90 protein-coding genes, 1 tRNA gene and 1 pseudogene are annotated in these 100,790 nt (G+C 61.7%); 40 read left to right on the forward strand and 52 right to left on the reverse strand.

All coding sequences use genetic code 11. The features are described from left to right. Positions 1 to 108 (forward strand): IS3 family transposase (locus HBR93_RS19395; protein WP_146047486.1); only part of this gene is annotated, 108 nt, incomplete at its 5' end. Between the two features lie 25 nt (positions 109 to 133). Here the strand turns inward: HBR93_RS19395 and HBR93_RS19400 are convergent. From HBR93_RS19400 to HBR93_RS19420, 5 genes are all read right to left on the reverse strand, one after another. After that, complete coding sequence (locus HBR93_RS19400; protein WP_169960877.1) at positions 134 to 1,108, reverse strand: biotin-dependent carboxyltransferase family protein; 975 nt, start codon at positions 1,106 to 1,108, stop codon at positions 134 to 136. Next, positions 1,105 to 1,977, reverse strand: a complete 873-nt coding sequence (locus HBR93_RS19405) for an allophanate hydrolase subunit 1 (protein WP_120733391.1) — start codon at positions 1,975 to 1,977, stop codon at positions 1,105 to 1,107. The genes HBR93_RS19400 and HBR93_RS19405 overlap by 4 nt, the downstream gene beginning before the upstream one ends. Then, entirely contained in the window at positions 1,974 to 3,347 is a 1,374-nt protein-coding gene (locus tag HBR93_RS19410; RefSeq protein ID WP_169960878.1) for an acetyl-CoA carboxylase biotin carboxylase subunit, read from the reverse strand. The genes HBR93_RS19405 and HBR93_RS19410 overlap by 4 nt, the downstream gene beginning before the upstream one ends. Positions 3,348 to 3,357: 10 nt before the next feature. After that, entirely contained in the window at positions 3,358 to 3,603 is a 246-nt protein-coding gene (locus HBR93_RS19415) for an acetyl-CoA carboxylase (protein ID WP_057440886.1), read from the reverse strand. A 95-nt stretch (positions 3,604 to 3,698) separates the two neighbouring features. Then, positions 3,699 to 4,457: a 5-oxoprolinase subunit PxpA gene (locus tag HBR93_RS19420; RefSeq protein WP_169960879.1), complete on the reverse strand. Its 759-nt coding sequence runs from the start codon at positions 4,455 to 4,457 to the stop codon at positions 3,699 to 3,701. A 126-nt stretch (positions 4,458 to 4,583) separates the two neighbouring features. On the opposite strand from HBR93_RS19420, the gene HBR93_RS19425 reads away from it, so the two are divergent. Together HBR93_RS19425 and HBR93_RS19430 are read left to right on the forward strand one after the other, a co-directional pair. Next, the gene (locus HBR93_RS19425) at positions 4,584 to 5,501 is read left to right on the forward strand and encodes a LysR family transcriptional regulator (protein ID WP_057440882.1); all 918 of its coding nucleotides are present in this window, start codon (positions 4,584 to 4,586) and stop codon (positions 5,499 to 5,501) included. 60 nt (positions 5,502 to 5,561) lie between these two features. After that, entirely contained in the window at positions 5,562 to 6,017 is a 456-nt protein-coding gene (locus HBR93_RS19430; RefSeq protein ID WP_169960880.1) for a GNAT family N-acetyltransferase, read from the forward strand. 582 nt (positions 6,018 to 6,599) lie between these two features. Here the strand turns inward: HBR93_RS19430 and HBR93_RS19435 are convergent. From HBR93_RS19435 to HBR93_RS19455, 5 genes are all read right to left on the reverse strand, one after another. Beyond that, a tRNA-Gly gene (locus HBR93_RS19435) sits at positions 6,600 to 6,675 on the reverse strand. A 63-nt stretch (positions 6,676 to 6,738) separates the two neighbouring features. After that, on the reverse strand, positions 6,739 to 7,299 hold the full coding sequence (gene pgsA / locus HBR93_RS19440; RefSeq protein WP_115128427.1) for a CDP-diacylglycerol--glycerol-3-phosphate 3-phosphatidyltransferase: 561 nt from the start codon (positions 7,297 to 7,299) through the stop codon (positions 6,739 to 6,741). A 32-nt stretch (positions 7,300 to 7,331) separates the two neighbouring features. Next, positions 7,332 to 9,155 (reverse strand): excinuclease ABC subunit UvrC, encoded by a 1,824-nt coding sequence (uvrC, locus tag HBR93_RS19445; RefSeq protein WP_120734438.1) that lies wholly within the window; start codon positions 9,153 to 9,155, stop codon positions 7,332 to 7,334. A 16-nt stretch (positions 9,156 to 9,171) separates the two neighbouring features. Then, on the reverse strand, positions 9,172 to 9,813 hold the full coding sequence (gene uvrY / locus HBR93_RS19450) for a UvrY/SirA/GacA family response regulator transcription factor (RefSeq protein ID WP_029293774.1): 642 nt from the start codon (positions 9,811 to 9,813) through the stop codon (positions 9,172 to 9,174). A gap of 151 nt (positions 9,814 to 9,964) precedes the next feature. Further along, a complete protein-coding gene (locus HBR93_RS19455) occupies positions 9,965 to 10,330 on the reverse strand; it encodes a helix-turn-helix transcriptional regulator (RefSeq protein ID WP_115128428.1) in 366 nt (121 codons plus the stop codon). 81 nt (positions 10,331 to 10,411) lie between these two features. Here HBR93_RS19455 and HBR93_RS19460 point away from each other — a divergent pair, with 81 nt between their 5' ends. Then, positions 10,412 to 10,651, forward strand: coding sequence for a DNA-binding protein (locus tag HBR93_RS19460; protein WP_057440874.1), 240 nt, complete (start codon positions 10,412 to 10,414; stop codon positions 10,649 to 10,651). Positions 10,652 to 10,687: 36 nt separating this feature from the next. Here HBR93_RS19460 and HBR93_RS19465 read toward each other — a convergent pair whose 3' ends face one another. Both HBR93_RS19465 and HBR93_RS19470 read right to left on the reverse strand, forming a co-directional pair. Continuing rightward, positions 10,688 to 11,137, reverse strand: coding sequence for a GNAT family N-acetyltransferase (locus HBR93_RS19465; RefSeq protein ID WP_169960881.1), 450 nt, complete (start codon positions 11,135 to 11,137; stop codon positions 10,688 to 10,690). A gap of 19 nt (positions 11,138 to 11,156) precedes the next feature. Further along, on the reverse strand, positions 11,157 to 11,906 hold the full coding sequence (locus HBR93_RS19470) for a carbon-nitrogen hydrolase family protein (RefSeq protein WP_169960882.1): 750 nt from the start codon (positions 11,904 to 11,906) through the stop codon (positions 11,157 to 11,159). A 621-nt stretch (positions 11,907 to 12,527) separates the two neighbouring features. Here HBR93_RS19470 and HBR93_RS19475 point away from each other — a divergent pair. The 12 genes from HBR93_RS19475 to HBR93_RS19530 all read left to right on the forward strand — a co-directional run bounded on the left by HBR93_RS19475 (position 12,528) and on the right by HBR93_RS19530 (position 28,610). Continuing rightward, positions 12,528 to 13,598, forward strand: a complete 1,071-nt coding sequence (locus HBR93_RS19475) for a 3-deoxy-7-phosphoheptulonate synthase (protein ID WP_169960883.1) — start codon at positions 12,528 to 12,530, stop codon at positions 13,596 to 13,598. A gap of 80 nt (positions 13,599 to 13,678) precedes the next feature. Next, a complete protein-coding gene (locus HBR93_RS19480) occupies positions 13,679 to 13,960 on the forward strand; it encodes a peptidylprolyl isomerase (RefSeq protein WP_057440868.1) in 282 nt (93 codons plus the stop codon). A gap of 135 nt (positions 13,961 to 14,095) precedes the next feature. Beyond that, on the forward strand, positions 14,096 to 15,955 hold the full coding sequence (locus HBR93_RS19485; RefSeq protein ID WP_169960884.1) for an extracellular solute-binding protein: 1,860 nt from the start codon (positions 14,096 to 14,098) through the stop codon (positions 15,953 to 15,955). Next, a complete protein-coding gene (locus HBR93_RS19490; protein WP_057440862.1) occupies positions 15,955 to 17,016 on the forward strand; it encodes a microcin C ABC transporter permease YejB in 1,062 nt (353 codons plus the stop codon). Before HBR93_RS19485 ends, HBR93_RS19490 begins: the two co-directional genes overlap by 1 nt. Further along, positions 17,016 to 18,038 carry an ABC transporter permease gene (locus HBR93_RS19495; protein WP_057959255.1) on the forward strand — a complete coding sequence of 341 codons (1,023 nt, stop codon included), beginning with the start codon at positions 17,016 to 17,018 and terminating at the stop codon, positions 18,036 to 18,038. Before HBR93_RS19490 ends, HBR93_RS19495 begins: the two co-directional genes overlap by 1 nt. Positions 18,039 to 18,052: 14 nt before the next feature. Continuing rightward, the gene (locus HBR93_RS19500; protein WP_169960885.1) at positions 18,053 to 19,630 is read left to right on the forward strand and encodes an ABC transporter ATP-binding protein; all 1,578 of its coding nucleotides are present in this window, start codon (positions 18,053 to 18,055) and stop codon (positions 19,628 to 19,630) included. 49 nt (positions 19,631 to 19,679) lie between these two features. Further along, positions 19,680 to 21,086 (forward strand): sigma 54-interacting transcriptional regulator, encoded by a 1,407-nt coding sequence (locus HBR93_RS19505; RefSeq protein ID WP_115128434.1) that lies wholly within the window; start codon positions 19,680 to 19,682, stop codon positions 21,084 to 21,086. Positions 21,087 to 21,372: 286 nt separating this feature from the next. After that, entirely contained in the window at positions 21,373 to 22,764 is a 1,392-nt protein-coding gene (locus HBR93_RS19510; RefSeq protein WP_057959253.1) for a GntP family permease, read from the forward strand. Positions 22,765 to 22,771: 7 nt separating this feature from the next. Further along, entirely contained in the window at positions 22,772 to 23,545 is a 774-nt protein-coding gene (locus tag HBR93_RS19515) for a 3-hydroxybutyrate dehydrogenase (protein ID WP_057440854.1), read from the forward strand. A gap of 100 nt (positions 23,546 to 23,645) precedes the next feature. Further along, the gene (locus tag HBR93_RS19520; RefSeq protein ID WP_169960886.1) at positions 23,646 to 25,598 is read left to right on the forward strand and encodes an acetoacetate--CoA ligase; all 1,953 of its coding nucleotides are present in this window, start codon (positions 23,646 to 23,648) and stop codon (positions 25,596 to 25,598) included. 145 nt (positions 25,599 to 25,743) lie between these two features. Next, complete coding sequence (locus HBR93_RS19525) at positions 25,744 to 28,293, forward strand: PAS domain-containing protein (protein WP_169960887.1); 2,550 nt, start codon at positions 25,744 to 25,746, stop codon at positions 28,291 to 28,293. 41 nt (positions 28,294 to 28,334) lie between these two features. Further along, a complete protein-coding gene (locus HBR93_RS19530) occupies positions 28,335 to 28,610 on the forward strand; it encodes a peptidylprolyl isomerase (protein WP_029293742.1) in 276 nt (91 codons plus the stop codon). 37 nt (positions 28,611 to 28,647) lie between these two features. On the opposite strand, the gene HBR93_RS19535 is transcribed toward HBR93_RS19530, so the two are convergent. The 8 genes from HBR93_RS19535 to HBR93_RS19570 form a co-directional block, all read right to left on the reverse strand. Further along, entirely contained in the window at positions 28,648 to 29,556 is a 909-nt protein-coding gene (locus HBR93_RS19535) for a sugar kinase (protein ID WP_169960888.1), read from the reverse strand. A gap of 117 nt (positions 29,557 to 29,673) precedes the next feature. Then, complete coding sequence (locus HBR93_RS19540; RefSeq protein WP_169960889.1) at positions 29,674 to 30,882, reverse strand: amino acid deaminase; 1,209 nt, start codon at positions 30,880 to 30,882, stop codon at positions 29,674 to 29,676. Positions 30,883 to 30,899: 17 nt separating this feature from the next. Then, positions 30,900 to 31,664, reverse strand: a complete 765-nt coding sequence (locus HBR93_RS19545) for an IclR family transcriptional regulator (RefSeq protein ID WP_169960916.1) — start codon at positions 31,662 to 31,664, stop codon at positions 30,900 to 30,902. Positions 31,665 to 31,844: 180 nt separating this feature from the next. Then, positions 31,845 to 32,234, reverse strand: coding sequence for a RidA family protein (locus HBR93_RS19550; RefSeq protein WP_057959246.1), 390 nt, complete (start codon positions 32,232 to 32,234; stop codon positions 31,845 to 31,847). 15 nt (positions 32,235 to 32,249) lie between these two features. Next, positions 32,250 to 33,017 carry an amino acid ABC transporter ATP-binding protein gene (locus HBR93_RS19555; RefSeq protein ID WP_057440847.1) on the reverse strand — a complete coding sequence of 256 codons (768 nt, stop codon included), beginning with the start codon at positions 33,015 to 33,017 and terminating at the stop codon, positions 32,250 to 32,252. Then, a complete protein-coding gene (locus tag HBR93_RS19560; RefSeq protein ID WP_057440845.1) occupies positions 33,014 to 33,664 on the reverse strand; it encodes an amino acid ABC transporter permease in 651 nt (216 codons plus the stop codon). The genes HBR93_RS19555 and HBR93_RS19560 overlap by 4 nt, the downstream gene beginning before the upstream one ends. Positions 33,665 to 33,676: 12 nt before the next feature. Continuing rightward, positions 33,677 to 34,339, reverse strand: coding sequence for an amino acid ABC transporter permease (locus tag HBR93_RS19565; protein ID WP_057440843.1), 663 nt, complete (start codon positions 34,337 to 34,339; stop codon positions 33,677 to 33,679). 52 nt (positions 34,340 to 34,391) lie between these two features. Next, the gene (locus tag HBR93_RS19570) at positions 34,392 to 35,237 is read right to left on the reverse strand and encodes a transporter substrate-binding domain-containing protein (RefSeq protein ID WP_057440842.1); all 846 of its coding nucleotides are present in this window, start codon (positions 35,235 to 35,237) and stop codon (positions 34,392 to 34,394) included. Between the two features lie 306 nt (positions 35,238 to 35,543). Between HBR93_RS19570 and HBR93_RS19575 the strand changes: the two genes are divergently transcribed. Next, positions 35,544 to 35,906, forward strand: a complete 363-nt coding sequence (locus tag HBR93_RS19575) for a thioredoxin family protein (protein ID WP_115128442.1) — start codon at positions 35,544 to 35,546, stop codon at positions 35,904 to 35,906. Here the strand turns inward: HBR93_RS19575 and HBR93_RS19580 are convergent. From HBR93_RS19580 to rpiB, 3 genes are all read right to left on the reverse strand, one after another. Further along, positions 35,903 to 37,465 (reverse strand): TerC family protein, encoded by a 1,563-nt coding sequence (locus HBR93_RS19580; RefSeq protein ID WP_057959244.1) that lies wholly within the window; start codon positions 37,463 to 37,465, stop codon positions 35,903 to 35,905. The two genes, HBR93_RS19575 and HBR93_RS19580, sit on opposite strands and share 4 nt — an antisense overlap. 435 nt (positions 37,466 to 37,900) lie before the next feature. Further along, positions 37,901 to 38,881 carry a sugar-binding transcriptional regulator gene (locus tag HBR93_RS19585; RefSeq protein WP_029293725.1) on the reverse strand — a complete coding sequence of 327 codons (981 nt, stop codon included), beginning with the start codon at positions 38,879 to 38,881 and terminating at the stop codon, positions 37,901 to 37,903. Positions 38,882 to 38,944: 63 nt separating this feature from the next. Further along, positions 38,945 to 39,406 (reverse strand): ribose 5-phosphate isomerase B, encoded by a 462-nt coding sequence (gene rpiB, locus HBR93_RS19590; protein WP_057440839.1) that lies wholly within the window; start codon positions 39,404 to 39,406, stop codon positions 38,945 to 38,947. 282 nt (positions 39,407 to 39,688) lie between these two features. Between rpiB and HBR93_RS19595 the strand changes: the two genes are divergently transcribed. The 7 genes from HBR93_RS19595 (at position 39,689) to dhaL (ending at position 46,990) form a co-directional block, all read left to right on the forward strand. After that, a complete protein-coding gene (locus HBR93_RS19595) occupies positions 39,689 to 41,176 on the forward strand; it encodes a sugar ABC transporter ATP-binding protein (protein ID WP_057444030.1) in 1,488 nt (495 codons plus the stop codon). Next, positions 41,173 to 42,150: an ABC transporter permease gene (locus HBR93_RS19600; RefSeq protein ID WP_115128444.1), complete on the forward strand. Its 978-nt coding sequence runs from the start codon at positions 41,173 to 41,175 to the stop codon at positions 42,148 to 42,150. The genes HBR93_RS19595 and HBR93_RS19600 overlap by 4 nt, the downstream gene beginning before the upstream one ends. 55 nt (positions 42,151 to 42,205) lie before the next feature. Continuing rightward, positions 42,206 to 43,213 (forward strand): substrate-binding domain-containing protein, encoded by a 1,008-nt coding sequence (locus tag HBR93_RS19605; protein ID WP_057959241.1) that lies wholly within the window; start codon positions 42,206 to 42,208, stop codon positions 43,211 to 43,213. A 136-nt stretch (positions 43,214 to 43,349) separates the two neighbouring features. Beyond that, entirely contained in the window at positions 43,350 to 44,105 is a 756-nt protein-coding gene (locus tag HBR93_RS19610; RefSeq protein WP_057440833.1) for an SDR family oxidoreductase, read from the forward strand. 26 nt (positions 44,106 to 44,131) lie between these two features. Beyond that, positions 44,132 to 45,247 carry an alcohol dehydrogenase catalytic domain-containing protein gene (locus HBR93_RS19615; protein ID WP_115128447.1) on the forward strand — a complete coding sequence of 372 codons (1,116 nt, stop codon included), beginning with the start codon at positions 44,132 to 44,134 and terminating at the stop codon, positions 45,245 to 45,247. A gap of 90 nt (positions 45,248 to 45,337) precedes the next feature. Then, positions 45,338 to 46,339 (forward strand): dihydroxyacetone kinase subunit DhaK, encoded by a 1,002-nt coding sequence (locus HBR93_RS19620; RefSeq protein WP_057440830.1) that lies wholly within the window; start codon positions 45,338 to 45,340, stop codon positions 46,337 to 46,339. A gap of 3 nt (positions 46,340 to 46,342) precedes the next feature. Beyond that, on the forward strand, positions 46,343 to 46,990 hold the full coding sequence (gene dhaL / locus HBR93_RS19625) for a dihydroxyacetone kinase subunit DhaL (RefSeq protein ID WP_115128449.1): 648 nt from the start codon (positions 46,343 to 46,345) through the stop codon (positions 46,988 to 46,990). A gap of 10 nt (positions 46,991 to 47,000) precedes the next feature. Here dhaL and HBR93_RS19630 read toward each other — a convergent pair whose 3' ends face one another. Further along, positions 47,001 to 47,876, reverse strand: coding sequence for a LysR substrate-binding domain-containing protein (locus HBR93_RS19630; protein ID WP_057959238.1), 876 nt, complete (start codon positions 47,874 to 47,876; stop codon positions 47,001 to 47,003). 150 nt (positions 47,877 to 48,026) lie between these two features. Here HBR93_RS19630 and HBR93_RS19635 point away from each other — a divergent pair, with 150 nt between their 5' ends. Next, positions 48,027 to 49,553, forward strand: a complete 1,527-nt coding sequence (locus HBR93_RS19635) for an MFS transporter (protein WP_169960890.1) — start codon at positions 48,027 to 48,029, stop codon at positions 49,551 to 49,553. Positions 49,554 to 49,587: 34 nt separating this feature from the next. Here HBR93_RS19635 and sohB read toward each other — a convergent pair whose 3' ends face one another. Continuing rightward, positions 49,588 to 50,610, reverse strand: a complete 1,023-nt coding sequence (gene sohB / locus HBR93_RS19640) for a protease SohB (RefSeq protein ID WP_057959237.1) — start codon at positions 50,608 to 50,610, stop codon at positions 49,588 to 49,590. Between the two features lie 361 nt (positions 50,611 to 50,971). Between sohB and HBR93_RS19645 the strand changes: the two genes are divergently transcribed. From HBR93_RS19645 to HBR93_RS19655, 3 genes are all read left to right on the forward strand, one after another. Continuing rightward, on the forward strand, positions 50,972 to 51,682 hold the full coding sequence (locus HBR93_RS19645; protein WP_169960891.1) for a histidine phosphatase family protein: 711 nt from the start codon (positions 50,972 to 50,974) through the stop codon (positions 51,680 to 51,682). Between the two features lie 56 nt (positions 51,683 to 51,738). Next, positions 51,739 to 52,053: an SCP2 sterol-binding domain-containing protein gene (locus tag HBR93_RS19650; protein ID WP_057440819.1), complete on the forward strand. Its 315-nt coding sequence runs from the start codon at positions 51,739 to 51,741 to the stop codon at positions 52,051 to 52,053. A 178-nt stretch (positions 52,054 to 52,231) separates the two neighbouring features. Next, positions 52,232 to 53,602, forward strand: a complete 1,371-nt coding sequence (locus HBR93_RS19655) for a VOC family protein (protein WP_169960892.1) — start codon at positions 52,232 to 52,234, stop codon at positions 53,600 to 53,602. A gap of 147 nt (positions 53,603 to 53,749) precedes the next feature. Here the strand turns inward: HBR93_RS19655 and HBR93_RS19660 are convergent, their stop codons facing one another. The 8 genes from HBR93_RS19660 to HBR93_RS19695 form a co-directional block, all read right to left on the reverse strand. After that, the gene (locus HBR93_RS19660; protein WP_032857259.1) at positions 53,750 to 53,989 is read right to left on the reverse strand and encodes a DUF465 domain-containing protein; all 240 of its coding nucleotides are present in this window, start codon (positions 53,987 to 53,989) and stop codon (positions 53,750 to 53,752) included. Between the two features lie 78 nt (positions 53,990 to 54,067). Beyond that, positions 54,068 to 56,605 carry an excinuclease ABC subunit UvrA gene (locus HBR93_RS19665; protein WP_169960893.1) on the reverse strand — a complete coding sequence of 846 codons (2,538 nt, stop codon included), beginning with the start codon at positions 56,603 to 56,605 and terminating at the stop codon, positions 54,068 to 54,070. A 57-nt stretch (positions 56,606 to 56,662) separates the two neighbouring features. Next, on the reverse strand, positions 56,663 to 58,792 hold the full coding sequence (locus HBR93_RS19670; RefSeq protein WP_115128452.1) for a PAS domain-containing hybrid sensor histidine kinase/response regulator: 2,130 nt from the start codon (positions 58,790 to 58,792) through the stop codon (positions 56,663 to 56,665). 135 nt (positions 58,793 to 58,927) lie between these two features. Continuing rightward, the gene (locus tag HBR93_RS19675; RefSeq protein WP_346266853.1) at positions 58,928 to 62,026 is read right to left on the reverse strand and encodes an error-prone DNA polymerase; all 3,099 of its coding nucleotides are present in this window, start codon (positions 62,024 to 62,026) and stop codon (positions 58,928 to 58,930) included. Further along, positions 62,002 to 63,417 carry a DNA polymerase Y family protein gene (locus HBR93_RS19680; RefSeq protein WP_169960895.1) on the reverse strand — a complete coding sequence of 472 codons (1,416 nt, stop codon included), beginning with the start codon at positions 63,415 to 63,417 and terminating at the stop codon, positions 62,002 to 62,004. The genes HBR93_RS19675 and HBR93_RS19680 overlap by 25 nt, the downstream gene beginning before the upstream one ends. A gap of 7 nt (positions 63,418 to 63,424) precedes the next feature. Beyond that, the gene (gene imuA / locus HBR93_RS19685) at positions 63,425 to 64,036 is read right to left on the reverse strand and encodes a translesion DNA synthesis-associated protein ImuA (protein ID WP_057959230.1); all 612 of its coding nucleotides are present in this window, start codon (positions 64,034 to 64,036) and stop codon (positions 63,425 to 63,427) included. Then, positions 64,036 to 64,653 (reverse strand): transcriptional repressor LexA, encoded by a 618-nt coding sequence (gene lexA, locus HBR93_RS19690; protein WP_057440807.1) that lies wholly within the window; start codon positions 64,651 to 64,653, stop codon positions 64,036 to 64,038. Before lexA ends, imuA begins: the two co-directional genes overlap by 1 nt. A gap of 79 nt (positions 64,654 to 64,732) precedes the next feature. Next, positions 64,733 to 65,701, reverse strand: a complete 969-nt coding sequence (locus tag HBR93_RS19695; RefSeq protein ID WP_169960896.1) for a Gfo/Idh/MocA family oxidoreductase — start codon at positions 65,699 to 65,701, stop codon at positions 64,733 to 64,735. A 138-nt stretch (positions 65,702 to 65,839) separates the two neighbouring features. Between HBR93_RS19695 and HBR93_RS19700 the strand changes: the two genes are divergently transcribed. After that, positions 65,840 to 66,202: an NUDIX hydrolase gene (locus tag HBR93_RS19700; RefSeq protein WP_057440804.1), complete on the forward strand. Its 363-nt coding sequence runs from the start codon at positions 65,840 to 65,842 to the stop codon at positions 66,200 to 66,202. Between the two features lie 3 nt (positions 66,203 to 66,205). Here the strand turns inward: HBR93_RS19700 and HBR93_RS19705 are convergent, their stop codons facing one another. The 6 genes from HBR93_RS19705 to HBR93_RS19730 form a co-directional block, all read right to left on the reverse strand. Next, positions 66,206 to 66,454, reverse strand: a complete 249-nt coding sequence (locus tag HBR93_RS19705; protein WP_057440802.1) for a DUF1652 domain-containing protein — start codon at positions 66,452 to 66,454, stop codon at positions 66,206 to 66,208. Between the two features lie 462 nt (positions 66,455 to 66,916). Beyond that, the gene (locus tag HBR93_RS19710) at positions 66,917 to 67,246 is read right to left on the reverse strand and encodes a hypothetical protein (protein WP_057444032.1); all 330 of its coding nucleotides are present in this window, start codon (positions 67,244 to 67,246) and stop codon (positions 66,917 to 66,919) included. 162 nt (positions 67,247 to 67,408) lie between these two features. Beyond that, positions 67,409 to 69,886, reverse strand: coding sequence for a TonB-dependent siderophore receptor (locus HBR93_RS19715; RefSeq protein WP_169960897.1), 2,478 nt, complete (start codon positions 69,884 to 69,886; stop codon positions 67,409 to 67,411). Between the two features lie 102 nt (positions 69,887 to 69,988). After that, positions 69,989 to 70,933 carry a FecR family protein gene (locus HBR93_RS19720; RefSeq protein ID WP_169960898.1) on the reverse strand — a complete coding sequence of 315 codons (945 nt, stop codon included), beginning with the start codon at positions 70,931 to 70,933 and terminating at the stop codon, positions 69,989 to 69,991. After that, positions 70,933 to 71,475 carry a sigma-70 family RNA polymerase sigma factor gene (locus tag HBR93_RS19725; protein ID WP_057959224.1) on the reverse strand — a complete coding sequence of 181 codons (543 nt, stop codon included), beginning with the start codon at positions 71,473 to 71,475 and terminating at the stop codon, positions 70,933 to 70,935. Before HBR93_RS19725 ends, HBR93_RS19720 begins: the two co-directional genes overlap by 1 nt. 158 nt (positions 71,476 to 71,633) lie before the next feature. Continuing rightward, positions 71,634 to 73,781, reverse strand: a complete 2,148-nt coding sequence (locus HBR93_RS19730) for a TonB-dependent receptor (protein ID WP_169960899.1) — start codon at positions 73,779 to 73,781, stop codon at positions 71,634 to 71,636. A gap of 126 nt (positions 73,782 to 73,907) precedes the next feature. Between HBR93_RS19730 and HBR93_RS19735 the strand changes: the two genes are divergently transcribed. Then, the gene (locus HBR93_RS19735) at positions 73,908 to 74,744 is read left to right on the forward strand and encodes an HAD family acid phosphatase (RefSeq protein WP_169960900.1); all 837 of its coding nucleotides are present in this window, start codon (positions 73,908 to 73,910) and stop codon (positions 74,742 to 74,744) included. A 711-nt stretch (positions 74,745 to 75,455) separates the two neighbouring features. On the opposite strand, the gene HBR93_RS19740 is transcribed toward HBR93_RS19735, so the two are convergent. Further along, positions 75,456 to 76,223: an AraC family transcriptional regulator gene (locus HBR93_RS19740; protein ID WP_169960901.1), complete on the reverse strand. Its 768-nt coding sequence runs from the start codon at positions 76,221 to 76,223 to the stop codon at positions 75,456 to 75,458. Positions 76,224 to 76,423: 200 nt separating this feature from the next. On the opposite strand from HBR93_RS19740, the gene HBR93_RS19745 reads away from it, so the two are divergent. From HBR93_RS19745 to HBR93_RS19765, 5 genes are read left to right on the forward strand one after another with little or no spacing between them, the layout of a single operon-like run. Next, positions 76,424 to 78,040 (forward strand): APC family permease, encoded by a 1,617-nt coding sequence (locus HBR93_RS19745; RefSeq protein WP_120733440.1) that lies wholly within the window; start codon positions 76,424 to 76,426, stop codon positions 78,038 to 78,040. Positions 78,041 to 78,066: 26 nt separating this feature from the next. Then, positions 78,067 to 78,993: a 4-hydroxyproline epimerase gene (locus HBR93_RS19750; RefSeq protein WP_169960902.1), complete on the forward strand. Its 927-nt coding sequence runs from the start codon at positions 78,067 to 78,069 to the stop codon at positions 78,991 to 78,993. 44 nt (positions 78,994 to 79,037) lie between these two features. After that, entirely contained in the window at positions 79,038 to 79,985 is a 948-nt protein-coding gene (locus tag HBR93_RS19755; RefSeq protein WP_057441006.1) for a dihydrodipicolinate synthase family protein, read from the forward strand. A 55-nt stretch (positions 79,986 to 80,040) separates the two neighbouring features. Next, the gene (locus HBR93_RS19760) at positions 80,041 to 81,612 is read left to right on the forward strand and encodes an aldehyde dehydrogenase (NADP(+)) (RefSeq protein ID WP_169960903.1); all 1,572 of its coding nucleotides are present in this window, start codon (positions 80,041 to 80,043) and stop codon (positions 81,610 to 81,612) included. A gap of 2 nt (positions 81,613 to 81,614) precedes the next feature. After that, positions 81,615 to 82,886 carry an FAD-dependent oxidoreductase gene (locus HBR93_RS19765; protein WP_169960904.1) on the forward strand — a complete coding sequence of 424 codons (1,272 nt, stop codon included), beginning with the start codon at positions 81,615 to 81,617 and terminating at the stop codon, positions 82,884 to 82,886. Between the two features lie 20 nt (positions 82,887 to 82,906). Here HBR93_RS19765 and HBR93_RS19770 read toward each other — a convergent pair whose 3' ends face one another. The 4 genes from HBR93_RS19770 to HBR93_RS19785 form a co-directional block, all read right to left on the reverse strand. Further along, positions 82,907 to 84,034, reverse strand: coding sequence for a fimbrial protein (locus HBR93_RS19770; RefSeq protein ID WP_169960905.1), 1,128 nt, complete (start codon positions 84,032 to 84,034; stop codon positions 82,907 to 82,909). After that, a complete protein-coding gene (locus tag HBR93_RS19775) occupies positions 84,031 to 86,490 on the reverse strand; it encodes a fimbria/pilus outer membrane usher protein (protein ID WP_337993588.1) in 2,460 nt (819 codons plus the stop codon). Before HBR93_RS19775 ends, HBR93_RS19770 begins: the two co-directional genes overlap by 4 nt. Before the next feature lie 171 nt (positions 86,491 to 86,661). Then, complete coding sequence (locus tag HBR93_RS19780; RefSeq protein ID WP_307830297.1) at positions 86,662 to 87,327, reverse strand: fimbria/pilus periplasmic chaperone; 666 nt, start codon at positions 87,325 to 87,327, stop codon at positions 86,662 to 86,664. 153 nt (positions 87,328 to 87,480) lie between these two features. Further along, complete coding sequence (locus HBR93_RS19785; RefSeq protein ID WP_169960907.1) at positions 87,481 to 88,029, reverse strand: fimbrial protein; 549 nt, start codon at positions 88,027 to 88,029, stop codon at positions 87,481 to 87,483. Positions 88,030 to 88,281: 252 nt separating this feature from the next. Here HBR93_RS19785 and HBR93_RS27035 point away from each other — a divergent pair, with 252 nt between their 5' ends. Continuing rightward, positions 88,282 to 88,416, forward strand: a complete 135-nt coding sequence (locus tag HBR93_RS27035; protein WP_258571518.1) for a hypothetical protein — start codon at positions 88,282 to 88,284, stop codon at positions 88,414 to 88,416. Between the two features lie 14 nt (positions 88,417 to 88,430). Here the strand turns inward: HBR93_RS27035 and HBR93_RS19790 are convergent, their stop codons facing one another. The 5 genes from HBR93_RS19790 to HBR93_RS19810 all read right to left on the reverse strand — a co-directional run bounded on the left by HBR93_RS19790 (position 88,431) and on the right by HBR93_RS19810 (position 96,320). Further along, entirely contained in the window at positions 88,431 to 90,779 is a 2,349-nt protein-coding gene (locus tag HBR93_RS19790) for a transporter substrate-binding domain-containing protein (protein ID WP_169960908.1), read from the reverse strand. Beyond that, a complete protein-coding gene (locus HBR93_RS19795; protein WP_169960909.1) occupies positions 90,776 to 93,163 on the reverse strand; it encodes an ATP-binding protein in 2,388 nt (795 codons plus the stop codon). Before HBR93_RS19795 ends, HBR93_RS19790 begins: the two co-directional genes overlap by 4 nt. Next, positions 93,160 to 93,825, reverse strand: a complete 666-nt coding sequence (locus tag HBR93_RS19800; RefSeq protein WP_169960910.1) for a response regulator transcription factor — start codon at positions 93,823 to 93,825, stop codon at positions 93,160 to 93,162. Before HBR93_RS19800 ends, HBR93_RS19795 begins: the two co-directional genes overlap by 4 nt. A gap of 113 nt (positions 93,826 to 93,938) precedes the next feature. Continuing rightward, positions 93,939 to 94,604 carry a response regulator transcription factor gene (locus HBR93_RS19805; protein WP_057959907.1) on the reverse strand — a complete coding sequence of 222 codons (666 nt, stop codon included), beginning with the start codon at positions 94,602 to 94,604 and terminating at the stop codon, positions 93,939 to 93,941. A gap of 381 nt (positions 94,605 to 94,985) precedes the next feature. Then, positions 94,986 to 96,320 (reverse strand): EAL domain-containing protein, encoded by a 1,335-nt coding sequence (locus HBR93_RS19810; RefSeq protein WP_169960911.1) that lies wholly within the window; start codon positions 96,318 to 96,320, stop codon positions 94,986 to 94,988. 276 nt (positions 96,321 to 96,596) lie between these two features. On the opposite strand from HBR93_RS19810, the gene proP reads away from it, so the two are divergent. After that, positions 96,597 to 98,099, forward strand: a complete 1,503-nt coding sequence (proP, locus tag HBR93_RS19815; protein WP_169960912.1) for a glycine betaine/L-proline transporter ProP — start codon at positions 96,597 to 96,599, stop codon at positions 98,097 to 98,099. A 313-nt stretch (positions 98,100 to 98,412) separates the two neighbouring features. Here proP and HBR93_RS19820 read toward each other — a convergent pair whose 3' ends face one another. Then, complete coding sequence (locus HBR93_RS19820; protein WP_057959910.1) at positions 98,413 to 98,745, reverse strand: DUF2790 domain-containing protein; 333 nt, start codon at positions 98,743 to 98,745, stop codon at positions 98,413 to 98,415. A 214-nt stretch (positions 98,746 to 98,959) separates the two neighbouring features. After that, a complete protein-coding gene (locus tag HBR93_RS19825) occupies positions 98,960 to 99,163 on the reverse strand; it encodes a hypothetical protein (protein ID WP_169960913.1) in 204 nt (67 codons plus the stop codon). A 146-nt stretch (positions 99,164 to 99,309) separates the two neighbouring features. Here HBR93_RS19825 and HBR93_RS19830 point away from each other — a divergent pair, with 146 nt between their 5' ends. The 3 genes and pseudogenes from HBR93_RS19830 to HBR93_RS27040 all read left to right on the forward strand — a co-directional run. Continuing rightward, positions 99,310 to 99,915 (forward strand): hypothetical protein, encoded by a 606-nt coding sequence (locus HBR93_RS19830; protein ID WP_169960914.1) that lies wholly within the window; start codon positions 99,310 to 99,312, stop codon positions 99,913 to 99,915. A 49-nt stretch (positions 99,916 to 99,964) separates the two neighbouring features. Next, the gene (locus HBR93_RS19835; protein ID WP_169960915.1) at positions 99,965 to 100,486 is read left to right on the forward strand and encodes a GNAT family N-acetyltransferase; all 522 of its coding nucleotides are present in this window, start codon (positions 99,965 to 99,967) and stop codon (positions 100,484 to 100,486) included. A 54-nt stretch (positions 100,487 to 100,540) separates the two neighbouring features. Continuing rightward, positions 100,541 to 100,663, forward strand: a pseudogene (locus HBR93_RS27040) (DUF6434 domain-containing protein); the annotation flags it as partial. A gap of 19 nt (positions 100,664 to 100,682) precedes the next feature. Here the strand turns inward: HBR93_RS27040 and HBR93_RS27045 are convergent. After that, positions 100,683 to 100,790 (reverse strand): IS3 family transposase (locus tag HBR93_RS27045; RefSeq protein WP_146047486.1); only part of this gene is annotated, 108 nt, incomplete at its 5' end.

Here is a 100,790-nt window from a genome sequence, read left to right on the forward strand (position 1 = left end):
GATTACATCGAGATGTTCTACAACCCAAAACGCCGCCATGGTTTCAACAATCAGCTGTCACCGGTAGAGTTTGAAAAACGTTACGCAATGAGCTTGCAAGGTGTCTAGAGAATCCGGGGCGATTCAGGCAGGATCAGGAAGGGAACAGCTTGCTCAGGCAGCTGAGTTTTTTCTTATAAGATCGTCGCGCTTCCAGCGCCTCTTCGAGGGTCACCGCAACAAAGCGGGCTTTCTGGTTGGGTTGCATCTGGCCGATCAAATCGAGGTCGGCGCTAATCACTGTGCCAATCATCGCGTAGCCGCCACCGGACACCGCATCACGGTGCAACACAATGGGTTCAAGCCCTGCGGGCACCTGGATCGAGCCGATCGGGTAGCAACTGTCGACGATGTTCGACGGATCGGAACCGGCGCCGAATGGCTGCTCGCGGGGCTGAAAGCTCAGCGCGCTGCCACCCTTGAAGCGATAGCCGATGCGGTCCGCTTCCGAACCGACCGTCCACGGTTCGGCGAAAAAGCTCTGCGCCGCCGATTCGGTCAAACGGTGGTAGTACAAACCGGGCACTACCCGCAGGGTGATTTCGCCCCCCAATGCTTGCCGTAACGCCATGGGCAAACTGGCCCCGGCGAGCCCCTTGCCACTGGCGATAGCGACCGGCAATTCGTCCCCCGCAATCAGCCGTCGCCCTTGAAAACCGCCGAGCGCACCGAGCGCGTAGGTGGATCGACTGCCGAGCACCACCGGCACATCAATGCCGCCGGCCACCGCCACATAAGTGCGGGCACCGGCCTTGGGAAAGTCAAAGCGCAGCACTTGCCCGGCCTTCACCGTGAACGCGGTGTCGTGGTGCATTTCCACGCCATCGACCCGTGGCGTCATGTGCGCGCCACTGACCGCCACCAGTGCATCCTGCTGAAACTCCAACTCAGGGCCCAGTAAGGTGCACTCCAGCGCCGCCGCTCCTGCGGAGTTGCCGACCAATTGATTGGCCACGCTCAAGGCGTATTGATCAAGAGCGCCGGACGGCGGAATGCCCAAGTGGTAATACCCTTCGCGGCCCAGGTCCTGCACAGAAGTGGCGAGGCCGGGTTTGAGGACCTTGATCATGCCAATACCTCCTGCAGCGACTTGGGATAGCCGACAGGATCGGCAAGGAACGCGTCCAGCGAAAACTCGACCGGTCGAATCCGCAGCTCGAAGCAACCGGCTTCCACTTCGGCGACCGCGTGGTCGTAGGCTTCGCGGTCCATCGGTTTGAACTGCACAATGTCGCCTGGACGGAAAAACACCATGTGTTCTTTCAGGTACGCAAGGTTCTGTTGCGGGTCGTAGATCGGCGCGGGCGTAACGCCAAACATCTGATAGCCGCCGGCGCCGCGCACCGAATAAATGCATCCAAAGCACCCCCCGTGGCCAAGGGTCAATTTTGGCGTGTCGGTGCGCGGGCGCAGGTATTTAGGCACTTGCAACTGGCGCTCACGCTCAACCATCTGGAACATGAACGGCAACCCGGCAACGAAGCCCACCATCGAGACAAACCACGGTGCGCCACTGTGGGCCGCGATGAATGCATCGACGTCGGCCAGGCCGTTGATGCGTGCGGCGTATTCCAGGTCCGTAGCGCTCGGGTCTTGATGGCGGTCGCGAAAACGCATCAGGGTTTCGTGGGTCCAGGGATCGTTATAGAGCACGGGGATCTCGATGATGCGCGTCTGCAACGTGCGTTCGGCGACGGCCCCGGCCTCGGCGATTTGTACCGCTTCGAGCAAGGTGTGAGGGGCGATGCGATCCGGGTCGAAACGAATCTGGAATGATGCGTTAGCCAGGCAGATATCGAGCACACCATCCAGAGCCAACCGTTCCACGGCGCGGGTGATGGCCAGTCCTTTGAAGAAGGCGTCCAAGGACATGCTGTCACTGACTTCGGCAAACAAATGTTCATCAGCGCCAAAGCTGTAGCGGACGGGAGTACTCATGATTCGCCTCCATTGCCGCGCTCGGCCAACCAGGTTTCCAGCGTGCCCGTGTGAAAGTCGGCGTTGTGCAACCAGGGTTGTTCCAGCAATTCGCCGTGCAACGCCAAGGTGTTGGCCATGCCGGTAAGCGTGGTGTTTGCCACCGCGACTCGCGCTCGGCCTAGGGCTTCAGCGCGATCCGCGCCGTGAACAATCAGTTTGGCCAGCAGCGAGTCGTAGTACGGCGGCACGCGATAGCCTGGATACAGATGCGTATCGACGCGAATGCCCTCGCCGTTCGGCCAGATCAGTTCCTCGACCAGGCCTGGACTCGGGAAGAAATCCCGCGCCGGGTCTTCGGCGTTCAGGCGCATTTGCAAGGCGGCGCCGTTGAGTCGGATGTCGCTCTGCTTGAAGCCGAGCGGCTCGCCGCCCGCGATGCGTAACATGGCCTGGACCAAGTCGATGCCGGTGATCAGTTCACTGACCGGGTGCTCCACTTGAATCCGCGTGTTCATCTCGATAAAGAAGAACTCCCCAGTGGCGTCGTCATACAGGTACTCCAGAGTACCGGCGCCCTTGTAGCCCAAAGATTCGGTCAGACGCACGGCGCTTTCGCAGAGGGTCTCTCGTTGCTGCTGGCTGAGGGCTGGCGACGGCGCCTCCTCAAAGATTTTCTGCCGGCGCCGTTGCAACGAGCATTCGCGCTCGAACAAATGCACGGCGTGATGACCGTCGCCCAGTACCTGCACTTCAATATGCCGGGCCTTACTGATAAACCGCTCCAGGTACACCGCTCCATTGCCGAACGCCGCTTGGGCTTCGCGCTGGGAACGGGGGAACTCTTCACTCAATTGCTCGGCATTTTCCGCCAGCCGAATACCGCGCCCGCCGCCACCGGCCGAAGCTTTGATCAGCAGCGGGAAACCAACGGATTCGGCAGCCTTGAGCGCCGATTCAACGTCGAACAGTTCACCCGGCGAACCCGGCACCACCGGTACGCCAGCGGCTTGCGCCGTGCGCCGAGCCTCGGCTTTATCGCCCATGCGCCGGATCGTCTCCGCGCTCGGGCCGACGAAAATGGCACCGGCAGACACGACTGCTTCGGCGAAATCGGCGTTCTCCGACAGAAAACCATAACCGGGATGCACTGCGTCGGCGCCCGTGGATTTCAAGGCACCGAGCAAGGCTTCTACGTTCAGGTAACTTTTGTCAGCACGGGCCGGGCCGAGAATGTGCACTTCATCGGCCATGCGCGCCGCCTGGGAGTCGACGTCCGCCTCGCTGCACGCCGCCACGGTGGGAATCCCGAGCGCCTTGGCGGCACGAATAATCCGCACCGCGATCTCGCCACGGTTGGCGATCAGTAATTTATGAATACCTTGGGTCATGATCGCGCCCTCACTCGACGTCGAGTGTTGCGATGACTTGACCCGGCTCCACCGGATCACCGTCTTCTACCAGGAATGCGCTGAGACGACCGGCCGTCCCGGCGGTCAGTTCGGAGAACTGCTTCATGACCTCGATCAGGCCAATCACCGTATCGGCGCTGACCTGAGCGCCCACTTCGACGTAGTTCGCCGATTCCGGAGTCGCTTTGCGGTAGAAGGACCCCGGCAACGGGGTGATTACACTGTGTTCGGCCATGTCTGTTCCTCTTGGAATAGTTGTAGAAAGGCAGGCAAAAAAGTACCTGGGTGGGCAAACCCAGACGTGTGTGTGCCAAGTATTTTTATTCGGTCTCAGCGCGGTGATCGGACCTCTATACACGCGTCATCAAGGGCACGACGCGTTGCTTCGACCAACGCCAGGGCGCCCGGCGTATCGCTGTGCAAACAGATGGAATCGAATTCAATCGCCAGGTCCTCGCCCTCGACGGTGCGCACCACGCCCAGTTGGCAAGCACGCAGCACTCGCTCGGCGACCTGGATCGGGTCGTAAGCCCGCACGTTGCGGGTGAAGACGATGGAGCCGCTGAGGTCGTATTCGCGGTCGGCGTAGAACTCGCGAATCACCGGTTGGCCAAGGTCCGTGGCAATCCGCCAGATCACGGAACCAGGCATGCAATACAGCAGCAACTCCGGCTCCAGACGCTGGAGGTTCTCCACCAGCAAAAGCGCAGCCTCTTCGTCCCGGGCCAGGTGCATGTAGAGCGCGCCGTGGGGCTTGATGTGTTGCAAGGCTACGCCCTGAACCCTGGCTAGCTCACGCAAGGCGCCTAACTGATAGAGCATGTCATCGACCAGTTCCTGGGCCGGCGCATTGATGTGCCGACGGCCAAAACCAACCAGGTCGCGAAACCCCGGATGCGCGCCGATAGCCACCCCCAAACGCTTGGCATGCTCGACGGTACGTCGCATGGTACTGGGGTCGCCAGCATGAAAACCGGTGGCGATGTTGGCCGAACTGATAAAGCCCATCAGCTCATTGTCGACGCCATCGCCGATGGTCCAAGGGCCAAACCCTTCGCCCATGTCCGAGTTGAAATCTACTGCCTGCATGACGCTTGCTCCCAACGCTTGTGACTTCTTGCAGGCCACGTTAGATTCCTCCTCTCCCCCTTGGGAAGATCTATTATCAGATAGGCTGTCTTCTGAAAAACAGATACGCGCTCACCAGGAGAGCCTATGTCACTGACCCTGCGCCAGATCCGCTATTTCGTCGCCACCGCCGAGATCGGGCAAATTTCTCAAGCGGCGATTCAGTTAAATATTTCCCAATCGGCCGTGACCACGGCGATCAAGGAGCTGGAAGGCATCCTCGGTACACTGTTGTTCCAGCGCTCGGCCCAGGGCATGAGCCTGACCGACGCCGGGCGGCACTTTTTGAATCGGGCCTACGTGATTTTGCGCAGCGTCGATGATGCGTTGAACAGCCCGTTGCCGGACATCCGCGCCAGTGGTGTATTGCGCTTGGCGGCAAGCTACACGGTGATCGGTTACTTCTTGCCGCACCACCTGCAACGGCTTGAGCATTGGCATCCGGACGTGGCCATCGAAGTGCACGAACAAGAACGCACGGCCATCGAGCAGGGTCTGTTGGAAGGTCGATTCGACATGGCAGTGGTGCTCACCGCGAACCTGACCCACCCGGACATCGTCTCGGAGACGCTCTTCAACTCCGAGCGCCGGCTATGGCTGCCCAGCGGCCATGCCCTTTGCGAGCGCTCGGCCGTGAGCCTCGCCGATGTGGCGCAAGAGCCCTACATTCTCCTGACCGTCGACGAAGCCGAACAAAGTGCAATGCGTTACTGGGAACTCGCAAACTTTCAGCCGGACGTCAAAGTGCGCACCAGTTCCGTCGAGGCGGTGCGCAGCATGGTAGCCAATGGTAACGGCGTTGCGATCCTCTCAGACCTGGTACACCGCCCTTGGTCGCTGGAAGGAAAGCGCATTGAAACCCTGACCATCTCCGATCAGGTGACCCCCATGAGCGTCGGCCTGGCGTGGCATCGCGAACGCGAATTCAGCTCGGCGATGCACGCATTTCGAAATTATTTCCACCACACATTTCTAACGCCCCAACAGCATTTCGCACGACGCTGAAAACCTGCGACCCTATCGTTGGGCATCCGTTTGATCACTAGGTACTCAAGGGAGAACGCTGTGGACTTAAGGATAGAGATAAATGAAGCGCCTCAAGAGGTCGACTACCAAGAAATTTTGGCTCCGTTACGCGAATATAACCAAGCAAAAACGGGGCTCATCGGCACTGAAAAACTTGCGATTTTAATCAAGGATGACCTGGGAGCCACGCACGGTGGGCTCTACGCAAATATTTCTGGGCAGTGGTTATTCGTTGATTTGCTGGTCGTACCTGAAGCTGCCCGAGGGCAGGGATTGGGCACGAAGTTGATAAACATGGCGCAAGAGCTGGCACGTAAAAAAGGCTGCCAAGGTATCTGGCTGGATACATTCTCTTTCCAAGCCCCGGACTTTTACCTGCGACTCGGCTTCAGCATATTTGGAGAGCTTAAGGATTACCCAGTCGTTGGATGCAACCGGTTTTTTATGCAGAAGCGATTTGACCTCAACGACAACCCGAGTCACATCGAAGCTTGAGGCGATGAAAGCAAGAACCTAAGCAAGGTGTGCTACCCGCACGCTTACCAACAAGCTTCAATCAATGCGGCATGCCCGGCCAGAATGTCGTGGGCGGTGCTGGCCAACCCGCCCCTGTTGCTTTCCTCAGGCAAAACGCTCCCACTCATGGCCATCTGTGCGCTGAGTAAGCCCCCTCTCATTCATAATGACCACCCGCCTTCGTTCAAGCGATCTCAATCCAGAACAGTAAACCCATGTGTCCGAACTCAAGGGTTCAATGGACCGTCGACCACGCCGGGATGACGATGCATAACAAACGCGTGCGCTTCTCTTCCACGGGGATCCGTTCAACTTGTCGGGCGTGAATAAATCATAGGAAAGCAAACCAATTCGCCCAAGGGCTGAGGCAAACAGATCTGATGATACTCGATGAATAAGGGCATCCATCCTGCAGCCAGAACGGGGGCGGCCTGTGATTTCACTCGATCTTCGCACCGGATGGTGCTGGATTTCAGTGATTCCCGCCGCAACGAAAAAAGGACCCGAAGGTCCTTATTTCAATCACTTGCAGAATTCAGTGGAGCTCTGCAGTGCTATGTTTGGAGCGGGAAACGAGACTCGAACTCGCGACCCCGACCTTGGCAAGGTCGTGCTCTACCAACTGAGCTATTCCCGCGTCTTGGTGATGCGCATTCTATAGAATCCTCACCAGCCGTCAACCCCTTGATTCAAAAAAGTTTTATTTCTTTTCCACGGTCGTGCGCAGATGGGGCCAGGCGGCGCGCAGGTATTGCAGCATGGACCACAGGGTCAGGCCGGCGGCGATCAGTAGCAAGGCATAACCCAGCAGCACCCAGAAGGTGAAGTTCGACGGGTTGGCCAGCAGGATGACCAGCGCCAGCATCTGCGCAGCGGTTTTCCATTTGCCCATGTTGGACACGGCCACGTGGGCGCGTGCGCCGATTTCGGCCATCCATTCGCGCAAGGCCGAGACGACGATCTCGCGACCGATGATCACGGCGGCCGGCAGGGTCAGCCACAGGTTGCCGTGCTCCTGCACGAGCAGCACCAGCGCCACCGCAACCATCAGCTTGTCGGCCACGGGGTCGAGGAACGCGCCAAACGGCGTGCTTTGCTCCAGGCGTCGTGCCAGGTAGCCGTCCAGCCAGTCGGTCGCGGCCGCGAAGGCAAAGACCGAACTGGAGGCCATGTAGCTCCAATCATAAGGCAGGTAAAACAGCAAAATGAAAATCGGAATGAGCAGGACGCGTAGAACGGTGATCAGATTAGGGATATTCATCGGCACAACTGGCTACGAGGTGAGAAGGCATTCTACTCGCTGTGTAGGTTTGCATAAATCAACTCAGCGAGCTTTTTACTGATTCCGGGGGCTTTGGCTATTTCTTCAATGCTGGCACGGGACAATTCCTGCAATCCACCAAAATGTTTCAACAGTTCGCGTCGCCGCTTTGGCCCTACCCCCGCCACCCCTTCCAGGGTGGAGGTACGCCGGGTTTTACCACGGCGGGCGCGGTGACCGGTAATGGCAAAACGGTGGGCTTCATCGCGAATCTGCTGAATCAGGTGCAATGCCGGTGAATCGCCCTTCAAAGTGAACTCATGGGCCGCATCATTCAAGTACAACGTTTCGAAACCGGCCTTGCGCGTCGTGCCCTTGGCCACGCCGAGCAGGATCAGGTCGGGCACCGCCAGCTCGTTGAGCACGTCACGGGCCATGGATAACTGGCCCTTGCCGCCGTCCACCAGCAGGATATCCGGCAGCTTGCCCTCGCCGTCCTTCAATTTGCTGAAGCGCCGGGTCAGGGCCTGGTGCATGGCCGCATAGTCATCGCCTGGGGTGACGCCTTCGATGTTATAGCGTCGATAATCGGACTTGATCGGCCCTTCGGGGCCAAAGACCACGCAGGACGCCACGGTCGCCTCGCCGCTGGAATGGCTGATGTCGTAGCACTCCAGGCGTTGCGGTGGCTCGTCAAGCTTGAGCACGTCGGCCAGCGCTTCAAAGCGTGCGGCAACATGCTGGCGGTTGGCCAGGCGCGCGCTCAGGGCCTGTTCGGCGTTGGTCACCGCCAGTTGCTGCCAGCGCGCACGGGTGCCGCGCACGCGGTGGCTGATGTCCAGCTCGCGGCCGCGCAGGGCGTGAATGGCGTCAATCAATGCGGGGAAGTCTTCGTGAACCACGTTGACGATCAGTTCACCCGGCAAGTCGCGCTCGGGGCTGCTGACGTAGTACTGGCCGAGAAACGCGGCCATGACCTCGGCCACTTCCTCCTCGATCCCGGTCTGGGGAAAGAAGTTCTTGCTGCCCAGCACCCGGCCACCACGCACGCTGATCAGGTGCACACAAGCCCCGCCCGGATTGACGAAGGCCGCAATCACGTCGACATCACCGGTACCGCCTTCCATGCTCTGCTGGTCCTGCACCCGTCGCAACAGGGACACCTGGTCACGCAGTTCGGCGGCCCGCTCGAAGTCCAGGACACTGGCTGCCTGCTCCATGGCGCCGGACAGTTCGTCGGCCAGGGCGTTGCTGCGCCCTTCGAGGAACATCACCGAGTGACGTACGTCTTCGGCATATTCCTGAGGCTCGACCAGCCCGACGCAGGGCGCCTTGCAACGCTTGATCTGGTATTGCAGGCACGGGCGGGTGCGGTTCTTGTAGAAGCTGTCTTCGCACTGGCGCACGAAGAAGGTCTTTTGCAGCAGGCTCAGGCTCTCGCGGATCGCCCCGGCGCTGGGGTAAGGGCCAAAATACTTGCCCTTGTGCTTCTTCGCCCCGCGATGGATGCTCAGGCGCGGAAAGTCACCGTCCGACAGAAACACATACGGGTAGGACTTATCGTCACGCAGCAGAATATTGTAGGGCGGCCGCCATTCCTTGATCAGCGTCTGCTCAAGCAGCAGCGCCTCGGTTTCATTGGCCGTGATGGTGGTTTCGACCTGGGCGATACGCCCCACCAGAGCGGCCGTCTTCGGCGCCAGGCCGGTTTTGCGGAAGTAGCTGGCCAGGCGCTTCTTGAGGTTCTTGGCCTTGCCCACGTACAGCAGGCGCGCCTCGCTGTCGAACATGCGATACACGCCAGGCCGGCCGCTGCAGGTCGCAAGAAATGCACTCGGATCAAACACGGTGTTTATTTCAGAGGCTTGCATTTCAGGCGCTGGCGTCCACCATGCCGTGGCGAACCGCGAGCAAGGTCAGTTCAACATCACTGCTGATGGATAGCTTCTCGAAAATTCGATAACGGTAGGTGTTCACGGTTTTTGGCGACAGGCAAAGCTTGTCGGAAATCGACTGAACCTTCTGGCAGCCGACGATCATCAGGGCGATCTGAATCTCGCGCTCGGACAAGGCATCAAACGGCGAGTCGCTGACTGGCTGAAACGACTTGATCGCCAATTGCTGGGCAATCTGCGGACTGATGTAGCGCTGGCCGGCAAATACCAGGCGGATAGCCTGGACCATTTCCGCGAGCCCTGCGCCTTTTGTCAGATAACCTGCTGCGCCAGCTTGCAGAAGCCGGGTAGGAAAAGGGTCTTCTTCGCAGACCGTAACAACCACGACCTTGATGTCCGGATGACTGCGCAACAGTTTGCAGGTCGCACCAAGACCACCAATCCCCGGCATCTTGACGTCCATCAAGACCACATCGGGTTTCAATTCACGCGCTTTGATCAGGGATTCCTCCCCCGACTCGGCCTGACCGACTACTTGCAGGCCATCGATGTCAGCCAGCATTCGTGTAATGCCTGTACGAACGAGATCATGGTCATCGACTACTAGCACCCTAATCAAGCAGACACCTCGCGAAATGGTCTTATAGGTTGCTGAACACCTTAGCAAAAAACCAAGGCACAGACCTAGCTGAACGCGTCATATATATAGAGTTTCAATACACTACGAACGCCTGCCGAACGGCAGGCGGGGGTGTTTCCTGGGCAAAAGGTCAGGATTCCTTGAGGATCGACCGGGGTTTTCCACTCGCCACTGAGGAATGCTCTGCCAAGGTGTTGGTCAGTCTACGGATTGCATCCTGGTCCTCTTTAAACATCGCACGGTAGTTACCCAAGACCTTTTCTTCGATCTGGCTCAGGTTGTCCAAGTGGACAGGCGTCGGGCTACCTGTCAAAACAAACAGAATATCGACACCTTTCTCTGCCACGCGGGATAGGTAATCGGCCTTCGGCGCGCGCCCACCGCTTTCGTATTTCCCCTGCGCGTTAGCCTCCACACCTCCTATTTCACCAAAAACCTTTTGCGACAAGCCAAGTCGCTCTCTTTCTTGCCTTAAGCGCGAACCTATTCCACTCATTTGGATGTAATATCCTTTATGGCACACCCCAAGAGGTGACGACGTCATCTCGTTTTGCACAAACTTGAACGGTTTTGAACTATGCCCGGAATCCGTACTGCTGCACAAGCCAAAGCCTGGCTGGAACATCAAGGCAAATCGGTTCAGGCATTCGCCAGGGAACATGGCGTGGACCCGGCGACCACCTATCAAGTGCTCGCTGGGCGCAAAAAGGGGCGGCGTGGAGAAGCCCATAAGGTGGCGGTCCTTCTGGGCATGAAAGAGGGGATCATCCTTAACGAGGCGCAAAGCCTGTGCAATGATCAGGAGATCGGCTCCTAAAGAGCAGTATGCACCGATTCAAGTTGAGCGCGAGGTTTACCGGGACAACTGCGCTGACAGACAAACAGACTCCATCCGCCAGAAACAGCCCTCCTCACCGACAATACTCAGGCCCTGGCGCTGATACAGCCTTTTGGCCGGATTGGTCTTGAACACCGTCAATCGCAAATAACCCCGGCTTTCGGCCCGAGCCTTGGCGAACATCTGCTCCAGCACCCAACTGCCCGCGCCCTGGCGGCGAAAATCCTCGAGCATGTGCAGCTCGCGAATATACAGCGCGTTGTCATCCCGGCTCAGACTGACGAACCCCACCAACTTGTCCTCTTGGCAAATCAACCAGTTTTCCCGCCCGGCCCAGGCGGTGTCGAAGCCTTTGTCGGACCATGTCAGATCGTACTGCCGATAGTAATGGCCCATCGCCTGATGAGTCAGGCTGCGTGCAAAGGCCAAGTGCTGATCCGATGCGGCCTTGAGGGTGAATGCCATCGCGGCGTGCTCCATTGCGTTACAGAACGACCTGCCAACCACTCCAATTGCCAGCCTCCCTGCGGGCTATTACCAAGGCGTCGCCCACCCCCGGCGCAGTCGCAATCAACTCGCCATCAGGCCCCCAGATAGCACTGCGCCCGGCACACGCCCAGCCACCGGACGGCCCGCCATGATTGGCCATCAGCACCACCATCGAGTGTTCGCTGGCGTACCCCTGAAGCAACGCACTATCTGCGGCGTAACCGCCCTCGCTGATCAATACACCCGCTGCATAGACTGTAGCCCCAAGCGCCGCCGCATCACGCGGATGGCTGGCGTGGGAAAAGTCAGCGCAAACCGCCAGGGCAATCCGGTCCTCGCCCCACACCAACGCCTTGCCACCCGAGCCCGGCACAAATGCCGCGTCTTCACCGGGGTGCAGATGCTGCTTGCTGTACACCGCCAATGAGCCATCCGCCGCCAACACCAGCGCTCCAATCAACACCCCGCTGCTCGACGCCAAGCGAATCGGCATGCCCACCACCACCGTCATCTGCAGCTCACGCGCCAGCTCTCGCAGGGGCGCAAGCACCGTATCGTCCGGCGCAATCGCCAGCTCCTGCGCCAGCGCGGGCTCGTAACCGGTCAGGGACAACTCCGCAAACACCAGCAGTTGTACGCCGTGCTCGGCGGCCGCAACCATCAACGCCAGGTGACGCTGGATATTGGCCGCCAGGTCGCCAGCAATGGAACAGGTCTGGGCACTGGCAATAATCAAAGCGGTCATGCTCGCATCCTGGCAATCATTGGGACTATCCATCCAGCATATCGGGACTTGCGCCATAGCGCTAAGTCGCTCATCGCGATAGAAATTACTGATTGAATCCAGCGGCATCCCTCAGTTAAGCTCCACCCCATCATTTGGAGAAACACCATGTTGCCACTCACTCTCACCCAGGCCTGCCCTACTGCCAACGCCCAGCGTTCGGTCGTGGCTACCCGCGTGAACGGTTTGAGCGCACTGGTCAGCTTTTATTTTGGGTATTGGTTTAGCCACTGGCGCGCCTGATACCTGAAATCGGCGCCCACTACTCAAGGGGTCGCCTGCCAGAGAAATCTAACCCCCGGTCGGCTCCCCGACCGGGGGTTTTGTTTTTCCAGCCCTGAACAATTTTTGCTACACACCGAACTTAAAGGAAATCACACCATGAACTTCACCACTTATTACCGTTACGACACCTGCACCGCCTGGCGATTTAGCAAGCTCCGTTCGGGACAGCCTGCCGCCTCCGATCGGTCACCTATTGGTGGCAAGCCAACACACGCAGCCAATACGGCCAATTGTCGAACACCCCAGTAGGGCAGAGCGCGCGGGAACAGCCCGCCGCTTGCCCAGGAAGCACAAATCATGAACTCCTCTATCGCCGCACTGCCCGTTACCACCCTGTCCAGCGCCAATGAAGCGCTGACCCAGCGTTTGCCCAGCGCCCTTGAGCTCAAGCACCAATTGCCCCTGAGCCCGTTCCTGACCGAGCAAGTCAACGCTCATCGCCAGGCCATCCGCGCGATTCTCAATGGTCAAGACTCCCGCCTGCTCGTCATCGTCGGCCCCTGCTCGATCCATGATCCCGAATCCGCCATGGAATACGCGCGCAATCTGAAGAAGCTGGCCAATGACGTCAGTGACCAGATGCTGCTGGTGATCCGCGCCTACGTCGAAAAACCGCGCACCACCATCGGCTGGAAAGGCCTGGCCTACGACCCGCACCTGGATGGCAGCGATGACATGGCCGCCGGCCTCACGCTGTCGCGGGAACTGATGCGCGAAATGCTGCGCCTGGGCCTGCCGGTCGCCACCGAACTGTTGCAACCGATGGCCGCCGGCTACTTCGACGATGTGCTCAGTTGGGTGGCCATTGGCGCCCGCACCACCGAATCGCAGATCCACCGGGAAATGGCCAGCGGCCTGGGCATGCCCGTCGGCTTCAAGAACGGTACCGACGGCGGCGTAGCCATCGCCTGTGACGCCATGCGTTCGGCGGCCCACCCGCACCGCCACTTCGGCGTCGACAGCCAGGGCCATCCGGCGATCATCCAGACCCCGGGCAACGCCGACACCCACCTGGTGTTGCGCGGCGGCCACCGTGGCCCGAACTACGATCGCCAGAGCGTGGCCCAGGTCAAGACCGACCTGGCCAAAAGCAAAGTGGCCACGCGGATCATGGTCGATTGCAGCCACGCCAACAGCGGCAAGGACCCGATGCGCCAACCGGCGGTATTCAATGACGTGCTGGAGCAACGCTTGCAGGGCGACACCTCGCTGATCGGCATGATGCTGGAGAGTCATTTGTTCGAAGGCTGCCAGCCGCTCAGCCCGTCGATGCGCTACGGCGTCTCGGTGACCGACGGCTGCCTGGGTTGGGACGGGACTGAGCAGTTGCTGCGTGAAGCAGCCGCACGTCTGCGCGATCGAGCCTGATGTAAATCAGTGGAACTTTGCCGGGAAATAACCGCCTGAATCCGGTACGCTCACCTTTTTTATTCAAGGAGTTACCCACCATGGCCAAAGCCACCGCCCGTCACATCCTGGTTGCCACCGAAGACAAGTGCAACGAACTGAAAGCCCAGATCGAAGGCGGCGCTGATTTCGCAGTAGTCGCCAAAGCCAACTCCAGCTGCCCATCGAGCCGCGACGGCGGCAACCTGGGTTCGTTCGGTCCTGGCCAGATGGTCAAGGAATTCGACGCGGTCGTATTCAGCGCACCGGTCAATACCGTGCAAGGCCCAGTGAAAACCCAGTTCGGTTATCACCTGCTGGAAGTGACCAGCCGCCAGGACTGATCCACGTCTTCGCAGCACTCAACGGCCCGCCTTTTGGTGGGCCGTTGTGTTTGCGGGGTCGCCAGGTGACTGGCGACCCGCGCACGGTTAGGGTACAAGTCCCCTTCCTTCTTCACCCGGTGCTCAAGGCTGATAATGCGACTGGACTTCCTCACGTTCGTTGGCTCTACCCTGGCCCTGCTGCTGGCGAGTACCGCCTCGTTCGCAGCCCCGCAACATGCATTGACCGTCTACGGCGAGCCTGCCAAGTACCCTGCCGGCTTCAGCCATTTTGACTATGTAAACCCCGACGCCCCCAAGGGCGGCAGCCTCAAGCGCTCGGCCCTCGAGGTCGGCCGCTTCGACCATGTGCTGCCGTATATCGACAAAGGCATCGGCGTCAGCCAGTTGGACGGCTGGGTGTATTCGCCCCTGGCCTACCGCTCACTGGATGAGCCCTATACCGTCTACGGCCTGGTCGCGCAAAAGATGGAGCGCGCCGAGGACGGCCTGTACCTGCGATTTTTCCTCAACCCCAAGGCACGTTTTGCCGACGGCAAGCCGATCACCGCAGAAGATGTGCGCTACAGCTTCAACCTGCTGATGACCCAGGGCAGCCTGCGCTTTCGCACACTGTTTGCCGACGTCAAGCACGTCGAGGTCGAAGGCCCGCTGCAAGTGCGCTTTGACTTCGCCAGCAATGAAAACCGCACCCTACCCCTGGATCTCGCGACCCTGCCGGTGTTCCCCGAGCATTGGTGGAAGAGCCGCGACTTTGCCAATGGTGGCGGCTATGAAGCGCCTCTGGGCAGCGGCCCGTACAAGGTCAGCAAAATCAATGCCGGCAGTACCATCACCTTCCAGCGCGATCCCGACTGGTGGGGCAAGGACTTGCCCGTCAGCCGCGGCCTGTACAACTTCGACCGCCTGAGCCTGGAGTACTTTGGCGATACCGAAGTCGCGCGCCAGGTCCTGCGCGGCGGTGCCTACGACTTCAATCGCGAGTTCTCCGCCACCGGCTATTCCATCGGCTACAACGGCCCGGCCCTGGACGATGGCCGCCTGCAACGCGCGCACCTGGCCAAACACGCCCCACAAACGGCCCAGGGCTATGTGTTCAATGTGCAAAAACCGATGTTCCAGGACCGCCGCGTGCGCCAGGCCCTGGCCATGCTCTGGGATTTCGAGTGGGCCAACCGGCAGATGATGCGCAATCTGTATATCCGCCAGCAAAGCTACTTTTCCAACAGCCCGCTGGCCGCCACTCAATTGCCCGACGCCCAGGAGCTGGCGATTCTCGAACCCCTGCGCGGGCAGATCCCCGACGAAGTCTTTACCCAGGTGTTCAAGGCGCCGACCACCGACGGCAGCGGCATGATCCGCGACAAGCAGCTACAAGCCCTGGCCCTGCTGGAAGACGCCGGCTGGACGCCCAAGGGCGACAAACTGGTGAATGCCGCCGGCGAGCCCCTGGAGTTCACCTTCCTCAATGTGCAAAACGGCCTGGAACGCCTGCTGCTGCCCTATAAACGCAACCTGGCGCAGATCGGCATCACCCTCAACATCCGGCGCATCGACTCGTCCCAGTACGTCAACCGCCTGATGACCCGGGACTACGACATGATCGTCACCGGCTTCCCGGTCACCACCTCGCCGGGTATGGAGCTGTACAACTACTTCGGTTCGTCTTCGGCGTTCGACCCGGGCAGCAACAACTACATCGTCCTGCAAAACCCGGCGGTCGATACCCTGGTCACCGGCCTGGTACGCGCCACCACCCAGGCACAGATGCTCAGCTACGCCCATGCCCTGGACCGGGTGCTGCAATGGAATTACTACTGGATCCCCAATTACTACCCGCCCGGCACCTCGGCGGCGTGGTGGAACCGCTTCGGTCGCCCGGCCATCGAGGCCAGCAACGACGAGGCACTGGAATCGTGGTGGGAAGTCAGCCCCACGCCACTGACCAATGAGCAGATGAAAGCCGAACTGAGCAAGCTGCGAGGTGCCCACTGATGTTTGCCTATATCGTGCGGCGCCTGCTGCTGATCATCCCGACCCTGGTGATTATCCTGCTGGTGAACTTTGTGATCGTCCAGGCCGCGCCCGGCGGGCCGGTGGAGCAAGCCATCGCCCACTTGCAGGGGATTGGCGGCGGGGGCGTCGGCGGCTCGGCCGGCGACGGCGTCAGCAGTGGCTCCCGCGCCAGTCGCGGCCTTGACCCCAAGCTGATCAAGGACATCGAAAAACAATACGGCTTCGACAAATCCGCCCCCGAACGCCTGTGGCTGATGCTCAAGAACTACGCCCAGCTGGATTTCGGCAACAGCTTCTTTCGCGGCGCCACGGTGATCGACCTGATCCTGGAAAAGTTGCCGGTGACCCTTTCCCTCGGCCTCTGGGCAACCCTGATCACCTACCTGGTGTCGATCCCCCTGGGGATCCGCAAGGCGGTGCGCCACGGCAGCAGTTTCGATGTATGGAGCAGCACCGCCATCGTCATTGGCTACGCGATGCCGGCCTTCCTGTTTGCGATGTTTTTGATCGTGGTCTTTGCCGGCGGCAGCACCTTGAACTGGTTCCCGGTGCGCGGCCTGGTGTCGGAGAACTTCGAGCAACTGAGCACCCTGGGCAAGATCGCCGATTACTTCTGGCACCTGGTGCTGCCGGTCAGCGCCCTGGTGATCGGTGGATTCGCCACCTTGACCATCCTCACCAAAAACTCGTTCCTCAATGAAATCACGCGTCAGTACGTGGTCACGGCACGCGCCAAAGGCCTGAGCGAGCGGCGCGTGCTCTACGGCCATGTGTTTCGCAACGCCATGCTGCTGGTGATCTCCGGGATCCCCCAGGCGTTTATCAGTGTGTTCTTCGCCGGCTCGCTGCTGATCGAGGTGATCTTCTCCCTCGACGGTCTGGGCCGCATGAGCTACGAAGCCGCGGTGTCGCGGGACTATCCGGTGGTGTTTGGTTCGCTGTTTATCTTCACCCTGTTTGGCCTGCTGATAAAACTGATCGGCGACCTCTGCTACACCCTGGTGGACCCGCGTATCGACTTCGCCGCGAGGAACGCCTGATGCTCAATCTGTCTCCTGTAGCCCGTCGCCGCTTCGAACGTTTCAAGCAAAACCGCCGGGGCTGGTGGTCGCTGTGGCTGTTTATCGGCCTGTTTATCCTGACCCTGGGCGGCGAGTTGATCGCCAACGACAAACCCCTGGTGCTCAGCTATCAGGACCAGTTGTATTTCCCGGTGTTCAAGCGCTACACCGAGCAGCAGTTCGGCGGGCAACTGCCATTCCAGGCCGACTACCGCAGTGACTACGTGCAGCAACTGATCAAGCAAGACGGCGGCTGGATGCTGTTCCCGCCGATACCCTTCAGCGACGACACACCCAACTACGAGCTGACCCGCCCGGCCCCCAGCCCGCCGTCCACGGTGAACTGGCTGGGCACCGACGACCAGTCCCGCGATGTGCTGGCGCGGGTGATCTTCGGCGCGCGAGTGTCGATCCTGTTCGCCCTCGGCCTGACCCTGATCAGCGCCGTCATCGGCATTGCCGCCGGCGCCTTGCAGGGCTATTACGGCGGCTGGGTCGACCTGCTCGGCCAGCGCATCCTTGAAGTGTGGTCGGGGCTGCCGGTCCTGTACCTGCTGATCATCCTCTCGGGGTTTGTCGAGCCGAACTTCTGGTGGCTGCTGGGGATCATGGCGCTGTTTTCCTGGCTGGCCCTGGTGGATGTGGTGCGTGCCGAGTTCCTGCGCGGGCGCAACCTGGAGTACGTGAAAGCCGCACGCGCCCTGGGCCTGGGCGACGCCAAGATCATTCGCCGGCACATCCTGCCGAACGCGATGACCGCCACCCTGAGCTATCTGCCTTTTATCCTGACCGGGGCGATTTCCACCCTCAGCGCCCTGGACTTTCTCGGCTTCGGCATGCCGGCGGGGAGCGCGTCCCTCGGTGAGTTGATCGCCCAGGGCAAGCAGAACCTGCAAGCACCGTGGCTCGGGCTCACGGCCTTTTTCACCCTGGCGCTGATTCTGTCGCTGCTGGTATTTATCGGCGAGGCGCTGCGTGACGCCTTCGACCCACGATCATGAAGGGCGATGCATCCATGACTGACAACCTGATCGAGATCCGCGACCTGTGCGTCGCCTTCAGCGGCCAGACCGTGGTGCGCAACCTGAGCCTGGATGTGCGCGCCGGCGAGTGCCTGGCACTGGTGGGCGAGTCGGGCTCGGGCAAGTCGGTGACCGCCCATTCGATCCTGCAACTGCTACCCCTGGCCGGCACCGTTACCACAGGGTCGGTGCGCTATCGCGGCCAGGAGCTGATTGGCGCCGAGGCCGGCACCCTGCAAAAGCTGCGCGGCAACCGCATCGCGATGATCTTCCAGGAGCCGATGACCTCCCTTAACCCCTTGCACAGCATCGAAAAGCAGATCGGCGAAACCCTGCTGCTGCACAAGGGCCTGGGCGGCAAGGCGGCGCAGGCACGCATCCTCGAACTGCTGGACCTGGTGGGCATCCGCAACCCCCAGGAACGCCTCAAGTCCTACCCCCACCAGTTGTCGGGTGGCCAGCGCCAGCGGGTGATGATTGCCATGGCCCTGGCCTGCGAACCGGAACTGCTGATCGCCGATGAGCCTACCACCGCCCTGGATGTGACGGTGCAGCGCAAGATTCTGCTGCTGCTCAAATCCTTGCAGCAACGCCTGGGCATGTCGCTGCTGCTGATCAGCCACGACCTCAACCTGGTGCGCAGCATTGCCCAGCGCGTGTGCGTGATGCAGGCCGGGGAAATTGTCGAGCAGGCCGACTGCCAAACCCTGTTCAATGCCCCGCAACATCCCTACAGCCGCCTGCTGCTGGATGCCGAACCGGTCGGTACCGCGCTGTGCCAGGATCAGCGCGAGACGGTGTTGCAGGTCGCCGGCCTGAGTGTGCGCTTCCCCATCGGTGGCGGGCTGTTCCGGCGCAAGCAGTACCTGCAGGCGGTGGACGGCATCAGCCTGGACCTACAACGGGGCAAGACCCTGGGAATCGTCGGCGAGTCCGGCTCCGGCAAGTCCACCCTGGGCCAGGCGATCCTGCGTCTGCTCGACTCCAGCGGCAGCATCCGCTTCCAGGGCGAGGCCCTCGACAGCCTCAGCCAGAAACAGATGCGCCCGTGGCGCAAGCAGATGCAGGTGGTATTCCAGGACCCCTACGGCAGCCTCAGCCCGCGCATGTCGGTGCAGCAGATCATCAGCGAAGGCCTGGAAGTACACGCGCCATGCAGCCCACAGGAGCGTGACGCCCAGGTGATCAAAGTGCTGCAGGATGTGGGGCTCGACCCGGCCAGCCGTCACCGCTACCCCCACGAATTTTCCGGCGGCCAGCGCCAACGCATCGCCATCGCCCGCGCCCTGGTGCTGCGCCCGGCCTTGATGCTGCTGGACGAGCCGACTTCGGCCCTGGACCGCACCGTGCAAAAACAAGTGGTGGCGCTGCTGCGTGAACTGCAGGAAAAATACGCCCTGACCTACCTGTTTATCAGCCATGACCTGGCCGTGGTACGGGCCATGGCCCACGATATGATCGTGATCAAGGATGGCCAGGTGGTTGAGCGCGGGCCATGCGCTGACGTCTTTGCCGCGCCACAGCACCCCTACACTCAAGAGCTGCTTGCTGCCGCGCACGCTCCCCTGTAGGAGCCGGCTCCTACCATTGAAATCATCCTTTATTTTTGGCGCCCCGACCATGAACACCACCGAAAGCCTCAAGGACTACCCGCACGTTCGCGGCCTGGCGATCCAGTCCCTGTTCGAGATCATCGAGCAGTCCAGCGAAGGCACGGTGATTGTCGACCGCGACGCCAACATCGTGTGGATGAACGAACGCTATGCCAAGCGCTTCGGCCTGAAAAGCGCCGACCAGGCCATCGGCCAACCTTGCGAGCAGGTGATCTCCAACAGCCTGTTACGCCAGGTGGTGCGCAGTGACCAGCCGATCCTCCTGGATATCCAGGACACGCCCAAAGGCCCGTTGGTGGTGATGCGCCTGCCGATCCACGACGATGCCGGCAAGGTCATCGGCGCCATCGGCTTTGCCCTGTTCGATGAGTTGCGCAACCTCTCGCCGATGATCGAGCGCTACCTGAGCATGCAACAGGAACTGGCTTCGACCCGCTCGCTGCTGCGTTCACGCCAGAGCAAGTACAACTTCGCACACTTTATCGGCACCAGCGCTGCCAGCCTCGAGGTCAAGCGCCGGGCGCGGCGCAGCGCGAGTGCCGAGTCGCCGGTGTTGCTGCTGGGCGAGACCGGCACCGGCAAGGAGCTGCTGGCCCAGGCCATCCATGGTGCGTCACCCCGAGCCAATAAAGCGTTTGTCAGCATCAACAGCGCCGCCATCCCCCATGACCTTCTGGAAGCCGAGTTCTTCGGCACCGCGCCCGGCGCCTTCACCGGCGCCGACCGCAAGGGCCGCCCCGGCAAATTGCAAATCGCCCAGGGCGGGACGTTGTTCCTCGATGAAATCGGCGACATGCCATTGCCCCTGCAAAGCAAACTGCTGCGGGTGCTGCAGGAGAAAGAATTTGAGCCGGTGGGCTCCAACGAGATGATCCACAGCGACGTGCGGGTGATTGCCGCGACCTCCACCGACCTGGAAGCGGCGATCAAGCGTGGCGAGTTTCGCGCCGACTTGTATTACCGCCTCAACGTGTTGCCGATCCAGGTCCCGCCCCTGCGCGAACGCCTGGACGATATCCCGGCGTTGAGTGAAGCAATCCTCGAAGAACTGCGCAGCCAGCATGAACTGGACCGCGAAGCCCTGGCACTGCTGGCCCAGCATGCCTGGCCAGGGAATATCCGCGAGCTGCGCAACGTACTGGAGCGCGCCGCGTTGCTCAGTGATGACCTGGTGTTGGATGCGCAGGAGATTCGTGCGGCGATCGGCACCTTCAGCCCGGTGGAGCGTAGCGCTGTGGCGCCCGTAGAGGTCGAAACCTTCAGCGTGGCGCGGGAGCGGTTTGATCGGCAGTTGATTGGTGCGGCGTTGCGCCAATGCGGGGGCAATGTGATCGAGGCCGCCAAGCAATTGGGGCTCGGGCGCTCGACGCTGTACAAGAAGATGGTGGCGCTGGGCATCGAGCAATCTCAGTAAAGAGACAAAAATCTCATTAAAAAGACACCTCCATGTGGGAGCGGGCTTGCCCGCGAATGCGGTCTATCAGCAACAAAATCATTGCCTGACACAGCGCCTTCGCGAGCAAGCCCGTTCCCACATTGGAATTTCATCTGTCTTGAAATAGAGACTCAGCATGAAAATCACAGTACAGTAATTATAAATATCCATACATATCAATAAGTTACAAACTTGGCACGCTTCCCGCTATAGCCCCTTCCTACAGCTACACCCCACAACAATAACAATCCGATGGAGACACACCATGAGTGTGATCATTGCCCTGGCGGCGCTCGCGCTGCTGATGCTGGCTGCCTACCGTGGCTATAGCGTCATCCTGTTTGCCCCTATCGCCGCCCTCGGCGCGGTGTTGCTCACTGACCCTTCCGCCGTCGCCCCAGCCTTTACCGGGGTGTTCATGGAAAAAATGGTCGGCTTTATCAAACTGTATTTCCCGGTATTCCTGCTCGGCGCGGTGTTCGGCAAGCTGATCGAGCTGTCGGGCTTTTCGCGCTCGATTGTCGCGGCCGCCATCCGCTTGCTCGGCACCCGCCAGGCGATGCTGGTGATCGTGCTGGTGTGTGCCTTGCTGACCTACGGCGGCGTGTCGCTGTTTGTGGTGGTGTTTGCGGTGTACCCGTTCGCCGCCGAGATGTTCCGCCAGAGCAATATCCCCAAGCGTCTGATCCCGGCGACCATTGCCCTGGGCGCGTTCTCGTTCACCATGGACGCCCTGCCCGGCACGCCGCAGATTCAGAACATCATCCCCAGCACCTTCTTCAACACCACCGCCTGGGCTGCGCCCTGGCTGGGCGTGATCGGTACGATCTTTGTGTTCTGCGCCGGCATGCTGTACCTGGCGCGCCAGCGCAACAAGGCCCAGCGTGCCGGTGAAGGCTATGGCACCGACTTGCGCAACGAGCCGGAAACCGCCGAAGACCTGAGCCTGCCCAACCCGTGGATCGCCCTGTCGCCGCTGATTCTGGTGGGGGTGATGAACCTGCTGTTCACCCACTGGATCCCGCAGTGGTACGGCAAGACCCACAGCCTCGCCCTGCCGGGCATGAGCGCACCGGTGACCACCGAAATCGCCAAGCTCACCGCGATCTGGGCGGTGCAGGCGGCCTTGCTGGTGGGGATCATCATGGTCCTGGTGTTCGGCTTCCAGGCGATCAAGAGCAAGCTGGCCGAAGGCAGTAAAAGCGCGGTCAGCGGCGCGCTGCTGGCGGCGATGAACACCGCTTCGGAATACGGCTTCGGCGCGGTCATCGCCTCGTTGCCAGGCTTCCTGGTGCTGGCGGACTGGCTCAAGGGCATCCCCAACCCGCTGGTCAACGAAGCGATTACCGTGACCCTGCTAGCCGGCATCACCGGCTCGGCGTCCGGCGGCATGAGCATCGCCCTGGCGGCCATGTCCGAGAGCTTTATTTCCGCGGCCCATGCCGCCAATATCCCCCTGGAAGTGCTGCACCGGGTCGCGGCCATGGCCAGCGGCGGCATGGACACCCTGCCGCACAACGGCGCGGTCATTACCCTGTTGGCGGTCACCGGGCTGACCCACCGCGAAGCCTACAAGGATATTTTCGGCATCACGATCATCAAGACCCTCGCGGTGTTCGTGGTGATCGGTACTTTCTACGCCACCGGCATTGTGTGAGGTTTTCATGACGACATTGAACGGCAAGACCGCCCTGGTCACCGGCTCCACCAGCGGCATCGGCCTGGGGATTGCCCTGAGCCTGGCCAAGGCCGGCGCCAATCTGATCCTCAACGGGTTCGGCGATGCCAGCGCGGTGATCGCCCAGGTGCAAGCCTTCGGCGGCAAAGTCGGCCATCACCCGGCGGATGTCAGCGACCCGGCGCAAATCGCCGAGATGGTCGCCTACGCCGAGCGCGAGTTCGGCGGCATCGACATCCTGGTGAACAACGCCGGCATTCAGCATGTGGCGGCAGTGGAAGACTTCCCGGTGGAGCGCTGGGACTCGATCATCGCGATCAACCTGTCGTCGGTGTTCCACAGCACGCGCCTGAGCCTGCCGGGCATGAAGACCAAGGGCTGGGGACGGATCGTCAATATCGCCTCGGTACACGGCCAGGTCGGCTCGGTCGGCAAGGCCGCGTACGTCGCAGCCAAGCACGGGGTGATCGGCCTGACCAAAGTGGTCGGCCTGGAAACCGCCACCAGCAATGTGACCTGCAATGCCATCTGCCCCGGCTGGGTCCTGACCCCGCTGGTGCAAAAGCAGATCGACGATCGCATTGCCGCAGGCGTAGACCCGCAACAGGCCCAGCATGATCTGCTGGCCGAGAAGCAGCCCTCCCTGGAGTTCGTCACCCCACCACAACTGGGTGAACTGGTACTGTTCCTGTGCAGCGAAGCCGGCAGCCAGGTACGTGGCGCGGCGTGGAATATTGATGGTGGGTGGTTGGCCCAGTAACCCAAACACCGCAAATCCCCTGTGGGCGCAGGCAAGCCTGCGCCCACAGTTTGGATGTGTGGTGCCTGGCAGATTTCATACAAGAACAAGAGAGTGCGCCATGTCCGATATCCTCTGGCAACCCAGCCCGGAACGCATCCACACCACCCGGATAGACCAGTTCCGGCGCTTTATCAATGATCGCCACGCCTTGCAGATCAACGATTACCCCACCCTGCACCAATGGAGCATCGACCAGCGCCCGGATTTCTGGGCGGCGATTGTCGAGTTCTTCGACGTGCAGTTTCGTACGCCACCCAGCACCGTGCTGGTGGAAGGCACGCCGATGCCCAGCGCCCAGTGGTTTCCCGGCGCCACCCTAAACTTTGCCGAGCACCTGCTGCGCCGCCGCGATGACCACCCCGCCGTGGTCGCCATCGGCGAAGACGGCCAGCGCGAACAACTGAGCTATGCCGAACTGGCCCGCCACGTCGCCGGCCTGCAACGGAGCCTGCAAGCGGCGGGCGTGGGCCTGGGTGATCGGGTGGCGGCGTGCATGCCCAATACCTGGCAAACCCTGGTGGGCATGCTTGCCACTACCAGCCTAGGGGCGATCTGGTCATGCTCCTCACCGGACTTCGGCACCCAAGGGGTGATCGACCGCTTCGGCCAGATCGAGCCCAAGGTGCTGATCACCTGCGCCGGTTATCGCTATGCCGGCAAGCTGATCGACCAGAGCGCCAAGCTCAATGAAATCCTCGACCGCCTGCCGTCCCTGGAACACCTGATCATCGTGCCCTACGCCCGGCCCGAGGCGCGCGTCGAGGATTACCCGACCCAGGCCAACGTCGCCCTGTGGGATGACTTCTACCGCCCCGGCGGCGAACCGCAGTTTGTCGCCGTGCCCTTCGACCATCCGCTGTACATCCTCTACTCCAGCGGCACCACCGGCGTGCCTAAATGCATCATCCACGGTACCGGCGGCGTGCTGCTGACTCACCTCAAGGAACATGGTCTGCACGCCGACCTGTCACGCGACGACTGCCTGTTTTACTACACCACCTGCGGCTGGATGATGTGGAACTGGCTGGTGTCGGCCCTGGCCATCGGTGCCACGGTAGTGCTGTACGACGGCTCGCCGTTTCATCCGGGGCCGGAGCGCCTGATTGACCTGGTCGACCAGGAGCGCATCAGCGTGTTCGGCACCAGCCCGAAATTCCTCGCCACCCTGGAAAAGGCCGGCCTGCAACCGCGTCGCAGCCATGACCTGGGCAGCCTCAAGGGCCTGATCTCGACCGGCTCGCCACTGTCGCCCCAGAGCTACGACTACGTGTACCGCGACATCAAACAGGAGCTGTGCCTGTCGTCGATGTCGGGCGGTACCGATATCGTCTCCTGCTTTGTCATCGGCAACCCGGTGCTGCCGGTACGGCGCGGCGAAATGCAGTGCAAGAGCCTGGCGATGGCCATCGAAGTGTGGGACGACCAGGGCCGGGCGCTGGTCGGCGAAAAAGGCGAACTGGTATGCACCCGGCACTTCCCGGCCATGCCCATTGGCCTGTGGAATGACCCACAGGGGGAAAAACTGCGCGCCTCGTATTTCAGCCAGTTCCCCGGCGTCTGGGCCCAGGGCGATTATGCCGAGCAACGCGCCAATGGCAGCCTGCTGATCCATGGCCGTTCGGATGCGGTGCTCAACCCCGGTGGCGTGCGCATCGGTACGGCGGAAATCTACCGCCAGGTGGAAAAAGTCCCCCAGGTCCTGGAAAGCCTGGCCATCGGCCAACGCTGGCAGGACGACGTGCGCGTGGTGCTGTTTGTGCGCCTCAATGACGGCGAACACCTGGACGCCGCGCTTGAGCAGCAGATCCGCGAGGTGATCCGCGCCAACACCACGCCGCGCCATGTGCCGGCGAAGATCCTGAGTGTCAGCGACATCCCGCGCACCATCAGCGGCAAGATCGTCGAGTTGGCGGTAAGGAATGTCGTGCATGGCGAACCGGTGAAAAACACCGATGCCCTGGCCAACCCCGAAGCCCTGGAGCAGTTTCGCGACCGCCCTGAGCTGGTATAAAGGATGAAAGGTTTCAGCGCCCACACACTCATTTGAAGATAAACCCCTCAAGCATGCTATTTTTCGAGGGGTAGGCAGCCGTTTCCGCAGCACGGGATAATCGGCCTCTGTCATTCTTCAAGCGTTACGCGCGGGACACTTACACATGAACGGATCACCCACCGGCAGCCAGGCCGCGGCCCTGATCGCACGGCTGGACTGGGCCACAAGCCCCCTCGGTGATGCCAGCCATTGGCCACAAAGCCTGCGCACGGCAGTCGATATCGTCATCCACTCACCGATGCCGATGCTGTTGCTGTGGGGCGACGAACTCACGCAGATCTACAACGATGGCTTCGCCCTGCTGGCCGGCAACAAGCACCCCCAGGCCTTCGGCCAGCCGACCCACCAGGTCTGGCCGGAGATGCAACACTTCACCGCCCCCATCTACAGCGCCGTACTGTCCGGCCAGGTGCGCACCTTCAGCGAGCAGCGTTTTATCCTGCAGCGCAATCACCGGGATACGGAAATCTGGCTGGACCTGACCTACAGCCCGATCCGCGACGAACGCGGCCAGGTCGCCGGGGTCCTGGTCACGGCGATTGAAACCAACGAGCGCCGGCAACTCGCCCAGGAGCTGCAACAACGCTCCGAGGCCAGCCTCAAGGCCCAGCACGATACCGAGCAACGCTTGCAACTGGCCCTGGCCGCCACCGATGCAGTGGGCACCTGGGACTGGGATATCAGCGAAGACCGCTTTATTGCCGACAGCCATTTTGCCCAACTGCATGGGGTTGATCCGGCTAAAGCCCGGCAGTTGCCCATCAGTGATTACCTGCAAGGCGTGCACCCGGAAGACCGTGGCATGGTGGCCCGCAGCATCAAGCATTGCATCAGCCATGGCTCCGAGTACGCCGAGGAATATCGCCTGCTCCAGGCCGACGGCCAGGTGCGCTGGGTGTTTGCCCGTGGCCGCTGCTACAAGGATCACCACGGCCGACCAGCGCGTTTTCTCGGGGCGGCCCTGGACCTGACCGAACGCAAGCACACCGAGCAAGCCCTGCGCCAGAGCCAGACCGAGCTGCAGTTGATCATCAACGCGATGCCGGTGCTGATCGGTTATGTCGATCACGAAGAGCGCTTTCGCCTGAACAACAGCGCCTACCTCGACTGGTATGGCCTGACCCCGCAAGAGCTGTATGGCAAGACCATCCGCGAAGTGATCGGCGCGGAGATCTATGCCGGGCGCGCCGATAAGATCGCCGCCGCCCTCAAGGGCAAGGCCTGCAGTTTCATTACCGTCACCCCCCATCGCGATGGCCGGCCCCGGCATGCGCTGATGAAGTACCTGCCACGCTTCAGCGCCGATGGCTCGGTCAATGGTTTCTACATCTTTGTGATTGATGAGACCGAGCGCAAACTCACCGAGGAAGCCCTGCGCCACCTCAACGACAACCTCGAAGAACGCGTGGCCCAGCGTACCCAGGCGCTGGCCGAAGCCAACCAGCGCCTGCAAAACGAAATGTTCGAGCGCGAGCGTGCCGAAGACGCGCTGCGCCATGCGCAAAAAATGGAAGCGGTCGGCCAGCTTACCGGTGGGATCGCCCATGACTTCAACAATATGCTCACCGGGATCATCGGCAGCCTGGACCTGATGCAGCGCTACATCGCCGCCGGCCGTAGCGATGAGATCGGCCGCTTCACCGACGCCGCCGTGTCCTCGGCCCATCGCGCCGCCGCCCTGACCCATCGCCTGCTGGCCTTCTCCCGGCGCCAGTCCCTGGACCGCCGGCCCCTGGACCCGAACCAGTTGGTCGCGTCCCTGGAAGACCTGTTCCGCCGTACCAAAGGCGCCCATATCGAACTCAAGGTGCAGCTGGGCAGCGATATCTGGCCGGTAAACACCGACGCCAGCCAACTGGAAAACGCCCTGCTCAACCTGGTGATCAACGCCCGCGATGCCATGCCTGATGGTGGGCTACTGAGCATCGAGACCGCCAACAGCTACCTCGACGGCACCGACATCACCACCCTGGAGCCGGTCAAGGCCGGCGACTACGTGATGCTCGGCGTGTGCGACAACGGCGCCGGCATGACCCCGAAAATCCTGGCCAAGGCCTTCGACCCCTTCTTTACCACCAAGCCCATCGGCCAGGGCACCGGCCTGGGGTTGTCGATGATCTATGGTTTTGCCCAGCAATCGGGCGGCCACGTCACGATCCACAGTGAACCGGGCCGGGGCACCTGCGTGCGCCTGTACCTGCCGCGCCTGCATGGCACCGCCCTGGAAAAAGTCCCGCCGCAGGTCCCCGTGGAAGCCCCCCTGGCGCTAGACGGCGAAGCCGTGGTGGTGGTCGAGGACGATGCGGCGGTGCGCATGCTGGTGGTCAACCTGCTGGATGAATTGGGCTACACCGCCCACCAGGCGGCCGACGCACGCGCAGCCCTGCCACTGCTGGAGTCTGACCTGCGGGTGGACTTGCTGGTGACCGATGTCGGCCTGCCCGGCATGAACGGCCGACAACTGGCGGAAATCGCTCGCCAGCACCGCCCGACACTCAAGGTGCTGTTCATGACCGGATACACCGAGACCGCCGCCGAGCGCCAGGGTTTTCTGGAGGACGGCATGGACATGGTGGCCAAGCCGTTTTCCATTGACCAGTTGGCCACGAAAATCCGCAGCATGATCGGCGTCAAAGGCCAAGTTGATGCATAATCCCGCGCCTTCAAGCCCGACCGTTGCAAGGTAACTGCCAGATGAAAGCCCAAGCCCGCCATATCCTGGTCAAGACCAGCGAAGAAGCCGAACAACTCAAGCAGCGTATTGCCAAGGGCGAAGCCTTTGATGTGCTGGCCAAGAAGTTCTCCACCTGCCCGTCCGGCAAGCGCGGCGGCGATCTGGGTGAAGTGCGGCCTGGGCAGATGGTCGGGGTGATTGATGCGGTGATTTTCAAGAAACCGCTGCGGGTGGTGCATGGGCCGATCAAGAGCAAGTTTGGGTATCACCTGGTGCAGGTGTTCTACCGCGACTAGAGCACCCTGATCGTTCCCACGCTCCGCGTGGGAGCGATCAGTCCCTGGGAATCAGCGCCCCCGGAATCTGGATCACCCGGCTGGCCAACCGATGCCCCGCCAAGGCCGCCTCTTGCGGTGCCCCCCCCCTGAGCCGGCTGGCCAGATACGCTGCGCTGAACGAATCCCCCGCCGCCGTGGTGTCCACCACCTTTTCGACCACCTGCGCCGGCACCGCAAAACGCTCCCCGCCCTGGCGAATCAGGCAGTCATCCGCGCCGCGCTTGAGCACCACTTCCTCGATCCCTGGATAAGCGGCGAACACCTGCTCACTGTCGGCATAGCCAAACAGGGCACGCTCGTCGTCTTCGGTGAGCAAGGCCATATCCACCTGCGCCAACACCTGCTGATAGGCCTCACGAGCGGCTTCGACACTGGCCCACAGACGCGGCCGGTAGTTGTTGTCGAACACCACCCGGGCGCCACGCTGGCGGGCTTCCAGCAACGCGGCCAACAGGCGCACGCGCCCCACTTCGCCCAATACAGCCAGGGTGATACCGCTGAAATACAGCACGTCATAACACGGCAAGGCCGCCAGGACCGGCTCGGCCCCTGGCGTGGTGAAGCAATCGCGCACCGCCGCTTCGTTGCGCCAATAGAGAAATTTACGCTCGCCGCGGGCATCGGTCTGGATGCAATACAAACCCGGCAGGCGCCCCGGCAAGCGCTGGACCTGGTCCAGGCCAAGGCCTTCGGCGGCCCATTGCTGGCACATGGCATCGCTGAAACTGTCATCGCCCAGGGCGGTGACGTAATCCACCGTGCTGCTGGCCCCCAGTTCACGGCGCAGGTAGACGGCGGTGTTCAGGGTGTCGCCACCGAAGCTCTGTTGCAGGCTGCCGTCGGCGCGGTGTTGCAGTTCGATCATGCATTCGCCGATCAGGGCGATGCGCGGGTGTGGGGTCATATTTGGATTCTCGGCTGGGTTTTGGGGCCTCATCCCAGGCCAGCCAGCTCCCACATTGGAATGTGTTCACAAATCCCAATGTGGGAACTGGCTTGCCTGGGATGGCCGCGACGCGGTCTAGAAACAGGTGTGCAATGTCTCGATCACCTGCAACTGCTCATCCACCAAACACCCCACCTGCCACTTATCAAAGGTCAGGCACGGGTGCGAGGTGCCAAACGAGATGATGTCGCCAATACGCAGTTCAACCCCCGCCGCCACGCTCATGAAGGCGTGCTGGTCCATCACCGCCGTGACCTTGCAGGCACTCACGTCATCGCCCACCGCCGGCAGCACCCCGGCCTTGTAGCGTTTGAGGGGCACCGGCAGGCCGGCGTCGTAGGCCACGTCGCGCTTGCCCAGGGCGATCACTGCAAACCCCGGCTGCGGCAACGACTGCACATGGGCCCAGACTTCCAGGGCCGGGCGCAGGCCCTCCGTGAGGTCGCTGCGCCGGTCCAGCACGCAGCATTGCGCCTCCTTGTAGATGCCGTGGTCGTGGGCCACATAGCTGCCGGGGCGCAGCACGCTGAGGAAGCGCCCTTCGGCGTTTTGCGCGGCGAAAGACTCGGCGATCAGGTCATACCAGGCCGAACCCGACGCGGTGATGATCGGCTTGCCCAGGTCAAAGGCCCCGCTGTTCTGCATATCCACCGCCAGGCGCACCAGGGACGCGGCAAACTCGCGGATACCGCTGATGGCATGCTCGCCGTGGATCACCCCTTCATAACCTTCGATCCCGGTAAGGGCCAGGGCCGGCTGGGCCTTGATTGCCCGCGCCAGGTCCAGCACCTCTTGCTCGCTGCGGCAACCGCAGCGGCCGCCGACCACGCCGTATTCGATCATCACGTTCAGGCGCAGGCCACGGGCGGCGAAGAATGCGCCCAGGTCAGCGACGTTGTCCGGGTGATCGACCAGGCAATGGAAGTCAAACTCGGGGTCAGCCAGCAGCTCGGCGATCAGCGCCATGTTCGGCGCGCCCACCAGTTGGTTGGCCATCAATACCCGGCGCACGCCACCGGCATAGGCCGCGCGGGTCTGCACTGCGGTAGCCAGGGTGATGCCCCAGGCGCCTTGTGCCAACTGACGCTGAAACAGCGCCGGCATCATGCTGGTCTTGCCATGGGGCGCCAGTTGCGCGCCGCTGTTGCTGACAAAGTCCTGCATCCAGCGGATGTTGTGTTCCAGGGCCGCGCGGTGCAGCACCAGGGCGGGCAGGCTGACGTCGCGTACCAGGTGGGCACCGCTGGCGGCGGCGCCTTTTTCAACGGCATTGAAGGCAGACATGGGGTTACTCCGTTTCGCTATTCATTGATGCGACGGGCCAGGTTATTGGCGCTTTCGATCAGCACCCGGCGGTAGTCGTCGTAATTGTTCTTGGCGTCGGCCCGTGGGGCGACGATGCACAGGGTCGCAATGGCGACGCCCTGGGCGTCACGCACCGGGGCCGCAAAGCAATGGGTAAAGGTGTCGGCAACACTGTCGAAGGAAAAAAAGCCATCGACGCTGGCCTGGCGGATCTGCGCGAGGAAGGTGTCCAGGGGTAAACGCTGGCCGTCCGGCAGGATAAAGTCGTCGTGGTCGATCAGGTCGATGATCTGCTGGTCGCTCAAATGCCCCAGCAACAGGCGCCCGGACGCAGTCCAGGGGATGGGCGCATTTTCACCGATATCCGAAGAAATCCGGAAGTGCCGCTCGCCCTCGCGCATCAGCGCCACCGTGTACTTGCGCCCGTTGAGCAGGCACATCTGCGCCGTCTCGTGGGTTTGGCTGACGATCTCCTGCAAGGCGTGATCGGCCTCGCGGGTCAGGTCGAAATGGCGCAAGTGGGCCTGGCCGAGGAAGTACAGCTGGCGCCCCAGGTACACGTGACCGTCCTTGCCCACGGTTTCGAGAATCCGCCGCTCCAGCAGGGAGGCGACCAGTTCATAGACCGTGGACTTGGGGCTGCCAATGCCACTGGCAATATCATTGGGGCGCAGGGGCTGGCCGACTTCCTTGAGAAAATCGAGGATATCGAACGCTCGGTCCAGGCCTTTTGCGCGGCGCTTGATGGTGTCTTCGGTCATGGCGGTCTTCATCAGCGTAAGAGGTCCATGTAAGAGTCGCTTTGTGTGGGAGCGGGCTTGCTCGCGAAAGCGGCGTGTCAGCCAACAAATCTGGCACTGATACACCGTTTTCGCGAGCAAGCCCGCTCCCCCCCGAATTCACTCTCACATTGAATTTTTAGTGGTCTTGAGATCGGGCATTTAGCCTTTTTTCTTGTAGGCCACGCAATCAATCTCAACCTTGCAATCGACCATCATATTCGCCTGCACACAGGCCCGCGCCGGGGCGTGTTCGGGGGTGAAGTATTCGCCGAAGACTTTGTTGAAACTCCAGAAATCCCGCGGGTCTTCCAGCCATACGCCGACCCGGACCACGTCTTCAAGCCCGTAGCCGGCCTCTTCAAGGATCGCCACCACGTTCTTCATGGTCTGGTGGGTCTGCTCGACAATCCCGCCGTTGATAATCTCGCCATCCACCGCCGGCACCTGGCCCGACACGTACAACCAGCCATCAGCCTCCACTGCACGGGCAAATGGGCGGGGTTGGCCACCGCCGGCAGTGCTGCCGGCGCCGTAACGAGTAATGCTCATAAAGTTGCTCCTTGATTAAAAACGAATATTTTTCAGAAATTCCGCCAGGCGTGGCGATTGCGGGCGCTCAAAGACCGCTTTGGGCGGGCCCTGCTCTTCAATCCGCCCCTGGTTCATAAACACGATGTTGTCCGAAACCTCGTAGGCAAAACGCATTTCGTGGGTCACCAGCAACATGGTCATGCCCTCTTGCGCCAGGCCCTTGATCACACTGAGCACCTCGCCGACCAACTCCGGGTCCAGCGCTGAGGTCACTTCGTCGAACAGCATCAGGCTGGGGTTCATTGCAATCGCCCGGGCAATCGCCACCCGCTGTTGCTGGCCGCCGGACAACTGACCGGGGAAGTGGTTGCGCCGTTCCAGCAGGCCGACGCGCTCCAGCCATTTTTCCGCGAGGGCTACCGCCTCGTCCTTGCCCATATGCTTGACCTTGAGCAGGCCCAGGGTGATGTTCTGCAACGCCGTCAGATGGGGGAACAGGTTGAATTGCTGGAACGCCATGCCAGTCATGGCGCGGTGTTGGGCAATGAGTTTTTCCGGGTGGCGCACGCGTTTGCCGGCAACATCGGCATAGCCAATGGACTCGCCGTCGAGGGTGATCTGCCCGCCCTGGAACTCTTCCAGCAGGTTGACGCAGCGCAGTAGCGTGGTCTTGCCCGAGCCGCTGGAGCCGATCAAGGTCACCACGTTGCCGCGCTGCAGCGACAGGTCAACGCCCTTGAGGACTTCCACCGCACCGTATTGCTTGCGCAGGCCGCTGATGTTGAGCAATGGTTGATTCATGGCAAGGCCACCCGCTTTTCAATGTAGCGCCCGAATAACTCGATGGCGTAGTTGATGACAAAGAACAGAAAGCCGGCAAACAGGTAGAACTCCAGGGTCATAAAGGTCCGGGCGATCACTTGCTGGGTGCTCAACAGCAACTCGGCAACACCAATCACCGACAGCAGGGTCGAGGCCTTGACGATCTCGGTGGAGGAATTGACCCAGGTCGGCAAAATCTGCCGCAGTGCCTGGGGCAGTAATACATAGCCCAGGGACTGATAGAAGGTCAGGCCAATGGCCTTGCCCGCTTCCAGTTGCCCACGGGGAATGGCTTGCAACGCACCGCGCACAATCTCGGCGACATGAGAGCCGCAAAACAGCGTGAGGCCCAGGGCACCGGCCTGGAACGCACTGATCTGCCAACCCAGCGCCGGGGCCATGTAGAAGCAGGCCAGTACCAGCACAAACACCGGGGTGCCACGGATCAGGTCAACGTACAGACGAAACGGCGCGCGCATCCAGAACTTGCCGTAGGTCAGCACCAACCCGGCGACGATGCCGATCAGGGTGCCGAAGATAATCGCCAGCACCGAGCAATACACGCTGGTCTGGAACCCTGCCCACAGGGTTGCCCGGGCGATCCACAACTCATGCAGCCAATACATGGAAAACCCCTCTTATCGACGAATCGCCAGGCGCTGCTCCAGGTAACGCAGCAGCATGGCGATGAGGTAGCAGGCCGCCACGTAGAGCGCGGTCGTCACCAGCCAGGTTTCAATCACCCGGTAGCTTTCGACGTTGATCTTACGGGCGTAATAGGTCAGCTCCGGCACGGCAATCGCCGCCGCCAGAGAGGTGTCCTTGAACAGTGAGATAAAGTTGTTCGACAGCGCCGGCAGCACGTTGCGCAGCATCACCGGCACCGTGATGTAGGCGCGGATCTGCCACTCCCCCAGGCCAATCGCCAGGCCGGCTTCGCGCAGGCCCTTGGGAATATTCAACAAGCCGGCACGGAACACTTCGGTCAAGTAGGCCCCGGCGTACAACGACAGGGTGATGATGAACGAGGGGATCTTGTCCAGGCGGATGCCCAGGCTGGGCAAGGCAAAGTAGATCAACAGGATCAGCACCAGGATCGGCGTGTTGCGCACCACCGTCACATACACCGAGGCCAGAATCCGCAGCGCACGGTGCCTGGACAGCATGGCAAAGGCCATCAACAGGCCGATCACGCAGCCGATGGCAATCGACAGCAAGGCCAGTTGCAGGCCCAGGCCGAGGCCCGCCAGCAGGGTGTCGAAATCGCGCCAGACTGCGGCAAAATTCAGCTGATAGTTCATGGTCGGCACTACCTTGATTGGGGCGCCCGCTGCGACGCCCCGCGCTCAACAATCATTTGAATTCCACCGGAAAACCAATCGCCGGGGTCGGCAGATCAACGCCAAACCACTGCTTGAACGAGGCTGCATAGGTCGGAAACTCGACGCCGGTCATCGCCTCGTGCAGGGCGGTGTTGACGAAGTTCAGCCAGTCCTGATCGCCACGCTTGACCGCGCACGCATAGGTTTGCGGGCTCCAGGCGTAGCTCGGGCTGCGGTAGCGGCCGGGGTTCTGCACCATCAGGTACTTGACCGAGGACTGGTCGGTGGCCGCCGCGTCGGCACGCCCGGAGTTCACCGCCTGGTACATCAGGTCGACGCTGTCGTATTGATCCACCTTGGCCTTGGGCAGCGCCTGGTGCACCAGCTCTTCGGCGTAGACGTTTTGCAGCACCGCCACAGTGACGTCATCCCCCGCTGCCTGCAGGTCTTCGATTTGCTGGTATTTGCTGTTGGCCGGCAACAGCAGGCCCACACCTTCGCGGTAGTACGGCAGGGTGAACGCCACCTGCTGCGCACGGCTGGCGGTGACGGTGATGAACTGGCAGCTCATGTCGACTTTGTTGGTCAACAGGTTGGGAATCCGCGCATCGGACGACTGCACCACAAACTCGACCTTGCTCGGGTCGTTGAACAGGCCTTTGGCGACGATGCGCCCGATATCAATATCAAACCCCTGCAACTTGCCATCCGCTCCCTGGAAGTGCCACGGCGCATTGGTACTGCCTGTACCGACGAGCAGATGCCCACGTTTGAGCACCTCATCGAGCTTGCTGTCCGCCTGCACTTGGCTGGCGAGGCAAGCCGATGCGGCGAAGAGAAAAACACAGGCTTTAAACACGGAAGGTCGGCGATGCATGGCAAGCACTCCAGAAGTTGTGTATTCCGCTATACCGGAACTAGGTATGTAACAACGGAATAGACAGCAGAAAGTGTGCCACAGCCAGCAGCAGAAGCCTATTGAAGCGTGCAAGTGTTTTTAAATCAGAGAGATAAGCAGGCACCGACGAACCACCGCGCCGCCAGCGCCGGCAGACACACTGCTACCGTGCGCCACAATCCGTTGCGGTCCATCCCATTTGGGTGCGTTACCTGTGAATTCTCACAGTAGACCGTCCGGCCCACCCGACTTAGGGTTTGGCCAAGTGCCTACAAGGAGACTGTCATGGGACTGATCAACACGGTGATCGACGACGCGCAGGCGTATAGACGTGCGCTGCAGACGCCCCGCACGGTGTTTATGCTGTTTGTATCGCCCCAGTGCCCGGCGTGCGGCGCGGCCAAGCCACTGTTCAGCAAAGTGGCCGGTCGCTATCGACGCCAGGCGGCGCTTTATGTACTGGACACCAGCCAGACCCCACGGCATCCCGAGGTGACCGGCACGCCGACGCTGCTGATCTTGAAAAACGGCAGGCTGGTAGAGAAGCTCAAGGGGTTCGGCCCCTGGGAGACCCAGGAGCAGACCCTGAAAAGAACCTTCGAGCGGCACACCCGGGGTGTGCCGACCAAACGGGCAAAGCCCCGTTAACCCAGCGCGACAGGGATCAGCAGTACCTGCGTCACCCGCCGCTCCTCCACCGCCGCCACGGTCAGGCGCCAGCCTTCGTATTCCAGGCTGTCACCGACCACTGGCAGGCGATCCAACAGGCTCATGACCAGGCCGGCGAGGGTCTGGTAATCCTCGGTGGCCACGGCCTTGAACCCGGTGCGCTGGCGAATCAGGTTCAGGTTCAACGCACCATTGGCGCGATAACCGCCCTGCTCTTCGACGATGTCCGGGCCTTCGACTTCACTGGCATCGGGCAACTCACCGGCGATGGACTCAAGAATGTCGGTCATGCTCAACACCCCCATGAAATCGCCAAACTCGTTGATCACAAAGGCGATGTGCGTCGACTCCTGGCGCATCTGCTCCAGGGCGTTGAGGATCGAGAAGCTGTCCAGCAGGTTGATCGCCCGCCGCGCCAGGTGTTCCAGGTTCGGCTCATTGCCGGCCAGGTACTCCTTGAGCAACTCCTTCTTATGCACGAAGCCCAGGGGCTCATCCACCGCGCCGTTACGGATCAACGGCAAGCGCGAGTAGGACGAGTGCATCAGCTTCAGGCGGATCGTCTCAGGGTCGTCGGCCAAGTCGATGTAGTCGACATTCGCCCGCGGGGTCATCAAGGTGCGGATCGGCCGCTCGGCCAGTTGCAGCACACCACTGATCATGATCCGTTCGCGACGGTCGAACAGCGGGCCTTGATGGTCCTGCGAGTCGCCCAACAGGTCCGTAACGTCCTCACCCACTTCTTCCACCGCCAGGCTGCGACCGCCCAGCAGACGCATCACCGCATGGGCAGTGCGCTCACGGATCGGCCGCAGGCCTTGCGCCGACTTCTTGCGGCGCGCCCGGGCGATCTGGTTGAACACCTCGATCAGGATCGAGAAGCCGATGGCCGCGTACAGGTAGCCTTTCGGAATGTGGAAGCCCAGACCTTCGGCGGTCAGGGCGAAACCGATCATCATCAAGAAGCCCAGGCACAGCATGATCACCGTCGGGTGCGCATTGACGAAGCGAGTCAGCGGCTTGCTGGCCACGATCATTACGCCGATGGACACGATTACCGCGATCATCATCACCGCCAGCTCGTCAACCATGCCGACCGCAGTAATCACCGCGTCGAGGGAGAACACAGCGTCCAGCACCACGATCTGCGCCACAATCGGCCAGAACATCGCGTAGGCGGCATTGCCGGTGCGCTCGGTGACATGCCCTTCGAGCCGCTCATGCAACTCCATGGTGGCCTTGAACAACAGGAACACACCACCAAACAGCATGATCAGGTCACGTCCGGAGAAGCTCTTGTCGAACACCTCGAACAACGGCTGGGTCAAGGTCACCAACCAGGAAATACTCGCCAACAGGCCCAGGCGCATGATCAGCGCCAGGGACAGGCCGATCAACCGCGCACGGTCACGCTGCTCCGGTGGCAGCTTGTCCGCCAGGATCGCGATAAACACCAGGTTGTCGATACCCAGTACCAGTTCCAACACAATCAAGGTCAACAGGCCGAGCCAGGCCGTTGGATCCGCTAACCATTCCATATAGAAGTCTCTGTCTCTTTATTGATTTTCAGAATGCCGGGCACAACAAGACGCGGTCCGATGACCGGGAAAAGGTTAGCAGCCTAAATAGAGGATGTTTCAGCGGGAACGTCGGCAGTAGCGGTCTTGGAGAAAGACGACTGGGGGGCTCCGAGAGGGTGTTCATGCAAATCCTGCAGTGAGAAAAGGACGTTAATCCTACATGGAAAATACAAATTCCCTACAATTTAAAACCATTACAAGATCTGTAAAAGCCGCCCCTCGAAAGCCTGTGCCGTGGTCTTGCGTGGTGGCTTGTGTGGGAGCTGGCTTGCCTGCGATAGCATCGCCTCGATCTAACTGATACACCGAGGTGTCTGCATCGCAGGCAAGCCAGCTCCCACACAAGCCAGCCCCCCCACACACGCCAGTGCCCATATTTTGAGAGGCGACAGGTCAGGTTTTGCGGGTAGCGTCGTCCAGCGCCAGGATGGTGTGGGCATTGGTTACCGTGGTCGCCAGCGTATTGATCACCCCCGAGCGCAACGCCCCCAGGGTCGCCGCCGCCTTGGTGTTTTCACTGGCAATCGCCACCACATCGGGAATGCGGAACAACTCCTGCACCGTCAAGCCGATCACTCGCCCCTGGATGGCGTTGACCGCCGGCTGGCCATGAATGTCGATAAAGTCGTAACCCATCATGTCACCCACCGTGCCGGACAAGCGCGCCTGGGCGATTTCCTGGGGTGAGAACCAGCCCATGCGCACCATATTGCTGTTCTCGCTCATGTCGCCGATGCCGATCAGCGCCATATCGGCGCGCCGTGCGCGGTCGAGGGTGGAGCGTACGGTGTCGTTGCTGATCAACACGCTGCGCAGTTCCGGGTTGGCCACCAGCGCCGGGGCGTACAGGCTTTCGCTCTCGCCGCCAAAACGCAGGGCCAGGCGTCGGCAGATATGGTCGGGGTTCATGTATTCGCCAGCCTTGAGCGAACCGCCAATGGCGCAGACAAATGTGCAGTTGCGCGTCACCGGCAAAAACACGTTATCGGCCACCGCCCCCACATTGCGCCCCATGCCCACAGCGACAATCATGCCGTCGCCCAGGGTCTTGTTCAGGTAGTTGGCCACCAGGCTGGCCACGGCGGAGCGCTGGGTGTCGGCGTCACTGTGATCGACCGCGATCAACGCACGGTCCAGCTGGAAGCGCTCCACCAACGCCTGTTCCAATTCGTTGTTCATCGCCGGATGCTGCAGCACCCGCACCTCGACTATCCCTTCATCGCGCGCACGCTTGAGCAGCCGGCTGACTTTGGCCCGGGATAGGTCAAAGCGCTTGGCGATGGCTTCCTGAGTGACGTTCTCAAGGTAATAGAGCATCGCCACTTCGGTCATCAGATCGATATCGCTGGCGGTGCGCAGGGTACTGTCACTCATGGGGACGGGCTTCCGTTTCGGCGTCAAAGGCGCATTCTCCCGACTCTTGCCCCGCTACGTCCACTACTGATGCCCATCACGCTCAATGGCGTTGATGCGCTCGACCTTGGCCCCGGAACGCGCCGCCTCGAACTCCGAGGCCAGAAACGCGGTGACGATGCTCTTGGCCAGCTCCGCCCCCACCACCCGCGCACCGATGGACAGGATCTGCGCATCGTTGCTCTTGCGCGCCCGCTCCGCCGAATAGGTGTCATGGGCCTGAGCCGCGCGAATACCCAAGACTTTATTGGCCGAGATGGCCATGCCGATGCCCGTGCCACACACCAGCACTCCCAGGCGCTGCTGCCCGCCGTTGATGGCCGTGGCCACCGCCAGCGCAATATCCGGGTACAGCACCGGCGCCGTGGAATGGGTGCCAAAGTCGGTCACCGGATACCCCAGCGCCTCGATATGGCGCTTCAACAGCTCCTTGAGCTCAAAACCCGCTTCGTCACATCCGATAGCCACCGGGAAAGGTGTGTTCATGGCATTAGGCTCCGCTGCCGTGGTGAAACTTAAGACTGATCATATGATCACTCAGTGAAATTTCGATCAGGCATTTCTCGGATATTCCCTCGCAACTGTCAAGCACGTTTTAACTGACCTTCCAGTCAAACCCCTCTAAAACGCCAAACATTAAGAAATTGCCGGCGATTACAAGTTTCCAGTGAAAGAGATTGACTGATCAGAATTTCATTTGGTACACATATGATCACGCAGCAACACGACTGTGTACCTAATAAGAATTCACAGCACGAGGACACGCCGATGGCCACGCCATTACTGCTCCAGGCTGAACACGTCGCCAAGGCCTACGCCGGCATCCCTGCCCTGCGTGACGGCCGCCTCTCGCTGCGGGCCGGTAGCGTGCACGCCCTGTGCGGCGGCAATGGCGCGGGCAAATCCACCTTCCTCAGTATCTTGATGGGCATTACCCAACGTGATGCCGGCAACATCCTGCTCAATGGCGCTCCCGTACATTTCAATCGTCCCAGCGAAGCGCTGGCGGCGGGGGTCGCGATGATCACCCAGGAGCTGGAACCGATCCCCTACATGAGCGTCGCCGAAAACATCTGGCTGGGCCGCGAACCACGGCGCGCCGGCTGCATCGTCGACAGCAAGGAACTGCACCGGCGCACCCGCGAGCTCCTGGAAAGCCTGGAGTTCGAGGTCGACGCCAGCGCGCCCATGCATCGCCTGAGCGTGGCGCAGATCCAACTGGTGGAGATCGCCAAGGCGTTCAGCCATGACTGCCAGGTGATGATCATGGACGAGCCCACGTCCGCCATCGGCGAGCGCGAAGCCGAAACCCTGTTCAAAGCCATCCGCCGCCTCACCGCCCGTGGCGCCGGGATCGTGTATGTGTCCCATCGCCTCAGCGAGCTTGCGCAGATAGCCGACGACTACAGCATCTTCCGCGATGGCGCCTTCGTCGAAAGCGGGCGCATGGCCGATATCGACCGCGCCCACCTGGTGCGCGGCATCGTCGGCCAGGAATTGACGCGCATCGACCACAAGGTCGGCCGCGAAAGCGCCGCCGACTGCTGCCTGGACGTCCAGGGTCTGAGCCGCAGCGGCGAGTTCCAGGACATCAGCCTGCAAGTGCGCCAGGGCGAAATCCTCGGCATCTACGGGCTGATGGGCTCGGGGCGCAGCGAGTTCCTCAACTGCATCTACGGCCTGACCACCCCGGACGCCGGCAGCGTCACCCTGCAAGGCAAGCCGATGCCCATCGGCCTGCCCAAGGCGACCATCCGCGCCGGCATGTCCCTGGTCACCGAAGACCGCAAGGAAAGCGGCCTGGTACTCAGCTCCAGCATCCTCTCGAACATCGCGCTGTCGGCGTACAAGCAACTGTCGAGTTGGTCGTTGATCAATGCGCGCAAGGAAACCCAACTGGCCGAGGACATGGTCAAGCGCCTGCAGATCAAGACCACCTCCCTCGACCTGCCAGTGGCGTCCATGAGCGGCGGCAACCAGCAAAAGGTAGTGCTCGCCAAATGCCTGTCGACCCAACCGGTGTGCCTGCTGTGCGATGAGCCGACCCGGGGCATCGACGAAGGTGCCAAGCAGGAGATCTATCACTTGCTCGACCAGTTCGTGCGCGCCGGTGGCGCGGCCATCGTGGTGTCGTCCGAAGCTCCGGAACTGCTGCACCTGAGCGACCGTATCGCGGTCTTCAAGGGCGGCCGGCTGGTGACTATCAGCAGCGACACCGCCCTTTCCCAGGAAGCCTTGTTGAGTCTTGCCTCATGAATGCCAAAACCCTTGCCACGCCACTGACCACCCCTGCGCGCAGCCGCCTGCGCCTTTCCCTCGACCGCTTTGGCCTGCCACTGGTGTTTATCCTGCTGTGCGTGGTCATGGCGTTTTCCAGCGAATACTTCATGACCTGGCGCAACTGGATGGACATCCTGCGCCAGACCTCGATCAACGGCATCCTGGCGGTGGGCATGACCTACGTGATCCTGACCAAGGGCATCGACCTGTCGGTAGGTTCGATCCTCGCCTTCGCCGGGCTGTGCAGCGCCCTGGTCGCGACCCAGGGCTACGGACTGCTCGCCGCCGTCAGTGCCGGGATGTTCGCCGGAGCGATGCTGGGGATGGTCAACGGCTTCATGGTGGCCAATCTGTCGATCCCGCCTTTTGTTGCCACGCTGGGCATGCTGAGTGTGGCCCGGGGCATGACCTTTATCCTCAACGATGGCAGCCCGGTCACCGACCTGCCGGACGCCTACCTGGCCCTGGGCATTGGCAAGCTCGGGCCGATTGGCATACCGGTCATTATCTTTGCGGTGGTCGCGCTGATCTTCTGGATGGTGCTGCGCTACACCACCTACGGGCGCTATGTGTACGCGGTGGGCGGCAACGAAAAAAGCGCACGCACCTCGGGGATCGGTGTGCGCAAGGTGACGTTCTCGGTGTACGTGGTCTCGGGCTTGCTCGCCGGCCTGGCGGGCGTAGTGCTGTCCGCACGCACCACCTCCGCCCTGCCCCAGGCCGGTATGTCCTATGAGCTGGATGCGATTGCCGCCGTGGTGATCGGCGGCACCAGCCTGTCCGGCGGCGTCGGCACCATCGTCGGCACGCTGTTCGGCGCCCTGCTGATCGGGGTGATCAACAACGGCCTGAACCTGCTTGGCGTGTCCTCCTATTACCAGCAGGTCGCCAAGGGCTTGATCATCGTACTCGCGGTGTTGATTGACGTGTGGCGCAAGAAAAAACGCTAGTCGCTTTTGCTCTGAACCGAACTGAACGACCACAACAATAAACGGGGTTCTCATTATGAAATTCGCTACATCGTTTGCCGCCGTGGCGGCCCTCTCCCTGCTCGCCAGCAGCATCACCCTGGCCGCCGATGGCAAGACCTACAAAATCGGCGCCGCCGTATACGGGCTCAAGGGCCAGTTCATGCAGAACTGGGTGCGCGAGCTGAAGGAGCATCCGGCGGTCAAGGATGGCACCGTGCAGTTGACCGTCTTCGACGGCAACTATGACGCACTGACCCAGAACAACCAGATCGAAAACATGGTCACCCAGCGCTACGACGCGATCCTCTTCGTGCCCATCGACACCAAGGCCGGTGTCGGCACGGTGAAGCAGGCAATGTCCAACGATGTGGTAGTGATCGCCTCCAACACCAAGGTCGCCGACGCCAGCGTGCCGTACGTGGGCAACGACGATGTCGAGGGTGGTCGCCTGCAGGCCCAGGCCATGGTCGACAAACTCCAGGGCAAGGGCAATGTGGTGATCATCCAGGGCCCGATTGGCCAGTCGGCGCAGATCGACCGGGAAAAAGGCGAGCTGGAAGTGCTGGGCAAACACCCCGGGATCAAGATCATCGAGAAGAAGACTGCCAACTGGGACCGCGCCCAGGCCCTGACCCTGACTGAAGACTGGCTGAACGCCCACCCCAAGGGCATCAACGGGGTGATCGCGCAAAACGACGACATGGCCCTCGGCGCCGTGCAGGCCCTCAAGTCCCATGGCCTGACCTCCAAGGAAGTGCCTGTCACCTCCATCGACGGCATGCCCGACGCCATCCAGGCGGCGAAACGAGACGAAGTCACCACCTTCCTGCAAGACGCCCAGGCCCAGTCCCAGGGCGCACTGGACGTAGCCCTGCGGCAACTGGCGGGCGAAGACTACAAGCCCAAGTCGGTGATTTGGGAGCGCTATGCCAAGGACGTGAAATGGGCCGACGGCACCGCGAAGAACTACATCCTGCCGTGGGTGCCGGTCACCAATGCCAATGCGGATGCGCTGTACCAGCAGGTCAGCGGCACTAAATAGCAACGCGGTCAATGTGGAAGCTGGCTTGCTTGCGATTGCCTCACCTCGGCATCCCTGACAGACCGAGATGCCCCCATCACAGGCAAGCCAGCTCCCACATCCGATCTCCACTGTTTTTGAGAATGGAGTTAAACCAATGTCTGGATTCTGGAACCAAGCCTTCGACCTCAGCGGCCGCTGCGCCGTGATCACCGGTGGGGCTGCGGGGATTGGTCTGGCATGTGCCAGCCTGCTGGTGGAGCGTGGCGCGCGCGTGGCGCTGCTCGACCGCGATCCGGCCGTGGTGGAAATAGCCGCCAGCCTCGGCGCCGGGCATCTTGGCCTGGCCGTCGACCTGCGCCAGCTCGATCAGGTGCAGAGCAGCATCGACTACGTGTTCGCGCACTTCAAACGTCTGGATTATCTGATCAACAGCGCCGGCGTGGTGATGCTGGACAAGGCCATCGACGTCAGCGAAAACGCCTGGGACATCACCCTGGATATCAACCTCAAGGCCAGTTTTTTCGTGGCCCAGGCCTGCGCCCGGCACATGCTCGCCCAGGGCAGCGGGCGCATCGTCAACCTGGCGTCCCAGGCGGCGGTGATCGGCCTGGATCGGCATGTGGCCTATTGCGCGAGCAAGGCCGCGATTGTCGGCATGACCAAGGTCCTGGCCATGGAATGGGCGCCGCACATTAATGTAAATGCCATCTCCCCCACCATCGTCGAGACCGCCCTGGGCAAGAAAGCCTGGGCCGGCGAAGTGGGCGAACGGGCCAAATTGCAGATCCCGGCGGGCCGTTTTGCCCAGCCGGATGAAATCGCCGGGCTGGCGTTGTACCTGCTCAGCGACGCAGCCCAGATGATCACCGGCGCCAATATGGTGATCGACGGCGGCTACAGCATTCAGTAATCCTTCTATTCGTCGTGAGGTTTGTCATGTCCATCGCTACCGAACGTACCGCCGAACAACTCCACCCAGTGATCCCCAAGACCATGCAGGCCGTGGTCTGCCATGGCCCGGAAGACTATCGCCTGGAAACCGTCGATGTACCGACGCCAGGCCCCGACGAGATCCTGACCAAGGTCGAGCTGTGCGGCATCTGCATGGGCGATATCAAGACCTATCGCGGCGCGCCGTCGTTCTGGGGCGACGCCGAGCAGCCGCGCTACGTCAAGCCGCCGATGATTCCCGGGCATGAGTTTGTGTGCCGCGTGGTCGCCCTGGGCCCAGGCGCTGAAAAGCGCGGGGTGAAGGTCGGCGACCGGGTGATTTCCGAGCAGATCGTGCCCTGCTGGGGCTGCCGTTTCTGCAACCACGGCCAGTACTGGATGTGCCAGAAGCACGACCTCTATGGCTTCCAGAACAACGTACAGGGCGCCATGGCCCAGTACATGATTTTCACCAAGGAAGGCATCATCCACCAGGTGCCGGACTCCATCGCGCCGGACGAAGCGATCCTGATCGAGCCGCTGGCCTGCTCGCTGCACGCGGCGGAACGGGCCAATGTGGATTTCGACGATGTGGTGGTCGTGGCCGGCGCCGGCACCCTCGGCCTGGGGATCATCGGCGCGGTGCGCATGCGCAACCCCAAACGCCTGATCGTGCTCGACATGAAACCCGAACGCGCCGAACTGGCCCTGCGCATGGGCGCCGACGAAGTCTGGAACCCGGCCGAGGTTGATGTACTGGCGAAAATCCGCGAAATCACCGACGGCTATGGCTGCGATATCTATATCGAAGCCACCGGGCACCACAAAGCGGTGAACCAGGGCCTGGCGATGCTGCGCAAGCTGGGGCGTTTCGTCGAATTCAGCGTGTTCAACGACGAGGCCACGGTAGATTGGTCGATCATCGGCGACCGCAAGGAGCTGGACGTACTCGGCTCGCACCTGGGCCCGTACATGTACCCACGGGCCATCGACTTTATCGGCAAGCGCAAAATCGACATGCGCGACGTGGTGACCCACAAGTTTGCGCTGGCGGATTTCAAGGAGGCGTTTGCGGTAATGGAGCGCGGGGACAAGTCCTTGAAGGTCGTGCTCGAGCCCTGAACCCAACACATATCCAAATGTGGAAGCGGGCCTGCCCGCTCCCACACTTGAACGACTGCGCCCAAGACAACAAGAACAGGAACCCGCGTTATGAATCGAGTCATCAACGATCCGGACCAAGTGGTCGAGGACATGCTGCGCGGCATTCTGGTCGCCCATCCCGAGCTGCGCCAATGCGACAGCAACCCCCGCGTGATCAGCAAGGCCAAGCCCTCCGGCCCAGGCCGCGTGGGCATCGTCACCGGCGGCGGTTCCGGCCATGAGCCGGCGTTTCTCGGCTACGTCGGCCCCGGCCTGGTGGACGCGGTGGCCGTCGGCGAAATTTTCTCGTCGCCCACCGCCAAGAGTTTCTTCGACGCGTTTCGTGTCGCCGATCACGGCGCCGGCGTGGCCTGTCTGTACGGCAACTATGCCGGCGACAATATGAACGTGAAGCTGGCGATGAAAATGGCCGCCAGCAAGGACATGCAGATCCGCACCGTGGTCGCCAACGATGACGTGGCGTCGGCACCCAAGGCCGATATCGCCAAGCGCCGCGGGGTCGCCGGGGAAATCTTCATGTGGAAGATCGGCGGGGCCGCCGCCGCGCAGCACTATGACCTGGATGGAGTGATCCGCGTCGCACAGAAGGCGGTCGATCACTGCCGCTCCATCGGCATCGGCCTGACGCCCTGCACCATTGCCGCGGTGGGCAAGCCGAACTTCCAGATCCCGGACGGCCAGATGGAGTTGGGGATCGGCCACCACGGCGAACCCGGGATCGAGGTGATCCCGATCGAGTCTGCAGCGGCCATGGCTGAACGCATGCTGGCACCGATTCTCGCCGACCGCGATTTCAGCCAGGATGACAGCGTGGTGGTGCTGGTCTCGGGCCTGGGCGCGACGCCGGTGATGGAGCTGTACATCTTCTACGCCGAAGTCGAAAGCCAGCTCAAGGCCAAGGGCCTGAAGATCCATCGCTGCTACGTCGGCAACTACTTCACTTCCCTGGAAATGATGGGCGTGACCCTGACCCTGCTGGGCCTGGATGCCGAGCTGAAAACCCTGATCGACCAACCTTGCCGCTCCATCGGCATGACCCAGGCGGAATAGACCATGAGCCAGCATTTTTCTACCCACGACGGCAGTGCGATTGTCACCGACCTGGTCAGCGTGATCGTCGCCAACCGTGAATACCTCAGCGAAGTCGATGGCGCGATTGGCGATGGCGACCACGGCATCAACATGGCCAAGGGCTTCGCCCATTGCGGCCGCACCCTCGAAGGCCGGCAACTGACCCTGGCCGAGGCCCTGGATGAACTGACCCTGAGCCTGATGGAAGGCATCGGCGGTTCCATGGGCCCGCTGTATGGCAGCCTGTTTATCGGCATGGCCGATGAAGTGCGCGGCAGCGAAAACATCGACGCCGCGACCTTCGCCCATCTACTGCGCGGCGGCCTCACCTCCCTGCAGGACATCACCGAAGCCGGCGTCGGCGATAAGTGCCTGATGGACACCCTGATCCCGGCGGTGGAGGCGTTTGAGCAGGCGCAGGCGGCGGGTGCGTCCTTCAGCGACGCCCTGGATGCGATGAAAAGCGCCGCCTCCCAGGGCCGCGACTCGACCAAGGACCTGGTGGCCAAGATCGGCCGGGCCAGCCGTTTGGGCGAACGCTCGCTGGGGGTGCTGGATGCGGGGGCGGTGTCCTGCTGCCTGATCCTCACGCAGCTGGCAGACTCGATACAGCCCCGCCTGACCCGGTAGGGACCAGTTGCTACGGGGTGGGGTTGTGTTTGATGTGCTGGATATACCGCGCCACCGCCGGGGCTTTTTCAAAGCGCCGGTAGATCAGCGACAGCCACGACGACGCATCGCTGCCCTGGAGGGTGCGGTAGTGCACACCCGGCAAGCTGACATGCCCCACCACCGACTCCGGCACCACCGCCACGCCCTGCCCCAGGGACACCAGGGCAATCACCGCCACCAGGCCTCCCGGCTGCGGCCCCAGGCGCGGGGCATACCCGCCTTGCGCGGCCACCTGCAAGGTGCCGCTGATTTGCTCGGGCAGGATGAAGGTCTCGTTCTGCAAATGCTCGCAGGTGATCGCCTTCAAGCCCAGCAGCCACGAGCCCTGTGGCAGCGCCAGGACAAAACCCTCACTGCCCAGGCGTAGCGCCTCCACGCCGTCGGGCAGGGTCATGGGTGAGCGAATGTAGCCAATGTCGTAGCGCCCTTCGGCCACCAGCCCCGGCAACAGGGCCATGGGGCTTTCCCGCACGCTGAGGCTGACATCGGCAAACTCCGCACAAAACCCCTGCACCTGGCGTTGCAACACGCCGGAATACACCGCCGACGCCACATAGCCCAACTCGATATGGCCGATCTCGCCACGCCCGGCGCGCTGGGCATTGCGCTGGGCGAACTCGAACTGGCGCACGGTGGCTTCAGCTTCACCCAGCAACGCGCTGCCCGCCTCGGTCAGGCTGACATCCCGCTGACGCCGGATAAACAGGCGGGTACCCAGGGCGCGCTCCATATCCTGGATCTGTCGGCTCAAGGTGGGTGGGGCAATATCCAGTTGCTCGGCGGCCCGCGTGAAGTTGCGGTGCCGGGCAACGGCCAGGAAGTAGCGGAAATGACGTATTTCCATCGCAGAATTAGCTCAAAGGTAATGATGTGCTTCGCCTCGGCTAACAGAATCACTGGGCGTCGACGATAAGCTCACAGGACACCCACAGTAGAGAGTCCGCCTGATGCCCGTCAAATCCGTCTTGCCTGTTGCCTGTCAGGTAATCCTGCCATGAGCCGGGTCAGCCCCCGCCTTACCCTGTTGACCGCCTCCGGGGTCTGTTCGTTGATTGTCCTCGACACCAACATCGTCGCCGTGACCCTGCCGACCATTGCTCGCGACCTGGGCGCCAATTTCGCCGATATCGAATGGGTAGTCAGCGCCTATATGCTGGCGTTCGCCGCCCTGCTGCTGCCAGCCGGGAGCATTGCCGACCGCTTCGGCCGCAAGAAAACCCTGGTGTGGGGCCTGGGGATTTTTATTCTCGCCTCCCTGGGCTGTGGCGCCGCGCCCAGCGTGCTGCTGCTGGATATCGCCCGTGCCGTGAAGGGTGTCGGTGCAGCGTTGCTGCTGACCTCGGCCCTGGCCTCCATCGGCCATGCCTTTCACGATGACCTGGAACGGGCCAAGGCCTGGGCATTCTGGGGCGCCTGCATGGGCGTGGCGATGACCGCCGCGCCGACCCTTGGCGGCCTGATTACCCACTACATGGGCTGGCGCTGGATTTTCTACCTCAACCTGCCGGTGGGCCTGGCCTTGCTCGCACTGGTCCTGCACGCCATCCCGGAATCGCGCGACAGCCAATCGGCGCGCCTCGACCCCTGGGGCAGCCTGACCTTCAGCGCCAGCCTGCTGTGCCTGATCTGGGGCCTGATCGAAGCCAATCGCATCGGCTGGGACAACCCGCTGACCTATGCGCGGCTGCTCGGCGGCGCGTTGCTGCTGGGCCTGTTTGTGTGGGTGGAGCGCTTGCAGCGCCGGCCCATGGTGGACCTGCAACTGTTCCAGTACCCACGGTTTATCGGGGCCTTGCTGGGGATGTTTGCCTATGCCGGGTGTGCCCAGGTGATGATGACGCTGCTGCCGTTCTACCTGCAAAACGGCCTGGGGTTTTCCGCGATTGCCTCGGGCTTGGGAATGTTACCGTTTGCCCTGACCATGCTGATCTGCCCGCGGATCGGCGCACGCCTGGCCAGCCGCTTCGCCCCCGCGACCATGATGGCGACCGGCCTGGCCCTGGTGGGCAGCGGCAACCTGCTCAGCGCCTGGGCGGTGAATGTCGGCGGTTATCTGCCGTTCGCCCTGGCGATTGCAGTGACTGGCGCCGGGGCCGGCCTGCTCAATGGCGACACCCAGAAAAACATCATGGCCTGCGTGCCAAGGGACCGCGCGGGCATGGCATCGGGCATGAGCACCACGATGCGTTTCAGCGCGATTATGTTGGCGATTGGGGTGTATGGCGCGCTATTGGCCAGCCATAGCGAGTATCTGCTGCAAACCAGCCTTGGTACGCAATGGCAGGCCCAGGTACCGGGGATTGCCTCGCGGGTGGTGGCCGGGGATATGCCAGCGGCCATGGCACTGCTGCCGGAATCGGCGCAGGGATGGGTGCAACCCTTGGCGTGGCAAGCGTTTGTCGGCGGGTTTGCCAGGGTGTTGTGTGTGGCGGGGCTATTGGGGCTACTGGGGGCGCTGGTGGTGGGCCTGCTGATGAGGCATCCGATTCCACTGCTGCAGGATCGACGCGATCCCCTGTAGGTGCCGGCTTACCGGCGCCTACAGGGTGGGTGAGTTACCAGAAACGCTGTTGAGTCAGGCGGCTCCACCAGGTCAGGAGCACCCGGTCCACCGAGCCGCTGGCCGCCAGGCCCACCCGCTCCTGCAGGCTTTTACGCTCGGCATAGTGCAGGTGGAACAACTCGGCGGTCTTGGCCTTGGTGGCCAGGTATTCGTCACTGGTCTGCAGCGCGTCTACCAACTGCTTGTCCAGCGCCGCGACGCCCAACCAGACTTCGCCGGTAGCCACTTCATCAATCGCCAGTTGCGGGCGATAGCGCGACACGAAGTTCTTGAACAGTTGATGGGTGATATCCAGGTCTTCCTGGAACTTCTCCCGGCCCTTCTCGGTGTTTTCGCCAAACACCGTCAGGGTGCGCTTGTACTCGCCAGCGGTGAGTACTTCAAAGTCGATATCGTGCTTTTTCAGCAGGCGGTTGACGTTGGGCAACTGGGCCACCACGCCAATCGAGCCGAGGATGGCAAACGGTGCGCTGATGATCTTCTCGCCGATGCACGCCATCATGTAGCCGCCGCTGGCCGCGACCTTGTCGATGCACACCGTCAACGGCACGCCCGCCTCGCGGATCCGCGCCAATTGCGAGGACGCCAGGCCATAGCTGTGGACCATGCCACCGCCGCTTTCCAGGCGCAGTACCACTTCGTCCTTGGGCGTGGCCAGGCTCAGCAGCGCAGTGATTTCGTGGCGCAGGCTGTCGGTGGCCGACGCCTTGATGTCCCCGTCAAAATCCAGCACAAACACCCGTGGCTTGGCTTCGGGGGTTTTCTTCTGTTTTTTCTCGGCCTTGCCCTGGGACTTGCGCAGGGCCTTGAGCTGATCCTTGTCGAGCAGGGTCTGCTCCAGGCGCTCGCGCAGGCCTTTGTAAAAGTCATTGAGCTTGCTGACCTGCAACTGCCCGGCATTCTTGCGCCGGCCCTTGCTGCGCAACGCCGCAAAACTGATCAGCACCACCAGGATGGCGACGACCAACGTGACGGTTTTAGCCAGAAAACTTGCATACTCAGCCAAAAACTCCATGGGACTCCTTACAGAAACGGTGCGCCAGGCGCGATTGCCCCAGCATACCGATGGGACGGCCGGTGAGCCAGAGCTGAAACCCCTTGAAACGGGCCTCTCAAGGCTCATGCTCGTGAAAGGATCCAACAAACACCGCTAAACCCTGTGGGAGCTGTCGAGCCTTGGCGAGGCTGCGATAGCGGTGGGCCAGGCAACATCTCTGCTGACAGTGCCGCTGCCATCGCAGCCTCGCCAAGGCTCGACAGCTCCCACACGGATATCGGCCTCTAACGGGCTTTTAAAACAAGCGTATGTTTTTTCATTGACAGCTTCCCGGCATCCTCATAACCTCGCCAGACTTTCAACGTACCGGGTGACGGACGTGGGCAGCATCTATTTGATTCGACATGGCCAGGCCTCCTTCGGTGCAGACGACTATGATGTCCTGTCGCCCGTGGGTGTGCAGCAGGCGCAGATACTGGGCAGCCATCTGGCAGACCTGGGCCTGACGTTCGACCGCTGTGTGTCGGGCGACCTGCGGCGCCAGCAGCACACGGCCAATGCCACGCTCGAGTCCATCGGCGCCCAGGGCTTGCCGGTGCCGCCCCTGGAAATCGACAGTGCCTTCAACGAATTCGACGCCGACGCGATCATCCGCGCCCTGCTCCCGGACCTGCTCGACAGCGAGCCCGAAGCCCTGGATATCCTGCGCAACGCCCAGCATAACCGTGGCGAGTTCCAGCGTATCTTTGCCCTGATCATCGAACGCTGGCTGAGCGGCACCTACGACACCCCCGGCCTGGAAAGCTGGCTGGGGTTTGTCGAGCGCGTCCAGGGTGGCCTGCAGCGCCTGCTGGAGACTGCCGACAGTTCCCACAAGATCGCCGTATTTACTTCTGGCGGCACCATCACCGCCCTGCTCCACCTGATTACCCGCATACCTGCCACCCAGGCTTTCGAGCTGAACTGGCAGATTGTCAACACTTCGCTCAACCACTTGAAGTTCCGTGGACGCGAAGTGGCACTGGCTTCCTTCAACAGCCATACCCACTTGCAACTGTTGAAGGCGCCGCAGCTCATCACCTTCCGATGAATTGCGGCCAACCGTGACCCCAAGGTCACTGGCACCACCCATAAAAGGATCGAACCATGACTGACGTAGCTAAAGCCGTAGAAGCAATGAAAGCCAAATTCAACCCAGCCGCTGCCGACGGCCTGGACCTGGTGTTCGGTTTCCGTATCGACGAGAGCCAGAACTTCTCCCTGATCGTCAAGGACAACACCTGCGAACTGCAAGAAGGCGTGAACCCTGACGCCCAGGTAACTCTGGTGATGGACGCTGAAACCATGAAAGGTATCGTCAGCGGCGAAACCGACGGCATGCAGGCCTTCATGGGCGGCAAACTGCGCGCCGAAGGCGACATGATGCTGGCGATGAAACTGAGCGAACTGTTCCCGGCCTGATCCAGGGCAACCTGGGTTGACCAATCCCGCCTACCAGGCGGGATTTTTGTGCGTGCCTGTGGCGCTCATTCATTTGCAGAATGAAGTCCAGAGGAATCTTCGTTTGCGCCCTCGGGCAGCGCCCAACAAAATCTGGCTTACGGCCCACACCACCGTTACCGCAGCCAGGAATTTTTCTATGCCTACCCCGCGCTTTATCAGCCCCGATACCATCCGCAAAGACTTCTCCAAGGCCATGTCCGACATGTACCGCGAGGAAGTGCCGCTGTATGGCGCGCTGCTGGAGTTGGTGGCCGAAACCAATGCCCGGGTGCTGGCGAGCGATCCAGACCTGGCGCAGCAACTGCAGCACACCGGCGAAATCCAGCGCCTGGACATGGAGCGCCACGGCGCCATCCGCCTGGGCAGCGCCTATGAGCTGGCAACCATCAGCCGCCTGTTTGCAGTAATGGGCATGCACCCGGTGGGTTACTACGACCTCACCCCGGCCGGCGTGCCGGTGCATTCCACGGCCTTTCGCGCCGTGCATGAAAGCGCCTTGCAGACCAGCCCGTTCCGGGTCTTCACCTCGCTGCTGCGCCTGGAGCTGATCGAAAACCTTGAACTGCGGGCCTTTGCCGAATCAGCCCTGGCCAAGCGCTCCATCTTCACCCCACGGGCCCTGGCCCTGATCGAACAGGCCGAAGCCGACGGCGGCCTGAATGCCAGCGATGCCCAGGCCTTTATCCAGCAAGCCCTGGAAACCTTTCGCTGGCACCACACCGCCACGGTCAGCGCGGCCCAGTACCAGCAACTCAGCGACCAGCACCGGCTGATTGCCGACGTGGTGGCCTTCAAGGGCCCGCATATCAATCACCTGACCCCACGCACCCTGGACATCGACCGCGTACAAGCCGACATGCCCGGCAAAGGCATCACCCCCAAAGCCGTGATCGAAGGCCCACCCCGCCGCCAATGCCCGATCCTGCTGCGCCAGACCAGTTTCAAGGCCCTCGACGAAGCCATTGCCTTTACCGATGCCAGGGGCAGCCACAGCGCACGCTTTGGCGAAATCGAACAACGTGGCGTGGCCCTGACGCCCAAGGGCCGGGCGCTCTATGACCAACTGCTCAACGCCGCGCGGGACGAACTGGGTGCCTTTCCCAATGAAGCCAACGCCCAGCGCTATACCGAACTGATGGCACAGCACTTCCAGGCCTTCCCGGATAACCATCGGGCCATGCGCGAGCAGGGGTTGGCGTACTTTCGCTACCGAGTGACCGACAAGGGCCGTGCCGCCGAGAAGGACGCGCCACAGAGTCTGGACGCGTTGATCGAGGCGGGTTACGTCGATATCGAACCGTTGGTGTATGAAGATTTTCTGCCGGTCAGCGCGGCGGGGATTTTCCAGTCGAACCTGGGCGATGCGGCGCAGAGTCACTACGCGGCCAACGCCAACCAGGCTGAGTTTGAACAGGCTCTGGGCCGCCAGACTCTTGATGAGTTGCAGCTGTATGCAGACACCCAGCAGCGCTCGATCGACGCCTGCCTGCAGGTGCTGCGCACCTAGAAAAAGAGTTCGCCCGACACCACAACGCATTCCATGCGCAGTCAACGTGCCCCAGGGTCGGGCGAACGGTTGGGATAATAGGCAGTGGCGGGGTTGTTGTCCTTGGGGCAATTCTGAACAAATATGGACCCCCTCCCCCAGCGTTGGCTAATGCCCCTTGGTCTGCTCCAGTTGTTCGACGATTTTATCTTTGATCAACAGGCGTTTCTTCTTCAGGTTCTCCACATCATCGTCATTGGCACTTGCAGATTCAGCCTCCAGCACCTCCTTGTCGGCAACGTCATACTGGGTGAGCAATACATCCAACCGATGGTGGCTTGCCCGACGCTGCTGGACATCCTCCTTGCTCAACCCCAAATCCTGATAAAGATCATGTTTCACTGGCATGAAGTACCTCCGCAAGTTAATCAATGACTGGTCCACCTTGAAGCTAGCCCATCCAGGGGCCTCTTGTCATGCCCAAGGTCAATTCCCTTGCCCCAGCTCGCGTGCGAGGAAGGGGGCGGTGCGGCTGGTTTGGTTCTGGGCGAGGTGCTGGGGCGTGCCGCTGGCGACGACGTTGCCGCCCTGGTCGCCGGCACCTGGGCCAATGTCGATGACCCAGTCGCTCTGGGCCACCACGCGCATTTCGTGTTCGACCACGATCACTGTGTGACCGGCATCCACCAGGTGGTTGAGTTGCAGCAGCAGGCGGTCGACATCACGAGGGTGCAGGCCGGTGGTGGGCTCGTCGAGGACATACAGGGTTGCGCCCCGTGCGGTACGTTGCAGTTCGGTGGCCAGTTTGATCCGCTGGGCCTCGCCACCGGACAGCTCGGTGGCCGGCTGGCCCAGGCGCAGGTAGCCCAGGCCGATGTCGCGCAGGACCCGCAACGCGCGCAGCACGCTGGGTTGTTCGGCGAAGACGTCCACCGCCTGCTCAACGGTCAAGCCCAGCACCTGGGCAATGTTCAGGCCCTGCCAGGTAATCGCCAGGGTCTGGGGGTTGTAACGCGCGCCGTGGCAGGTCGGGCAAGGTGCGTAGACGCTGGGCATAAACAACAATTCGACGCTGACAAACCCCTCACCCTCGCACTTCGGGCAACGACCCTTGGCGACGTTGAAGGAGAACTGCCCGGCATCGTAGTGGTGTTTTTTCGCCGCTGGGGTGGCGGCGAACAGCTTGCGCACGTTATCGAACAGGCCAGTGTAGGTCGCGAGGTTGGAGCGCGGTGTGCGGCCGATGGGCTTCTGGTCCACCTGCACCAGGCGGCGGATCTGCTCCAGGCCCGCGCGGATGCGGCCACTGCTGGTTTGCGGCGCCGGGTCTTCGAGGTCCGGCTCGTCGTCACTGACCACCACCCGGCCCAGCCCCTCACCCACCAGGTCCAGCAGGGCCTGGCTGACCAGGCTGGATTTACCCGAGCCGGAAATCCCCGTCACAGCAGTAAAACAGCCCAGGGGAAAGTCCACGCTCACCTCGTCGAGGTTATTGCGGCTGACCCCTTCCAGGCTGAGCCAGCCGCTCGGCGCACGGCGCGAGGTGTTCAGCGGGCGCGGCTCGGCAAACAGGTATTCGCGGGTCTGTGACGCTGCAATCTGTGCCAGGCCTGCCGGTGGGCCGCTGTACAGGACCTGGCCACCCTGCTCGCCCGCCGCCGGGCCGACGTCGATCAACCAGTCGGCACGGCGCATGGTTTCCAGGTCGTGCTCCACCACAAACAGTGAGTTGCCGGCGGCTTTCAGGCGCTCCAACGCCGTGAACAGGGCTTCGCCATCCGCCGGATGCAAGCCGGCCGACGGTTCGTCCAGCACATAGATCACGCCGAACAGTTGCGAGCCCAGTTGCGTCGCCAGGCGCAGGCGCTGCAATTCGCCAGAGGACAGGGTTGGCGTGCTGCGCTCCAGGGACAGATAGCCCAGGCCCAGGTCGGTCAGGGTGCTGACCCGCTCCAGCAAATCCTGGGCGATGCGCTGGGCGGCCAGGCGTTTTTCCACCGAGAGTTTTACCCGACCCTTGCCCTCGGCCACCGGGCGCAGGAGCTGCGCCAGTTGCAACAATGTCAGTTGCGACAGCTCGCCAATATCCACCCCGGCAAACTTCACCGACAACGCGGCCTTGGTCAGGCGCTTGCCCTCGCACAAGGGGCACGGGCTGCCTTGCATAAATTGCGCGACACGCTTTTTCATCAGCGCGCTCTGGGTGTGGGTGAAGGTATGCAGAATGTAGCGACGGGCGCCGCTGAAAGTACCCTGGTAGCTGGGTTCGAGTTTGCGCTTGAGGGCCTCGCGGGTCTGCTCCGGGGTCAAGCCGGCATACACCGGCACCGTGGGCGTGTCCTCGGTGAAGAGGATCCAGTCGCGCTGTTTTTTCGGCAGCTCGCGCCAGGGGATATCGACGTCGTAACCCAGGGTCACAAGGATGTCCCGCAGGTTTTGCCCCTGCCAGGCCAGCGGCCAGGCGGCGACCGCCCGCTGGCGGATGGTCAGGGACGGATCGGGCACCATCAGTGCCTCGGTCACTTCATACACGCGGCCCAGGCCGTGGCACTGCGGGCAGGCGCCCTGGGGCAGGTTCGGCGAAAAGTCTTCGGCATACAGCATCGGCTGCCCCGGCGGATAACTGCCGGCACGGGAATAGAGCATACGGATCAGGCTGGACAAGGTGGTCACGCTGCCCACCGACGAGCGCGTGCTCGGCGTGCCCCGCTGCTGTTGCAGGGCCACGGCCGGCGGCAGCCCCTCGATGGAGTCCACATCCGGCACGCCCACCTGGTCAATCAGGCGCCGGGCATAAGGCGCGACCGACTCGAAGTAACGCCGCTGCGCCTCGGCGTACAACGTGGAAAACGCCAGGGATGATTTGCCCGACCCCGAGACCCCGGTGAACACCACTAGGGCATCCCGTGGGATGTCCACATCGACATTGCGCAGGTTATGTTCCCGAGCGCCGCGCACCCGGACAAAACCGGGGCGCGCGGCCAGAAGATCAGTGGCAGGCGGCAAGTGGCGCGATGAAGTCATGGTCAACCTTATAAGAGTCAGCGGTCCAGGGGTGGATCCGGCAACAGGGGTAAACGTTCAATCGCAGTAGCTCACCTGCGTGGTCAATACCGAGCGTACCTGTCGCGCCAGTTCCTCGGGGCTGTAGGGCTTGCCCAGCAGATGAATGTCGTTGCCCAGCAGGTGGTCGCTGGAAAGAATGTCACGGGTATGCCCGGAGGTGAACAGTACTGCAATGGGCGGCTGTTGCGCCTTGGCCCAGGTGGCCAGGTCGGTACTTTTGATCCGCCCCGGCATGACCACATCGGTGAAGATCAGGTCCGGCCGCAAGCCGGTGCGCAGCATCAGCATGGCGTCATCGCCATCGGTGGCAGTGAGTACCGTGTAGCCGGCCTGTTGCAGCAGTTCCACCGCTGCGCCGCGTACACCTTCGTTGTCCTCCACCACCAGGATGGTTTCCCGGCCGCCTTCCTGCTGCTCCACCTGGTCGGGCGCTTCCTGGCTTTCCGGCTCAAGGCTGTGGGGGAAGTACATCTGCACCAGGGTGCCCTGGCCTGGCTCGCTGCTGATCTGCACATGCCCGCCACTTTGCTTGACGAAGCCAAACACCATGCTCAAGCCCAGGCCGGTGCCGTGACCGTCAGGCTTGGTGGTAAAGAACGGCTCGAAGACCCGCTGCAGCACCGCCGGCGACATGCCGGCCCCCGTGTCGCTGACCGACAGGCGCACATATTCGCCGGGGGCAATCCCGTTGCGGCTGCCATCTTCGGGCGACAACGTGATGTTTTCACCGGTGATGCGGATCACCCCCTCGCCCTTCATCGCATCCCGGGCGTTGATCGCCAGATTGAGCACGGCGTTTTCCAGTTGATTGCGATCGACATGGATGCACCACGGGTCTTGCGGCAATTGCACATCAATCTGGATGGTTTCCCCCAGGGCCCGCTGCAGCAACTCACCCAGGCCTTCATAAATGCGCCGCGGGTTGAACACCGCCGGTGACAGTGGCTGGCGCCGGGCAAAGGCCAGCAGCTGCGAGGACAGCTTGGCACCGCGTTCGACGGCCGCCAGGGCAGCACCGACGCGCCGTTGGACCTGGGCGTTATCGCGCTCATGGCGGGCCAGCAGGTGCAGGTTGCCGGCAATCACCTGCAGCAGATTATTGAAGTCATGGGCCACGCCCCCCGTCAGCCCGCCAATGGCCTCGAGCTTTTGCGACTGACGTAACTGCTCCTCGGCGGCCGAGCGCGCCTGGACTTCGGCGGCGACGCGCTGCTCCAGGTTATGGGTGAGCTTGAGCAGGGACTCTTCAGCGATCTTGCGCACATGGATATCAATGATCACCCCGGGAAAGCGCAACGGCTGGCCGCCCGCGTCCAGCTCGCAGCGCCCGCTGGCCAGTACCCACAGATAGCTGGCGTCCGGGCGTCGCACGCGAAACTCGACGTTATATGGCCCACCCGTCGCCAGGGTCTGGGCAATCAGGCGGTTGACCCGCGCCAGGTCGTCGGGGTGGATGGCCTGGGTGGCGACTGCAATGGAAACACCCCGCTCCACGTCGTCCATGGACAGGCCCAGGGTACGGGCGAAACGCTCGTCGCCCGAGAGGCGATCCGGCAGCACATCCCAGACAAACGACCCCAGCAACGCCCCGGCATTGAGGGCCAGTTGCAAGCGTTCGTCCGCCACCCGGTAAGCCCCCTCGGCTTCCTGGCGCAAACGCTCGGACAGCACATGCTCGGTGGTCTCCACAACGATCGCCAACACGCCGGCCGGATGCTGGTCGTCGCCGGCCACCGGGCTGTAATAGAGGTCCAGCCACAAATCCTCGGGGCGGCCATTGCGCAGCAGCATCAAGGCCTTGTTACGATAGGACAAGGTGCCACCGGCCAGGCAGGTGTCCATGACATGCCGGTTGAACTCGGCCACTTCCGGCCAGCCCTGCTCGACCGGCACCCCCAGCAGAAACGGGTGGCGCCCGCCGGCAAACACCGAATAGCTGTCGTTGTAGATCATGTACCCGGCGCGGCCCCAGAGCATCACCATCGGCACTGGCGAAGCGAGGAGCATCTGCACCGCGCAGGTCAGGCTGGTGGACCAGGTGTCAATGGGGCCCAGGTCAGTGGTGGACCAGTCAAAGGCACGAATCCTTTGGGCCATTTCACCGCCCCAACCGTCACAGCCGTAGGTATTGGATAGAAATTGCATGGATCAGCTCAGTGCAGAGAGAGGACAGTCGCCAATGTTGGAGCATAGCCGGGCGCGATGGTTTCACTGTGTAGAAGAACCATTGCAGGAGCCGGCTCCCACAGGAGGGACGATTAGGTCGGTGCGCCCTACCCGTCAGTGGAAATCCCGGCTACGCACGCTGATCCCCGCCAACAGCGGCGTCAGGTCGCTCAAGCGGCCGGCGATCAAATGGCGGACTTCGCCCACCGCCTCCCAGCGCCCATCCACCTTGAGCAGCCGTGAGCCCACCAGCACCTGGCGCTGGCGCTCGGCCAGCTCACGCCAGACCACCACGTTGAGGTTGCCAAATTCATCTTCCAGGGTCACGAAGGTCACGCCACTGGCCGTGCCCGGGCGCTGGCGCCCGGTGACCAGCCCGGCAACGCTGACATTGCGTCCGTGCTCCACCGCCTGCAATTCCTGTGAACTGCGGCAGCGCCGCGCACGCAGTTGATCACGCAACAGCGCCAGGGGATGGGGCCCCAGGGTGGTGCCCACACTGGCATAGTCGGCATACAGGTCCTCACCGACACTGGGAGCCGGTAGTTGCACCGCCTCCTCCTGCGGGCTCGACACCCCGGCAAACAACCCCAACTGTTGCTCCACCCCGGCCACGTCCCAGCGTGCCCGGTGCCGGTGCCCGGCCAACTGGCGCAAGGCCCCGGCATCGGCCAGTAGTTCCTGGGCACGGCTGTCCAGCTGGGCGCGCTCGCCCAGGTCGGCGATCCCGCAAAACCCAGCGACCTGGCGGGCGGTTTCGATACGCCGGCCATCCTCTTCGCGAAAGCCGCTGATCATGCGCAAGCCCATGCGAATCGCCGGCTGCTGGCCGTCAATGGGTTCCAGGCTGCAATCCCAGTCACTGGCGGTCACGTCCACCGGGCGAATCTGCAAATGATGGCGACGCGCATCCTGCAGGATCTGATCCGGGCTGTAGAAGCCCATGGGCCAGCTGTTGATCAGGGCACAGGCGAACGCCGCCGGTTCATGGCATTTGAGCCAGCAACTGGCATAGGTCAGCAAGGCGAAACTGGCCGCATGGGACTCAGGAAAACCATAGCTGCCAAAGCCCTTGATCTGCTCGAACACCTGGGCGGCGAAGGTTTCGCTGTAACCGTTCTTGAGCATGCCGTCGCGCAGCCGCTGGCGATGGGGCTCCAGACCGCCATGGCGCTTCCAGGCGGCCATCGAGCGGCGCAACTGGTCAGCTTCGCCGGGCGTGTAGTGCGCCGCGACAATGGCGATCTGCATCACTTGCTCCTGGAACAGCGGGATACCCAGGGTGCGCTTGAGTACCGCCTCCAGCTCGGGCGATGGATAGGTCGTGGGCTCTTCCTTGTTCCGCCGGCGCAGGTACGGATGCACCATGCCGCCTTGGATCGGCCCTGGGCGCACGATGGCCACCTCGATCACCAGGTCATAGAACGTCTTGGGTTTGAGTCGGGGCAGCATGGACATTTGCGCCCGGGATTCGATCTGGAACACGCCAATGGTGTCGGCGCGGCTGATCATTGCGTAGGTCGCCGCATCCTCCGAGGGCACCGTCGCCAGCGTCAGGTCGAGGTGACGATGGCGGCGCAGCAGGTCAAAACAGCGGCGGATCGCGCTGAGCATACCGAGGGCGAGGATATCCACCTTGAGCAGGCCCACGGCGTCCAGGTCGTCCTTGTCCCACTGGATGATGGTGCGCTCGGCCATGGCGGCGTTCTCCACGGGCACCAGGGTGTCCAGCGGCTGCTCGGAAATCACGAAACCGCCGGGGTGCTGGGACAGGTGACGCGGGAAGCCGATCAGTTGCTGGGTCAGGCCCAACACCCGCCGCAATACCGGGCTGTCCGGGTCGAAACCGCCTTCGCGCAGGCGCTCCAATGGCGGCGCTTCATCGCTCCAGCGCCCACAGCAATCGGCCAGGGCATTGACCTGATCCGGTGGCAGGCCCAGGGCCTTGGCCACATCACGCACCGCGCCGGCACCGTGGTAGCTGCTGACCACTGCGGTCAAGGCCGCGCGGCGCCGGCCATAGCGCTGGAACACGTATTGCAGCACCTCTTCACGACGCTCGTGTTCGAAATCCACGTCGATGTCCGGTGGCTCGTTGCGTTCCCGGGACAGGAAGCGCTCGAACAGCATGTTCATGCGGCTGGGGTCGATTTCGGTGATACCCAGGGCAAAGCACACTGCCGAGTTGGCCGCCGAGCCACGGCCCTGGCAGAGGATCGAACGGCTGCGGGCGAAGCGCACGATGTCGTGCACCGTCAAAAAGTAGCTTTCGTAGCCCAGCTCGCTGATCAACTCCAGCTCATTATTGATCTGCTCCAGAGTCTTGGCTGCTACCCCCTCGGGCCAGCGCCGGGCAATGCCTTCTTCGGTCAAGGCACGCAGCCAGGATTTTGGGCTCTGCCCTTCTGGCACCAGCTCCCTGGGGTATTGATAGCGCAACTGGCTCAGGTCGAAGCTGCAACGGCGGGCGATGTGCAGCGATTCTTCGAGCAAGTGCGCCGGGTACAACGCACCCAGGGCCTCCAGGCTGCGCAGGTGCCGCTCGCCATTGGGGTGCAGGCGCTGGCCGGCTTGCGCCACCGGCAGGTGGTGGCGGATCGCGGTCATGGTGTCCTGCAAGGCGCGCCGGCTGCGCACATGCATATGCACATCGCCACAGGCCACGGCCGGCAGGTGCAGGTCGGCGGCCAGTTGCAGGCGTTGCGCCAGGCGGTGGGCATCGTCCTGGGCGCAATGCAGCTCTACCGCCAGCCATAGCCGCCCGCTGAAGGTTTCGCACAACCATTGGCCGTCGGCAGGTGTGTCGCCCTCGTCGGCCAGCCACAGCACCAGCAGCCCCGGCACCGGCTCGGCAAAGTCTTCGCGTAACAGGCGGTACTGGCCTTTTGCGGCACGGCGCCGGGCCAGGGTGATCAGTCGGCACAGGTGTTGGTAGCCCTGCAGGTTTTCCACCAGCAGCACCAGTTTCGGGCCGTTTTCCAGGCGCACCTCACTGCCGACGATCAACCCCAGCCCAACCTCCTTGGCCGCCTGCCAGGCGCGCACGATGCCGGCCAGGGTGCATTCGTCGGTGATTGCCAGGGCCTGATACCCCTGCTGTTTGGCGCGCTCGAACAACTCGCGGGCACTGGATGCGCCGCGCTGGAAGCTGAAGTTCGACAGGCAGTGCAGCTCGGCGTAGCCCTCCATCATGCAAACCAGCCTTGCAGCCACAGCCCGGCGCTGTCACCCACAGTGCGATAGGCCCAGCCTTGCTGCCCGCTGCGAGTGCGCACCAGGTAGTAGTCGCGGCGGATATCCGCGCCATCCCACCAACCGGACTCGATGCGCTCCGGGCCCAGCAGGATCTGCAGGCCCTGCTCGGCGAGCAGAGTCGGTTCATGGAGCAGCCAGCCAGGGCGTTGCACCAGGCTCAAGGCCGGGCAGGCACGGCTGTCGGCGCCCGGCAGCCAGGCGCACTCGGGACGATGGTCGGCATGGAAACGCAAGCCCTGCACCGCCTCATCTCCCAGGCGCGCGCGCAGACGCTCGCGCAATTGCACCCAGGGCAGGGTTTGCTGCGGGCGCTCGTCGAACAGGTCCTGGCGCTGCGGTACAAACACCGGCAAGTCTTCGGCCAGCAGACGCAGGCCACGCACCGGCGCCGCCACTTGTACCTGCTCCAGGCGGCCACGGGCCAGTTCAAACAGCATCGAGGGTTCGCGCTCGGCACTGAGCAGGCCAACCTGGATCACGCTGTCGGGCGCCTCGGCATGCTCCAGGTGCAGGGCAAAACGCTGCACGCCACTGTCGCGACCACAAAGGAACGCCGCAAGGTCGCCGGTCAGGCGCCGCAAGGGAAACAGCAGCGCCTGGTGGGACTGCACATCGAAATTCAACTCGATGCGCAGATCAAAACGATCCGGTGGCTGATAAAAATCCAGGGCCAATGGCCGTTGCCCGGTCAAGGCATCCAGGTGCTTGAGCAACCCGGCGTCGAAGCGCCTGGCCAGGGTATGCCGGGGCAACGCCTGCACCTGGGCCAGGGTCCGCAGGCCCATGCGCGACAAGGCCGTGGCGGCTTGCGGGTCGAGGCCGACGCGATCAATCGGCATCGACCCAAGGGCGTGCTGTAAACCCTCGACATCGGCCACCGCCAGGCCATCGTAGGCATTGGCCAACACCCGCGCAGCGGCCGGGTTGGGGGCGGCGACGATACGGTGGCGAAAACCCAGGGCGGTCAGTTCCTCGCGCAAGCGTGCTTCCAGCAGCGGCCACGGCCCGAACAGGCCCAGGCTCGATTCGATTTCAAACAACAAGGCCCGCGGATAGAACACGCTGACCTGGGAACTGAAACGGTAGGCCCAGGCCGCGAGCAATTGCTGGCAGCGCTCGATATCCACCGGGTCGTATTCGACGCAGGTAAAAGCCTTGGTCAGGGCATGGGCCGCCGTCAGGGATTGGCCGGGCCGCAAGCCCAGGGCACGTGCAGCGGCATTGACGGTTTGCAACACCCGGCGTTGCGGCGGGCCGGCCAACAACGCCAAGGGTTGGTCGGGTTCGGGACGCTGACGCAAGACCCCGTCCAACGCCAATTGCGGGAAGACAATGCACACCCAGCGCATACCAACCTCAGTGCCCGCTGGCCAGGGCAATCGGCGCGGGATGGGCGAGGCCGCCCCGACACTTGAGCACCCGCACCTGGCTCGGTTCGACGGCCAGGCGCAGGGCGGCCGGTGACGGGTTGATCGCCTCGCTCAGGGCCCGCCAGGCAAACGCCAGGGTCTGGCCGGTTTCGGCGGCCACCTGCAAACGGCGCAAGGCCCGGTCATCGGCCTTGTGCGGCCAGCACAGCACCGCGCCGCAACTGCCGGAGCGCAGGCATTGCTCGGCCGCCCACAAGGCATCGCGTTCATCGGCCTGGATCACCGAGAGCTGGCGCAGGTCCACCCCGGCGTTCTGCCAGGCGTGGGGGTATGGGGTATACGGCGGCGCCACCAGCACAATCCGCTCGCCGGCCGCCGACAGCCGCGCCAGGGTTGGCCAGACCAGTCGCAGCTCGCCCACCCCCTGCTGGGCCACAAGGATTTCACTCAAGGCCGCCTCCGGCCAGCCACCGCTGGGCAACACCGCATCCAGGGCCGCCAGCCCGGTGGGGTGCACACTGGCCGGCGGCGCAGCCGGCCGCCCCTTCCACACCCGCCCGCCATTGAACAGCGAGTCCAGCGCAACCACGGCGCCCATCAACCTTGCCTCACCAGGCCACAGAACACGCCTTCGATGGCCAAGTCCTGGTCGGCACGAACCACAATAGGTTGATAGGCAGGATTGCGCGGCAACAGGCGCACACTGTGGCCCACTCGCTCGAAACGCTTGATGGTGACTTCGCCGTCCAGGCGCGCGACCACGATCTGCCCGTTCAGCGCCTCGGCACTGCGCCGCACGCCCACCAGGTCGCCATCGAGAATGCCGTCCTCGATCATCGAGTCCCCCTGGACCCGCAGCAGGTAATCCGGGACCCGGGCGAAGGTCGCCGGATCGAGCATCAGCCGCGTGTGCACTTCGGCGTCGGCGCCGATGGGCAGGCCAGCGGCCACGCGGCCCAGCACCGGGACCTCCAGCCACTCAGGCCGCGCCGGTTGATTGAGCAGGCGAATCCCCCGGGCCTGGTTCGGGTTGACCTCGATAAACCCGGCTTCGGTCAGCGCCAGCACGTGTTTGCGCGCCACACTGCGCGAAGCAAAACCAAAGGCCTCGGCGATCTCGGCGAGGCTGGGGGGCTGACCTTGCTGCGCGATACGTTCGCGGATGAAGTTCAGGATGGCGGAACGGCGGGGAGTGAGAGTCGTCATGGAGTACATTTGTACTCCTGTGGGAAATTCCTGACAATAGCCGCCAGTCAGACCAACACCTTGCCGGCTCCGACAAGGGTGGGCGGCGTCAGGGCTTGCGCTGCAACACCCGATCCATGATGCGGTCGGTCTTCAGGGCCTCGATCGCCAGTGCCGGGTGCACACTCTCGCCGCGAATATGCGCGTTCATGCCCAGCACGTGGTGCCACTGGATATGGGGGTGATGGGCAATATGCAGGGTTTCGCTGACCTCGGCTGCAAGTTGCAACGGCTGCTCGTCGAACACGGAAAAACTGATGCGCCCTTTACTGCCGATCAACTCGACCCGATCCTCGCGTCGGTCAGCCACAAAGTTCCAGCAGCCCATCCCCAGCGCGCCCGAGCTGAAGCTCCAGCAGGCGGTGACCGCATCTTCCGCCGCATAGCGCCCGGCCTGGCGCGCGGTATAACCCGTGACCTCGACAATATCCCCTGCCAGGTACTGGAACAGGTCGAAGCCATGGCTGGCGAGGTCAGCAAAATAACCACCGCCGGCAATCGCCGGATCGGTACGCCAGTTGCTCGCGTTGGTGTCCGTGGGCGATGGCGGCTTGCACAACGTCCAGTTCAGCTGCCGTAACTCGCCGATGCGCCCCTCTTGCAGCCAGGCACGCACCTGCTGGAAACGCGGCAGGGAGCGGCGGTAATAGGAAACAAACAGATGCAGCCCGGCCCGCTCGAAGGTGCGCTGCATCAAGGCGCTCTGCTCGGCATTCAGCGCCATCGGCTTTTCGACACAGCAATGCTTGCCCGCCGCCGCCACCAGCAGGCTGTATTCCAGGTGGCTGTCGGGGGGCGTAGCGATGTACACCGCATCCACTTCGGGGTCATCAATCAGCGCCTGGGCATCTGTGTAAAACCGGGCAATCCCATGGCGTGCCGCATAATCGCGCACGGCTTCCTCACGGCGCCCCATCACGGCCACCAGGGCCGAGCCTGGCGCTTTGTAGAAAGCGGGTCCACTCTTGATTTCAGTAACACTGCCACAACCGATCATGCCCCAGCGGATGGTGCTCATATGACTTTCCTTCATCGGTACTTTTTCAGTCGGGCAGTATCAGCGTTTTCCTGCGCGGTCTCCAGCCTCCGCCTATAAAGACCCAGCATGACAATTGCATTACACTTTTATGACGATCATCTTGCGGGGGCACAGACGATGAAAATACGCGCAACGGTGATTTGCGAACATGAGGGGCACATTCTGTTCGTGCGCAAGGCCAGGTCGAAATGGGCATTGCCCGGTGGCAAGGTCGAGCGCGATGAGCGCCCAGTCGGCGCGGCCGAGCGGGAGTTACAGGAGGAAACCGGGCTGAACGTGGATGGTTTGCTGTATCTGCAGGAGTTGAAGGCCAGTGACACGCTGCATCACGTGTTTGAAGCCTCGGTGGTGAACATCGACCAGGCCCGGCCCTGCAATGAAATCACCGACTGCCAGTGGCATGCCTATAGTGCCCTGGAGCAACTGGACACCACCGACGCCACCAAACGCATTGTCCGCTCGTTTCTGCGCCGGCTCTGACGCCTAGCCGAATGCCGCAAACCCACGGCGCCCGGCCTTGAGTTCGGTGCGCAGTTCGCCAATCAGGTTGGAGATGGCACGGATGCTGTCCAGACCCTGGGGCGACACGCCGGTCAACAGCAGCTCGACGCGACCGGACTCCGGTTCGAAGACTCGGATGGTCAAGAAACCCTGGGGGTTGACACTACAATCGCACGACAGCGGGACGAAACCGGACGCCATGATGCGGCTCAACTCAGCGATCGGAATCATCCTGGGCACCCTTGCTCACACATGACGCGATGGACGTGATCCATGCAGGGTAGATCAGGTTGTGCAACGCGTGTAGGCAATCCTACGAAAGTGTTAGCTACCCCACACTTTTCTGCGAAAGCGTTGGTGCACTGGCGCCAGAAAAACCACGGACGTTTATCTGCCAGGCAGGTATGAAGGTCAAATCGCGGGCAAAAAAAATCCCAAGTAGCTGATGGAAACTTGGGATTTAAAAATGCATAAACCGTGGGAGGTGAACGCCCGGCCATAATAACCATCGAGACAATCTGTAACAAGTTGATTATTAGCCTTTCGTCGGATTGAAACATCGCTAAGTCATTCAATAACCACACATTTTTCAGGGTTCGCGATATCTTTCGTGCCACTTTTTGGTGCGACTTCCAAACTTGCCGGGTTAAAACCCTAATAACTATCAGGTTAATAACCGAGTATGTAGCGTGTCTATTTACGCGCCAGTTTGTAGCGCACGCACTCTTCATAAAAGCTCGAACGAACAGCCGTCGGTTTGAGCCGCGAGGGGCTGTCATAGGTCTGCTCGGTGATCCCCATGGCCATCATGCGCATCCAGGACTTGTCGAACTTGTACCGCTGGATTTTCTGCCGCGCGGCATACAGCGAAACACCGGCCAACTTCAGCTCCTGGGCCCTGGCCGCCGTGCCCGCGCCCCAACTGCACATGTACCGATCCCCTTCGCGCAGCGTCTTGCCCTGGGCCGCCGCCGCCCCGCTCGCCAGGGCCAAGGCAATCAGCGTGATTTTTACGTTGCGCATTGGCATCCCACCTAACCACCTGAAAATAAAAGTGATTTTGGCGAAACATCGGCCAGTTGGGGGCCATTAAAATGCCTTCTCGATGCATCTGAGTGAAATAAAAAGGTCAGCTCGAAACGAACTGACCTGTTCCGATACTGCTATGCATAACGGTTTTTCAACTTACCACTGATACGTCGCACTGGCCTGCACCGTCCGTTGCGAGCCGTACCAGCACCACGAGTACGAATAGCAGGACGCCACGTACTCTTTATCCGCCAGGTTGGTGGCGTTCAGCGCCAGGCGCAGGTTGTCGCCCTGGGCATTGATGTGCGGGATGTCGTAGTGCACCGACGCATCGAACAAGGTGTAGCCCGGAACCTTCAGGGTGTTGGCGGTATCGCCCCAGGACGAGCCGACATACCGCGCGCCTGCGCCCACGCCGAAGCCCTTGAGGTTACCGTCATGCAAGGTGTAGTCGGCCCACACCGAGGCGGTGTGGCGCGGCACAGCATAGGTCGTGGTGCCCTGGGTCGGCACGGCCGGGCCGACGCCAATGTCGGTGATCGGCGCATAGCGCACGGTGCTGTTGGATTTGCTGATGCGGTTATCGAGGTAGGCATAGGCCGCCGTGATATCCAGGTTGTCGTTGAGGCTGGCCTTGCCTTCGAGTTCAAAGCCACGGGAGCGCACTTCACCGTCCTGGACCTGGCAGCGACCATTGCCGCACAAGTGAGTTGGGTCCGGGTCCATGGTCGGTACGTTGTTCTGGCGCAGGTCGAAGATGGCCGCGGTGATAAAGCTGTTGCTGCCCGGCGGCTGGTACTTGATGCCGATTTCGTACTGTTTGCCTTCGGTGGGTTTGAACACCGAACCACCGTAGCCAGTGCCGGATTGCGGGGAGAAGGACTCGGAATAGCTGGCGTATGGCGCCAGGCCGTTATCGAAGAGGTAGACCACCCCCAGACGACCGGTGAAGGCTTTGCTGTCCAGGGAGGATTTGGTTTTCTTGCCGTCGGTCAAACTCAATGAGCTGTTATCCGTGCTGGCCCAGTCATAACGACCGCCCATCAACAGCACCCACTTATCCCACTTCGCCTGCTCCTGCAGGTACACGCCAGTCTGCTCGCTGCGCTGGGTGGCGTCGCTGGAAAATGCCGGGGTGGTGACCGGCGCGCCATATACCGGATCGAAAATATCCAGGTCCGGTCCCTTGCCGTAACCGGCCTTGGTATCGACGCTGGTGTTCTGGTAATCAAGCCCCATCAACAGCGTGTGCTGCACCGGGCCGGTGTCGAACTTGCCCTGCAACTGGTTATCCAGGTTGTAGGCATCCATGTCGACATCGGTGGCGATGGTCGAGCGGTTCAAGGTGCGGTAATCGGCCTGCAGGTTGCTGCTGTAGATACTGCGGTAGATCCCTTCGCTGCGCATATAGCGGGCGTTCTGGCGCACGGTCCAGACGTCGTCGAGGTGATGCTCGAAGGCATAACCGATGGAGTAATGCGCGCGGTCACTCTTCTCGAAGTTCTTCTCGCCGTCGTAGAAATCGACATCAATCTTGCGCCCCAGCGGGCTATGCAACACCGAGCCCCAGGCCGGCATCGAACCGTAGGAAGCGCCCTTGGGATCCTTCTGGAAATGCCCGAGCAGGGTCAGCGAGGTGTCCTCGTTCGGGCGCCAGGTGAAGGCCGAAGACAGGGATTGGCGGCGGGTCTCGGTGTGCTCGACCTGGCCGTCGGCATCATCGAACAAGCCGGCGACGCGGTAGGAGTACACCCCTTGCTCATCCAGCGGGCCGCTGAGATCGAAGGTGGTGCGCTTTTTGTTGAAGGTGCCGTACTCCACGCCCACTTCGTGAAAAGGCGTATCCAGCGGGCGTTTGGTGACCATATTGATCACGCCGCTGGGGCTGCCCTGGCCATACAACACCGAGGCCGGGCCGCGCAGGACCTCCACGCGCTCCAGGTCAAAGGCATCCTTTTGCGGCGAGGCATCGCGGCTCGACGCCACGCGCAGGCCGTCGAGGTAAGTCACCGGCGAGAAGCCGCGAATGGTCAACTGGTCCAGGCGCGAGGCAGTGGCGCCACGGGTTTCCGGGACGACCGCGGCGCTGTAGCGCAGGATCTGGTTGAGGCTCTCGGCATTCTGCGCGCGCATCTGGTCTTTGGTGACCACCGAGATCGACTGTGGGGTCTCGATCAGCGCGGTGTCGGTCTTGGTACCGGACAGGCTGCGCGTGGCCACATAGCCGGACACCGGGCCGATGGGGCTTTCACTTTGAGCGGCGCCGCTGATGGTGGTGGCTTGCAACTCCACCGAGCCATCCGCCTGGGGGATCGGCTCGATGCGATAGCGCTGGGCAGACAGCGCCTGGGCCCGCAAACCGCTACCCGCCAGCAACTGGGCGAGTGCCGCGTCGCTGCTCAACTGCCCGTTCAAACCGCTGCTGCGCTTGCCGCGGGTCAAGGCCGGATCAAAAGCCAGGACCAGCCCGGCCTGTTCGGCAAAGCCGTAGAGGGCCTGGCTCAGGTCACCGGCAGGGATCGAGAAATGGCTACTTTCATCAGCCCATGCGGTGTGAATGGTCAGGGGCACAGCGGCAAAAGCCATCGCCACTGACAGCGCCAGCGGGTGCAACGGACGAGCAAAGCGTGACATGAGAGGTCCTGGAAAAGAGGGTTCTATATTCCATGACGGCCATGTCGGGAAATCGGGTATGAATGAGACCGGTTTTTATTTGAACAGGTGTCTTCAGGCAGATCAGAGGGGTTTGATCACCACCAGCAGGTCGGTGAAATGCTCCACTTTGATCGGCAGGTTATCCGCCAGGGTCGCCAGCGCTGCGTCGCTGTCATCGAGCTTGAACACCCCTGACACGCGCATGCCTTGCAAAGCCTGGGGATCAAAACGCACCACGCCATGGCGATAGCTGGCCAGGGTTTGCAGGACCTCGCTCAACGGCCGGTCATCCACCGTGAGCAAGCCCCGGGTCCAGGCCGCCGGGTCGCCGCTGCCGACCGCTTGCGCTGGCTGGGCGTGGCCCTGCTTGAGGATCGCGCGCTGGCCTGCCATGACCTTCACCGCCTCGCTGTGATTGCCTTTGGCGGCCACCGTTGATTCGATCACCGTGACCACGGTCGAGCCATCCACCGCACGCTGGACCAGGAAACGCGTACCCAATGCGGTCGCCGTGCCCTGGTCGGTACGCACCACAAATGGCCGCTGCGCATCCTTGGCCACCTCGACCCACATCTCGCCCTTGAGCAACTCGATCACACGCTGCTGGCCGTCGAATTTCACGTCCAGTGCCGAGTTGCTGTTGAGCTGCACCTGGCTGCCATCGGCCAGGACCACCTGGCTCCGTTCGCCGACGCCGGTACGTTGGTCGGCCATCCACAGTGGCAGTTGCTCGACGCTCGCCCAGCCGAGCACTAACACACCCAACAGCCCCAGGACCTGCCCGCCGCGCACGGCGTACCCGGGCTTGCGTGGGATGAAGGCTTGATTCAATGCCAGGCGTGCCGGCTCGGCAGGCAGTTCATCGAGGCTGCCCCACAATGCCCCCATGCGCTCGAAAGCCACCCGATGGCGTGGGTCAGCCTCACACCACTCTTCAAATGCCTGGCGGTCAGCGGCGCTGACCTTCTCGTCATTGAGCAGCGCCAACCATTGCGCTGCCTCGCTGACAATCTGTTCGGCGGACATCAAAGCGGATCCGCGCCATGCAGCGTCTGGTAGCAATGCACCAGCGCGCTGGAGATGTAGTTTTTTACTGTGCTGGAGGAGACCTGGAGCTGGGCCGCGATTTCACTGTAGGTCAGGCCGTCCAGGCGACTGAGCAGAAACGCTTCGCGGGCCTTGTCCGGCAGGCCGGCGAGCATCAGCGCAATGCGTTCCAGGGCCTGCAGCGCGACATGAATGGTCGCCGGATCGGGCATGCCAGCGTCTTCGTACTGGATCGCCAGGGCTTGCATATAGGCTTTCTCGATCTTGCGGCGCCGCGCACCGTCAATCAGCAAGCGCCCGGCAGTGGTCGCGAGAAATGCCCGAGGCTCCTGAATATTGTGGGGCTCGGCCAGCAGCAACACCCGCACAAATGCATCCTGGGCCAGGTCCGCCGCATGCTGCGAACAGCCGAGTTTCTTGCGCAACCAACCCTGCAACCAGGAATGGTGGTCGCTGTAGAGCGCGGTGAGTGTCTGCTGGCGGCGGGCTATATCACAATCGGCCACAGGAAAGTCATGCATGCGCAAAAGTTTCTCAAACAAGAAAGATTACCAATCGCGCAAACGATGACAGTAAAACGATGGCAGGGCAAGGGCTCGGCAACGAACCCCAGGCACATCCAGACCAGCCGTCCCGCACAGGTGCAGGAGGCCCGACTTATGGCGAGGGGTTCGCCTGCTTAGCGCAAGCTCCAGGACACCCCGGCATACACGCCCATGCCATCGCCCGGCGTCGAGCGCGCCATATCCTTGCCATGGTCGTCATAGCCCGGGGTCACGGTATTGGCATAGCGCTGGTTGGTCAGGTTGCGCAGGTCGACCCAGGCTTGCCAGTCGTGCTTCGGCGCGTCATAGCCAACGGTGGCGCCCAATAAGCCATAGGCTCGCGCGTAGTAGGAGTTGGCGTAGTCCACCGCCACCCGCGAGGAGTACTCGCCATTGAGGCTGCTGAAAAAGCCACTGGGATGGCTGTAGCGCACCTGCGCCTGGTAATAGTGCTTGGGGATACCAGGCAATGTGTTGTCGCCAAAACGCGGGTCGTCGCGGTAGTGGAAGTTGCTGTAGGTGTAGGCCTGGCGCAGGGCCAGGCGGCCAGTGTTGCCGCCCTCCCACAACGGGCTGGTGAGGCTCAGTTCCAGGCCTTGGTGAATGGTCGGGCTGGCGTTGGATTCGGCGACCACCTGCGACAGGTTGGGCGGAGCCGCCTGGGTCTCGACGCTGAGCAACTCATGGCGCACCAGCGAGTGATACAGCGCCAGATCCCATTGGCCGAACCAGGCTTCGCCGCGTCCGCCCACTTCCAGGGTGGTGGCGGTCTGGTTTTGCAGTTCCACGCCTTCGCGGGCCAAGCCTGAAGCCGGACTATTAACATCTTTGGCAAAGAACTTATTGGAACCCCAGATCATCGACCAGGCATGCGGCGGCTCCACCGAGCGGCTCAGGTTGCCATACACCTGCAATTGCGGGTTGAAGTCATACCGCAGGCCCACGCGCGGGGCATAGTCCCAGGCATGAGTGCTCAAGGGGGCATGGGTCTCGGGATAGGTGACTTCGGTTTCGCGACGGGTATAGATCGCCGCCAGCCCGGTGGTCAGCCACAGATCAGGCAGCAGCTCCAGGTCGTTGCTCACGTGCAGCACCGTATCCGACCCCAGGTAGCTGTAGTCACGGGTCTTGGTGCCGGGGGCGAAGGTGGCGGTGGTACCGGTGGGCACCCGCACGTACTCCGACACACCGTTATTGGGCAGGCCCTGGGTGGTGCGCAGGCCGACCGTGGTCTTGCTGTCGCGTCCCAGCAGGGTGTCCTGGCGGATGTAGTTCAAGGTGCCGCTGATATCGGTATACGCCACCTTGAGCCGGTTGGTGCCTTCGCGCAGGTCCATGGGGTAGTCGTGGTACACCAGCCCCGCCTCGACGCGGGAGTTATCGTCCAACTGCAGCGTGGTCTTGTTGGCGATCCAGGTAGAACCCGGCTGCAAGCGCTTGGAGTCGCGCGTCAAATTGAGCGCATTGGCCGCACGCGGGCTGTGCTCGATCTGCTGGCGCGTGAGTTTGCCGGGGCTGTCGTTGGCGGTTTCGCGGTAACGCAAATAGAAGCGGGTTTCCAGGTCCGGATTGAACCGGTAGCCGAAGTTGGCCGCCACGCCCTTGCCACTGCCGGCGCTTTGTTGCTGGAAGCCATCGTAGTCAGTGTCGGTCAGGCTGATGTAATAGTCGGCATCGCCCAGCACTTGCCCGGAGCTGATTTCCCGCTGGGCATATCCATGGCTGCCGGCCTCGTAACGCACGCGCAACTTGGGCGCATCGTAGCCGGTGCGGGTGACATAGTTGACCGCCCCGCCCAGGGCCAGTGCGCCGCGGTCGAAACCGTTGGCACCGCGCAGCACTTCGACGCGGCTGAGCCACAGCGGATCCTTGAGTTCATAAGGCGTGCCGCCGGGGCCGGTGAGTGGCAGGCCGTCGATGGTTTCATACAGGCCGGACGCATGGCTGCCGGGGCCACGGTTGATGCCCGAGCCGCGAATGGAGATTTTCACCCCTTCGTTATTCGCCGCCTTGGCATAGATGCCGGCCTGGTACTTGAGCACGTCTTCATTGCTGCTGACCCGCCCCTGCTCGACGCTGGCCATGTCAACGTAGTTGGTCCCACCGGGTACCTGTTTGAGTTGCGCCTGGGCCGCTTCGCCTTCGCTCAGTTCGGTGCTGGTGACTTGCAGCGGCGCCAACTGCAGCGCCTCCTCGGCCTGGGCCAGGTGACTGAACGTCAGGGCAGCCCCCAAGCCGAGCCAGCGCGGGGAAAGAACAAGCAGAGGTTGTCGCAGGCGCATGGGCCGTATCCTTGAAGAGGTCTGCGGTTGGAAGCCGCGGATCATACGCAGGTCACGCACAAACCTCGTCGATTAGGCTAATGTGCTGGCCCTGAGCGCCCCTTCACTCTTGAGGCCGAGCCTTTCATGCGCAATCTCACCTTCGCCAGCATCTGCCTGTTCTCTTCACTATTGGTCGGTTGCCAACAGCATCCACCGGCCAACGACCAACTGGATGCGGTGCTCTGGACCCAAACCTCCATCGAGCATGAGTTGATCTATCGCCAGGTGTTTGCCAACGCCACCCGCCAGCTCGACGTGGCCCTGGCCAGCAAGGACTGGGACGCCCTGCCCTTTGCCCCACGCAACCTCAGCGGCCTGCCGCCGGCGGTGATCGTCGATATCGACGAAACCCTGCTGGACAACGTGCCACTCAACGCGCGGGACATCATCAACAACCAGGTCTACTCCTATGATCGCTGGAACACCTGGGTCGACCAGGCCAAGGCCCAGGCCCTGCCCGGCGCCGTGGCGTTTGTGCAGGCGGCGCAGCAACGCGGGATCAAAGTGTATTACCTGACCAACCGCGAACACAGCCAGGTCCAGGCCACGGTCGCTAACCTGCGCCTGCGTGGTTTCCCGGTGGACAGCAACCAACAAATACTGGCGGCCGCCACCCCGACCGGCCATTGCGAACAGGCCGGCTACGGCAAAAACTGCCGCCGCCAGTGGGTCGCCAGCCAGGCGCGGGTGCTGTTGATGGTCGGGGATTCCCTGGGGGATTTCGTCCAGGCCGAACACAACACCCTGGCCGCCCAACACCGGGCGGTCGAGCCCTATACAGGCTGGTTCGGCCAGCGCTGGTTCCTGCTGCCGAATCCCACCTACGGCAACTGGTACAGCGCACCCTACGCCGACCGCGAAGAGATTCCATTTGAGCAGAAGCGCTTTTTCAAGCGTGAGGCCCTTCAGTTGCAGCAATGAAGATCCAAGGTGGCAGCTGAAATGCAACCCTCCACCCGCTGAAGATCGAGGTGGGAGCTGTCGAGCCCCAGCGAGGCTGCGATGCCGGCGGCATTGCTGGGGTTGATGTTGGCTGATCCCCTGCTATCGCAGGCAAGCCAGCTCCCACCTTGGATCTTCAGTACATTGAGTACCGTGTGCATCCTGCGGTGTTAGTGAAATGCAATCTTCCAAACCCTGAAGATCAAGGTGGGAGCTGTCGAGCCCCGGCGAGGCTGCGATGCCGGCGGCATTGCTGGGGTTGATGTTGGCTGACCCACCGCTATCGCTGGCAAGCCAGCTCCCACCTTGGATCTTCAGCACATTGAGCACCGTATGCATCCTGCGGTGGCAGTGAAATGCAATCCTCCAACCCCTGAAGGTCGAGGTGGGAGCTGTCGAGCCCCGGCGAGGCGGCGATGGCGGCGATGGCGGCGGTATTGCTGGGGTTGATGTTGGCTGAGCTACCGCTATCGCAGGCAAGCCAGCTCCCACCTTGGATCTTCAGCACATTGAGCACCGTATGCATCCTGCGATGGCAGCTGAAACGCAATCTTCCAAACCCTGAAGATCGAGGTGGGAGCTGTCGAGCCCCGGCGAGGCTGCGATGGCGGCGGCATTGCTGGGGTTGATGTTGGCTGACCCACCGCTATCGCTGGCAAGCCATCTGTCAAAGGGACTTGCGCCCACTCCTTAGCTGGTGGCCTGCCGATACTGACGCGGCGTAAAGCCAGTCAACGCCTTGAACTGGCGGGTGAATGCACTGTGGTCGGTGTAGCCGCATTGCAGGGCCACTTCGGTGATCGGCAACTCGGTGTGCAACAGGCGATGGGCATGTTCCAGGCGCACTTTCTGGATCATCTGCCGGGGTGTCAGGTGGAATACGCGCTTGCAGTAACGCTCCAGTTGCGCCACCGAGATGCCGGCGATGCGTGTCAGTTCGCCGAGGGTCACGCGCTGGTTGAAATGGGCGCGGATGTGTTCGTCCACCGCCGCCAGGCGCTGATAGGCCGGGTGGGTCTCGCTGGCGGATTGCAGGTCGACCGAAATCCCAGCCAAGCCGATGATCGCCCCCTCACGGTTATACAACGGCCATTTGTGGGTCAGGCACCAACCGGGTTCACGGCTGCCGTACAGGTGCAACTCCAGTTGGTCCTCCAGTACCAGGCCCTGTTCCAGTACGCGCCGATCCTGTTCGGTATAGCCCGGCCCCAACTGCGCGGGGAACACTTCGGCGCTGGTCTTGCCCAGTAACGGGCGCCGGTCTTTCAAGCCACAGCGCTGCACCAGGGTGTGGTTGGCCATGACATAGCGCGCCTGCACATCCTTGATAAACATCGTCGCATTGGGGATCACGTCGAGCATCGGCAACAGCATGGCCACGCCCGCCAGCAACTGTTCGAGGCTGTGGGGGCGCTGCTCATCGCCCTGGCACAGGGCTGCAAACGCGTTGTGCATCATGCCGCTCACCGCCTCGTTTATCGCCTCGCCGGGCCAGCAGATTGCCCGATGGCCGGGGCCCTGTCGAGCGCCGTTGCCCACCTGGCAATTGTGCTGAATTCGTCATTAATAGCCGCGCAAAACATCAATCGCCAGCGCGCCGATGGGTTCACTGTAGCGCCACTGCATGCCTATCCAATAACCCACAAGAAGGCGCCGCTATGTCAGCCCAAGGCAAGTTCAAGAAACAGCTGTCTCTGATCGACCTCACCTTTATCGGCCTGGGAGCCATCTTCGGTTCCGGTTGGTTGTTTGCCGCCAGTCACGTGTCGTCCATTGCCGGCCCCGCGGGGATTTTTTCCTGGTTGCTCGGCGGTTTTGCCGTGCTGTTGCTGGGCATTGTGTATTGCGAATTGGGCGCCGCCCTGCCCCGTGCCGGGGGCGTGGTGCGCTACCCGGTGTATTCCCACGGCCCGCTGCTGGGCTACCTGATGGGCTTTATCACGCTGATCGCGTTTTCCAGCCTGGTGGCGATTGAAGTGGTTGCCGCAAGGCAATATGCCGCCGCCTGGTTTCCCGAGTTGACCAAGGCTGGCTCCAGCGACCCCACCCCCCTCGGCTGGTTGGTGCAGTTCGGCCTGCTCTGCCTGTTTTTCGTGCTCAATTACCGCAGCGTCAAGACCTTCGCCATCGCCAATAACCTGGTCAGCATTTTCAAGTTCATCGTGCCGCTGCTGGTGATCGGCGTGCTGTTCACCTTCTTCAAACCGGCCAACTTCCACTCCCAGGGGTTCGCGCCGTTCGGCCTGTCGGGGATTGAAATGGCGGTGTCCGCCGGCGGGGTGATTTTTGCCTATCTGGGGCTGACGCCGATCATCTCGGTGGCCAGCGAAGTGAAAAACCCACAACGCACCATTCCCATTGCCCTGATCCTTTCGGTGCTGCTGTCCACGGCAATTTATGTGCTGCTGCAAGTGGCCTTCCTCGGCGGCGTGCCCACCGAAATGCTCGCCAATGGCTGGGCCGGCATCAGCAAGGAACTGGCCCTGCCCTATCGCGATATCGCCCTGGCCCTGGGCGTGGGCTGGCTGGCCTACCTGGTGGTGGCCGACGCGGTGATCTCCCCCAGCGGCTGCGGCAATATCTATATGAATGCCACGCCACGGGTGATCTATGGCTGGGCGCAGACTGGTACTTTCTTCAAGATTTTCACGCGTATTGATGAGAAATCCGGCATCCCGCGCCCGGCGTTGTGGCTGACCTTTGGCTTGTCGGTGTTCTGGACCCTGCCGTTCCCGTCCTGGGAGGCGCTGATCAATGTGGTGTCCGCCGCCCTGGTGTTGAGCTACGCCGTGGCCCCGGTGTGCGTGGCTGCGTTGCGACGCAATGCGCCGGACATGCCGCGCCCGTTCCGGGTCAAGTGGATGAGTGTGCTGGGCCCGCTGTCGTTCATCATCGCCGCGCTGATCGTCTACTGGTCGGGCTGGAACACCGTGTCCTGGCTGCTGGGCCTGCAAATCGTGATGTTTGTGGTGTACCTGCTGTGCCGCCGCCTGGTGCCGACCCAGCACCTGAGCATCGCCCAGCAAGTGCGCTCCAGCGCGTGGCTGATCGGCTTCTACGCCGTGACCATGGTGCTGTCGAAACTCGGCAGTTTCGGCGGCCTGGGCGTGCTCAGCCATCCCTTCGACACCCTGGTCGTCGCCGCCTGCGCCATGGGCATCTACTACTGGGGTGCGGCCACCGGCGTGCCGGCGCACTTGGTAGAACTGGAACACGAAGACGACGAAAGCGAAGCCGTGCTGCCCACTACCGGCATGCACCCGGCGAACGCGTAATTGGCCAATCACCAAGGAATAGCTGGATGAAACGACTGCATGTGATTGACTCCCACACCGGCGGCGAACCGACGCGCCTGATCATCAATGGCTTCCCGCAGCTGGCCGGCCAGACCATCGCCGAGCAGCTCGAGAGCCTGCGCACCGAGCACGACCCATGGCGCCGCGCCTGCCTGCTGGAGCCCCGTGGCAACGATGTACTGGTCGGCGCGCTGTACCGCGAGCCGGTCTCGCCGGGGGCCACCTGCGGGGTGATTTTTTTCAACAACGCCGGCTACCTCGGCATGTGTGGCCACGGCACCATCGGCCTGATTGCCTCGTTGCACTACTTGGGCCGCATCGCGCCAGGGGTGCACAGCATCGACACGCCGGTGGGCCAAGTCAGCGCCACCCTGCATGAGGACGGCGCGGTCACCCTGCGCAACGTGCCCGCCTATCGCTATCGCCAGCAGGTGCCCGTGGATGTACCGGGGCATGGCCGGATCTACGGCGATATTGCCTGGGGCGGCAACTGGTTTTTCCTGGTGTCCGAGCACGGCCAGGATTTGCACATGGCCAATGTCGAGGTCCTTACCGACTTCACCTGGGCCATGCTCAAGGCCCTCGAAGCCCAAGGCATCCATGGCGCAGACGGCGCGTTGATCGACCATATCGAACTGTTCGCCGATGACGACCAGGCCGACAGCCGCAACTTCGTCATGTGCCCCGGCAAGGCCTACGACCGCTCGCCCTGCGGCACGGGTACCAGCGCCAAGCTGGCCTGCCTGGCCGCCGATGGAAAACTTCAGGCCGGTGAGCCCTGGGTACAAGCCAGCATCACCGCCAGCCAATTCGAAGGCCGTTTTGAATGGGAGGGCGAACGCATCCGCCCCTTCATCACCGGCCGCGCCTATATGACCGCCGACAGCACCTTGCTGATCGACGAACAGGACCCCTTCGCCTGGGGCATTTGAGCACCCGGCAGCGTTACAACAGACCCTTCCAAGGAGATAGAACCATGAGCGATAACATTTTCACCGGCTGCATCCCTGCCCTGATGACCCCGTGCACCGCCGAGCGTCAGCCGGACTTCGACGCCCTGGTCGCCAAGGGCCGCGAACTGATCGACATCGGCATGAGCGCCGTGGTGTATTGCGGCTCCATGGGCGACTGGCCGTTGCTCACCGAAGCCCAGCGCCAGGAAGGCGTGGCGCGCCTGGTGGCTGCGGGCATCCCGACCATTGTCGGCACCGGGGCGGTCAACAGCCGTGAAGCAATATCCCATGCCGCCCACGCCGCCAAGGTCGGCGCCCACGGTTTGATGGTCATCCCACGGGTGCTGTCCCGTGGCGCTTCGGCCACTGCGCAAAAGGCCCACTTCGCGGCGATCCTCAGCGCCGCACCGAACCTGCCGTCGGTGATCTACAACAGCCCCTACTACGGCTTCGCCACCCGCGCCGACCTGTTCTTTGAACTGCGTCGCGAGTACCCGAACCTGATCGGCTTCAAGGAGTTCGGCGGCGGTGCCGACCTGCGCTATGCGGCCGAACACATCACCTCCAAGGACGATGACGTGACCCTGATGGTCGGTGTCGATACCCAGGTGGTGCACGGTTTCGTCAACTGCAACGCCACCGGCGCGATCACTGGCATCGGCAACGCCCTGCCACGGGAAGTCCTGCAACTGGTGGCCCTGAGTAAGAAGGCCGCCAAGGGCGATGCCAAGGCCCGGCGCCAGGCCCGGGAGCTGGAAGCGGCGCTGGCGGTGCTGTCGTCCTTCGATGAGGGCTGCGACCTGGTGCTCTATTACAAGCACCTGATGGTGCTCAATGGCGACCTGGAATACAGCCTGCACTTCAACGACAGCGATGTGCTCAGCGATGCCCAGCGCCGGTATGCCGAGCACCAGTACGCGCTGTTCCGCCAGTGGTACGCCAACTGGTCGGCAGAACAGAACGTCGACTGACTGCTCGTACGCCGCTGCTACACAGCGGCGTCCCTTCTTTTTTCAGGAACAGGCCATGACTCTGACAGGCAATATGCTGATCGGTCAGCACTCCATTCCCGGCACCCGCACAGCCATCCGTGCGATCAACCCAGCCACCGATGCTGCGCTGGAACCGGCCTATCCCGGCGGTTCCACCGAGCAGGTGGCCCAGGCTTGCGCGTTGGCGTGGTCAGCCTTCGACAGCTACCGCGAGACATCCCTGGCGGCGCGTGCTGAATTCCTCGAAACCATCGCCAGCGAAATCGAAGCCCTCGGCGATGAACTGATCGAGCGTGCCGTGGCCGAAACCGGCTTGCCCCACGCGCGGATTCAGGGCGAACGGGGCCGCACCTGCCAGCAACTGCGTACCTTCGCCCGCACCGTACGCGCTGGCGAATGGCTGGACGTGCGGGTCGATGGCGCCCAACCAGGCCGCCAGCCCCTGCCCCGTGCCGACCTGCGCCAACGCCAGGTGCCGCTGGGCCCGGTGGCCGTATTCGGCGCCAGTAACTTCCCGCTGGCGTTCTCGGTGGCCGGCGGTGATACCGCTTCAGCCCTAGCCGCCGGTTGCCCGGTGATCGTCAAGGCCCACGGCGCCCACCCCGGCACCAGCGAACTGGTGGCCCGCGCGCTGGCCCGTGCCGTGAAGCAGTGTGGTCTGCCCGAGGGCGTGTTTTCCCTGCTGTACGGTTCCGGACGCGAAGTGGGGATTGCCCTGGTCAGCGACCCAAGGATCAAGGCAGTGGGATTCACCGGTTCGCAAAGTGGCGGTATCGCCTTGTGCCAGGCGGCCCAGGCACGGCCGGAGCCCATTCCGGTGTACGCGGAAATGAGCGCCATCAACCCGGTGTACCTGTTTCCGGGCGCCCTCAAGGCGCGCGGCGAAACGCTGGCACAAGGGTTTGTTGCCTCATTGACCCAGGGCGCCGGGCAGTTCTGCACCAACCCCGGCCTGGTGATTGCGGTTCAAGGTCCGGAACTGCAGCAGTTTGTCAGCCTCGCCAGCGACTTGCTGCAACGCAGCCCGGCGCAGACCATGCTCACACCGGGCATCTTCCAGGCCTATGAGGCGGGCATCGGCGCACTGGCTGAGCATGCCCACTGCCTGGCCAGCGGGTTGCCGGCGCAAGGGCCGAACCAATGCCAGGCGCAGCTGTTTACTACCCACGCGCAAGACTTCCTTACCAACCCGCATTTGCAGGCCGAAGTCTTCGGCGCCGCCTCGCTCCTGGTGCAGTGCGCCGACAACGCGCAAATGCGCCAAGTGACTGAGCACCTCGAAGGCCAGTTGACCGCCACCCTGCACCTGGATGAGGGCGATGTTGAACAGGCACGGGCATTGCTGCCGGCACTTGAGCGCAAGGCTGGCCGGCTGCTGGTCAACGGCTGGCCGACCGGGGTCGAGGTGTGTGATGCCATGGTGCATGGCGGGCCCTTCCCCGCGACCTCGGACTCGCGCTCGACCTCGGTCGGCACCGCCGCGATCCTGCGCTTCCTGCGGCCGGTGTGCTACCAGGACTTCCCCGACAGCCTGCTGCCCGACGCACTGAAACAAGGCAATCCGCTGCGGCTGCGACGCTTGCTCGACGGCCAGAGAGAAGCCTGATCATGCTCGACAATCGTCAACCCGAGATCGACATCGCGGTGGTCGGCGCCGGCATCATCGGCGTCGCCTGCGCGCTGCAACTGGCGCACCAGGGCCGGCGCGTGGTGGTCATCGACCAGCAGGAACCGGGGATGGGCGCCTCGTTCGGCAATGCCGGGCATCTAGCCACCGAACAGGTGTTCCCCATCGCCGACCTGTCGATCCTGATGCGCCTGCCCGCGATGCTCATGGACCCCATGGGCCCGCTGCGCCTGGACTGGAAATACCTGCCCCGTGCGCTGCCCTGGTTTGCTCGCCTATTGTTAAACCTGCGCCCGGCCGCCTACCAGCGCACGGTCGCCGGTATCCGTGCCCTCAACGAAAGCAGCCTGGGCGCCTGGCAGCGCTTGTTGGCGAACATCGACCGGCCCCAGTTGATGCGCGAGGACGGCTCGCTGCTGGTGTTCGAGCGTGCCGAATCGCGGCAAGCAATTGAGGGTTTGCAAGCGCGCATGACCCAGCAGAACGTGCCGGTGGACTGCTGGTCGGCCGACGCCGTGCAGCAGGCCGCACCGCAATTGAGCGAGCGGATCCAGGGGGGCTTGTTCTTTCCCCGCACCGGGCATTTCCTCGATCCGTATCGCGTGGTGTGCGAACTGGTCGAGGCCGCCAAGGCCAGCGGCGTGACCTTTCTCAAGCGCCAGGTCCAGGACGGCCAGCTTCAGAACCAGGGCGTTGCACTGATCACCGACCAGGGCCGATTGGCCGCACGCCAGGTGGTGATCGCCTGCGGCGCACACTCGGCCAGGCTCACCCAGGCGCTGACCGGCAAAAAGGTGCCCCTGGACACCGAGCGCGGTTATCACCTGATGCTGCCCCATGAACAAGACCGCTTGCCCTTCGCCGTCACCTCACTGGAACGCAAGTTCATCATGACGCCCATGAGCGATGGGCTACGGCTGGCCGGCACCGTGGAATTCGCCGGCCTCGACCGCCCGCCAAACATGCAGCGCGCCTGGCAGTTGCACCGGCTCAGCCGCGGCCTGTTGCGTGACGAACTGAGCGCTGAGGACGCCACGCCGTGGATGGGCTTTCGGCCGTCGTTGCCGGACTCGCTGCCGATCATCGACCGGGTGTGCGACGGCAGAGTGTTGCTTGCTTTCGGGCATCAACATTTGGGGTTGACGCAAGCGGCCGTCACCGCCGAGCTGGTCGCCCAGCTGGTATCGCCGATCTACCTGCCCCAGCCCCTGGGATTGCCGGCATTGGCGGCCTATCGGCTGGATCGGTTCTGACGCAGACCTAGCAGGAGCAATCACTGGTAAATAATCGTAAACGTCGCCGAGGCATTCGCCGGGCCGGGGGTTACCTTGCTCGCCGTCTGCAGGTAGCGGGCGCGCAAGGGGATCGTATAACTCCCCTCGTTGGGGCGCAGGGTGAGGCCGCTGCTTTGGTTGGCCCCAAGGATGACCGAGTTGCCGTTGCGGTTCTGCACCTGCACGCCAACCCCTGTGGCGGCGGGCGCACTGCCCGTGGCGCCAGGGTCGAGGCTCAGTACACCGTTATTCGTGTTGATCGCCGTACGCGCGGGGTCGATGCGGTACTGCAGGGTGTTACGCACCAGAGAGCCACTATTGACGTTCGTACCAGGAGGCGACGTGCCACTTTGCGATGACCAGGCCGGCCCCGTTGTCGTATAGATCCCGTTGAACGCCGGGCAGTCATTCAAAGCGATGGAAAAATCCGTCCAGCCCGTGCTGCTGTTGAGCCCGGTGAACTTGGAGGTCAGATGAGAGCCCATGGGCACCGAGACATCCGGTGTACGGCAGGTACTCGAGACAATCTGGATATTGCCGGAGATCCCCATACTGAAGCCGCGCATTCTCGCATCGCCGAAGTTGCCGAACAGACTGACGACTGGCAACGTACTGCCCACCAATACACCAGGCGTTACATCGCCCAGTTTGATCAAGACCAGCTCAAAGTTCGAAGGCCCGTCAAATGGGACCACACACCTGTAGCCAGATGCGCATGTGGTCCATGCCTTGCCAGATTGCCTTGGCAGCAGGCCGCCCGAGCTGTTGAAGGCAACCCCCAGCCCCGGAATGCTGGTTCTATAGACCTTGTTGGCGTAGGTCCCGCTGGACACATTGGCCATGGCATAACTGGAGTCGACTGTCATCTCAGTCCACTGCTGATACGGGGCATAGAGGCATTCAAGCTTGGGCGCCTGGCCCGCAGCCATGCTGAAGCGCTGACGATATACCTCGGTACCCACCGGCAGATCGCGCCCGATAGTGATCGCCGAAATCTGCAATGGCATGGAGCCCACGGCCGGCTGGATACCCTCCATGTAGGTGCAAGTGACCGCCATGGCCGTCCCCGCCGCCGCCCACAATGCCGCGACGGCCAGGCCCGCCTTGATCAAAGCGCCAATATTCATAACTGTACCTTTTGAAGAGTGTTGGGCTGCACGCTGCCAGCGACTTGCTTACCGGCCGCACAAACCGCGTCTACCTGTTGCAATTGCTGCCCTTCGCCGGGGCCCGCCGGGATGACCAGTGCGCACTGTTGATGGGTCTTGCTTCCCCAGTTGATCAGTAACTGACGGGTTTGCGGCTTGATCCGTGCGTAGAGCTGGCCACCCTGCCCGACCACGCCGACCGAGGTGCCGTCGATATCTGTCACGCCAGCACCAAAGGGCAGGCTGCTGCCATCGTCGAGGCGTACGTTGAGCAACACTGCGCGGCCCTGGTTGGTGGTGTACTTGAGGTGCACCACCGCACCGGCGCGCGGGGCCACCTGTTGGCTGGTTTCGCTGAGCTCGACGTCCAGCGAGCTACCAATAGGGTCGATTGCCACTTCGTTCAACTCATATGGCCGCAGGTACGGCACCACGGCATTGCCGCGGCTGTCGAGCTTGAGGCCAGGGTAGCCGGACACCTTGGCCCCCTGCGCACCCGGGGCACTGACCACCGCCATGGTTTCACCGCGATAAGGAGTCATGGTCACCCCATCGGCATGCGCCACCACGCTGCCGCTCGCGCCCACCGAGGCGCTGGTGTAGCCATCACCGCGTCCCAGGGCAGCGCTGAGCATGGCGCGCGCGCCGGTGTATTGGCCATTGAGGGCCGCGCTCTTGCTGTTACTGGCACCGTCATGGCCGACCGTCGCGCCGTAGCCATATTGACGGTCCTCGCCAGCGGTGCCGCTGATGCCGGCCTGCTCGCTGTAGTTGCCTTGGGAGTCACGTCCTACCTGTGCGGTCATTTGCGGGCTGAAGCCTGGACCGCCAAATTCCAGAGGCATGCTCATGGTCAGCAAAAAGCTGTTTTCCATGTCCCCCAGGCCCATGCGGCTGCGGTTGGCGTTCACACTGAAGCTGATGCGATTGAACTGCTTGCTGTAGCTGAACTGGTACTGCAAATCACTGCCCGGCAGGTTCCAGTAGTTCTGCGCATAGCCGCTGATTGCCACTTGCCCCCACTCCCCCAGGCTCTGGTCGGCGGTGACCGAAAAGCGACTGCGCGGGCGCCCGAACATGCTGGTGTCCCACCCCGTTTTCTCGGCATCGAGCAGTTGCATGGCGTTACTGAAGTCCAGGTATTCGCTGGTAGAAAAACGATAAGCCGCAACGGTGAAGTTACTGCCCGTGCTGAGCACATTTTTGCTGTAGGACACCCGCATGCTCTGCCCTTTGGCGGCACCAGTGGCCAGGTCGGTCTGGGCGTGAGTCAAGTCGATGGCCATGGCACCGATCGGCGTGCCAAACGCCAGGCCGGTGAGCACGGCGGTGTAGTCATCGCTGGACTGCATCCCGGCAAATCCGGTGAACGTATTGTTCAGACCATATTGCACAGTGCCTTGTAGCAGGCGCGATTGCTTGTCGACGTAGTTATTGCGGGTCTCGCCTGCGGTCAGACTGAAACGCGAGGTACCGGGGCGCAGCAACTGGCTGACCGAGGCATAGGGCACGATGAAGTTCTGCTCGGTGCCGTCGGCTTCCGCCACGCTGACACTGAGGTCGCCGCCATAGCCGGTTGAATACAGGTCATCAATCACAAATGCCCCGGGAGCCACGGTGGTTTCCAGCAGGATGTTGCCGGCCTGGCGAATGGTCACACGGGCGTTGGTGCGGGCAATCCCACGGATCACCGGGGCATAGCCGCGCATGGAGTCGGGCAGCATGCGGTCGTCACTGGCCAGTTGCACACCACGGTAGGACAGGGTGTCGAAGATCTCGCCGGTGGTGTTGGACTCACCCACCGTCAGTTGGCTTTTCAACGCGGTGATGTCGCGTTGCGCATAGGAGTCCAGTGCTTGGTAATTATTGCCCTGACGTGACTGCCAGCTCATCGACGCGTTGTGGCGCAGGCGCCAGTCACCCAGGTTGAGGCCGGTGTGCAGGCCCAGGAATGCCGAGTCAGAGTTGCCACTGCGGGTACGGTTACGGCTGCCATTGAAGCTGTAGCTGAGCATGCCTGCGGTCACGCCGCGATCCCACAGTTCCGGGCTGACGTATCCTCGGACATTGCGCCGCAGCGCCGCCTGGGGAATGCTCAGGTCGAGGGCCTGGTTTTCCGGTGAAAAATTCGCGGTTGCACCCGGGATCAGACTGCCCACGGCGGCACAGCCCTGGCTGTCCAGCGCCAAAGTGCTTTCAGGCGCCAGCTTGCTCATCTCCACACCCTGACGCTCAAGCAAGCCACGCGTCATGCAGACCACCGGCTTACTGCCGTCGGCCTGGGCGTCGATGCGAATGTCCTGGCGGCTGTTCAACTGGCCGTTAAGCACTACGTCTGCACGGTATTGCCCGGGCATCACCGGGTTGCCGGTCTGGTAGGCGCCCAAGTCGAGATTGCGCGAGTCTTCAGGCAGGAACGCATCATTGAACTGCACCTCTTGCGCCAGCGCACCCTGTATACCCCATGCACCAGGGGCGATGGCCAATACCCTGAGGATCAAGGCAGAGAGCGGATTCAAGGCGAAGCAAGGCCGCGCCCGCAGAGAAAGCCTGCAGCTGGAAGAGGTCGACATAAATGACTCGCGACTAAAAAACTTGAGGTTTAATCAGGGCTTGAGTGCTTTACGGGTCGGGATCAGTGCGCCGTAATCGTTGATAGCGCTGAACTCCACCTGAGCACCCGCAGCCGGTCGGACCTTGAGCGTTGGGAGCACAAATTGGCGGGTTTCACCCGGAGCGATCATGCCGTCTTCACTGCGCTCACGCTGGGCGCCAGCCACCAGTTCCAACTCGATCAGCGAAACATGGAACGCCGACGGATTGAAGGCCTGCAAGGCCAAGCCTTGCCCATCGCGTGCGGGCACCAATTGCCACTGCACCTGCTCGATCGCCTCGCTGGCAGTGCCTGGCAAGCCGGTCGGGCGATAAAACAATTTGATCCGCGAACGGAATGCCATTTGCAGCGTATTGATATCTGCACCCGCCTCGGGCTTGGGTGGAATTTCCAATACGTTGAGCCAGAACACCGACTCTTTGTCCTGGGCCATTGGAGCCCCGGTAAACAACACCCGCAGGCTTTGGCCCTTGGTCGGATCGATGCGCGCCACCGGCGGTGAAAGCAGGAACGGCGCCTTGGAGCTGGTCGGAGTCGACTCAACGCTGCCGGTGTCGATCCACGACTGGATCAGCGCTGGCTGCGTGCCGTTGTTGTTGAGTTTTACCGTGATTTCTTTCTGGTCCGCCGGGTAGAGCAGGCGGGTTCCGGTAATCACTACACCCCCGATAGCCTGGGAACACGTCAGTGTCACAAGGCTTGCCAGGAGCAATTGTCTGAGGGCAGATGTGCAAGGCATTACGTAATCCCGTTGCTGCCTGGAAGCACGCCCTTTTGTTGTTGAACAGGGCGTGTGTCCATGAGCGGCGACTTACTGATAATTGATGGAGTAAGTCACGGAGCCAACTACGGTACCCGGAGTGGTCGGGGCTTGAGCGTAGTACTGGACAGCGTATGGTAGGATGGCGGCCTTGGAGGTTGCATCGATGGCAATACGGCTGGTGGAAGTGACCTGCGCAGTGTTGCCGGCCTTGATCGCGTTGCCATTGGTTGCGTCAACCAATTGCAGCTGAACCTGGGTGGCAGTACCGCTCACGTTCTTCAGGTTGCCGCTGGTTGCATCAACGCTGCCGCTCGACTCAAAGAATGCAGCAGCTGTTTTCAGCGCGGCAGAACAATCGCTCAGCTCGATATTGAAACCGGTCTGGCCTGCCACTTGGCCTTTTGTTCCCAGGGCAGCGGTAGAGATGGTTGGCAGCGTGACAGTCGACGGGCTCGCACCAGCCGCGCCGTTAACCGCAACCTTGCAGGTTTCGGCTTTCAGTTCGCCGTTGAAATCGATTTTGCCGTCTGAAGCCAGAGCAATGGTAGAGGCGGTGGCAGCGACCAGTACAGCGAGGGCGCGGGCTTTGTAATTCATGAGTAACTCCGAGAGAGCGATGTTCTACAGTAAGTTATAAAGCTTCCGTTTATCGGAGAGCTTCTGTGCTGTTGCGGGGCTAAGTTTAGGGAGCCCACATCGAACTCAATATAGGAGTGCTCTGAAAAACAATTGAGCACGGAAAATTCCCAACAATTAAAACCACTATAAAACTTACTGTCGCACTGCACTATTTAATGGAAAAACATTAGTAACCCGTCTATAGGAGCACTCCTAAAAACAGGCGCTGCAATGTTTATCAATGCAGAAGCAGCGAACAACCGGTGGCCGCCATCGAGTTTTATCGAGGCGGTGAGGCAGATGTTGCGGCAGGGCATGCAATTCGCGGCGATTGCATCATTCCCAGATCAACCTGTCCTGCTGTGAAGCCCCTACTCTACCTAGGCTCCGCAGGGAAGCCCGGCCCTGTGCTCAAGCAGGCTACGGGCATGGCCCGCAACCGCTTCTGCTGGCCAGTTCACTTCGTCCTGCAACAGCACTTCGATACGCTGCGCGGTGGCCGCGAAGTCCTCCCAGCCGACGTCCAACGCGGCAGTGCGCAGTCTGTGTAGCGCCTCCAGCGCCATGCCGCGATCGCGCAAGGCAAGTAGTTCTATGAGGCGGTTAAGTTCCTGGCGCACAGCCTCCGGCGACCCTGGAGTTTCCAGGTACTCTGCAACTTGCGGCGCCGGGGTTACTTCGCACCAGAGTTCAATCATCTGCTGCAACATGGCCTGTTGGACCGGTTTGCTCAGTACACCATCCATACCGGCATCGAAACAACGTTGCAGGTATTCATTCCCGCTAAATTGCGAGAGCGCGATGATCGGGCAATATGAGCGTTCCTGTTGGAGCTGCGACTCACGAAACGCGCTGACCATGCGCTCGGCGTCGCCCTCTGGCGAGTCACAGTCGATCAGCACCATACCGACCCGGTGCGCACTGAACAACGCCACCGCCTGGTCAGCATCAGCCGCCAGCAGCGCCGCGCAACCAAGGCTGTCGAGTTGTGCCTGCAACACTTGCCGACTGGGTAGCGAGTCGTCCACCACCAACACCTGCAAACCGTTAGCCGATTCCGCGCTCGGCGCAGGCTCAGGTGCCGGCAGTTGCGGGGAAACAGCCCGCTCAACTGGCAACCGCACCTCGACCTGGGTACCGACCCCCTGCAAGCTGCTGAGCACCAACCTGCCGCGCATCAACCTGACCAGGCGCCGGCAGATCACCAGGCCCAGGCCGGTACCGCCAGTGCGCCGATAGGATTGCTTGGCCTGGGCATACGGTCGGAACAGCGAGGCTTGCGCCTGCTTGGACAAGCCTATGCCCGTATCGATGACCCGGATCACCAGCTGTCGCACCTCGACCGCAGGCTTTTCCAGCTGTTGCAACTGCACCTCTACCCGGCCCACAGCGGTGAACTTGACGGCGTTGCAGATCAGGTTGCGCAGCACCTGCGCCAGACGCAGTTCGTCCAGCAACAATGGGGCGCCGGGACGCTCGCCGGTGACGAGGAGCTCAATGCCCTTTTCCTGTGCTTGCGTTCGATGCTCATCGACTATCCGCAAGACCAGCGCCCATAGGTCCACCGGTTCAAGATTGAGGGCCAGTTGCCCGGCTTCCATCTTGGAGATATCCAGCACATCATCCACCAGCCGCAGCAAGGTATTGGCGCCGCTATTGGCCAAGCTGGTGAAATGTCGCTGCTGCTCATCGAGCGGGGTGTGCTCCAGCAGTTCCACGGCGGCCAGCACTGCGTTCATCGGCGAACGCACTTCATGGCTGATGACCGCCAGGAACATCGCCTTCTCCCGTTCGCTGTTCATGGCCTGGCGCCGTTGCAGGCGACTTTGCACGACCAGTCCGACAAGCACTGCCACCACGGCCAGCAGCAACCACAGCTCACCTTGGTAGTGCTCGGCAATGGCCTTGACGGTGGGAATATCCAGGTCCATATCCACAAACCAGGCGTCATAGATCGCCTTGCGCTCTTCGCCGCTGATGGACGCCAGCACCTTGTCCAAAATAGACAGCAGGAGCACATCGCTGTCACGTACTGCCATGCTCACACCGGTATGCAGCAACGGCAGCACCCCAGAAATCTGCAGTACCCCATGATATTGGCGGGACAGGTAGGGAATCAGCAGCCATTCCGAAGCAATCGCCGCGTCCGTGCGGCCGTCCTTGACCATCGCCATCATGTCCAGCGCATTCAGGGCTGAAACAATGGTTATCCCCGGGGCCTTACGCTTCAAAAAAGCGACGTAATCCTCCTCACGCCCCAGCATCACCACCCGCTTGCCGGCGAGTTGCTCCAAGTCGGCAAACGGTTGATCGCCAAAACGGCTGACCATAACGGTCGAGCTGGTGTTGTAGGGCGTGGTGTAACGCAGCCCGAGATCCTTTGCCGGGTCATCGTCCCGGCGCCGGGTGGACAAGATATCGACTTCGCCGCTGATCAGCATGTCCTTGCGGGCGCTGCGCGTAGTGGTGGTGACGGGTTCGAAATACAAGCCCGTGCGCGATGCAATCAACCCCAGGTATTTGGCTGACAACCCTCTGAGTTGGCCATTGCTGATGTATTCAAAAGGCTGCAAGTTATCGAATACGCCAACACGCAGCACCGGATGGGCGGCAATCCAATCACGCTCCTGCTGGGTCAACTCCAGCGGCGTCGGGCCGGCCTGCACCCCGATGCCCAGGTTTCCCAACACGAACGCTATCAGCAGCAGGCGTAGCAATTTGGCGTTCATCGCTGGGTCACCCGCGTGGCACGCGCGGGCGGCAGCACTTCCAGGGGAGCATCCCCGCCCAAGGCCCGCCAATGCTCAACCAACGCCCGCAGGGCCTGGGCGTAGGCCGGGCAATCCCAGCCCTCCTGCGCACGCAGCAGGCGCTCCAGATGCTCGGCACTCTGGCCCAGGGCCAGCCACTCCATAATCAGCGCAGCACCGTGCAGACGATGGGCAACGTGGACGGCGCTGGGGCGGTCACAGAGCGCTATGGCCTTGATCAGGCTCCCCAGGTCACTGGCCATCTCCCGATTGATCGCCGCCTGATCCAGTTGAGGGGCCATCAGGCTCGCACGAGGTGCAGCCAGGGTGACGTCGCACCAGCGCTCGATCACTTCACGCAGTTGCCCAAGGCGTATCGGCTTGCTCAATACGGCGTCCATCCCAGCATCCATGCAACGTTTGAGGTGCTGTTCACCGGTCAGGGCAGAAATGGCAATGATTGGGCAGCGTGGACGCCCCAAGCCGCGCTCGAACTCACGCAGTTCGCGAACCAGGCTGTAACCGTCCTGGTCCGGCAGGTCACAGTCCATCAGAATCAATTGGTAGGCCTGCTGCGCGAACAAGCTGTGGGCCTGGGCGGCATCGGCGGCGATCACCGCCTCGCAGCCAAAGCCGCCGATCTGCGCCCGCAGCACTTCCTGGTTGGCCAGGGTGTCTTCCACGACCAGGATTTGCAGGCCGTCCGTCTCGGCCTCTGCCGCGGACTGCTGAACCTGCGGTGGTTCAGCAGTCTGGGGGGCAAACATTACCGGCACGCAGAGGATGAAGGTCGTGCCAACCCCCGGCTCACTACTGAGTGTGAACGACCCCTGCATCAAGCTCGCCAGTTGCTGGCAGATCACCAGGCCCAGCCCGGTACCACCGGAGCGCTTGTAGGATTGACTGGCCTGGGCATATGGCCGGAACAACGACGCCTGTACCGCTTCGCTGATACCGATCCCGGTGTCGCGCACCTTGACTTGCAACTGTTGACCACCGGCCGGTAGGGCCAACAGGCACAGCTTGATGTCGACACCGCCGGCATCGGTGAACTTGATGGCATTGGAAAGCAGGTTATGAAGAATCTGCGTCAGGCGGGAGCTGTCGAGTAACAGCAAGGGCAGCGCGGTGTGGATGCTCACATTCAGGCTCAGGTGCTTTTCCCGGGCGCGCAGGCGGTGCAAGCCAACTACACCCTGCACCAGCGCCGTCACATCGGTCGGTTCAATGCTCAGGCGCAACGCCCGCGCACCCGAGCCTGGCGTGTCCAGCACGTTATCCAGCAAACGCACCAACGCATTGGCGCCGCCATTGGCAAGGTGCACAAAGTGGCGCTGCTGTTCATTGAGCCGGGTGTGCCCCAATAACTCCATGGCCGCCAGCACGGCATTCATAGGCGAACGGATTTCATGGCCCATGACCGCCAGAAACATGGTTTTTTCCTGCTCGTTGCGCACAGCCTGACGCCACCGGAGATGGCCGCGATAGACCAGCACACACAGGCTGGCCAGCAGCAACGCCCCCATGATCAATACATGCCAGTAGTGGCTGGAGATGGCAACCAGGGTTGGAACATCCAGACCCAGGTCGTGATACCAGTGGTCGTACATCTCATTGCGTTGCTCGGCAGTGATTGAGCCCAGGACTTTTTCGAGGATCGAATGCAGCAGCGCTTGGTCCGAGCGAACCGCCATGCTGACATCCAGCATCTGGCTGCCGACCACACCTGAAGCCTCCAGGATGCCCTGGAACTGGCGGTACAGATAAGGCATCAGGAAGATTTCCGTGGCAACGACCGCGTCAGCACTGCCGTCCCGGACGCGCGTCAGCATCTCCAGGGCCGATTTGCTTTTGATCAGCGTGACCTCGATCCCTGATGCTCCGACGATCTCTTCGTAATGATCCACGTCGGGAACCATCACGGTTTTGCCATGCAGTTGGTCGAGGTCGAAAATATCCGGGTCTTCGAAGCGCGTCACGATGATCGGCGAGGTGGTCTGGTAGGTCAGCAAGGCAAGGCCCTTGGTGGCCGGCTCAGTCCTGAAACGCAAGTAAGAGGACAGCAGATCCACCTGGCCATCGAGGAGCATTTGCTCGCGTATCTCAATGGTCTTTCCCGGGACATAGGTGAATTCAAGGCCGGTGGCATCGGTCACCAATTGCAGGTAATGCGCTGAGCGTCCCTGCAGGGTGCCATCACGCATGTACTCAAAAGGTATCAGGTCTTCGACCACGCCCACCCGCAACACCGGATGCTGCTGTATCCAGCGCTGCTCCTGCTCGCTCAGTTGAACCGGGCCAGCAGCGAAGACGGTCCCTCCAAGCGACCACAACAGCACGCCCCCCAGCCACCACCGCCTCATGGCGAGCCAATGATTTTGTTGAGTTTGAACAGTTCGTTGTTCGACGTAACCCCCAGCTTGCGAAACGCCGAGGTTTTCTGGGTGCTGATGGTCTTGATGCTACGATTGAACTTCTCGGCAATTTCAGTGATGGTCATGCCCGCCAGGTAACAACGAATGACCTCCTGCTCGCGACTGGTCAACTCCGCCAGGATCAGGGCGTCGGGCACTTCGCCAGGGCCTTTGCGGGTATCACTGGTGACGGTTTCGGCCAGGCGATAGGTCATGTCAGGACTCAGGTACACCGCCCCCGACGCCACTTTGCGGATGGCCTTGACCAACTGGTCCATGTCCTCACCCTTGCCGACAAACCCGCGGGCTCCGACACGCATGGCCAGGCCCACGGTCGCCGGGTCGTGATGGGTGGACAACACAAGGATGTGGCTAGCAGGAAACTTGACTCGCAAGGCACGGATCAATGACACGCCGTCCAACTCCTCGGGACTCAGGGAGAAATCCAGTAGCAGCAAGTCTGCAGGCGCTGTGGCGAGACCGGCAATCAGGTCGCGGCTGCGCTCATAAATGCCTACTACTTCAAAGTTCGCCTCGGCCGCCAGGGTATTGGCCAGACCATGTCGAACAACCGCGTGATCATCCAACAAAGCAATACGTATAGATTTCATTATGATCGAGCCCACTCAACCCAGCGCAAACCGCGCTGCCGAAAACAGGGATACCCAACGATAGAACAGTATATGCAATAACCGGCAAATGACACGGCGCCAGCCCGCCAGGTTCAGATACCTTCAATGAGGTGCTTGATCTTGAATAGCTCGTTGTTCGATATCACACCCAACTTGCGAAATGCCGAAGCCTTTTGGGTGCTGATGGTCTTGATGCTACGGCTGAATTTCTCAGCAATTTCGGTGATGGTCATGCCCGTCAGATAACAGCGAATCACTTCCTGCTCACGGGCAGAGAGACTGACAAAGCGCAACGCATCCTCGCGATTGCGCGCCTCGCCGTCATAGTTGACCGCAGTGGCTTCGGCAACCCTGTAGGCCATGTCCGGGCTCAGGTAAACCGCCCCCGACGCCACCAGCCGGACGGCGTCGACCAACTGGCCCATGTCTTCACCCTTGCCGAGAAATCCCCGGGCACCGGCACGCAAGGCCAGGATCACGGTAGCGGCGTCATGGTGCGTAGAGAACACCAGGATGCGGCATTGTGGAAACTTCACCCGTAACGCTCGAATCAGTAACACGCCGTCCAACTCGCTGGGCCCCAGGACATAGTCCAGCAACAGCACCTGCGCCGGGTCCTTGGCCAACCCTGCCAACAGTTCACGCGTCCGGGCGTAGACACCGACCACTTCAAAATCAGGTTCCTGCAGCAATCGATTGACCAGGCCATGTCGCACGATTGCATGATCATCCAGCAAAGCAATTTGTAAGCGTTTCATAGATCACAGGACACTCTGTATAACGAGCAAAAAGATGAAAAATAACGCTATTTCATCATTGGTAAGTTGCCGCCAGGGAAGACGGACCTACAACATCAATTCCATCCGTGCAACTGAGCCATCGCACATTAAAAACAAACAGGCGAACTTTCGATCAGGCAATACAACACCCACCGGCAAACTTTAAGTTGCCAGGCAAGTAGTCGACTTTTTGAGATTCAAGACATCCAGCAGTGGTTATCGAATGGGCAGAGCAGTTAACTCCAGCGGCATACAATATAAAAAAATCGATGATGGAAATTTAAGGCCATGACGAAACAATTGAAATAAGAGCACTCCTAAAAACCGCCTCCTCCCAGAGCCAGACGGACAGAAATATTTTTACGGGTGTTCCCCCCGCTCAATCAGGAAGCTCAAGAAGGCCTCGATTTCCATCGGCCGCGCCAGCGCATAACCCTGCCCGACGCGGCAACCCAGGCGATGCAGTAAAGGGATCGTGGACTCATCCTCAATGCCCTCGGCCACCAGGTTCAGATTCAGCAGGCCGGCCCAACTGACGATGCCCGCAATCACCTTGCGTGATGAGGAATGCTGCTCTACGGCACGCACGAATGAGCCGTCGATTTTCATCTCATCGAACGATAGGTTTGCCAACAGGTTCAGCGTAGCCGCGCCGGTACCAAAATCATCCAGGGACACCTGGAAACCCTTGGCGCGGATCGCCGTCAGTGATGCCGAAAGATGAAGCTCATCCGGTTCGTGTACGTCCTCGGTAAGCTCGATTTTCAGCAAGCGGTTCGGTAAGTCGGCCTGCTGCATCCGTATGGCAAGGCGATCGGCAAAATGTGGGGTACAAATGGTCTTTGCCGATGCATTCACCGCGATGGGGATCAGGATGTTTTCACGCTTGAGCGCCAGCATCGCCCTGATGCTCCACATTTCCACCAGGCTGAACAGCAACAGGTCCAGGCCCAGTCGGTTAACCAACGGCATCAACACCGACGGCGGGATTTCACCAAAGCGCGGGTGCTTCCAGCGCACCAGCGCCTCGGCCCCCACTACACGCCGGCTCAACAGCTCGAATTGTGGCTGGAACACAAAACGCAATCCCTCCCCCGTGGTCAGCGCGTTGATCACTTCATCTTCGGCCAAGGCGTCGAATGTGGTCATGCACAACTGCGGGTCCGGTTTCGCCCGGGTCAGCACCACGGCTCGCAAGGCATCGCCCAGTTCCAGGGTTGCGCCTTCACGCAGAATTTCCACCAGGATCCCTGCAGCCCGGGCCAATCGTGCATGAGACTCCAACGCACTGATGGCCACTCCCCCCATGTACTTGATCCAGAACTGCTGGGTGCCAGTATGCGGGGCAGTCACGCTGCCCCCTTTCACATCGCGTAGTTGGGCATTCAAGGTAGCTTTACCGGTCCAGAAGATGCTCGGCAACTGCGCCACGGCACCGGCATCGTGCAGCCCCTTGAGCAGGCTTGGCAGCATCAGCCCATCATCACATCCTGGGAGAATTTCGCAGACGATGACGTCCACAGGCTGTTCCAACAGACACGCCTCCACGTCCCTCAACGATTGAGCATTGGTCAGCGCTTTAACGCCCATAGTGTTCAGCGTGCCGGCTAACCGATCGGCACAGGTGACGTCAGCTGCCAACGTGATAACGCGTAGGGCGTTGAACTCGTCAGACACGGCGGCATTTACGATCATGACAAAAACTTCCCGATACTTTTCCAGAAAAAAAGCTTAGCAGTACCAAAAAAGATGCAAATAGGACTGGGACTAAAAGTACCCTTGTTCGCGGGGGAGACCCACAACGAAGCGCTGGTCGGTAGGGATCGGAGCTGGCCAATGCGCGCGCTGATAGGCGCGCTAGTGAAAAATAACGTCGAGCGATGAATTATTTAGTGTCCTCATGTATCTGACCCAATAGACCATGCCATTAAAACAATGGCATCGACACCGATCAGCAACAGAGTGACCTGTATGAAATCGCGCAAGAAAAGTGTCAGCCCTATAGGGTTGAAAGACATCACCATTGTCGACGACGCCAAGATGCGCAAGGCGATCACCGCCGCGGCGCTGGGCAATGCCATGGAGTGGTTCGACTTCGGCGTGTATGGCTTTGTCGCCTTCGTACTGGGCAAGGTGTTCTTTCCCGGCGCCGACCCTGGCGTACAGATGATCGCGGCGCTGGCGACCTTTTCCGTGCCGTTCCTGATCCGCCCCCTGGGGGGGCTGTTCTTCGGTGCGTTGGGGGATAAATACGGGCGGCAAAAAGTCCTCGCGGCCACCATCGTGATCATGTCCCTCAGTACCTTTGCCATCGGCCTGATCCCGTCCTATGCCTCGATAGGCATCTGGGCGCCGATCCTGTTGCTGTTGGCCAAAATGGCCCAGGGTTTCTCGGTGGGCGGGGAATATACCGGTGCCTCGATCTTCGTCGCCGAATACGCACCCGACCGCAAGCGCGGCTTTCTCGGCAGCTGGCTGGACTTCGGCTCCATTGCCGGCTTTGTACTCGGCGCTGGCGTGGTGGTCGGGATCTCGTCGGTACTGGGTGAAGAACAGTTCCTGGAATGGGGCTGGCGCCTGCCGTTTTTCCTCGCCCTGCCCCTGGGCATGATCGGCCTGTACCTGCGCCACGCCCTGGAGGAAACCCCGGCCTTCCAGCAGCACGTCGAGAAGCTCGAACAAGGTGACCGCGAAGGCCTGGCACGCGGCCCGCGCGTGTCGTTCAAGGAAATCGCCACCCAACACTGGCGCAGCCTGATGACCTGTGTCGGCGTGGTGGCGGTGACCAACGTCACCTACTACATGCTGCTCACCTACATGCCCAGCTACCTGACACACAACCTGCACTACAGCGAAAACCATGGCGTGCTGATCATCATCGCGATCATGGTGGGCATGCTGTTCGTGCAGCCCTTGATCGGCTTTATCAGCGACAAGGTCGGACGTCGGCCCTTTATCATCGCTGGCAGCATCGGCCTGCTGGCCCTGGCGATTCCGGCCTTTATGCTGATCAACAGCGGCAAGCTGGGGCTGATCTTTGCAGGCTTGCTGATACTGGCAGTGGTGCTGAACTTCTTTATCGGCGTGATGGCGTCTACCCTGCCGGCGATGTTCCCCACCCATATCCGCTATAGCGCCCTGGCCAGTGCATTCAACATCTCGGTGCTGATCGCCGGCCTGACCCCGACTGCCGTGGCCTGGCTGGTGGAAAGCACCAACGACCTGTATATGCCCGCCTACTACCTGATGGTCATTGCCGTGGTGGGCCTGGTCACCGGCCTGACCATGAAGGAAACCGCCAACAAACCCCTGCGCGGCGCGGCGCCGGCGGCGTCGGATATTGAAGAAGCTCGGGAGCTGTTGCAGGAACACCACGACAATATCGAACAGAAAATCGAAGACCTCGACGAGCAGATCGCCGAGCTGGAGGCCAAGCGCAAGAACCTGGCGCAACAGCATCCGCGGATTGACTGACTGATCCCACGGGGGATCTCATAGGGACAGAGAACTGTGGTCCCACCACAAATCCAATGTGGGAGCTGGCTTGCCTGCGATGTCGGCGGGTCAGCCACCCACTATAGTGACTGGTACACCGTCATCGCGGGCAAGCCCGCTCCCACAGGGGACCTCATTGGGGCAGAGAATTGTGGTCCCACCACAAATCCGATGTGGGAGCTGGCTTGCTGAACTGGACTGCCCCTATGAGAAAAACCCGGCGTGTGGGGCCATTTTCTTGAGCAGGCGGTGCGTTACTCCCCAGCAGCGTACGGCTCGCCGCGGCGTCCTTTCAGCGGCCATTGTTACGGCACAGCCCCATGACTTTATATTCGATGGTGTTGAGCTTGCCGCTTGAATCTTCGTAGGTCATCCGCGACGGTACGATGTCACAGGAGCGGATCGGCGGGGTCACGCTGACCACCTTGGCGATGTCCAGTTTCATCCCGTAGCGATAGTCCTGGACCACTGGCCGGTCCTTGCCATGTTTTAACGCGTAAGCCTCCATGGCTTTCTGGTTATCGCTCATCAACGCCTCAAATGCACGATCACTGCCTCCCGTGGCGAGCACGACCGTAGACAATGACAACGCCAATGCAGCAATACTCAGTTTCAACAGGTTCATCGGGTTTACCTCTCAAGTCACTCATTCCAGGCTTGAGATTAACGAACCGACCCTGTCAGCAAGGTAGCTTGATGATTACCTTTCTGTTATCCGCAACCAAACAGTGCCTGCAACGGCAACAAGCATCACCGACTAAGCGCCGACGCGGCCAGTTGTGCTGCCCCGAGGGTGACTCCAGGCTCATCACCGTTCAGGTAAGGCTCAAACAGCGCCATCACTGGGCCCGGAACCTCAGAAAGCTCATGGCAAACAGCCAACCACTGAGCATGGACAGGTAGATAGAGGTGTACGAAGCAACGGTGTAGTCCAATAAGAAGTTGAGCGCGGTCAACGCAATGGCGGCGCACAGGAATTGCGTGGGGAGAAACCGGCTCAGAAAGCGTTCCATTGCTGCATTCAAGGTGCGCAGGTACTTCATTGGTTTATCCCTGGATAATGGTGACGGTATCCGCACACTTACACCCGCCGATCCTGAAAAACACCAGAATAATGCTGCACAGAGCTGATGAGAATCAACCGCAGAAATGCCATAGTCGCCCGTACAGCAAATGGAGTTGGCCCCCAATGAAGCAATACATCCTCTACCCCCTCTTGGCGCTGCTCGCAGGATGCAGCAGCGGGCCGTATCTGCATCCGCAATCGGCAGTGGGCACCCATGCGTTACTCGAACGTACCTGCCCCGGCCCGAAAGCCGCAATGAGCTACGCCCCGCTCTCGGAAGAACTCGATTGGGTGCACGTATTGGTCTATGTAGCACCGCCCGGAACATCCAGCTGGCCAGGCAACCTGCGTTCAACCGACACCGAACTGCGCCTGTTTGGCCGGCTTTACATCCCCCCACGCCTGCGCAACCTGGACACCCCGGATCAACGCCGGGCGGCTTACAAACAAACTGACCCGCCGCTGTGGGTCAGCGCCGATTCGCCGTTGGTCACTGTTACGCTGGCGACAGGCGAGACCTATCAAGTCAGTATCGAACAGCTGAAAACCGGCTTTGACCCCAAGAAGCAACCCAGCAGCAGCCGCAAGGGCACGGCCCTGGGCAAGGGCGATATGGATGATTTCACCCTCACCTTCCCGGCTATATTTGTGAACGGTGAAAAAGTGCCGATGGCGCCGATCCACTTCAAGAAACGCGAAGAGCGCTATGCACCGGTATTTAACTGTTGAGTGAAAAATTCAGGACCTGCGTCCGACAATTCAGGCAAGGAGCAGAGCAGTGATCAGCATTCGGGAAGCAACCATAGAAGACATCCCCCTCCTTCAGGAGCTCGGCATGAAGACATACCGAGAGCATTTCTCTGAAATCTGGACCGCTACGGGCATGCAGAACTTCCTGAACGAAGACTTCTCGACCCGCGAAATGCAGAAATCCATCGAGTCGCCTGCCCATCACTGTTGGCTTATCGCATTTGACGAAACCAACCACGCCGTAGGCTATTCAAAGGTCAACTGGTCCAAACCTATGCCCCTGCCTGGTCAGGCTGGCAGTGAGCTGCAGAAAATTTACTTCCTCAAGTCACAGGCGGGCAAAGGCTACGGAAAGCAACTCTTGCAGCTTATCCACCAGTACGCAAAAGACCGTAAGGAAGGCTCTATCTGGTTGGATGTGCTGAAGTCCAATACCAGTGCACAGCGCTTTTATGAAAACTGCGGATTTGAGGCACTCGGCGAAATTCCGTTCAGTACCGACAAGGCCGACATCGGGATGGTTGTAATGCGCTGCGATCTTTCCCGGTAGACAAGGGTCACGCTTCTCATACCCGCGACGCATTACATCACCCAAGGAATGGCAATGAGCTTCGACTGGCACTCCGGCCCCATCACCCGCACCACCCCACTGGACAAGCACTACAGGAATACACAGAAGGTGCGCCAGTTCCTGATCGGCGAGTGCGGGGGGGCATTCAAGTTCGATCTGAATCGCCCCGGATTCTCTAGACACCTTGCAAGCTCATTGCGTAACGTTTTTCAAACTCTACCGGTGACAGCTGATTGTTGAAACCATGGCGGCGTTTTGGGTTGTAGAACATCTCGATGTAATC

The sequence above is a fragment of the Pseudomonas sp. WS 5411 genome, assembly GCF_012985595.1.
Lineage (GTDB): Bacteria > Pseudomonadota > Gammaproteobacteria > Pseudomonadales > Pseudomonadaceae > Aquipseudomonas > Aquipseudomonas shahriarae.

Bases quoted from the DNA above. Each gene is read 5' to 3' on its own strand.
- HBR93_RS19425 (WP_057440882.1), top strand. From the start codon at position 4,584: ATGTCACTGACCCTGCGCCAGATCCGCTATTTCGTCGCCACCGCCGAG.
- HBR93_RS19595 (WP_057444030.1), top strand. From the start codon at position 39,689: ATGGCCACGCCATTACTGCTCCAGGCTGAACACGTCGCCAAGGCCTAC.
- HBR93_RS19770 (WP_169960905.1), bottom strand. From the start codon at position 84,034: ATGAATATTGGCGCTTTGATCAAGGCGGGCCTGGCCGTCGCGGCATTG.
- HBR93_RS19515 (WP_057440854.1), top strand. From the start codon at position 22,772: ATGACGACATTGAACGGCAAGACCGCCCTGGTCACCGGCTCCACCAGC.
- imuA (WP_057959230.1), bottom strand. From the start codon at position 64,036: ATGGGCGCCGTGGTTGCGCTGGACTCGCTGTTCAATGGCGGGCGGGTG.
- HBR93_RS19600 (WP_115128444.1), top strand. From the start codon at position 41,173: ATGAATGCCAAAACCCTTGCCACGCCACTGACCACCCCTGCGCGCAGC.
- HBR93_RS19785 (WP_169960907.1), bottom strand. From the start codon at position 88,029: ATGAATTACAAAGCCCGCGCCCTCGCTGTACTGGTCGCTGCCACCGCC.
- HBR93_RS19795 (WP_169960909.1), bottom strand. From the start codon at position 93,163: ATGAGGCGGTGGTGGCTGGGGGGCGTGCTGTTGTGGTCGCTTGGAGGG.
- HBR93_RS19495 (WP_057959255.1), top strand. From the start codon at position 17,016: ATGCTCAATCTGTCTCCTGTAGCCCGTCGCCGCTTCGAACGTTTCAAG.
- HBR93_RS19680 (WP_169960895.1), bottom strand. From the start codon at position 63,417: ATGCGCTGGGTGTGCATTGTCTTCCCGCAATTGGCGTTGGACGGGGTC.
- HBR93_RS19705 (WP_057440802.1), bottom strand. From the start codon at position 66,454: ATGATTCCGATCGCTGAGTTGAGCCGCATCATGGCGTCCGGTTTCGTC.
- HBR93_RS19575 (WP_115128442.1), top strand. From the start codon at position 35,544: ATGGGACTGATCAACACGGTGATCGACGACGCGCAGGCGTATAGACGT.
- HBR93_RS27035 (WP_258571518.1), top strand. From the start codon at position 88,282: ATGTTTATCAATGCAGAAGCAGCGAACAACCGGTGGCCGCCATCGAGT.
- HBR93_RS19760 (WP_169960903.1), top strand. From the start codon at position 80,041: ATGACTCTGACAGGCAATATGCTGATCGGTCAGCACTCCATTCCCGGC.
- HBR93_RS19825 (WP_169960913.1), bottom strand. From the start codon at position 99,163: ATGAAGTACCTGCGCACCTTGAATGCAGCAATGGAACGCTTTCTGAGC.
- HBR93_RS19585 (WP_029293725.1), bottom strand. From the start codon at position 38,881: ATGAGTGACAGTACCCTGCGCACCGCCAGCGATATCGATCTGATGACC.
- HBR93_RS19485 (WP_169960884.1), top strand. From the start codon at position 14,096: ATGCGACTGGACTTCCTCACGTTCGTTGGCTCTACCCTGGCCCTGCTG.
- HBR93_RS19695 (WP_169960896.1), bottom strand. From the start codon at position 65,701: ATGAGCACCATCCGCTGGGGCATGATCGGTTGTGGCAGTGTTACTGAA.
- HBR93_RS19520 (WP_169960886.1), top strand. From the start codon at position 23,646: ATGTCCGATATCCTCTGGCAACCCAGCCCGGAACGCATCCACACCACC.
- HBR93_RS19725 (WP_057959224.1), bottom strand. From the start codon at position 71,475: ATGCATGACTTTCCTGTGGCCGATTGTGATATAGCCCGCCGCCAGCAG.
- HBR93_RS19560 (WP_057440845.1), bottom strand. From the start codon at position 33,664: ATGTATTGGCTGCATGAGTTGTGGATCGCCCGGGCAACCCTGTGGGCA.
- HBR93_RS19545 (WP_169960916.1), bottom strand. From the start codon at position 31,664: ATGACCGAAGACACCATCAAGCGCCGCGCAAAAGGCCTGGACCGAGCG.
- HBR93_RS19810 (WP_169960911.1), bottom strand. From the start codon at position 96,320: ATGATCGTAAATGCCGCCGTGTCTGACGAGTTCAACGCCCTACGCGTT.
- HBR93_RS19460 (WP_057440874.1), top strand. From the start codon at position 10,412: ATGCCCGGAATCCGTACTGCTGCACAAGCCAAAGCCTGGCTGGAACAT.
- HBR93_RS19525 (WP_169960887.1), top strand. From the start codon at position 25,744: ATGAACGGATCACCCACCGGCAGCCAGGCCGCGGCCCTGATCGCACGG.
- HBR93_RS19745 (WP_120733440.1), top strand. From the start codon at position 76,424: ATGTCAGCCCAAGGCAAGTTCAAGAAACAGCTGTCTCTGATCGACCTC.
- HBR93_RS19650 (WP_057440819.1), top strand. From the start codon at position 51,739: ATGACTGACGTAGCTAAAGCCGTAGAAGCAATGAAAGCCAAATTCAAC.
- lexA (WP_057440807.1), bottom strand. From the start codon at position 64,653: ATGTACTCCATGACGACTCTCACTCCCCGCCGTTCCGCCATCCTGAAC.
- HBR93_RS19620 (WP_057440830.1), top strand. From the start codon at position 45,338: ATGAATCGAGTCATCAACGATCCGGACCAAGTGGTCGAGGACATGCTG.
- HBR93_RS19405 (WP_120733391.1), bottom strand. From the start codon at position 1,977: ATGAGTACTCCCGTCCGCTACAGCTTTGGCGCTGATGAACATTTGTTT.
- HBR93_RS19540 (WP_169960889.1), bottom strand. From the start codon at position 30,882: ATGTCTGCCTTCAATGCCGTTGAAAAAGGCGCCGCCGCCAGCGGTGCC.
- HBR93_RS19610 (WP_057440833.1), top strand. From the start codon at position 43,350: ATGTCTGGATTCTGGAACCAAGCCTTCGACCTCAGCGGCCGCTGCGCC.
- HBR93_RS19480 (WP_057440868.1), top strand. From the start codon at position 13,679: ATGGCCAAAGCCACCGCCCGTCACATCCTGGTTGCCACCGAAGACAAG.
- HBR93_RS19830 (WP_169960914.1), top strand. From the start codon at position 99,310: ATGAAGCAATACATCCTCTACCCCCTCTTGGCGCTGCTCGCAGGATGC.
- HBR93_RS19730 (WP_169960899.1), bottom strand. From the start codon at position 73,781: ATGCGCCTGCGACAACCTCTGCTTGTTCTTTCCCCGCGCTGGCTCGGC.
- HBR93_RS19820 (WP_057959910.1), bottom strand. From the start codon at position 98,745: ATGAACCTGTTGAAACTGAGTATTGCTGCATTGGCGTTGTCATTGTCT.
- HBR93_RS19510 (WP_057959253.1), top strand. From the start codon at position 21,373: ATGAGTGTGATCATTGCCCTGGCGGCGCTCGCGCTGCTGATGCTGGCT.
- HBR93_RS19565 (WP_057440843.1), bottom strand. From the start codon at position 34,339: ATGAACTATCAGCTGAATTTTGCCGCAGTCTGGCGCGATTTCGACACC.
- HBR93_RS19400 (WP_169960877.1), bottom strand. From the start codon at position 1,108: ATGATCAAGGTCCTCAAACCCGGCCTCGCCACTTCTGTGCAGGACCTG.
- HBR93_RS19615 (WP_115128447.1), top strand. From the start codon at position 44,132: ATGTCCATCGCTACCGAACGTACCGCCGAACAACTCCACCCAGTGATC.
- HBR93_RS19740 (WP_169960901.1), bottom strand. From the start codon at position 76,223: ATGATGCACAACGCGTTTGCAGCCCTGTGCCAGGGCGATGAGCAGCGC.
- HBR93_RS19490 (WP_057440862.1), top strand. From the start codon at position 15,955: ATGTTTGCCTATATCGTGCGGCGCCTGCTGCTGATCATCCCGACCCTG.
- HBR93_RS19555 (WP_057440847.1), bottom strand. From the start codon at position 33,017: ATGAATCAACCATTGCTCAACATCAGCGGCCTGCGCAAGCAATACGGT.
- HBR93_RS19665 (WP_169960893.1), bottom strand. From the start codon at position 56,605: ATGACTTCATCGCGCCACTTGCCGCCTGCCACTGATCTTCTGGCCGCG.
- HBR93_RS19455 (WP_115128428.1), bottom strand. From the start codon at position 10,330: ATGAGTGGAATAGGTTCGCGCTTAAGGCAAGAAAGAGAGCGACTTGGC.
- HBR93_RS19630 (WP_057959238.1), bottom strand. From the start codon at position 47,876: ATGGAAATACGTCATTTCCGCTACTTCCTGGCCGTTGCCCGGCACCGC.
- HBR93_RS19415 (WP_057440886.1), bottom strand. From the start codon at position 3,603: ATGGCCGAACACAGTGTAATCACCCCGTTGCCGGGGTCCTTCTACCGC.
- HBR93_RS19710 (WP_057444032.1), bottom strand. From the start codon at position 67,246: ATGCGCAACGTAAAAATCACGCTGATTGCCTTGGCCCTGGCGAGCGGG.
- HBR93_RS19765 (WP_169960904.1), top strand. From the start codon at position 81,615: ATGCTCGACAATCGTCAACCCGAGATCGACATCGCGGTGGTCGGCGCC.
- HBR93_RS19660 (WP_032857259.1), bottom strand. From the start codon at position 53,989: ATGCCAGTGAAACATGATCTTTATCAGGATTTGGGGTTGAGCAAGGAG.
- HBR93_RS19535 (WP_169960888.1), bottom strand. From the start codon at position 29,556: ATGACCCCACACCCGCGCATCGCCCTGATCGGCGAATGCATGATCGAA.
- HBR93_RS19805 (WP_057959907.1), bottom strand. From the start codon at position 94,604: ATGAAACGCTTACAAATTGCTTTGCTGGATGATCATGCAATCGTGCGA.
- HBR93_RS19800 (WP_169960910.1), bottom strand. From the start codon at position 93,825: ATGAAATCTATACGTATTGCTTTGTTGGATGATCACGCGGTTGTTCGA.
- HBR93_RS19465 (WP_169960881.1), bottom strand. From the start codon at position 11,137: ATGGCATTCACCCTCAAGGCCGCATCGGATCAGCACTTGGCCTTTGCA.
- HBR93_RS19790 (WP_169960908.1), bottom strand. From the start codon at position 90,779: ATGAACGCCAAATTGCTACGCCTGCTGCTGATAGCGTTCGTGTTGGGA.
- HBR93_RS19635 (WP_169960890.1), top strand. From the start codon at position 48,027: ATGAGCCGGGTCAGCCCCCGCCTTACCCTGTTGACCGCCTCCGGGGTC.
- HBR93_RS19670 (WP_115128452.1), bottom strand. From the start codon at position 58,792: ATGCAATTTCTATCCAATACCTACGGCTGTGACGGTTGGGGCGGTGAA.
- rpiB (WP_057440839.1), bottom strand. From the start codon at position 39,406: ATGAACACACCTTTCCCGGTGGCTATCGGATGTGACGAAGCGGGTTTT.
- HBR93_RS19580 (WP_057959244.1), bottom strand. From the start codon at position 37,465: ATGGAATGGTTAGCGGATCCAACGGCCTGGCTCGGCCTGTTGACCTTG.
- HBR93_RS19550 (WP_057959246.1), bottom strand. From the start codon at position 32,234: ATGAGCATTACTCGTTACGGCGCCGGCAGCACTGCCGGCGGTGGCCAA.
- HBR93_RS19505 (WP_115128434.1), top strand. From the start codon at position 19,680: ATGAACACCACCGAAAGCCTCAAGGACTACCCGCACGTTCGCGGCCTG.
- HBR93_RS19715 (WP_169960897.1), bottom strand. From the start codon at position 69,886: ATGTCACGCTTTGCTCGTCCGTTGCACCCGCTGGCGCTGTCAGTGGCG.
- sohB (WP_057959237.1), bottom strand. From the start codon at position 50,610: ATGGAGTTTTTGGCTGAGTATGCAAGTTTTCTGGCTAAAACCGTCACG.
- HBR93_RS19720 (WP_169960898.1), bottom strand. From the start codon at position 70,933: ATGTCCGCCGAACAGATTGTCAGCGAGGCAGCGCAATGGTTGGCGCTG.
- dhaL (WP_115128449.1), top strand. From the start codon at position 46,343: ATGAGCCAGCATTTTTCTACCCACGACGGCAGTGCGATTGTCACCGAC.
- HBR93_RS19410 (WP_169960878.1), bottom strand. From the start codon at position 3,347: ATGACCCAAGGTATTCATAAATTACTGATCGCCAACCGTGGCGAGATC.
- HBR93_RS19750 (WP_169960902.1), top strand. From the start codon at position 78,067: ATGAAACGACTGCATGTGATTGACTCCCACACCGGCGGCGAACCGACG.
- HBR93_RS19530 (WP_029293742.1), top strand. From the start codon at position 28,335: ATGAAAGCCCAAGCCCGCCATATCCTGGTCAAGACCAGCGAAGAAGCC.
- HBR93_RS19470 (WP_169960882.1), bottom strand. From the start codon at position 11,906: ATGACCGCTTTGATTATTGCCAGTGCCCAGACCTGTTCCATTGCTGGC.
- HBR93_RS19655 (WP_169960892.1), top strand. From the start codon at position 52,232: ATGCCTACCCCGCGCTTTATCAGCCCCGATACCATCCGCAAAGACTTC.
- proP (WP_169960912.1), top strand. From the start codon at position 96,597: ATGAAATCGCGCAAGAAAAGTGTCAGCCCTATAGGGTTGAAAGACATC.
- HBR93_RS19700 (WP_057440804.1), top strand. From the start codon at position 65,840: ATGAAAATACGCGCAACGGTGATTTGCGAACATGAGGGGCACATTCTG.
- HBR93_RS19420 (WP_169960879.1), bottom strand. From the start codon at position 4,457: ATGCAGGCAGTAGATTTCAACTCGGACATGGGCGAAGGGTTTGGCCCT.
- HBR93_RS19735 (WP_169960900.1), top strand. From the start codon at position 73,908: ATGCGCAATCTCACCTTCGCCAGCATCTGCCTGTTCTCTTCACTATTG.
- HBR93_RS19605 (WP_057959241.1), top strand. From the start codon at position 42,206: ATGAAATTCGCTACATCGTTTGCCGCCGTGGCGGCCCTCTCCCTGCTC.
- HBR93_RS19475 (WP_169960883.1), top strand. From the start codon at position 12,528: ATGAACTCCTCTATCGCCGCACTGCCCGTTACCACCCTGTCCAGCGCC.
- pgsA (WP_115128427.1), bottom strand. From the start codon at position 7,299: ATGAATATCCCTAATCTGATCACCGTTCTACGCGTCCTGCTCATTCCG.
- HBR93_RS19500 (WP_169960885.1), top strand. From the start codon at position 18,053: ATGACTGACAACCTGATCGAGATCCGCGACCTGTGCGTCGCCTTCAGC.
- HBR93_RS19570 (WP_057440842.1), bottom strand. From the start codon at position 35,237: ATGCATCGCCGACCTTCCGTGTTTAAAGCCTGTGTTTTTCTCTTCGCC.
- HBR93_RS19755 (WP_057441006.1), top strand. From the start codon at position 79,038: ATGAGCGATAACATTTTCACCGGCTGCATCCCTGCCCTGATGACCCCG.